This is a genomic window from Labrys sp. F242, assembly GCF_057813875.1.
The window spans coordinates 513187-625270 of sequence record NZ_JBVASG010000003.1 but is presented as its reverse complement, the minus strand read 5'-3'; the positions used below and the strand labels follow the sequence as shown (position 1 = coordinate 625270).

The window sequence follows — 112084 nt, the reverse complement described above, 5'->3', positions numbered from 1 at the left end:
TTTCAGCCAGCCGGCGGGGGACGGCGAGCCCCCGAGATCGCCCGCGATCTCGAAGACATTGGGCAGGAACAGGGCAAAGCCCAACAATTCCCCTTTCCGTTCGACGAAGACGCCATAATCGGCCTTCAGAAGGGGTCTGAAGGCCTTGATCATCGCCGTCATCTCCGCTTCGGAAACCGGCACGAAGCCCCAATTGGCAGCCCAGGAACCGTTGAACAGGCAGCGGCCGAGCTCGGCATCCTCGGCCAGCCTGTTCATGCGCATGGCGCGGATATCGAAACCCTTGCGGCGGCGCTCCATGCCGAGCTTTTCGAGCCTGTCGGGAAGATCGCTGCGACGGCGGTCGAAGGCGTAGGAATGCAGTGTCTTCACCAGCGTGAGGCCGGCCGCCTCCAGATGGGCGCGCAGATAGGGCGGATGCCAGGGCATCAGCACCATGGCCGGCGCGGTGAAGCCATCGATCAGCAGGCCGGACTCGGCGTTGATCGACAGCGTGAAGGGGCCGCGCATCACCTTTCTGCCCTTGCCGGCGAGATGGGCAGCTGCAGTCCGGACCAGTTCGGCCACCACCTTTTCATCGTCCACGGCGTCGAGGCAGCCGAAGAAGCCGATGCCCTCATGCTGCGGGCCTGTGGCGAGATGATCGATCTGGGCGGAGATGCGGCCGACAGCCCTGCCCTCCCCATCATAAGCAAGCCAATAGGCCGCCTCCCCATGGGTCCAGAAGGCGCTCTTGCCGGGATCCAGCAACTGGGCGCGGTCGTGGTCGAGCGGAGCGACATAGTCGCTGTAACAGGCATAGATCCGCCGCGGCAGAGCAAGGAACTGCCTGAGCTCGCGCTTGGAGGAGACGGGACGGACGGTGACCGGCATGCCGTCCTTCTGTCAAGTTCGAGCGGGAAAGGCAACGGGCGTGAGAAGAACACGCCGGCCTCAGCCACTGGCATCCATCGGGCTGCCCCCTTGTTCCACCTCTGTGCTTTGGTTATGGCTCCAATCATGGAGACCCAGCCCTTGCTGCAGCCCTTTGCCGATATCTGGCGCCAGCGCGAACTCTTTCGCGCCATCCTGACCCGCGAATTGCAGGTGCGCTTTCGCGGCTCGGTGTTCGGCTGGGCCTGGGCCGTGCTGGCGCCGCTGGTGATGCTGTCGATCTACACGCTGGTCTTCTCCGGCGCGCTCAAGGTCGGCGCCGCCCAGGAAGGCAGCGGGCGCTTCAGCTATGCCTTCTCGATCTTCGTCGGCCTGGTGGTGTTCAATTTCTTCGCCGAGATCGCCTATCGCGCCCCTCTCTTGCTGGCCGAGCACAAGCACATCATCCGCCGCTCGATCTTCCCGCCCCAGATCCTGGCCTGGATCGCGGTGGCGCGCGGCGGCGTCTATATGCTGATCGCCCTCGGCGTGCTGCTGATCGGGCAGATCCTGATCAACCAGTCGATCCACTGGTCGTGGCTGGCACTGCCGTTCATCCTGGTGCCTCTCTGCCTCTGCCTGCTCGGCATCGTCTGGATCCTCTCCACCATCGGCGCCCTGACCAGCGACCTCAACCATTTGATCATCTCGATCATTCCGGTCGCGATGTTCGCGACCCCGGTGTTCTATGAAGTCTCGAATGTGCCGGAGGGCTGGCGCTGGCTGCTCTATCTCAATCCCCTGACCGGTATCATCGAGATGATGCGCGCCGCCATCCTGCGAGGCACCTGGCCTGATGGCCTGCTCTATCTCGTCTGCCTCGCCGCCTCGTTCGCGGTGTTTTATGCCGGCCGGACCTTGTTCATGCGAAAGAAGACGATCCTTGTCGACATCATCTGAACAGAGGGCCAGCCAAAATCTCGCGCAAGAACTCGCGATCGAATGCCGCGACCTCGGCAAGGCCTACCAATTCTATCGCCATCCGATCGACCAGGTGAAGCAGGTGCTTCTCGGCGGCAAGAAGCGCTATTACGACGAGTATTGGGCACTGAAGGAGATCGGCTTCACCATTCCCAAGGGCGCAGCGGTCGGCATCGTCGGTCGCAACGGCTCGGGCAAGTCGACCTTGCTTCAGATCCTCTGTGGCATCACCGCCCCCACAGTCGGCTCGCTCACCGTCAAGGGGCGCATTGCGCCTGTGCTCGCCCTCGGCGCCGCCTTCGACTACGAACTCACAGGCCGCGAAAACTGCTATTTGTCCGGCGCCATTCTCGGCCTCAAGCGGGCTGAGGTCACCGCGAGGCTTGCCGCCATTCAGGAGCTCTGCGGCCTCGGCGATTTCTTCGAACAGCCCGTGAAGCTCTATTCCAGCGGCATGGGCGCGCGCCTCGCCTTCGCCATCTGCGCCCATGCCGATGGGGACGTGCTGATCGTCGACGAAGCCCTCGCCGTGGGGGACGATGCCTTCCGCGAACGCTGCCGGACCTTGATCCGCGCCTTCCGCCAGCGCGGCACCATCCTGTTCGTCTCCCACGACCTCGACCAGGTGATGGATCTGTGCGAGCGCACGATCTGGATCGATCGCGGGCGCCTCAGGGCGGATGGCGATACGCCTGAGGTGATCACCGACTATTGCAAGGCGCTGGCCGAAGAGCCCGACGATCCCAACCGCTTCGCCTTCATGACGTGAAGCCCCCCGAATCAGGCCCGTCGCCGCTGTGGTTCGACATAGGTGGAGAAGATGTGGTCCCAGAACGAGGTGACCACGCCGTAATTGCCCTCCTCGCCGCGATAATGATGCACCATGTGCTGCAGGCGCAGGCGATAGAGCAGGCTGCCCGGCTTCGACGACCAGTGATGCGATGCATGATGCACCAGCATATAGGCGACATAGCCGAGCAGGATGCCGCTGGTAAAGCCGCCCGCAAAGGCATGGTTGGCGAAATAGAGCGGCAAGTAGAACACCAGGAAGATCACGCCGACACTCAGGAAAGACGGCGCGCCGATCATGCCCTTGGGCTCCTGATGATGCGCATCGTGCATCCGGTCGAAGAACGGCACCGCATGATAGATCCAGCGGTGCACGGCATATTCGACGAAAGTCCAGCCGATGCAGCCCAGCACGAAAGCCATCGCCCAGATGCCCACGGCGGTGGCGTCATGCTGCAGAAGAGTCAAGAGAAGCAGGCCGAGGGCCGCAGCAGGACAGAGTACAAAATCGCCAAAATAGAGAATTTTGTTCAAACGCATGCGCTTCACCGTTCGATGCACTTTGGAAGCTGGAGCATATTTCTCCGCGATTGCGACAGTTTGAGGACAAAATGCTGCGTCCTAGCAGCGCGCTTCGCCCTCTCTCATCGCCGATCGCCAAGAGCAAAGCGCGTTTATGGCTGAACGATTTTTTGCTCCAACCTTCAGTTTCGACGCGTTTTGCAATTCTTGCCAATACCAGCAAATCGCAAAACGCTTTAAGCAAAAATCATGCCTATCTATGATACGACCTCCAATGTGTATGGCTCAAGCTCGATCCGCCGCAGTGGCCCCAGGCCAGCCGGCTCGCGATGCGCCACCACGACGAAGCTCGTATGCGGCAGGGCCGCCCGCAGCGCCGCGAACAATTGCGCCTCTGCGGCGCTGTCGAGGGCGCTGGTCGGCTCGTCCAGCACGGCCCAGTCCGGCCGTGCCAGGATCAGCCGTGCCAGAGCCAGGCGCTGCTGTTCACCGCCGGAAAGGCCGAGGGGCGGCTCGCCATCATCGAGACCCGGCAGTCGATGCTCGAGGCCGACCAGTTGGAGGGCCCCGGCATAGGCTTGCCGAGGCAGCATCCCGGGGTCCTGCGGATAGGCCAGGACGGTCCGCAGATCCGCTAGAGGCAGATAGACCGCCTGCGGCAGGAAGGCGATCCTCCGTTCGGCCGGCAGGGTCACCCTTCCCTCGCCATGCGGCCACAGGCCGGCCATCGCCTTGATCAGGGTGCTCTTGCCGATGCCCGACGCCCCGGCCAGCCAGGCATTCTCGCCCCTCTCCAATCTCATATCCGCCAGGATGTTGAGGGCGCGCCCCTCGGGCGTGGCCAAGGCGAGGCCCTGGATGGACAGGTGATCGAGCCCGCTCGTCCTGGTCCGGACGCCTTCGCCGTCCGTGACCCGTCCCAAGGCATCGAGAAAGCCGTCGAGACGGCGGATGGCTGCCGCGAGTTCGGCCAGATTGCGATAGGAGAAGATGAACCAGGACAGGGTGGTGACCACGTTCTGGAAGGCGGAAGCCAGCTTCATCAGCCCGCCCAGCGCGACCTGCCCGGCAAGATAGGCGGGCAAGGCCAGGAAGATCGGGATGCGCAGCACCGTGCTGTGATAGGGCCTGGTGAAGCAGCCCAGGATGAGGTCGCGGTTCATCAGCGCCCGCCAATTGCGCATGATGGCGCCGAAGCGGGCGTCCAGCACGCGCCTTTCGGCGGCCTCGCCCGCCATCAGCGCCACGGCGTCGGAGGATTCGCGCAGGCGCGCGAGCGCGAAGCGGAAATCGGCCTCACGGCTCTGCTGTTGCGCATTGAGCGCCAGCAGAGGACGACCGAGCCAATGGGTGAGCCCGCTGGAGATCAGCACATAGACCGGAGCGGCCCACACCATGTAGCGCGGGATCTCCACCGCCACGCCGAACAGGGTGAAGGCGAGTGGAAAGGAGGACAGCGACCACAGCAGGGCCACATAGGACACCAGCCCCACGATGCTGGTGACGACCTCCAAGCCCTCCTCGGTGAACTTGTCGACGAAGAGGCGGCAATCCTCGGCGATGCGCTGATCGGGGTTATCGGGGGTGGCACCGGCCTGGCGCAGCCTTGCATGGGTCCTGCCGCCAAGCCAGCGGTCGAGCGCGGCCGCGGTCAGCGCGTGGCGCCAGCGGATCTGCACGCTCTTGCGCAGATAGACCGCCGCCAGATACATCGCCGCATTGACGGCGATCAGCAGGCCGAACACGCCGATCTGGTTGACGGCCGCGGCGGCGTCCCGCTTTTCGAGGGCGCCGTAGAACTGGGCATTCCAATCGATCAGCAGCAGGCTGACATAGACGCTGCCCAGATTGAGGCCGAGAACCACCGTCAGCAAAGCAAGGCCCGTGCGCCCACCCGGGCCGGCGACGCACAAGCGCAGCAGCCGCCAGATCTGGCTGAAAATCCGAGGCATGATCCGCCTTTCGCTCAATCGCGACGTGCAAGGACAGCGGCCGGACCGCGCACCGCCAGCCCGATCAATTCGCCTCGCACATTCTCGGCCAGGAGCTCTACTCCATCCGGCCCGGCCCTATCGGCCCGCATTCGCCAACGCCCGACCGCGCCGGCACGCAGATGCAGGTGGAAATCGGGCTGCATGACATTGATGAAGCCCATGGCCGGCTTGACCGCCTCGATATTGCCGGACCAGGCCTGCCTGAGGCCGTCACGGCGCAGTTCGATGGTCACGGGCACGCCGGCACAGCGAGCCACCTCGAAGGGAAGCGAGCCTGGATCGTCCTCGGCCAAATCAGCCCGCTCCATCGCGTCGACGGGCTCTGCCGCCTCCGTTGCCATGCCGCGCAGTTCGGCAACGCCGGCGTCGAAAGGCTCCAGCCCGTCGAGGCCGACCAGGCTGAACAGCACGGCCCCATCCTTGCCTTGAAAGTCGAGGCGCGGCAGCACCTTGTCCTTCATGCGGCCGGAGCGGTCGAGTATGACGGCGCCGAGCGCCGCCGTATCGATATCGGCATCGTGGGCCGCTCCCGCCAGGCGCACGGCGAAACCGGAGCGTTCGACCCTGTCGACAGGACCGATGCGTTCATGGGTGGCCCCACCCTGGCTGGTGGTGAGCATCACCCGGCCGAGGCGTCCTGCCGCCTCCAGCACATCGGCGGCATGGTGCAGCAGGCGTTCGCGCTGCAATCGTTGCTGGCTCATGACGGATCCTTAAAAGGTGATGTTGGCGCCGAGCCTGAAGGTGCGGCCGGCGGCTGTCTGCAATTCGAGCGGATTGGAGAAGGCGACGTTCGAACTCGCCGTCCGGCTGTAGGTGGTCGGCATCGGCCAGCGGAAATAGCGCGTATCGGCGATGTTGAGGATGCCGGCCCGCAGCGTGATGTTCTCGGTCGGCTTCCAGCTTCCGAGGAGATCGAACACGGCATAGCCGCCGGGCTTGAAGATGTCGGGGGTGCTGGCACGGCTAACCTTGGAAGCGAAGGTGCCGATCATCTCGACTTCCAGCCCCTGTTCCGGCTTGGTCCAGCGCAGGCTGGCGACGGCCGTGAGGGGGCTGGCGCCGTTGAACGGGGTCCAAGGCGCATCGCGCGTCGTCTTCTGGTTGCCGTGCTGATAGGTGAGGCTGAGGCTCGAACTCCAGTTTTCGGCCCATTGCACCTCGGCGGAGCCTTCGATGCCGGTCAGCCGGACTTTGGCGCGATTGGCCCAGGTATAGTCGACCCCCTCGCCTGAACTGGCCGGGATCTCCACGAAATTCTGGATGAAGTTGGTGTAGTCGGCATGGAAGGCCGACAGGGAGAAATAACCCCAACCATAGCGCCCGCGCAGCCCCGCCTCGAAGGAGCGGACCCGCTCCGGCTTCAGGTTCGGCGCCGGCACGAGATTGCCGTCCGGCTGTCCTGACGAGGAGCCTGTATAGAGCTGCTCGGCATTGGGCATGCGGAAGCCCTCGGCATAGAGGCCGAATACCGAATAGGTCTCGTTGAGCTTGTAGATGATGCCGAGCTTCTTGGTCAGCGCCGATTCCTCGCGCTGCCTGAGCACATAGCCGGCTACCGGCTGATAGTCCGATTTGGGCTTGGGCGTGATCTGGTTCCAGGAATAGCGCAGCGCCGGCGTCACCGTGAGCTTGCCGTCGAACAGGCTGATCTCATCCTGCACGAAGGCATCGAGCCGCTTGGTGTTGGAATCGGCGAAGTTCCAAGTGTAGGGCACGACGGTGGAGCCGGAAACCGGTACGCCGCCTGGGGTGAACACGCGCGTGGTGCGATTGCGGACATAGTCGGTGTAGCCATATTCGCCGTCGAAGCCCCAGACCAGCTTGTGGTCGCTGCGCCCGAGCTTGAAGGACGAATCGATCTGCAGGCCGGCCTGCAGGAAGCGCTGTCCGAACTCGGTGACATTGTCCTGATATTGCTGATTGCCATTGGCGAGGGTGCGGTGTTCGCGGCTGGTGACCTCGCGGCGCTGCGGCGACCAGGTGATGTTCCAGCGTATCTGGTCGGCGAAGGCGTATTCAGGCTTCCACAGACCGTCCAGCGCGATGCGGTAGCGGGTGAGTTCCTGGCTCCCTGTCCAGGAATGGATGAAGGGCAGTTGCGGCGGATTGGGATTGGCGGGCGTGCGCACCGTGGTCGGCCCGCGATTATAGAGGGAGTCGACATCCCTGTTGCGATCGAAGATCTCGCCGGTGAGCTTCAGTTCCAGTGATTCGGTGGGCCGCCAGACGATCTTGGCGAGGAAGTTCTGCCCGAGTTCGTCCAGCGGGTTGAAACTGCCGCAATCGATGGCACCATATTCGACCCAGCGCGGGCAGCCATAGCGCCCGCCATCGGCCCGGGCGCGCGAGAGCTTGGCCTCGCTCGCTTTCTTGACCGAATAGCCCAGCAGGATCTCGAGATTGGGGGAGACGCGCCAAGCGCCGAGGGCAGTGTTCACCAGCGCCTTGTTGTAGCTGTCGAAATTGGTGCTCGCCTCAAATCCCCAATTGCGTCCTTCCTTGATGATGTCGGCTGGGTCTTTGGTGGTGAAGGCGACCAGGCCACCAACCGCATCGGTACCGTAGAGCGCCGAGGCCGGGCCGCGAATGATCTCGACCGACTTGATGAAGGGCAGATCGACAAAGTCGCGCGTGCCGTCGGTGTTGCCGTCGAGGATGCGCGAGCCGTCGACGCGCATCTGGATGCGGTTGCCGCCGACGCCGCGAATGGTGAAGCCGCCATTGCCGCCGAAGGGATCCGTGCTCGAACTGTTGCGGCTCACGGTGATGCCCGGCTCGTAGCGCGTGAGGTCGTCGATGTCGCGCACCATATGCGACTTCAACTCCTTGTCCGAAATCACCGTCACCGAGGCCGGCACGTCGAGAAGCTGGCGCTTGGCGCGCTCAGCCACGACGGTAACCGGCTCCAGCATCACAGGCTCGTCATTGCCGGCCTGCTCCGATGTCACCGGCCCGGCCGGTTGGCCTGGCAGCGGCTTGCTCTCCTGTGCATGCGCGGCCATTGCGCAGCCTCCCAGAATGAGGCCCGCAGCCATAATGATCCTCGTCTCCATCTTACCCCCCAAAGTAAACTCCGGAGGCGGATAAACACTATACATCCAACATGAATCAACACAAAATAATAATTTGTTTGATGATTATATCAACTCCAACATACGTATACAAAAAAGACTCTCGACAACGCATAATTTAACGAGAAGAACTAAAAACTGCGCAATCCGGTGCACCAACCGCCCCTCACCCACCCCTTGGGAGAAATTGGCATCCCGCCTCTCTCGCTAACCATTTTGCGCAGGTTTGAATTCATCTAAAATATTGATATTGAATCATTTTATGGAGACGGATAGAGGGATGGTGTTTTGCAACACGCTTTCCCTCCCGAGATCCCCCGCCATGAGCACGCTAAATTCCGAACTTCGCATCGACACGAGTTTTGGAAATGAATACTTGAATTCAATTTGCAATGACTTTGAAACAGACGAATTTCCAACCCGGCGCACCGGCGAGACCGCCCAAATCGAACTACCGCGCGGGCGAGGAACCGCCTATCTCGCCGCGCGTCCCAGCGAATTGACGATCAAGGCCGAGGCCGACACGGAGCAGGGCTTGTCGGCTCTGAAATTCATACTCAGCCTTCGCCTCGAAAAGGCGGCACAGGCCGAAAAGCCAGAATTGGTGTGGACCGGAGACGGGTGCGATATTACCGTTCTTCCTGGTCTTCGCGAGATGCGGGTCAGGCAGGTCACCCAGGTCACACCGCTGATCCGGCGCATCACCCTTGCGGGCGAGGATCTCCAGCGCTTCACGCGAGACGGCATCCATATCCGCCTGCTCATCCCGCCGGCGGGGCTCGACAAACCGGAATGGCCCCGCCCGGCCAGGAATGGACGCCGCATCTGGCCGCCGGAGGAACGCCGGCCGACACAGCGCCTCTATACGATTCGACGCATCGACGCGGCAGCGGGCGAGGTCGATGTCGATTTCGTGCTGCATGGCGATGCCGGTATCGCCTCGGGCTGGGCAGCCCGGGCAAAGCCCGGCGACATCGTGGGCATGCTCGGGCCGGGCGGCGGCGAGATCGATGAGGCGGACTGGTACCTGATCGCCGGAGACGAGACGGCCATCCCCGCCATTGCCCGCATCTTCGAGGCCATGCCGGCCGAGGCACGCGGCATCGCCCTGATCGAGGTGGCGAATGCCGACGAAATCCAGGCCCTCATCCCGCCAGCTGGCGTCGAACTCAAATGGCTCCTGCGCGACGGCTGCCCGGCCGGCGAAAGTGGCCTCCTGGCCGAGGCCGTCATCGCGGTCCCGCTTCCCTCCGAGGGCCGTTTCCAGTGCTGGCTCGGCGCCGAAGCGGAGACGGCGCGGCGGCTGCGCCATCATTGGCGCGAGGTCCTGCAGCTTCCCAAACATGCCGTCAGCGCCGTTGCCTATTGGCATCGCGGCGAGCCTGGCCACTGAAGCGGGCGGGGCAGCCTCAGCCCAGCGCCATCTTGCCGATGATGCGCATGCCGTCGCCGATATCGGCCTCGATGGCATCGCGCAGCCCCTTGGCGTCGCCCCGCTCGATCGCGGTGATGGCGCGATGATGCTGGTCAACGAGGCCGCTCATGTCGAGATCCTCGTATACAAGCCGCATGAACGGGCCGAATTGCAGCCAGAGCGTCTCGATCAGGGGCAGAAGCACCGAAGAGGGCACTGCGGTATAGATGGCGAAGTGGAAGGCGTGATTGGCCCGCATATAGCCTTCGGCATCGTCTTCGGCGAGGCAGCGCTCGACCTCGTCGTCATGCGTCCTGATGGCGGCGAGGCGTTCGGCATCGATGGCGGGCAGCGCCCTTTCGGCCGCCTCCCCCTCCAGCAGCATGCGCACGCGCACCAATTCCTCGAAGCGAGCGGGGGTCATCACGGGAACGCTGACCCGGCGCGTCGCGGTCAAGGTCAAGGCGCCCTCGGTGACCAATCGCGTCACTGCGGCCCGGACGGGCATCGGACTGACGCCGAGCATCTCGGCCAGACCGCGCAGGGTCACGGCACGGCCAGGGACGAATTGGCCGCCAACCAGCCCGCTGCGGATCGCCGCATAGACCTTGTCATGCACCGGCGCCAACTTGCTGGCGGGCTCGCTGCTGCTCGACTTAGGCGAACTCGGCATGGGCGAAACGGACTCCATTTGACACGGCCAAGATTTGTGATCACAATTAGCGCAGATGAAGGATGCGTCAAGACGCAACGCATTCACAACCCCGGTGTACCATGGGATTTCAAACGCACGGCGTGAACAAACTCGCCGGCGATGCTGCAGATTTGCCTTCGGCTTCGAAAAATTTGCCCTCCGCCCCGCAAGTCGACGTCATCGAGGTGCTGCTTCCCGACACCAACGGTATTCTCCGCGGCAAATGGCTGCCCGGCTCGGCAATCGACAAGGTCCTCAAGGACGGGGTTGCCATGCCGCAATCGATGTTCGGCCTCGACGTCTGGGGGCGCGAGGTCGAGGAAACCGGCATTCATATCGAGACCGGCGACAAGGATGGCCTGTGCCGCCCCGTCCCCGGCACGCTCAAGCCGGTGCCCTGGTCTTCCCAGCCCGCCATGCAGGCGCTGATCTCGATGTATCTGCCGGATGGCCGGCCCTGGATGCTCGATCCGCGCCATATCCTCAAGGCCCAGCTCGACAAGTTCACGGCCCTCGGCCTCAAGCCTGTGGTCGCCTTCGAGCTCGAGTTCTACCTGCTGCAGGGCGGCGGCGAACCGGGCGAGACGCCTAAGACCGTGTTCCACCGCGACACCGGGCCCGCCCGCCAGAACATGTATTCGATCTCCGATCTCGACACCTTCGCGCCGGTGATCCAAGAGATGCGCGAGGCCGCCAAGATCCAGGGGTTGCCGGCGGATTCGGTGATTTCCGAGGCCGCACCCGGCCAGTTCGAGATCAATCTCTACCATCGCGACGATGCCATGGCGGCGGCTGACGACGCCGTGCTGCTGCGCCGGATGATCCAGGGCGTGGCGCGCAAGCACGGCCTGCGCGCCAGCTTCATGCCCAAGCCCTATCTCGACACCGCCGGTTCGGGCATGCACATCCATGCCAGCCTCCTCGATGCAGAAGGCGCCAATGTCTTTGCCAAGCCGGACACGGGCGCGGAGACCCTGCGCCATGCCGTCGGCGGCATGCTGACCCATATGCCAGAGACGGCCCTGCTGTTCGTGTCGAGCTATAATGGCTTCCGCCGCCTGATGCCGGGCTCTTATGCGCCGGTCTCCCTGACCTGGGGCTATGACAACCGCTCGGTGGCGGTGCGCATTCCCAATGGCAGCCCGGCGGCCACCCGCATCGAGCATCGCATCGCCGGCGCCGACGCCAATCCCTATCTCGTGCTCGCGGCCATCCTGGCCGCGATGCATGAAGGCATGGAGAACAAGATGCCGGCGCCCGAGCCGATCATCGGCAATGCCTATGATCTCGGCGCTCCCAGGCTGTCGGGCTCGATGCAGGAAGCCGTGGCCCTGTTCCGGGGCTCGGACTTCGCCCGCCGGCATTTCGGCGAGCATTTCGCCGAAGTCTATGCGGTGATGAAGGAACTCGAATGCGCCGAGTTCGAGCGCCGGATCTCCAGCCTGGAATATGAGACCTATCTGTAGTCTCGCAACATCCGCTCCTGCCCGGTAACGGACTTGCTACATAAAACATCACGAAAAGCCCTTCGGAAGGCTTGAGCAGGTTCAGCAGGAGTTCTAGCTTCCAGAGAACAGCGTCGCGTCCGGGAATGCGCGTCGCTCACCCAGAGGAGGTGTTCCCGATGTCAGCCTTCAAGAAACTGGCTCTCGCCGCCACGGCCGTGGCCTTGCTCGCGGGCCAGGCCATGGCCGAGGACAAGGTCGTCAACGTCTATAACTGGTCGGATTACATTGGCCCGACCGTACTGGAAGATTTCACCAAGGAAACCGGAATCAAGGTGGTCTACGACACCATGGATTCCAACGAGGTGCTGGAAACCAAATTGTTCGCGGGCAATTCCGGCTATGACGTCGTCTTCCCCTCTGCGACCTTTGCTTCACGCCAAATCAAGGCGGGCGTGTTTCAGAAAATAGACAAGTCCAAATTGTCCAACTACAAGGAATTGTGGCCCAAGATCATGGAGAATCTTGCGGTTTACGATCCTGGCAATGAGTACCTTGTCGACTACACCTGGTTCACCACCGGCATCTCTTATAATGTCGACAAGGCCAAGGCCGTCTATGGCGACCAGCCCATGAACAGCTGGGACGTGGTGTTCAAGCCTGAGAATCTCGCCAAGTTCAAGGATTGCGGCGTCTATTTCCTCGACAGCCCCGAGGATGTCCTGACGGCCGCCCTGAAATATCTCGGCAAGGAACCGGGCTCGACCGACAAGAAGGACATCGACGCCGCTGGCAAGCTGCTCGAGGCTGTCCGGCCTTATGTGAAGAAGTACCACTCTTCCGAATATATCAACGCGCTCGCCAATGGCGACATCTGCCTGGCCATCGGCTGGGCCGGCGACACCTATCAGGCCAAGGCGCGTGCCGAGGAAGCCAAGAACGGCGTGAAGGTCGACTATGTCGTGCCCAAGGAAGGCACGCTGATGTCGATGGACACCATGGCCATTCCCAAGGACGCCAAGCATGTCGACGCGGCTCATGCCTTCATCAACTACATGATCCGTCCTGACGTCGCGGCCAAGAATGCCGACGCCACCAAGTTCGCCTCGGGCGTGCTGGCGGCCAAGCCGCTGGTCGACAAGGCGATCACCGACAATCCGCAGATCTATCTCAGCGACGACATGCTGGCCAAGACCTACACCGTGCAGCCCTATCAGGCCAAGGTGCAGACGCTGGTTACCCGCACCTGGACGCGGGTCAAGACGGGCCAGTGAACTGGATCTAGGAGCGCGGACTTCCAGTCCGCCTCTTGCCTCACCGTCAAGCGCGGCGATTCCAAGAGCGGACAAGATGTCCGCGTTCCGAAAAATGCCCTCACTCCACGGCGCGGTTTCCGCGCCGTTTTCTTTTGTCCGATGAATTGATTTTGCCGGGCAATTGTCGTTCCATGCGACCAACCAAAACCAACGAGGAACCGATATGCTCCCCAAGGAATTCGTGGTCGCCGACCCGCGCTTCAAGGCGCTCATCTTCGGCAATTCCCAGCTCGACAAGCTCTATACGGGCACGCGCTGGGCGGAGGGGCCGGCCTATTTCCCGGCGGGCAAATATCTGATCTGGTCCGACATCCCCAACAACCGGCTGATGCGCTATGACGAGACCGACGGTTCGGTTTCGGTGTACGACCACGACAGCCGCAACCAGAACGGCCACACCGTCGACCGCGAGGGCCGGCTGATCGCCTGCGAGCATCGCGGGCGCTGCGTCAGCCGCATCGAGCATGACGGCAGCCGCACCATCCTGGCCGACAAATACGAGGGCAAGCGCCTGAACTCGCCCAATGACGCGGTGGTGAAGTCGGACGGCTCGATCTGGTTCACCGACCCGACCTACGGCATCGATTCCGAATATGAAGGTGATGCAGCGCCCTCCGAGATCGGCGCTTCCTATGTCTATCGCCTGCCCGCGCGCGGCGGAAAGCTGCAGGCGGTGGCCACCGATTTCGTCAAGCCGAACGGCCTTGCCTTCTCGCCCGACGAATCCAGGCTCTACATCGTCGACACCGGCGCCACCCATGTCGAAAACGGCCCGCGCCACATTCGCGTCTTCGACGTAAGCGAGGACGGCAGCACGCTCTCGGGCGGCAAGGTCTTCGCCACCTCACCAGCCGGCCTGTTCGATGGCCTGCGTGTCGACATCCACGGCAATGTCTGGACATCTTCCGGCGAAGGCGTGATCTGCTATGCCCCCGACGGCACGCTGATCGGCAAGGTACTCATCCCCGAAGTCGTCGCCAATGTCGAATTCGGCGGCCCCAAGCGCAACCGCCTCTATATCTGCGGCACCACCTCGCTCTATGCGGTGTTCCTGAACACCCAGGGGGCCAAGCGGCCGAAGAAATAGCGCGTTCTGGCCTAATGTGGTTCGCCGGGGAGGAAAACACTCCGATTTGTCATAGCCGGGCTTGACCCGGCTATCCAGAAGCCACAGGCGCAAATCCGGCTCGGGGCTGGATGCCGGGCCTTTACAGCAAGCCCGGCAATGACAACGCTTGCGCTCGCTTGCGTGAATCGCATTGTCCTCAAGGCTCCCTGATCACGACATCGAAGGCCGGCGCCCTCGCGGCGCCGGGCAGGCTGAAATGCCACCATTCCCGCGCATAATTGGCCAGGCCATGCGCGGCGAAGGCGGCGACGAGGGCCTTGCGATTGGCGGCGGCCTGCGCCGGCACAGCCTTGCTCGCGGTCCAGGACATCTCGTCGAACAGGTCGAAGCCGCCGCCGAAATCGAGTGGCAGAACCTGCCCGGCGGCATCGACTTGCTCCGCCCCAATGTCGACGGCAATGCCCCTCGAATGGGACGAGGCGCGTGCGACATAGCCGAGCGCGAACAGTCTCGACTTGGGCGTACGGGGATAGAATTCGGCCTTGGTATGCTGGTCTGCGGCATCGCCGGCCCAGGTCAGAAAATCGGCGACGGCGCGCTTGGGTCGGTAGCAATCATAGACGACGAGCCGCCAATGGCGCTTTTCGAGGTCACGGGCCGTCGCGGCCAGCGCCTGCGCGACCTCTCGGCGCAGCCAGCAGACGGGGCTCTCATAGCCCGCCACCGGCCGGCCGACGAAATTATGGGAGCCGGCATAGCGCATGTCCTGGCGGATGCCGGGCGCGATGTCGGCCAGGCGGACGAAGCCGGGCGGCAGGTCGACGGCGAGGGCTGAAGTGGGCATGTTTGCGATGATGGCCACGCCAGCAAGAAGTAAGCCAAGCGTTGCTCCCCTCGGATCCCGGCAGGGAGAGCAGGGGTGGTGACGACCGCTCCTCCTCAATTCTGCGGTTCGCATGCGGCCTCCGGGGCGGACCAGAGCAGGAAGACCCGGTGTTCCGGGCCATCGACGGCCTGGAAGCTGGCATTGCCCTGCGCGTCGGGATGCTCCACCTGAATGCCCGCGGCAGGAACGTCGAGGCGGATGCCCTTGGTATTTTGCGTCGCCGTGAGTGTGCCGCCATCGCCGTCAAGGGTGCACGCGAAGACGGTTCCCTGCTGGCGGCAGCCGCCGCCGGCCCACCATTGACGCTTGTCGCTCCTAAACCACAGGCCGACACCGATGCCCGAACCGTTGTCGGCGAGAAGACGCACCGTGATGCGGGTCACGCGCTGGTCGACATGCTTGACGAGATGGGCGGTGTCATAGTCGCGGGCATAGCACAGCGCCGCCCTTGCCGGCCCCGCCATCGCCACCAGCCCAGCTATCACGGCGAACACGCCGACGAACCGCCCTTTCGGGAACATTCCTTCACCCCTCCTGCGCTTTGTCCTGATTTCACTGGCATTGTGTGCCGGATGCAACTATCTCGACCCCATTATGGCATTGATCAAGATCTGCGGTCTCTCCACTCCCGAAACGCTGGAAGCGGCTCTGGCCGCCGGCGCCGACATGGTCGGCTTCGTGTTCTTCGAGAAATCGCCCCGCCATATCGGCTACGACCTTGCGGCGCAGCTCGGCGCACAGGTATCGGGCCGTGCCCGCAAGACTGCACTCTCCGTCGATGCCGACGACGCCAGGCTCGATGCCATCGTCGCCGCTCTCGCCCCCGACGGCCTGCAGCTCCATGGCAAGGAAAGCCCCGAACGCGTCGCCGCGGTCAAGGCGCGCTACGGCCTGCCGGTCCTGAAGGCGATCGGGGTTTCCAGCGCCGCCGATCTCGAACGGGCTGCCGCCTATCGCGGCGTGGCCGACTGGCTGCTGCTCGACGCCAAACCCCCGAAGGATGCCGCCCATCCCGGCGGCAACGGCGTGACATTCGACTGGATGCTGCTCAAGCATCTCGACCGCACCCTGCCCTTCATGCTATCGGGCGGGCTCGATCCCGCCAATGTTGCCGAAGCCATCCGCATCAGCACCCCCGACGGGGTCGACGTCTCGTCGGGCGTCGAAGACCGGCCCGGCGTGAAGAATCCCGACAAGATCAGGGCTTTCGTGGAGACGGCAAGACAGGCTTATGCCGCCGCTTCCACCTCATCCCGCTGACAACAGGCCGCAACGATGACCGAGACACCCAAGCTCAATTCCTTCCGCAACGGACCCGATGAGCGCGGTCATTTCGGGCAGTTCGGCGGGCGCTTCGTCGCCGAGACGCTGATGCCGCTGATCCTGTCGCTGGAAGAGGCCTACAAGCAGGCCAAGGCGGATCCGGCCTTCCAGAAGGAAATGGACGGACACCTGGCCACCTATGTCGGCCGGCCCTCCCCGCTCTATTTCGCCGAGCGGCTGACGGAGCATTTCGGTGGCGCCAAGATCTATCTCAAGCGCGAGGAGCTGAACCATACCGGCTCCCACAAGGTCAACAACGTGCTCGGCCAGATCATGCTGGCGCGCCGCATGGGCAAGCCGCGCATCATCGCCGAGACCGGCGCCGGCCAGCACGGCGTCGCCACCGCCACGCTCTGCGCCCGCTTCGGCCTGAAATGCGTGGTCTATATGGGCGCCGTCGACGTCGCCCGCCAGGCACCCAACGTCTTCCGCATGAAGATGCTCGGCGCCGAGGTCATCCCCGTGCAGTCCGGCTCCAAGACCCTCAAGGACGCCATGAACGAGGCGCTGCGCGACTGGGTCACCAATGTGCACGACACCTTCTATTGCATCGGCACTGTGGCCGGTCCTCATCCCTATCCGGGCATGGTCCGCGACTTCCAATCGATCATCGGCCGTGAGACCCGCGAGCAGATGATGGAAGCCGAAGGGCGCCTGCCCGACAGCGTGATTGCCTGCATCGGCGGCGGCTCCAATGCCATGGGCCTGTTCCATCCTTTCCTCGACGATCCCTCCGTCGAGATCATCGGCGTGGAAGCGGCGGGGCACGGCCTCACCAGCCTGCATGCCGCCTCGATCGCCGGCGGCCGCCCCGGCGTGCTGCACGGCAACCGCACCTATCTGTTGATGGATGCCGACGGCCAGATCGAGGAAGCCCATTCTATTTCCGCCGGCCTGGACTATCCCGGCATCGGGCCGGAACATTCCTGGCTGCACGAGGTGGGCCGCGCCACCTATCTGTCGGCGACGGACCAGGAGGCGCTGGACGCCTTCCAGCTGCTGTCGCGCCTGGAGGGGATCATACCCGCGCTCGAATCGGCCCATGCCCTTGCCAGGGTGGCCGAACTCGCGCCCAAGCGGCCCAAGGATCACCTGATGGTGGTCAGCCTCTCCGGCCGCGGCGACAAGGACGTACCGCAGGTTGCCGAGATTTTGGGAACGTCACTGTGACCTCCCGCCATCCCATCCTGCCGCCCCTTGCTCCGAGCTTGTGACCCCATGACCAGCCGCCTCACCGCCCGCTTCGCCGCCCTGGCCGCCGAAAAGCGCGCCGCCCTGGTGACCTTCGTCACCGCCGGCGATCCCGACATCGAGACTTCAGCCAAGATCCTCGCCGGCCTGCCGGCCGCGGGCGCGGATGTCATCGAACTCGGCATGCCCTTCACCGATCCGATGGCCGACGGGCCGGCCATCCAGGCCGCGGGGTTGCGCGCCCTCAAGGCCGGCATGACGCTGACCAAGACGCTCGGCGTCATCCGCGAATTTCGCAAGACCGACGATGCCACGCCGATCATCCTGATGGGCTATTTCAACCCGATCTACATCTATGGCGTCGAACGCTTCCTCGTCGATGCCAAGATCGCCGGGGTCGACGGCCTGATCGTGGTCGACCTGCCGCCGGAAGAGGATGACGAACTCTGCCTGCCGGCGCTGAAGGCCGGCATCGCCTTCATCCGCCTGGCGACGCCGACCACGGACGACAAGCGCCTGCCCAAGGTGCTGCAGAACACGTCCGGCTTCGTCTATTATGTCTCGATCACCGGCATTACCGGTTCGGCCACGCCCGATTTCGGCGTGGTGGCCGGCGCGGTCGGCCGCATCAAGCAGCATACCGACCTGCCTGTTTGCGTCGGCTTTGGCGTCAAGACCGCCGAGCATGCCCGGGCTATCGCCGAGGGCGCCGACGGCGTGGTGGTGGGCTCGGCCCTAGTGGAAGCGGTGCGCGCCAGCCTCGACGCCGACAACAGCGCGACGGACAAGACCGTACCGGCCGTGCTCGCACTGGTCAGCGACATCGCCAAGGGCGCCCGCAGCGTCAGGAAGTAATACCCGGCCCGGTATTGCCTCAGAACAGCTCCGGCCGCTTCAGCCGGAGCGTCTGCACCAGGCTGTAGGTCTTGAGATCGGAAAGCTCGCCACGGTCGGCCATGCCAGCCAGGTCCTTGAGCCCGATCTCGACCACTTCGATCTCTTCGTTCTCCTCCGCCAGACCGCCGCCAGCGCCAACACGGCTCGCCGCCGAATATTCGGCCAGGAACATGTGCATCTTCTCGGTCGAGATACCCGGCATCACGAAAGCCGCGCCGAGCGGGACCAGAGCCTTCAGTTCCAGCCCGGCCTCCTCCATCGCCTCGCGCCGGGCGCAATCGGCCGGATCGTCCTCGTCCAGGATGCCCGCCGGTGCCTCGAGCGAAGCCTCCACCCCATGTCCCTTGAGAATCGCCACGCGCAATTGGCGCACCAGCAGAGCCAGCCGGCGCTCGGGATCGAAGGGCAGAACCGTCACCGCATCGCCGTGATCCTCGACGCTGCGGTGAATCACCGCGCCGCCCTGCGTGCGGGCCTTGACCATCAGCAGCCGGTTCCAGCCGTCATAAAGCAGGGCCTCGTCGAGAATCGCTGCAGGCAAGGCATTCACTCCATTCAAATCCAGAGGCGCCCTGCGGTACGGCACGATCACCAAAAATCGCAAGGCCTTGGAATCGCAAGCTTCGGAATCGCAGGACACGCAATCGCAAGGCATGTCGAGATGAAGCGCCCAGGCGAAGCCATGCTTCGCTAAAACGCATTCTTCTCGCATCCACACAAGCCCAGCAAGGTGTCAAACGCAAGGCGGGACGCCAGTTTGAAGCCGGTTTCATCAAGCTGTCGCAAGAACTGCAAATGGGCGTTGACATCGGCCCTCCGCCCCCCTAGAAGACCCCCGCGCCCAGATGGCGGAATTGGTAGACGCGCACGGTTCAGGTCCGTGTACTGCAAGGTGTGGAGGTTCGAGTCCTCTTCTGGGCACCAATTTCCCCGCAAGCCGTTGATAGAGCTGATCTTCTTTTCCTTTCAACGGCTTGCGCCGCTCCGAGTGGTATACACAGGAGCGGTACACATGGTCTTCTCGATGGTTCGTCCGACACGGCGTGATGGTAGCCCCAACGCCTACTTCCGCAGGCGCGTTCCTACTGATCTCCTTGAAAAATTGAAGGGTCGCAAAATCTCCGTACGCCTCGCCGGGGCGTCGGAAACCGACGTCTCAGAGGTCACGGTGGCGATTGGCCATGAGATAAAGTTCTCGCTGCAGACCGCCGATCGCAGCCTGCTGCGCGCACGTCATGCACAAGCGCAGCTGCAGGTCGACGCGTTCTTCGACGCCGTGCGAACGGGTCCGAAGGACTTGTCAGCAAAGCAGGCACAGGCCCTCGCGGGGGAGGCCCGCGCGCATCACGACCGCAACAGACTGTCTATCGACACCCTGTACAAAACTGTGCACAGCCGATTTCGCTTCTTTGATTTCAAGACCGACCCCGTGAACCGTGATGGCACCACGCACTCGCTCCTCGATCTCCAATGCCTGACTATCAGGGACCGGGGCGATGATCAGGATATCATCCGAATATCTTAAGTACACTCCTCCGCATTCCACACATATGCGAGCAACTTCCTTGTCGAATTCATACAAATAAAGATTTGCCAATAAATCTGATAATGGCGCTCCCTGTGGAATTCCTCTTCCCGAACGGTTTATCTCAATTATATCTGGCTTTTCGTCAGCGATCTTTTCACGGAATGTCTTGATATCACAGAGGCGAGGCGGAATTTCTCCGCGCGCACAAAGGTAGCCGGGCCTCGCCACTCCCCTACGATCGACCTTCGTTCCGTAAAACCCCAGACGTTCGTATGCTTTCAATACGTCGACGAACGCATATTGAGTGATCGCCCGATAGACCTTGTAATGGTCAGCCGGAAGTCGAGGTCGTTGCAGCAACTGCGCCCACCTCAGCCGAAGCACCTCGTGATCCAAGGTTTCAAAAAAATCGCTGATATCCAGGGAGACACAGCAGCATGTTTGGTACTGCCTGATCGTGTCGACGGCGGAGAGCGCAAAATCGATATTACTTTTCCCGCCAGAACCACCGGACTTGGGAATACGGCGATAGGCAATGACCGCCCCCGAGAGTCCCGCTTCTTCAAGCAGCTTCTCATAAGGCTCAGCGAGTAAATGCCTGTAGAATGAAAAAATACAACTATCCAACCTAGCTGCAAATCTAATTGGACGGTTTTTGCGCTTTCCCGCCCTGCCTTTCTTCGCGTATTGCGTCCAGCCCTCGACATAACGGAGGAAAGGAAAAAAGGTGTGCTTCGCGACATCATCCGGAGAGTTGACGAATTTCTCTGCAAACTCTGGAGTAACCACCGCATCGAAGTGAGGATATCGCTTCACCACGGGAGTCCAAGGCTTCACAGAAGTTCTCCAGAAGCGAGAGGAGGCAAGAGCACCGTGTGCATCCGGTTATGCTCTCGCCTCCGACTATTTATAACGGGCCCAGAAGACCCTACGGCACAGTCATCGAGATAATGTACTATAATAGCTGTATGAAGATGTCGTCTTCATGCGCCTTGTGCGTACAGCTTCACCTGGAGGTCCGAATGGACATCGTAGCGAACTTGCTGGCGGCCTTCGGGCTTGTCAGCTTCAAGTTATACTCCGCTCCCCAAGGTCGCCCGCGTGATCGGATGGTCAACATATGAGCTTCGGCGAAATTCTTTTCAATATCCGCTTTTGGATTTCCACCTAAAGAATTGGGGATTGACGAACTGCGCGTACTGGTACACAAGGCTGGTACACAGCGGCCACGCCGGTGAGAGGAAAAACTAAATAAAATCAACGACGAATCGACAGGAATGCCGTTTCCTCTTCTGGGCACCAGTTTCGAAAAGGCTCGACGTGGCTAACGGCCCGTCGGGCCTTTTGCATTTTGTGACCTTGGAAGTCCTGTGCCGGCGCCTGCAACGGCCTTGTGGAGTCGCTGCCGGCTAATCATACAGAGCGCCGACACCCAGGCCCTGCATCTCAACTGTCGTCGCGCATTCTCTCCGCCCGTTCACGGGCTTCAGGTGGTATCGGCAGCAGGCCGGAGCCGCGCAGCATTGCCTCGATCGCCGTATTGGCATGATCGAGCGCGCTACCGGCGGAGTAGTCCCCGTCCAGCCAGTCCGGCAATTCGTTCAGCACATTGGTGAGGCAGGCGAGCAGCATCGCCTCATTGTCGGACAGGTTGGCCTTGATCCGCTGATATTCGGCCGCGAGAACGGTCGGGTGCTCGTCATAGTCCAAGGGTCGAAATGCCATGATACCGCAGCCCCGTCGCGATGTTGCAGGCCTGGCAGATTGCGTCCAGGACCGCATCGGAGCGTTTTGCGATTTGGCGGTGATGCCAAGAATCACAAAGACGCTCCAGCCAATCCGCTGGGGATTGGCTTGGAAACAAAGAGTTAGAGCAAACAAGCGTTTCCGTCTAAACGCGCATTGCTCTGGAGACCACTGGCTTATCGCGTGTGACCGCCAGGTTACAAGGCTGGCGATTATCCCCAGGCCGGCCTGCTTTGCGCAAGGCCTGTGATCGAAGGTCCCAAGCGCGCCGGTCACGCCCCTATCACGCCCCTGGAGGATTGTTAGCCTACAAACAGAATCAGGGGAGAGTAGCGATGGGAATGCATCTGAGCGGTCCGCATAGCGGCGAGGAACCGTGCCTGCTGTTCGAGGATTGCGGTGTGCTCTCCGCCGAGCGCCTGGCGCATGGCATTCCCTGTCTCGACTATGCCTCACCGAGTTGCGCGACGAGCGGCATCGCCGCCCTCAAGGCCAGGCTCGCCGTCCGCCAGGCCATGCAGCGCGTGCATGAGCGCCTGAAGGACGCCGCCGACCGCAACGGCAAGGCACGAGACTGAGCCCTGCTCTCGACCAGCCCAGCCTGGAGCGAAATATGTTCGGGCCGAGCCCTTCTTTCAATTGAACTTGCTGAAGAGCCGAGAGTTTGCGGTTCTTGGCGAATCGCTCTGAAAGTGAAACGCTTCTGGAAATTGGCGTTTTCCGGGATTCGACCGGCGATCACGCTGCCGCCACGAAGTTTCGCGACACTCCCGCCCAATGTGGGGCCATGTCGGATGTGGCCATCTGGAGAGAGCTCACGATGCGCAGCATTCTATCCTTGTTGGTCATTGTCTATCTGATCGGCGTGGGCGTTGAACTGGCCCCGGTGGTCCAGGGGCAGTGGAGCAGCGGCTCTGCTTCCGATTTTGCCAGCAGCATCGCCCGCGCGCTTCCCGACGCCCTGACCTGGCCGGCTAAGGTCTATCGGAGCCTGACCGACAAAGCCTGAGCACGGCCCTGCGGGGGTTCCTCGCCTTTGCTTTAGCGGGCACCTATGATCAGGTCGTCGCGTTCGGTTCGCGCGCACCGTTCCACCACGGGGGAAGCCTTGCCGGCATCTTCAGAGCATGCCTGATCCCGCTGGTGGGTTTGCTGCCGAAACGGTAGGACGCACACGGCTCTCGAAGAGCCTGCGCCTGATCCTCGTACTCGCGACCATGCCGCTGCTCGCCCTTCTCCTCTTCGTGCTCGCTGCCATCGGCTTTGCGCTCGTGCCGGCGTCAGGGCGGGCCCAGCAGGCCGGCGGAGAACCGACGCTTTATCTCTGCGCCTCCCTCGCCCACACCGATATCGTGATGCCGAGCCGGGATGCGCTGATCGATTGGACGCAGTTGTTTCCGGCCGTAACCCCGCCCGACCTGCCGGCCGAGGCCTATCTGGCCTTCGGCTGGGGGGATCTCGTCTTTTTCCGGGAAACGCCGACCTGGGGCGATACCAGGGTATCGACCGCTCTGGCGGCACTCGCCGGCCGGCACGACACCGCCCTCAGGGTGGTCGCCGTCAATCCGCCGGTCGCCAACCCCGACTGCCTGCCGCTTTCGATCGACAGGGAGGGCCGGCGCGCCCTGATCGCCCATATCCAAGCAAGCCTCCAGCCCGACGCTGCCGGCCGGGCGCAGCAGCGCCCCGGCGGCACGGGGCTCGAGGCCTTCTATCTCGCCAAAGGCCGTTACGGGCCATTCAATACTTGCAATCAATGGGCGGCCGAGGCCCTCGCGGTCGCAGGCCTGCCCCACGCCCATTTCGCGCCCTTCAGTTTCAGCGTCACCTGGCCTCTCGCCAATGGTCGGGCAGGCTGAGCCCACAGTCGAAGCCCGCCTTGTTGCCGGAAGAACACACCCTCGAGAGCTTTTGCACCCGGCACCGACAACCTCGCTGCCAGCGCACAATGCTGCCGCAATGGCTGCATACGCCCAGCCTCACCCAGCGCCGCCGCAGCTCCTGAGCCGGGCAGGCGCGGACGAATAAGAACAGCACATATCTGGATTAAAATGATACTGGCACGAAGCATTATCCTTCTGGCCTTGCCGCTGATGCTTGCAAGCTGCGTCACGACAAGCGCGAAGATCGACACCCCTCTGGCGACCCCGGCCATTGCGCCGCAGGCTGGCGCGACCGTGCAACTCGCCGCTTTGCCCGTCGTCAAGCCCGAGGAAGCTCAGACCGCCGCCGCGAGCGCGCCGGAGATGGCCGAGACGGCCGATCCCCATTACGCCGCCATCTATGCCGGCTCCAAGGATGGCGCCTATCCGATCAAGGCCGTGAACCTGGCCAGCGTGGCACCCCGCTTCTGGCGCCGCGAGGTTTCTTATGAATCATCGGAAAAGGCCGGCACCATCATCGTCGATCCCAACAAGCGTTTTCTCTATCTGATCCAGGGCAACGGCAAGGCGCTGCGCTATGGTGTCGGTGTCGGCAAGGTCGCGGACTACAATTTCCAGGGCGAGGCCATCATCGCGCGCAAGGCCAACTGGCCGCGCTGGACCCCGACCCCCAACATGATCGCCCGCAATCCCAAGCAATATGGCCGCTATCGCGCCGGCATGGCCGGCGGCCCCAGCAATCCGCTGGGTGCACGCGCCCTCTATCTCTACAGCGGTGGCCGCGACACGCTGTATCGCCTGCATGGCACCACCAATCCCTCCGCCATCGGCACCAAGGTCTCGTCCGGCTGCATCCGCCTGACCAACCAGGACATCATCGATCTCTACAAGCGCGTTCCCGTCGGCACCAAGGTGATCGTGCTGCCGACAGGCGCCAGCCGCTCGGCTTGACCGATCGCAGCAGTATGGCCCCCATTCGGCCATGCTGCTTTTCTTCAATCGCTCCGCTTGGCCGAATGAGGGCCAAGTCGCGCCCCAGGCGCCTCCCGGCATAGCGCAGGAAATCCAAACCTTTCCTGTTCCGTAAAGGAATTTGGATTTCCGCGGGCATTCATCCTGCCCGATCACTGCCCGGCCAAAAGAACAGCGGGCCTCGTATCATCGAGTTTTGCAACGGAGACGATTGGGTACTAAGGTATCCGTGATTTTCTGACGCGAGGAATGAAATGGCCATTAATCTTCCTAGCCTCGTCTCCCAACTGATCACGCCCGATCTCATTGAACGCGCCGCCGCGATCATCGGCATCGACCCGGCACTGGCCGGAAAACTGGTCGCCGCCGCCGTTCCTTCCGTGCTTGGGGCCTTCGCCAGCGAAGCCTCTTCCCCCGATGGCGCCAAAGGCATTTCCGATCTGATCTCCAGCCAGGATCCGGGCCTGTTCGACACGCTGGCGGCTGGCGTGACCAGCGGCGATGCCAACGCCCTGGCTGGAGGCAGTGATGTGCTGACCTCCCTGCTGGGCGCCGAGGGCGTCAACCAGTTGGCCAGTGTCCTCGGGCAGGCAACCGGTGCCCCTCCGCAGGCTGCCGCTTCCGTGCTCGGTCTCGTCGGCCCGGCCGTCGTCGGTGCCCTCGGCAATCAATCGCCGGAGAACTGGTCTGACGGCAATGCGGTCGCCGCGCTTTTCGCAGGCGAGAAGCAGGCGATCACCGCCGCACTCCCGGCCAGCCTGGCGGCAGGTCTCGCCGACGGTGGATTCCTGCAAGGCCTGGAAACCGCGGTAAGCGGCGCCTTCCGGACCACCCCGCCTCAATCCACGCTGGGCTCGGCCACGGGACCGCAGCCTGGTATATCGACTGCGGGTACATCGACCCTTGGATCAAGCGGGGCGGGTGCCCAAGCCAGCCGGTCGACACTCGACACCAAGCCGCCGCCCAGCCCTCGGCTGCAGCATCAGGCCGCCCCGCCACCACCGCCGCAATCGAGCGGCAGCATGACCTGGCTTTATCTCATCATCGCCATCCTGGTCGTCGGTGGCCTCGCCTGGTACTTCCTCTACAAGCGCCCGCAGGCGACAGCACCGGCCACCACCGGCCAGATCGAGCTGCCAGCGCCACGCCTTCTGGGCTGAAGCGTCGCGGCCTCGAAAGCCATCTCGACGTACAAAGGCGACGAAGCTCGCGCTTCGCCGGGCTGGTTCGACGTAAAAAGGCGACAAAGCTTGCGCTTCGTCGCCCTGGATCCACGTTAAGCGGATACACTTCTCGTTGACCGATCGAGCCGCGGCCCTGTGTTCAATGCAGGGAAACCGGCTCCAGTTCCTGCTCCCAGGCATTGGCGACCGCGCTCTCGGCCGAATCGGAAATCATGATCGGCGTCCCATCGGCGGCATTGAGGGTGAACAGCTTCAAGCCGGGACGGATCTCGCCAAGCTGCGGATAGAGCCGCATGGCGTCTTCCGACATGATCGGCTTGACATAGGCGACATGTCCAGCGCCCAGGGCAGCCAGCATCTCGGGGGTAGGCACAACAGTCTTGTCGTTCCGGATCATGGGACCCTCCTGAACGTTGGAAACAATGGAAAAAGGGGCAACCGGGTCGTCAGTCCCGCACCGAGATGTCGATGCGCTTGGCGACGCGCTCGGGCTCCGGGCGGATCAGGTCGACGGAAAGCAGGCCGTTCTTCAAATCCGCACCCATCACCTCCATGCCGTCGGCAAGGAGGAAAGTGCGCTGGAACTGGCGAGCTGCGATACCGCGATGCAGGAAGACTCGGGATTTGTCGTCCACCTGCCGTCCACGGATGACGAGCTGGTTTTCTTCGATCGAGACGTCGAGTTCCTCGCGGCTGAAGCCGGCGACGGCGAGTGTGATTCTCAGCCTCTCCGGCGGCCGGTCGCAGGATCCGACCCGCTCGATATTATAGGGCGGATAGCCGTCATTGGCGGCTTTGGCGACCCTGTCCAGAGCTCGTTCGATCTCATCGAAGCCGAGCAGAAAGGGTGAATTCAAGGTTGGTACGCGCGACATTTCAAAGCCCTCGCAGGAAGCGACTTTGTGGCGGGGACCCTGACGGCATCCCCCGTTCCGGCAACTCCGGAACAATCTCAATATGGGCAAGCCCAGGGGGGTTTCAAGGGGGCCCCCGAAATGGGGCGGGGATTTCCGGGTCAAGCCCCCTGGAGCGAAGCGGCCTTTTGGTGAAAACGCACTTTTGCTCGAGCTCTTTGGTCCGCCTCTCGGTGTTACGCCCAATCGCAGAACGCTCTTGCGCGCCGCTCCGGGGCAGGGCAGGAACGGGTGATGATCCCTCCCGGCCTCCTCATCGCCGCTCCCCGTTCGGGCTCCGGCAAGACCACCCTGGTGCTCGGCCTGCTGCGCGCCCTCGCCCGCAATGGCGTCGCCGTGCAGCCGATGAAATGCGGGCCCGACTATATCGATCCCGGCTTTCACGCCGCGGCGGCAGCAAGGGTGAGCTATAACCTCGACAGCTGGGCCATGCGGCCCGCTTTGCTCGACAGCCTGATCCACGAGGCCGGCCATAATGCCGATCTCTTCGTCGGCGAGGCGCTGATGGGGCTGTTCGACGGCGTCGCCCGCGATGGCGCCAGCGGCGACGGCTCCTCCTCGGGCCTTGCGGCGCGGCAGGGCTGGCCGGTGCTGCTGGTCCTCGACATTTCCGGCCAGTCCCAGTCGGCCGGCGCGGTCGCCAAGGGCTTTGCCAGTTTTCGCCCCGATGTGCACATCGCCGGCATCGTCCTCAACAAGGTGGCGAGCCCCCGCCATGAAGCGCTGGCGCGCAAGGGCATCGAGGAAGCCGGCTTGCCCGTGGTCGGCGTGCTGCCGCGCAATGCCGATCTCGTGCTGCCCGAACGCCATCTCGGCCTGGTCCAGGCCGACGAGACCGTCGAGCTCGACCAGCGTCTGGAAGCTTTGGCCGATTTTGTCGAAACCCATTGCAGCATCGAAGCCATCCGGGCCCTCGCCGGCACGCGGCAGTTGCCGGCAGCCCCGGACGATGCGGACCTGCGCCCGGCCGACCCGAAGGACGCAGGTTTACGTCCGCCTGGCCAGCGCATCGCCCTGGCCCGCGACGCTGCCTTTTCCTTCGTCTATCCGCATCTCCTCGCTGGCTGGCGCCGCCAGGGCGCCGAGATCATTCCCTTTTCGCCGCTGGCCGACGAGGGACCGGCGGAGAACGCCGATATCGCCTGGCTGCCTGGCGGTTATCCCGAACTGCATGGTGCCCGCCTCGCCACCGCCACGCGCTTCCAGAAGGCTCTGCGCCTGTTCGCGCAGACGTGCCCGGTGCACGGCGAATGCGGGGGCTACATGGTGCTCGGCCAGGTACTGACGGATGCGGAAGGCACGGCCCACCGCATGACCGGCCTGCTCGACCTCGAAACCAGTTTCGCCAAGCGCAAGATGAATCTGGGCTATCGCCTCGCCGAACTGAAACAGGATTGCCCGCTCGGCCGGAAAGGCGGCTTCGTGCGCGGCCACGAGTTCCATTACTCGACCACCCTGCGCTCGGCCGATCCGCCCCTCTTCGAGGTGAGCGACGCCAATGGCATCTCGCTCGGCGCCCTCGGCAGCCATCGCGGCCGGGTTACCGGCTCCTTCTTCCACGTGATCGACAAGGTCTAGAAGTTCTCAGGAAACGGAGCTCTCTCACCCTGCAAAGCCGCCCTCGTCGAGAAATCGGCGCTCCTCCGGCGTGCAAATGCGACCGAGAATATCATTGCGGTGAGGAAATCGGCCGAACCGGGCGACGATGTCGCGATGCTGCTGGGCATAGCTGAGATAGTCGCCGGTCAGGGCCCGGCACAGAGCGAGCGAACGTTCCTGGTCGGCGAGTTCTTCGGAATGCATGAAGGGCAGGTAGAAGAAGATGCGCAGTTCCGGGCCGATACTGCGATCATGGCCATCGGCCAGCGCCGCGGCGGCGACCCGTCGCGCCAACGGGTCGCCCGCATACATCGCCGGCGTGTCACGGAAGGCGTTGCGTGGAAACTGGTCGAGCAGCAGCACCAGCGCGAGAGCGCCGGGCGCCGTCGCCTCCCACCCCTCCAGTTCGCCGCGCATCGCCGCCTGATGCACGGCCAGGAAACGCTCGCGAAAATCACGGCCGAACGCCTCGTCCTTCTCGAACCAGCGCTCAGGGCCGGCATCGACCCAGAAATCGACGACGGCCCTCGCAGAAGGCGGAACTGAATCGACCATCACAGGGTTCTCCTTGAGCTGACGAGGCTAGAGCAAAATGACTTTTCTCCGAATCGTCATTCTTCTCGAACTCTTTGTTTTGACGCGTTTTCTTAATCGAAAAGCGTATCGACTTTGCTGGAAAACGCTCTAGGGGCGAAATGCGAATGAGAAGAAACTGCATAGCGCTGCGGAAACTGCAATTCCACCATTGAACAATCGCCGAATGCTCGTCACATTAGCGTCGAGGAGACAGACCTTGTCCGCTGTGACGCCGACCATTCCTTCGAGTGAACTTGCCCAGCTGAACGAACGCTCGCGCGAGATATTCCGCCAGATCGTCGATTCCTATCTTGCGACGGGCGAACCCGTCGGCTCCCGCAACATTTCGCGCCTACTGCCGACCTCGCTGTCGCCCGCCTCGGTGCGCAATGTCATGCAGGATCTCGAGCTGCTGGGCCTGATCCAGGCTCCGCATACCAGTGCGGGGCGGCTGCCGACCGAACTGGGCTTGCGCTTCTTCATCGACGCCATGCTTGAATTCGGCGACCTCGCCGCCCAGGACCGGGCGCAGATCGATGCCCAGATCCGGGCCGGAACCTCCTCCCGCTCCCTGGAAGACGTTTTGATCGAGGCCTCCGCCACCCTGTCGGGCCTGTCGCGCGGCGCCGGCGTGGTCGTCACCGGCAAGCGCGACCAGCGCCTGAAGCATATCGAATTCGTGCGCCTCGAACCCACCCAGGCTCTGGTCATCCTCGTCTCCGAGGAAGGCACGGTGGAGAACCGTGTCATTACGGTACCCGTCGGCCTGCCGACATCGGCACTGGTGGAGGCTTCGAACTATCTCAACGCCCGTGCCCGCGGCAAGACGCTGGATGACCTCAAGCGCGAGATGAGCAGCGCCCTCGATGCCGGCCGCGCCGAACTCGACGACCTCACCACCAAGTTGATCGATACCGGCCTGGCAAGCTGGAGCGGTGCCTCTTCCGACCTGCCGCAACAGCTCATCGTCCGCGGCCAGGCCAATCTGCTCGAAGACCTGCATGCCGGAGAGGATCTGGAGCGCATCCGCCTGCTCTTCGCCGACATCGAGGCCAAGAAAGACCTGATCGACCTGCTCGGCCGCGCCGAGGGCGGCGACGGCGTGCGTATCTTCATCGGTTCGGAGAACAAGCTGTTCTCGCTGTCGGGTTCCTCGATGATTGCGGCCCCCTTCCGGGACGGCAATCAGAAGATCGTCGGCGTGCTTGGCGTGATCGGACCGACACGGCTGAATTATGCCCGCGTGGTGCCGATGGTCGACTATACCGCCAAGGTCATCGGGAAGTTGCTGAAGACCTGAAGCACCATCCCACCCCCCGGCCTGCAATGCCTGCGATTTCGCATCAGCCGCGCTTTTGGACCCCCGGGTTCTCGCCTTCTCGCCGGTCCTCGCGCGGTGTCACCGCAAAATGCGCGCGATAAGATCGCGAAAGACAGGATGCGGAGGAATAGCCGCAGGCCATGGCGATCTCCATCACGCTCATGTCGGTCTGGCGCAACAGCAGGCGGGCGCGCTGCAACCGCAGGTGCAGATAATAGTTGGCCGGCGAATCCTTGAGTTCGGCCCGGAACAGGCGCTCGAGCTGGCGGGCCGAGACACCCGAGAGGGCCGCAAGCGCCTTGGCGTCGAGCGGCGCCTCCAGATTGGCCTCCATTGCCGCCACCACGCGGATCAACTTGCCATTGGCGACGCCCAGGCGCTTGGGCAGGCTCATGCGCTGGCGGTCATGGCGTGGGCGCAACCTGTCATGGATGAACTGCTCGGACACCGCCACCGCCAGCGCCTGCCCATATTGGCGGGCGATCATGTCGAGCATCAGGTCGAGGGCCGCCGTGCCGCCGGCACAGGTGAAATGCTTGGCCGACACCTCGAACAGGGCCTCGCTGATCTCGATGTCGGGAAAGGCCTCCGCAAAGCCGGGCGCAGCCTCCCAATGCATGGTGACCTTGCCGCCACTGAGCAAGCCGGCGGCGGCCAGGATCCAGGCCCCGGTATCGAGCGCGCCGATCTCGGTGCCGCGGCGGGCGAGATGGCGCAGGCGCGCCAGCATCGCCTTGCTGGCATAATGCTCCGGCTCGAAGCTGGAGCAGACGATCAGGGTGGGAATGTCACCACTGGCAGGCAGCGCCCCGCCCACCGGGATCGGCCAGCCATTGGAAGCCTTGACGGGCTCGCCGTCCATCGACCAGGCCCGCCAGTCGAAGACCTGTCGCCTGGCCATGCGGTTGGCGACGCGCAGCGGCTCGACGGCGGCGGAGAACGCCATCATCGAAAATTGCGGGACCAGCAGGAAATCGATCCGGATGGGCCCCGGCCCCGCATGCGGCTTGAACACGACTATTGCTCCGGGCGATCAAAGCATTTTCGAGAAAAGTTGATCGACTTTTCGATTAAGAAAATGCGCCAAAACAAGGAATTAGAGAAAACTGCGATCTCTTCGAATCGCAATTTTCTCTAAGACGCGATCAAATCGCCACGATAGACAATGTGGATCTTGTTGCCATCGGGATCGCGCAGATAGGCGCCATAATAGCCCTTGCCATAATGCGCCCTCTCGCCGGGCTGACCCTCGTCGACGCCGCCGGCCGTCATGCCACCCGCATAGGCGGCGTCGACAGCCTCGGGCGAGACTGCCTGGAAGGCGACCATGCTGCCATTGCCGGCCGTGGCGGGATGCCGGTTGAACGGGTTATAGGCATAAAAGCGCGGCAAAGGCCTGGTGGGGTCGATCCAGCAGCGGGCGGCTGGGCCATCGTCCGCCGTGACGGGACGCTGGCGCAGACCGAGCGGCGCCAACAGGGCATCGTAGAAGCGAGCGGCGCGCTCGAGATCGGCGACGCCGACCGTGACATGACTGAACATAGCCTTGTTCCTTGCTTGACGCCCTGCCTTCCGATCAGCCACCCGGCCTGAATGCCTTGCACACCGCCGGATCCGTCTCCAGCCGCGGCCCCTCGATCAGGTCGATGCAATAGGGAATAGCGGGGAAAACCGCCGTGAGGCATTGCTCGATCGAGGCCGGCTTGCCCGGCAGGTTGACCATCAGCGTCTGGCCGCGGATGCCTGCGGTCTGGCGCGAGAGAATGGCCGTCGGCACATATTTCAGGCTTTCCTGGCGCATCAGCTCGCCAAAGCCCGGCATCATCTTGGCGCACACGGCCTCGGTGGCCTCGGGCGTGACGTCGCGACGGGCCGGACCCGTGCCGCCGGTGGTGCAGACCAGGCAGCACCCTTCCTCGTCGGCAAGCTCGACCAGCGTCCGTTCGATCAGGTCCTGCTCGTCGGCGATGACCCGCACCACGGCTTCCCAGGGCGAGGTCAGCACGCGCTGTAGAAAGCCGGCGATGGCGGGACCGCTCTTGTCCTCGTAGATCCCGGCGCTGGCGCGATCCGAGATGGTCAGAATTCCGATCCTGGCAGTCATTTCGATCATCCTAAAGGCGCGACATCCACCGAGACGCGCAGGCTATGGCCGGCCGAGGCGACGACGACGCCATCCACCGGCGCGACGTCGGCGTAGTCACGCCCGACGGCGACGCGGACATGGTCTTCGCCTGCCGGCACCGCATTGGTCGGGTCGAGATCGACCCAGCCGAGCCCGGCGCCGCACCATACCGAAACCCAGGCATGACTGGCATCCGCACCCACCAACCTCTCCTGACCGGGCGGCGGATGGGTTCGCAGATAGCCTGAAACATAGGCCGCGGGAATACCAATCGCGCGCAAGCCCGCCAGCATCCAATGCGCGAAGTCCTGGCAGACGCCGTGGCGCGTGCGGGCAACCACGTCGAGCGGGGTGGAAATATCGGTGGCGTTGGGGTCGTAGACGAAATCGCGATGGATGCGTTTCATCATCTCGACGGCCCCGTCGAGCACCGGCCGCCCCGGCTCGAAGGAGGCAAGCGCATAATCGCGGGCCTCGGCGAGCAGCGGCACATAACGGCTGGTGAAAAGATAATGCGCCGGCGCCGAGCCGCCGAAGTCTGGCACGAGCAGTGCACTCTGGCTGACCTCACCCCAGGACGGGGTCAGCAAGGCATGGGGCATTTCGCGCGGCTGGACCTCGATACGCACACGCGATTCGAAACGGTGCCGGGTGGCTGCGCCGGCAAAGCGGACATGCGTGGTGTGATTGCCGAAGAAGTCGACGGCGTCGGTCTGCTCCAGCGGCTTGGGCGTGATGGTGAGCTGGGCCGAGAACACCCGCTGATTGCCGCCGCTCTCGGGCTGGAGATGCAGCGTGCAGCGAGCCGCCGCGACCTCGGTCCGGTAGAGATAGGTCGTGGTGTGGCGAATGAGATAGAGCACGAGCCGCCTCAGCCGACAGATTTCGCGGAGGGACGCAACGTCAGGCGTCGCGCTACATTCTTGCACGCCTGGCCCTGCTCCACCATTACCCCAGCCCCTCGGCGGTTTCGGCCATGGCTTCGTCCTGGTTGAAATAGCGGGCTGACAGGTCCGAGGACAGCGCGAGCAGCCGGTTCTCGAAGCCGAGAATCATGCGGTCGTCGACATCGGCCGCCTGCGTGGTCTCGATCTCGGCTCGCATCAGGCGGATGGTGCGGGTGAGCGCATCCACCTCGCCGTCCCGATAGGTGCGCGGCAGGGCCGCCAGATGCTCGGCGGCGTGAATGACCTGATAGGCGACCGAACGCGGATTGCCGTCATCGAGCAGGACGAGGTCGACCACCGGCAAGCGCAACGTTCCCATCAGATAGCGGGCCCGATAGGTGATGCGGCTGTCCGTCACGCGCAGCAAGGCATCGAGCATGTCGGCACTGGCGCTCTCGTCGCCCAAGCGGCGGATGAGCCGGCAGGTCTGGATGGCACGTTCGATATGGTGTCCGATGCGCAGGAAGCGCCAGCCCGAGAGCTGGTTCATGTTCTCATGCGCGAGGCCCGACAAGGCGGCCAGCGTGTGGAGATAGCGATCCGCCCGGTCGGCGGAAGGCAGGTTGCGGTCCCCCACGACCATGGCGTCGAGGTTGGCGATGGCCTGTGTGGCGTCGCGCGACAGCCTTTCGCGAATGGCCGATGCCGTGCGCGCCGCCGCGCCGATCAACGCTGGCATGCCGCCAGATTCATCGCCATCCAGCACGTCCCGCAGAATGTCTTCAGCGGTCGCAACGGGCTCGACGGCAACCTTGCCGCCCCTGCGGCCACCGGACACTTCCGGCTTCTCGCTCTTGGCCGCCGCCCCCCAGGCAATCAGCAGATCGGTGAGGCGCTGCGTGGCCGCGGCAACCTCTTCGTCCGCCTCCGCCGCGATCTCGCCGACGGCTCGTACGACACGTAGAGTCGCTTCGGCACGCTCGAGATAGCGCCCGAGCCAGAACAGATTGTCGGCCGCCCGGCTCGGCAAATGGCCGAGGCTGCGCTTGATCGCAACCTTGCCCGGCACCGGCAGCAGGCTGACATGATCGACCGGCCGTTCCGACGTCACCCAGACGTCGGCCGAGCGCCCGCCATGCTGCATCGACAGGGCACGTGGATCATTGCTGTCACCCACGCGGCAAAAGCCGCCGCGCATCACCTTCCAGCCCTCCGACGTCGCGACCGCATAGACCCGCAGGGTGAAAGGATGCGGCTCCAGGCGCTTGCCGTTCCAGACCGGCATGGTGGAGAGCCTGACCACTTCCTGCGCCACCACTTCGAGAGGATGAGCCTTCACGACCTCGCGCAGGTGTGCCTGGCCCGCCGCGTCCTGATCGGCCACGACGCTCGCGCCGCCGCGCGTCAGGCCGGCAACCTCGCGCGTGAAGGCCGGCAGTACGGCCAGTTGCTCGAAATCGCCCAGGGCCTCCTCGCGCGCGCCGGCCTCGCCGCACCACCAGGTGGCGACATTCGGCAGGATGAGGTCGCTGCCGGTGAGCCGGCGCGCCAGGGCCGGCATGAAAGCCAGCATGGCCGGAGCCTCCACCAGCCCGGCACCCAGGCTGTTGGCCAGGGCCACCGAGCCCTTCCTGACGGCCTGCACCAGACCCGGCACGCCCAGGCGCGAGCCGGCATTGAGCTCGAGCGGATCGGCGAAATCAGCATCGAGGCGGCGCACGAGCGCATCAATGCGCTTCAACCCCTCGATGGTACGGACATAGACACTGCCATCCTGCACGGTGAGATCGGCGCCCTCCACCAGGAGGAGGCCGAGATAACGGGCGAGATAGGCGTGCTCGAAATAGGTCTCGTTGGCCGGCCCCGGCGTCAGCAGGCCGATACGGGAGCCCTCCCGCCCGGCCTTGGTCGCAAGGGTCGAGCGCATGGCCTGGAAGAAACCCGCCAGCCGCTCGACCTGCATGTCGCGATAAAGGGCGGGCAGCGCGGCTGAGATGGCGAGCCGGTTTTCCAGCGCGTATCCCATGCCGGAAGGCGCCTGGGCACGGTCCTTGAGCACCCACCAGCTTCCGTCGGGGCCCCGGCCGAGATCGGCGGCATAGATGACCAGATGCTCGCCGCCGAGCGGCGTGCCGCCAGCCACGGCACGCTGGAAGTCGGGATTGCCCGCAATCACGGCCGCCGGCAGCGCACCGTCTCGCACCAGAGTGGCCGGGCCGTAGAGATCCGACAACACGGTTTCGAGCAGTTGTGCGCGCTGCGCGATGCCCGCCTCGATGCCACGCCACTCGGCATCGGGGATCACCAGCGGCACATGGGCAAGCGGCCAGGGCCGGTCGCGTCCGTCGGGCGTGTCGTAGACGCGATAATAGACGCCCGAATTCTTGATCTGGCGATCGGCAACCGCAAAGCGCTGCGAGACGACGGCCGCCCTATAGCGGGCTATCTCGTTCAGCACCGGCAACCAATGCGGACGCACTTCCCCCGCCGCCGTCATCAACTCGTCGGCGACCCCCGGCAGCGGCCGGTAGTCCGCAAGCAAGGAACGCAGGCCGGGGTTGCGAGACCTGGCGAGCATCAGGGCAGCCCAGGAGAGTGGATGCGGGTCGGCAAGGTCAGCCTGTCAGAACAAGACCCATTCTCCCACAGCGGGACATGGGAAACCGCCCCAATCTTGCCGGCGTAGATATGCATCGATGGGTCCGCCGCCCCTCTCATCGCGCTGCCCTGCGCAGGTCGAGGGTGAAGGGAAACTCCCCCTTGCTTTCCTCGGGCGGAACCGCCGGCCAGCCAGGGCTGTGCCCGATGGGCTCGAAGCGGGCGAGCCGCCGGGCCTGCGCCTCGTAGGCGTTGACCGGGAAGGTTTCGTAATTGCGCCCGCCGGGATGGGCGACGTGATAGGTGCAGCCGCCGAGCGAACGGTTCGACCAGGTATCGATGACATCGAAGGTCAGCGGCGCATGCACCGGAATGGTCGGATGCAGGCCGGAAGCGGGTTGCCAAGCCTTGAAGCGCAGGCCGGCCACGGCTTCTCCGGCTCGGCCGGTGGCGTTCATCGGCAAGCGCCGACCATTGCAGGCGATGACATGGCGGGCGGGATTGAAGCCTTCGACCTTGACCTGCAGCCGCTCGGTTGAACTATCCACGTATCGTACCGTCCCCCCGGCAAGGCCTTCCTCGCCCAGCACATGCCAGGGTTCGAGGGCCTGACGCACTTCCAGACCAACCCCTTCATAATCGACCTTGCCGTAGAACGGGAAGCGGAATTCGAGCTGCGCCTGATACCAGACCGGATCGAAGGCGTAACCGGCGCGGGCGAGATCGGCGAGCACGTCCTGGAAATCGGCCCAGACGAAATGGGGCAGCATGAAGCGATCATGCAACTGGGTGCCCCAGCGCACGAAGGAACCTTCCTGCGGCTCGCGCCAGAACCAGGCGACCAGCGCCCGCAACAGCAATTGCTGGGCCAGCGACATGCGGTAGTCCGGCGGCATCTCGAAGGAGCGAAACTCGATCAGGCCAAGCCGGCCGGTGGCGGAATCCGGCGAATAGAGCTTGTCGATGCAGATTTCAGCACGATGCGTGTTGCCGGAGACGTCGACCAGCAGGTTGCGGAAGAGACGGTCGACCAGCCAGGGTGGCGGCAGGTCGTCAGCGGAACGACCGGCGGAATTGCCGCCATGCGGTCCGCGTACCCGCTCCATGGCGATCTCGAGTTCGTAGAGGCTATCATGCCGCGCCTCGTCGATGCGCGGGGCCTGGCTGGTTGGTCCGATGAACAGGCCCGAGAACATATAGGACAGGCAGGGATGGCGCTGCCAGTAGAGCACGATGCTCTTGAGCAAATCTGGTCGCCGGAGGAAGGGGCTGTCGGCGGGCGTGACGCCGCCGAGCACGACATGGTTGCCGCCTCCGGTCCCGACATGGCGCCCGTCGATCATGAATTTGTCCGCCCCGAGCCGACTGAGCCGGGCCTCCTCATAGATGGTGGAGGTGATCGCCACCGTCTCGGCCCAGGAGGCGCCGGGCTGGATATTGACTTCGATCACGCCGGGATCGGGCGTGACCTTGATCATCTGGATGCGCGGATCATGGGGTGGCGGATAGCCTTCGATGTGGACGGTGAGGCCGTTGGCCTCGGCCGTCTCCTCCGCGACCGCCAGCAATTCCAGATAGTCCTCGATGCTCTCAACAGGCGGCATGAACACGCACAGCACGCCGTCGCGCATCTCGAAGGTCAAGGCCGTGCGCACCACGCCGGTGCCGAATTCCTGGTCCACCTGCGCCTGCTGGCGGAGGCTGCCATTCTTGCTTGCGCTGGCCCGCCGAGGCTGACGCGCCAATTCGGCCCGGTCCGGCAATTCGCCGCGCGGCACCGTCGGATCGACCGGATGCACATGCGGAAAGGCCTTGGGCGGCACGTGAGGCAGGCTCGACAAGGGGAGCCGATAGCCGGCGGGGGAATCGCCCGGCACCAGGAAGAGCTTGCCCCGGCGCATGCGCCAGAGTTCGCTGACCCAGCCATCGCGTCGTTCGGCGTTCCAGCGCTGCACAGGCAGGACATAGGCGGCCGGCTGGTCGAGGCCGCGATCGAAAACCCGGGCGATACGAGCGCGATCCTCGGGATCGGCGAGCTTGGACTCCATCGGATCGACATTGTCGGGAAGCTGGGCCTCCTGCAGAATCCAGTGGGCGGCATCCTCAAAGGCCGGCATTGCATAGGCAGGCTCGATCCCCAGGCGTTCGGCCATCCCCTCGGCGAGGATCCGCATCGGCGCGGGATCGAAGACCTTGCGGATCGGGTGCTTGCCGTTCGGACCGTTCGCGGGCTTCGGCTCGCGGGCGATGAGCTCGGCATTCTGCCAGATCGGTTTGCCGTCCTTGCGCCAATAGAGCGAAAAGGCCCAGCGCGGCAGGGACTCGCCCGGATACCATTTGCCCTGGCCGTAATGCAGGAAGCCCCCGGGCGCAAAGGCCGCGCGCAAGCGGCGGATCAGCGTATCGGCGAGACCGCGCTTGGTCGGGCCGACGGCGCCCGTATTCCATTCCTCCCCCTGATAGTCGTCTATGGAGACGAAAGTGGGCTCACCCCCCAGCGTCAGGCGCACGTCCTGCTTGACGAGGTCGGCTTCGACCTCCTGTCCGAGCGCATCGAGTTCGCGCCAGGATTCGTCGGAGAAGGGGAAGGTCACGCGCGGGGATTCGGCGATGCGCCGCACCGGCATCTCGAAGGAGAACTGGCTCTCGACCGGCCCGGTGGCGCTCAGCGCACCGCTGATCGGGGCAGCCGAGGCATAATGGGGCGTGGCGGCCAGCGGAATATGGCCTTCACCCGTCAGCAGCCCGGAGGTGGCATCCATGCCGATCCAGCCCGCGCCCGGCAGATAGACCTCGGCCCAGGCATGCAGATCAGCGAAATCGGCATCGACGCCGCTCGGGCCGTCGAGCGCCTTGAGATCGTGGGTGAGCTGGATCGAATAGCCCGAGACGAAACGGGCGGCGAGACCAAGCCGGCGCAGGACCTGCACCAGCAGCCAGGCGCTGTCTCGGCAGGAGCCCGAGCGCAAGGCCAGCGTTTCCTCCGGCGCCTGCACGCCCGGCTCCATACGGATGGTATAGGCGACCTCGCGCTGCAGGCGCTGGTTGAGCTCGACCAGGAAGTCGACGACCTGGAGCCCGTTCATCTCGATCGAGGCCATGAAGGCAGCCAGCCCCTCGCCCGCCGGCTCGATCTCCAGATAGGGCGCAAGCTCATGCGCCAGCTCGGCGGGATAGGCAAAGGGCAGATGGCTGGCGTAATCCTCCACGAAGAAATCGAAGGGATTGACCACCGAGAAATCGGCAACGAGGTCGACCTCGATCTGAAAGCGGGTCGCCGGCTCGGGAAAGACGAAGCGGGCGAGCCAGTTGCCGTGCGGATCCTGCTGCCAATTGATGAAATGATGGGCAGGCTCGACCTTCAGCGCGTAGCTGACGATGCGCGTTCGAGAATGCGGGGCAGGCCGGAGCCGGACGATCTGGGGAGACAGGATCACCGGACGGTCATAGTCGTAGGTCGTGCGGTGATAGAGGGCGGCAACGATCGACAAGGCGAGACCCCTAACCAAGAGATGGCTGCAGCGTATCGGTTTGCCCTCGAACTAGGCAAGCCTATTCAGAAGGCAGAGCACGGCCATCATTGCCCAATCCGGGCCCTTCGAGTGCGAGACTCAGCCACGATTTTTTAACGGGAGCAAGGTAAGCAGGCCAAGAGGCGCCCTTTTGGAGGCACCCTTTTGGCTACGCCCTTTCGGTCGAGGAATATCATCATGAAGCGTCCGGCGTCCGGTTTCGCCGCTCTCTTGCTCTGCCTGTCCGCCGTCTGCGCGAGCGCGCTGCCGGCACAGGCCACCACCTTGCCGGTCTACCAGTACAAGCTGTTCTGCCAGCAGCTCGGCAAGGGAAACCCCGTGATGATCCAGAACTGCGAGACGCAGGAAATCATGTCCTACAACCAATTGCGCCGGATCTGGCGCGCTCCGCCCGCCGCCGAGGTGCAGGACCGCTGCTTTTCCCGCCACCAGCCCGCGCCGCGCACGGGGCTGGGCTCCTATGTGAAATTCCTCAACTGCATCACCACCAATACGGGTCACGGCTGAGCGGGGACGAGGCGATATTTGCGGGTGCAGGGCCGTCTTGCACGTTCTTCCTTCCCGCAAGCGCTGTGTTTCCAAGAACGGGCAAGATGCCGGTGCACCCGGATTTCAGTCCGCGCGCGCCAGCAAGTCCCCATCACGACCGAAAATGGCGATGTCGAGGCTGATCTCGGCATCGCGCAGCACGGTGGCCGCCGTCCGCAGGGCGTGACGAGCCACCAGAGGCGGCAGATCGAGGCCCGCCTCCCCGGCGATCTCCAGGGCTTCGATCGCGGTATTGGCCTGCGAGACGCGGTAGGCCGTCTCGCCATCGCCGCCCAGTTCCTCCACCCGCTCCGCCAGCCAGCGCAGATCGACCGGGCCGGCGCGTGAATGGAGATCCAGCAGGCCCTGGCCCAGCTTGGTGATCTTGGCAAAGCCACCGGCCACGGTGACACGCGGCACCGGGTGTACCCTGAGATATTTCAGCATGCCGCCGACGAAATCCCCCATGTCAATGAGCGCGATCTCCGGAAGGCCGTAGAGCCTGGCTACGGCCTCCTCGGAGGCCGCCCCAGTGGCGCCGGCGACATGATCAAGCCCGGCCCCGCGCGCCACGTCGATGCCGCGGTGGATCGAATGGATCCAGGCCGAGCAGGAAAAGGGCACGACGATGCCGGTCGTGCCCAGCACGGAAAGGCCGCCGACGATGCCGAGCCGGCCGTTCAGGGTCTTGCGCGCAATCGCCTCTCCATCGGCGATGGCGACGGTCACCTCGACATCCCCGGCGGCGCCATGTGCGGCCGCGACCTCCGCAATGGCCGCGGCGATCATGCTGCGCGGCCCGGGATTGATGGCTGGCTCGCCCACCGGCAGGGGCAGCCCCGGCCGGGTGACGGTTCCCACCCCCTCCCCCGCCCGGAAGGTGACACCCGTCCCCGGCGCAGCCGGACGAACCGTCGATGTGACCAGGGCGCCGTGGGTGACGTCGGGATCATCCCCCGCATCCTTGACGATGGTGGCGCAGGCCCACCCCTCGCCGCGTTCATGCCTGGCCAAAGTAAAAGCGGGTCGCTCGCCCCGCGGCAGGGTGATCACGACCGGATCGGGAAACTCCTCGCCGAGCAGTGCCGCATAGGCGGCCTTCGCGGCCGCCGCGGCGCAGGCGCCGGTGGTCCAGCCGTAGCGCAGAGGGGATGAGGGGTCACGCAAGACAGGAACCCAGCGAGATCATCAGTTTGACCGTCGCCAAAGTCATGATCCGACGACGGGACGGCAACGTCGACATTCGCCGTTTTGCCAGTCCCAGTCCACTTTGCCAATCCAGGGCGCATTCGGCCAGTGCAATTAATTGCAATCCCGGTTATGTCAGCGCTACTGCGACCTGAAACGGGATCCCTTTGATGACTGCCACTCTCGTGCTCTGCCGCCATGGCCAAAGCGACTGGAACCTCAAGAACCTGTTCACCGGCTGGCGTGATCCCGGCCTGACGGAGAAGGGTGTGGCCGAGGCGCACGAGGCGGGGCGCCGTCTCAAGGCTCTCGGGCTCAAGGCCGACATCGCCTTCACCTCCGTGCTGTCGCGCGCCCAGCACACCACCAAGATCATCCTCGGCGAACTCGGCCAGGACGGCCTGGAGACCATCAACGACCAGGCGCTCAACGAGCGCGACTATGGCGATCTCTCCGGCCTCAACAAGGACGAGGCCCGCGTGAAGTTCGGCGAGGAGCAGGTGCATATCTGGCGCCGTTCCTACGACGTGCCGCCGCCCGGCGGCGAGAGCCTGAAGGACACGGCGGCGCGCGTGCTGCCCTATTACATCCATCGCATCCAGCCCCAGGTGATGGCCGGCAAGACCGTGCTGGTCGGCGCCCATGGCAATTCGCTGCGCGCTTTGATCATGGCACTGGAAGGTCTGACGGGCGAGGAGATCGTCAAGCGCGAACTCGATACCGGCGTGCCGATCGTCTACCGCCTGAACCCGGACACCACGATCGCCAGCAAGCAGGAACTGAAGGGATAACCGGTGTGCCCGCCTGTGCGCCCTTATCGCGGCGTCTGCTCGATTGGGAACGAAAGAAGCACCAACCCTTGTCATGCCCGGGCTTGACCCGGGCATCCAGCGCCTCTTATTGACCATCTCGGAACAAGGACTGGATTGCCGGGTCACGCCCGGCAATGACAAAGGTAGAGCCGATATAAGTATCGTTGCACGAGACTACGTGCCTGTTTGAAGACCGGCCCGTTGCAACATTGGGCAGGAAGCCTGCAAGACCATCATGATCATTGCCTCCCCCTCCGACTATCGTGCCGCCGCCAGGCGCAAGCTGCCGCGCTTCATGTTCGACTATGTCGACGGCGGCGCCTATGCCGAGCGCACGCTGCGGGCCAATGTCAGCGATCTCGAAGGGATCAGCCTCAGGCAGCGCATCCTCAAGAATGTCGAGAAGCTGAGCCTGGAGACCGAGATCTTCGGGCGCAAATTCGCCATGCCGGTGATCCTCGCCCCGGTCGGCATCACCGGCATGCTGGCGCGCCGCGGCGAGGTGCAGGTGGCCAAGGCCGCCGCCGCCAAGGGCATCGCCATGACGCTCTCCACCGTTTCGATCTGCCCGATCGAGGAGGTGGTACCGGCAAGCCCTGCCCCAATCTGGTTCCAGCTCTATGTGCTGCGCGACCGTGGCTTCATGAAGAACGCCCTGGAGCGCGCCCAGGCCTCCGGCATCACCACGCTGGTCTTCACCGTCGACATGCCCACCCCGGGCGCCCGCTATCGCGACCCGCATTCGGGCATGTCGGGGCCTTTCGGCCCGCAGCGGCGCATCCTGCAGTCGATGTTCAAGCCGCAATGGGCCCTCGATGTCGGGATGATGGGCAAGCCGCACGATCTCGGCAACGTCTCGCGCTATCTCGGCAAGCCCACGGGCCTAGCCGACTATATCGGTTGGCTCGCCAAGAATTTCGATCCCTCGATCAGTTGGTCGGACCTCGAATGGATCCGCGAATTCTGGAAGGGACCGATGATCATCAAGGGGATTCTCGACCCCGAGGATGCCCGTGATGCCGTCACCTTCGGGGCCGATGGCATCGTGGTCTCCAACCATGGCGGGCGCCAGCTTGACGGCGTGCTCTCAAGCGCCCGCGCCCTGCCGGCGATTGCCGACGCCGTCGGCGGCGACCTCACCGTGCTGGCCGACTCAGGCATCCGATCCGGCCTCGACGTGGTGCGCATGCTCGCCCTGGGCGCCAAGGGCGTCATGCTCGGCCGCGCCTTCGCCTATGCGCTGGCGAGCGCCGGCCAGGCCGGCGTCGAGAATTTGCTCGATATCATCGCCAAGGAAATGCGGGTGGCAATGACCCTGACCGGGGTAGAGCGCATCGACCAGATCGGCCGCAGTAGCCTGGCATAAGCCTTGGAGCGCGGACATCGCCCCATGACTTCATGGGGCTGAGATGTCCGTGCTCCGTGCTTTACGCAGCCCCGCTGCGCACCCGTCCGCCTTCCCAGCCCAGCATGGCCTGCTTGCGCGTCAGGCCCCAGTGATAACCGGTCAATTCGCCGGAGCGACCTATCACGCGGTGACAGGGCACGACGAAGGAAAGCGGGTTCTTACCCACCGCCGCGCCCACGGCACGCGAGGCCTTGGGATTGCCGATATGGCTGGCGATATCGCCATAGGTGGTGGCCCGGCCCATCGGGATGTTCAAGAGCGTACGCCAGACGCGGACTTCGAAATCGGTGCCGATCATCACCACGTTGAGCGGCCTGTCGGCCTGCCAGCGGCTCGGATCGAAGATGCGACCGGCATAGGGCGCCGTCACCATCGAATCCTCGCGCAGTTCCGCGTTGGGCCAGCGCTTGCGCATATCGGCCAGCGCAACGGCCTCCTCGCCTGGATCGGCAAAGGCGACACCGGCGAGCCCGAGCGGGGCCACCATCACCAGTGCCGTGCCGAAGGGCGAGGGATGGAAGCCATAGGAGATGGTCAGGCCCGCCCCGCCGGTCTTGAAGGCGCCGGGCGTCATCGCCTCATGGGTCACGAACAGATCGTGCAGTCGCGCCGGCCCGGACAGGCCGAGCTCATACGTGGCATCCAGGATCGAGGCTGAATCGCGCAGGAGGTCGCGGGCCCGGTCGAGCGTTACCGCTGCCAGGAAATCCTTGGGCGTGATGCCGGCCCAACGCCGGAAGAGATGGTGGAAATGCGAGACCGACAGGCCGACATGACCGGCAATGTCCTCGAGCGAAGGCTGGTGCTGCGCCTTCCTGGTGATATAGGCGACCGCCTTGCGGATGCGATCATAGTCCTCGGGCGAATTGGCAAGGGGCGAAGCCAGCGGCACTTCGGCAAAATCGGGCAGGGTTATCGACATGGAACCTCTCCAGGCACAATTACTTGTACCCTGGATAGACCTGCTTCAACGGGCTTCCCACCCGAAAGCTGCGATGGGGCTGTCAGACGCGCCGGGCCTTGTTCAGAGCCCGGGAGAAGGCATCCGCAAAATCGCCCTTCTCGGAAGCACCGAGGAAGCGGGCGATTTCCACCTCACGGCCACGCTGCACCAGAGCGAGGCGCATCACGCCGAACTCCTCGTGCTCGTCGCGCTGCAGCCGCACCCAGCGCGGATTGAAGATCCACTCCCGGCGCTGCCCCTTGGGATCGATGCGCGAGAACAACAGCCGGACGGGCGTCAGCAGCACGTGTTCGCGCAGCCTGGCCCCCCGATAATTGAGCTTGAACATCACATAGAGCAGGCCGACATCGAGCCCGAAAAAGCCGACCACCGGCCAGGCTCCCATCATATAGAAGGGGATGGAGAGCAGCGTCGAGGCAAAGCCGACCACGACGAGGAGGTTGCGAAAGCCCCGCGGCCCGAGCGAGCGATGCGGGTAGAGCACCGCGTCGAAGACCGGCTCTTCCAAGGCCACCCCCGAGGATATCTCCAAGGGTGTTTCTTGGCGCTTTTCCTGGGGCATTTTCGGGTTGGCGCTTTGCATGGCGGCCCACTATAAGCCTTTCATGCCCCGCCGCCAGACTCAAATCCCCACCCTGTCCGTTGCCTCCCCTGCGACAAAATCGGCAGGCCGGACCAAGGCGAAGGCCAATGCCGCCGCGGCCTCCGCCGGCACCCAGCGCGCAGCTTTGCCGCAAGCCGAGATCACCGAGATCTTCCGGCGCTTTTCGCAGGCAATGCCCGAGCCCAAGGGCGAGCTCGATTATGTCAACGCCTATACGCTGCTGGTGGCGGTGGTGCTTTCGGCCCAGGCGACAGACGTCGGCGTCAACAAGGCGACCAAGGCGCTGTTCGCCATCGCCGACACACCGAAGAAGATGATCGCTCTCGGCGAGGAAGAACTGATCGGCCATATCAAGACCATCGGCCTATTCCGCACCAAGGCTAGGAACGTCATCGCCCTCTCCCGACTGCTGGTGGACGAGCATGGCGGCGAGGTGCCACGCTCACGCGAGATTCTCGAAACCCTGCCGGGCGTCGGCCGCAAGACGGCCAATGTCGTGCTCAACATCGCTTTCGGCCTGCCGACCATCGCCGTGGACACCCATCTCTTCCGGGTCGCCAACCGCACCGGCCTCGCGCCCGGCAAGACGCCGCTGGCGGTGGAATTGGGCTTGGAGAAGGTGGTGCCGGCGACCTATGCGCGCCATGCCCATCACTGGCTCATCCTGCATGGACGCTATGTCTGCAAGGCGATCAAGCCCGCCTGCCCCGCCTGCCTGATCCGCGACATCTGCCTGTTCGAGGACAAGACGACGGCGTGATGCCCGGGGGATTCAACCTGGACACCAGGCACAGCCCTCAAAATACACGCATCAGTTGAATCAGCATATTTTTGTGGCGCTTCGGCGATTTCAGGACTTCTATGGCCAATGGGGGGCTTCCTTGGCGACGTTCATTACGTCGATCCAAGCAAATGGCGCTGCGGAAATGACCAAGACTGTCCTTTCCCTGCGGCCAACCGATGGTCATAAGGGAGAAATCGCTTGCCTCTCAGTTCACAGCAGAAAAAGACTGTCCTTGCTTCCTTCCTGGGTTGGACCCTCGACGCCTTCGATTTCTTCCTCCTGACCTTCCTGCTCACGGATATCGCCGCGGAATTCCAGGTCGGCGTTCCCGCCGTTTCCGAAGCCTTGTTCTTCACCCTGGCGACCCGTTTCATCGGCGCCTTCATCTTCGGCAGGCTCGCTGACAAATTCGGACGCAAGCCGATCCTCATGCTCAACATCGTCAGCTATTCGGTGATCGGTGCCCTGGCGGCCTTCTCGCCCAATCTCATGGTGTTCCTCATCCTGCGCGCCATCTTCGGCATCGCCATGGGCGGCGAATGGGGCCTCGGTAGCTCACTCGCCATGGAATCGATCCCGCCATCGGCCCGCGGCATGGTTTCCGGCCTGCTCCAGGCAGGCTATCCGACCGGCTACCTCCTGGCGGCAATCGTCTACGGCCTGATCTACGGCCAGAACATCGGTGGCCATGTGGTCGGCTGGCGCACCATGTTCCTTCTCAGCTTCCTGCCGGCGCTGATCGTGCTCTTCATCCGGTCGCATGTTCCGGAATCACCGGCTTTCACCGAGGCCAAGGACCAGGCGAAGCCCGGCCTCATGGAAACTCTAAGCCGGCATTGGGGCATCGCCCTCTATGCCGTGGTGCTGATGATGTTCTTCAACTTCTTCAGCCACGGCACACAGGATCTCTATCCGACCTTCCTGAAGAAGCAGCACGGTTTCGATGCTCATACGGTGAGCTGGATTACGATCGTCGCCAATATCGGCGCCATTATCGGCGGCCTATTTTTCGGAGCCTTGTCCGAGAGGATCGGTCGCGTCAACGCTATCACCATCGCCTGCTTGATTGCGCTACCTTCTCTCTCGTTGTGGGCGTATAGCACCACGCCCGCGATGCTCGCCATTGGCGCCTTCATCATGCAGATCTCGGTGCAGGGCGCCTGGGGCGTCATTCCGGTGCATCTCAACGAACTGTCGCCGGGCTCCGTGCGGGCGACGCTACCCGGCTTCATCTATCAGGCCGGCAATCTCGCTGCGTCCTATGGCGGCCCCTACCAGGCCGGCATCGCCGAAGCGCCCGGCAACAGTTACGGCTATGCACTGGCCCTTTTCGCAGGCGTCGTCGCCGTTTGCATCATAGTCGTCATTCGCTTCAGCCCGGAACGGCGCGGGCAGGTGATGACCGTGCTCGAATAGCACGCGTTTCGCGATAGATCTTCCGGGACCGCCGGCATCCCTGCCGGCTCTTCCTTTCCCGTACGCGCATCGCTTCCGAGAGCCGGCAATCGCGACATGCAAGCATGCCGCTGAGATGCCGGCGGTCCCAGGAGTGTCTCAGCCCGCTTTCGGATTGACGCCTCGCGCGCGGCATCCTATCTGCCTGACATGGCCATCAAACCGATCATCATCCTGCCCGATTCAAAGCTCCGCCTCGTCTCCGCGCCGATCGAGCGCGTCGATGCGGAACTGCTCCAGCTCGCCGACGACATGCTGGAAACCATGTATGACGCGCCCGGCATCGGCTTGGCAGCGATTCAGATCGCCGTGCCGCGCCGCTTGGTGGTCATCGACCTTGCCAAGGAAGACGAGCCGCCGGAACCGCATGTCTTCATCAATCCGGAGATCGTGTGGTCGTCGGAGGAGCGCAGCGTCTACGAGGAAGGGTGCCTCTCCATCCCCGACTATTATGCCGAGGTCGAGCGCCCGGCAACGGTGCGCGTCGCCTATATCGACCGCGAGGGCAGACAAGCCGAACTGGAGGCCGATGGGCTGATGGCGACCTGCCTGCAGCACGAGATCGACCATCTCAACGGCGAATTGTTCATCGATCACATTTCCAAGCTCAAGCGCGACATGGTGATCCGCAAGTTCACCAAGGCGGTCAAGACCGGCGAACTGCCGCAGTTCAAGCGGGAAAAGCGCGAGCGCGAAGCTCCCCGTCCGGCGGAAGGCTGAGGCCTTGCGCGTCGTCTTCATGGGCACGCCGGATTTCGCCCGCCCCGTGCTGGCCGAGATCCTCAGCCAGGGCCACGAGGTCGTCGCCGTCTATACGCGGCCGCCAGCTCCGGCCGGCCGCGGCATGGCCCTGGCGCCCTCGCCAGTGCACAGACTGGCCGAAGGCTTCGGCATTCCAGTATTCACGCCCAAGAGCTTCCGCGACGAGGAGGTGATCGCCACCTTCGCCGGCCTCGGCGCCGATGTCGCCGTTGTGGTCGCCTATGGCCTGATCCTGCCCAAGGCGGCCCTGGAGGCCCCGGCGGAAGGCTGCCTCAATTTGCACACCTCGCTGCTGCCGCGTTGGCGCGGTGCCGCGCCGATCCAGCGCGCCCTCATGGCCGGCGACAGCAAGACCGGCGTGATGGTGATGCGCATGGAAGAAGGCCTCGATACCGGCCCTGTCGCGCTGGCTGACACCGTCGAGATCGAGCCGGACATGACGGCCGGCGAGTTGCATGACCGCCTCTCCCTGCTCGGCGCCGACCTGATGGCCCGGGCGCTCGGCGCCCTCTCGCGCGGCACGCTCACCTTCACGGCCCAGAGCGAAGAGGGCGTGACCTACGCCCGCAAGATCGACAAGGCCGAGGCCCGCATCGACTGGTCGCGCTCGGCCGAAGAAGTCCATAATCACATTTGCGGTCTTTCTCCCTTCCCCGGCGCCTGGTTTGAAGCCGATTGGGGCCAGGGCCCGCAGCGGGTGAAAGCGCTGCACGCCGCGCGCGCCGAGGGTTATGGCGTGCCCGGCACGCTGCTCGACGACGAATTGACGGTCGCCTGCGGCACCGGCGCGATCCGCCTTCTCCAGGTCCAGCGCGCCGGCAAGACCCCGATGGGCGCCGCCGAATTCCTCAAGGGCGCGCCACTGGTGCAAGGGTCGCGGCTGGCGTGACCGGCCGGCTTCTGCGCGCCAGCACGGTCGCCAGGTGATCGAGCGCGGCGCACAGACACCAATAGACCGCACCGACGAACAGGAAGATCTCGCTTGGATAGACCATCGCCCTGTTGTTCACCTGTGTCGCGACGAAGGAAAGCTCCGGCACGCCGATCACATAGGCGAGCGAGGTATCCTTCACCAATGCCGTCCACTGATTGACGAATGAAGGGGCCATGGCGCGCAGCGCCTGCGGCAGGACGATCAGGCCGAGAATGCGCCAGCGCCCGAGGCCGAGGGCAAGGCCGGCCTCCCATTGGCCGGGGCCGATGCTGCCGATTCCCGCCGCGACGGCATGGGAAAGGTAGGCGCCCGATATCAGCGACAGGGCCATGACTACCGTGCCGATCTCGGGCGCCGAAATCCCCAGCAGGATCGGCAGCAGGAAATAGCTCCAGAAGATCAGCATGATCACCGGAATAGCGCGGAAGAAGCCGATGACGACTACCAGCACCGTCTTCGCCGGCCCCCGGCTCATGGCAAGGGCGATGCCGAGCACCAACCCGAGCCCTGCCGAGACGATAGCCGAGAGCACCGACAGGATAAGGGTGAGCGCCAATCCGCCGATCGGCCCCACGGGCCACGCGCCGACCAGCAGATAATCGAGATTGTCCCAGACGACCGCGAAATTCATGCTCGCGCCGCTGCCCCATTGAAGCGGCGGCTGCGCGCCACGGCGTGGCCCGCCGCTTCGGTGAGGGCGACGGCACCGACATACAGCAGCGTCGCCACGCCGAAGGCCTGGAAGGTGAGGAACGTCTCGGTCTCGACCTGGCGCGCCGCATAGGACAGTTCGGCAAGGCCGATTGCCATGGTGAGAGACGAATTCTTGATGGTGTTGAGATACTGGCCAACCATCGGCAGCCAGGCGATGCGGACAGCCTGGGGCAGCACCACCAGGAGGAAAACGAGCTGCGGCGTGAGGCCGAGCGCCAACGCCGTTTCCCGCTGCGCCGGGGCCACGCCATTGATGCCAGCGCGCAGTTCCTCGGCGATATAGGCACCGGCATAAAGCGTCAGGGCAAAGAAGCCCGCCAACGTCTCGAAGGCAGGCCAGCCGAGCCGCACGACACCGAGCTCGACGACATGCGGCGTGTTCAGCCAGGTCATCAGTCCTGCCGGCATCAGCGCGGAGGCGCCGAAATACCAGAAGAACAACTGCACGAGCAGCGGCGTGTTGCGGATGATGCTGACATAGACAGTCGCAATTGCCCTTGCCAGTCGGTTTTCGGCGAGTTGCAGGCCGCACACCACGACGCCGAGCGCAGAGCTGGCGATGCACACCGCCAACGATAAAGCCAAAGTGATGCCGAAACCCTGGATCAGCCAGACCAGATAGCGCAGCGCCATGGGCTCGCCGAATATGCCCATTTTGTTTTCCTCAAACGATCGAACGCAAAAAGCCGCGCGGGGGACCCGCGCGGTGTCGGAAACTTTCAAGCAATGTCAGGGAACTAGCTCTTGTCGCCGATCTTGAACAAGCGGGCCAGAGGCTGCGCCGATTTCGGGCCGAACCAGACATCGTAGATGCTGGCCGCCTTGCCGTTCGCCTCGAGCTCGACCAGCGTCTGGTTCACCACCTCGACCAGGCGCTTCTCACCCTTTGGAATACCGACGCCGATATAGTCGTTGGAGATGGTGAAGGAGGGGATCTCGTAATTCTCCTTGTCGGGCACATTGGCCAGCAGGCCGATCAGCTTGGGGCCGTCCTGGGTGATGGCCTGGACATTGCCGTTGCGCAGGGCGGTGAAGGCGAAGGGCGTATCGTCGAAGGAGACCACGACGGCCTTGGGGAAATCGCGGCGCAGCACGATCTCGTTGGTCGTGCCCTTGTCGGCGCCGATGCGCAGGCCGTTGAGCTGGTCGGGCGAGGAGAGCGTACCCTTCTTGGCCAAGAACTGCTGGCCGGATGAGAAATAGGGAATTGAGAAATCGAGCTGCTTGGCGCGCTCCTCGGTGATGGTGAAATTGGCCAGCACGAGGTCGACCTTGCCGGAGGTGAGCAGCGGAATGCGGTTGGCCGGGTTGGTGGGACGCACTTCCAGCTTCACGCCGAGCTTGTCGGCAAGAGCCTTGGCATAATCGACGTCGAGGCCGGCAATCTGCTTGGTCTTCGGGTCGACGAAGCCGAAGGGTGGATTGGCGTCGAAGGCCGCGACCCTGAGGACGCCGGCCTGCTTGATGTCGTCGAGGCGGTCGGCATGGGCAACGCCGACCGCGCCGGCGGCCAGGAGGGTGGCAAGTACGAATGTCGCAAATCTGCGCATGTCACGATGTCCGTTGGAAATATTTTGAATTCGCGGCGGCCGGGCGGGGCCGGCTGTCGCGAGACCACCAAGGCATTTGGTGCTTTGGCTCATCTTCAATTATTAGTCTATAAAATCAATAGAAAAAATATATTGAATTTGTGACCTGTCGATACCTCCTGGCACGGACAGCGATCGCCCGGGATCTCAGCAGTGCCTTCCGCACCCGATGGCGGGTAAAACCTCACATACTGGTGACTCTCGTGCCCGATTGGCGTAGAGGCCTGACTTCAGCAACGAAGTACCCGAATGCCGCGTTACAAGCTCCTGATCGAATATGACGGCACGCCCTATGTCGGCTGGCAGGCCCAGGCCAATGGCCGATCCGCGCAGCAGGCGATCGAGGAGGCCATTCTGGCTTTCACCGGCCAGACCCTGCGCATCCAGGGGGCCGGCCGTACCGATGCCGGCGTGCATGCCACCGGGCAGGTTGCCTCGGTGATGCTGGCCAAGGATTGGAGTACGGACAGGGTGCGCGATGCCCTCAACGCCCATCTCACTCTGCAGGACGACTATGTCACCATCCTGGCCGTCGAGCAGATGCCTGACAGTTTCGATGCCCGCTTTTCCGCCAAGGGTCGCCGCTATCTCTATCGTCTGATCGACCGCCGTCCGCCTCTGGCGCTGGAGCGCCACCGTGCCTGGCACATCCGCAAGGCCCTGGACGCCGAGGGCATGCATCATGCCGCGCAGGGCCTGATCGGCCATCACGACTTTACCACCTTCCGCTCGGCCGACTGCCAGGCCCAGAGCCCGATGAAGACGCTCGACCGCCTCGACGTGGCGCGCGTGGGCGACGAGATCCATGTCGTCGCCACTGCCCGCTCCTTCCTGCACAACCAGGTCCGCTCGATGGTGGGATCGTTGCGCAGGGTCGGCTCCGGCGACTGGAGCAAGGCGGATCTGGTCGGTGTGCTGGAAGCGCGCGACCGTACCCGCTGTGCCGCGCTGGCACCGCCGCATGGGCTCTATCTCACCGGCGTCGATTACTGATCTCCCTCCGCGACAGCAGCGGAGCTGGTTCAGAATCGGATCCGATGTTGTAGGAAACTCGCGCCCCTTTCTGGCACGATGCTCAAGCTGCGAGGCCGTCCGTGATCACCTGTCATCTGAAATATGTCATCGACCCCTGGAAGGTCGACGCCTTCGAAGCCTATGCGAAAGCCTGGATTCCCGTGGTCAATCGCATGGGTGGTACGCATCACGGCTATTTCCTGCCGCATGAAGGCGCAAGCGACATCGCCTACGCCCTGTTCAGTTTTCCCAGCCTGGCCGCCTATGAGGATTACCGCCGGCGCCTGGCCGTGGATCCGGAATGCCAGGCCATCCTGGCTGAGGAAAAGCAGATCCGCAGCATCCTGCGCTATGAACGCAACTTCCTGCGACCGGTCCTGGGCTGACGTCACGGCCTCGCGCACTTCGCATAGGAATTGGAGCGGACGAGCGATCCGTCCTGATCGCATCTTGCTCCAGGGAACAGGAGGTCCCGGTGGATCTGGAGGCCCAGCGCGCCCTGATGCTCAGCGGCGCCGTGTATAACGACCTGACACCCGAACTGATCGCGGCCCGTGCCAAGGCGGTCGAACGCACTGACGCCTATCACCGGAGCATTGGCGAGCCGGCCGAAGCGCGCGAGGCCATTCTGAGGTCACTCCTGAAATCGGTCGGCCCGGGCGCTCTGTTCGAGCCGAGCTTTCGCTGCGAGTTCGGCTTCAACATCAGCCTCGGGCGCTCCTTCTACGCCAATTTCGACTGCGTGATTCTCGATGGCGGTGGCGTCGAGATCGGAGATCATGTGCTGTTCGGGCCACGGGTCGGTATTTACACCGCCAATCATGCCATCGATCCGATCGAGCGGGCCGCCGGCGCCTGCCAGGCCAAACCGGTGCGGATCGGCAACCGGGTCTGGATCGGCGCCGGCGTCCATATCAATCCAGGCGTGAGCATTGGCGACAATGCCATCATCGGATCGGGCAGCGTGGTGACCCGCGACATCCCGCCAAACGTGATTGCCGCCGGCGTTCCAGCCCAGATCATCCGCGCTATCGCCGATGCCGATCGCACGGGCTTCAGGCCCTGACATGGCCGTTGCATTTCGATGACAGATCTGCCTCGCAATGCGGTCTTACGACCCGACCGCTAGAGGCCGGCCTTCGGCTTACGTCCGGCCAATAGCGTCCGCAATCCGGCCTTGCGATCGATGGCGCCAAACAACCAGCAAAGGACGAGGTAGAACGTCAGGCCGCCGCCGCAGAGAAGGGCCAGCGCCGCCACTCGTAACGCCAAGGGCTGCCCTGAGATCAGCCAGCTCTCCATGACCTGCGCCACTCCATAAACGGCGGCCAGCATCAGGATAGCGGCGGCCACGATCCTGGGCAGTCGCAAACGGGCAGACGGATCGAGTTGCAGAAATCCGCCTTGCCAAGTCACCAGGAGCAGCAGGACGAGGTTGATCCAGCCTGACGCCGCGGCGGCGACGGCGATGCCGGTCTGGCGCCAGACTGGAAAGAGGGCCAGGGACAGGATCACGTCGGCGATCGCGCCGATCAGGGCGATCACGAAAGGCAGGCGCATGCGGGCACGCGCGAAGAACAGCGGCTGCAATACCTTGGCCCCGGCGAAGGCCGGCAGGCCGACCGCAAAACCCGCCAGGGCCCAGGCGGTGGCGCTGCTGTCGCTGGCTGTGAAGGCGCCGCGCTCGAACAGCACGGAGACGATGGGACCGGCCAGAATGATCAAGGCCAAGCCAGCGGGCAGGCTGAGAAAAGCTGCGAATTCGACCGCCCGGCTCAGGATGCCGCTCTCGGCTTGCCGGTCGCCTCGGGTGCTGGCCCGGGCGAGTTCCGGCAGCAAGGCATTGCCGAGCGCCACCGCAATGATGCCCAATGGAAGCTGGTAGAGGCGGTCGGCATAATAGAGCCAGGTGACGGCGCCGGGATCGGCCGAGGCCACGATCAGGCCGATGAAGGCATTGACCTGCGTCGCCCCCGCCGTCAGCACGCCGGGCAGCGCCAGCAGGAAAAAGCGCCGGACCGCGGGGGTCCAGCGGGGCCTGACCAGGCGCAACCGCAGGCCGGCCCGATGCAGCGCAAAGAAGACCAGAGCGCCCTGGGCGAGGCCGCCGATGAAGATAGACCAGGCCAGCAGGCGCGCCAGGGCCTCCTGGTCGAGCTGAACCAGCAAGGGCGCGCCGAGCAGGGTGGCGATGGTGACGACATTGACGAGGGCCGGCGCATAGGCGGCGGCCGTAAAGCGGCCGTTGACGTTGAGTACCGCAGAGGCCACCACCATCACGGCCGTTGCCAGGCAATAGGTGAAGGTGATGCGCGACAGGGCGACGGCGAGGTCGACACGACCGCCCCCCTTCCCGAAGCCAGGTGCGATCAGTTCGATCAGCAGCGGCATCGCCATGAGAGCCAAGGCCGAGAGCAGGAAGAAGACCAGGGCGACCTGGGTGAAGACCTGGTCGGAAAAGGCCTCGCCCTCGCCTCGACGCTCCGCCTCGGCATGCAAGGGCACGAAAGCCGTGTTCACCGCCCCTTCGGCAAACAGCCGGCGCATCAGGCTGGGCAGGCGGAAGGCGACCACGAAGGCATCCGCCACCGGCCCGGCGCCAAGCGCCGCCGCCACCATGGTGTCACGGATGAAACCGAGAATGCGGGAGGCGAGGGTGGCGAATCCAACCGAGGCAGCGTTACGCAGGAAGGCCATCAGAACTCCGAACGACAGCGACGGCAGCGGTTGCATCGCAACTCTTTCTTGCCGCAACGCAACACATCGCTATAGTCCGCGCCGCAAAACAGAGATACTGCATGCCCAAATCCCCTTCCAGCGCGAAACCTCGTTTCGACGTTCTCACCATCGGCAACGCCATTGTCGATGTCTTTGCCCAGACCGAAGACGATTTCCTGGTCCGCGAAGGCCTCGCCAAGGGCGCCATGATCCTCACCAGCGAGGAACGGGCCGACCATCTTTACGCCGCCATGGGCCAGAGCGTCGAGATTTCGGGCGGATCGGCCGCCAACACGGCCGTGGGTGTCGCTTCCCTGGGCGGCAAAACCGCCTATTTCGGCAAGGTGAAGCAGGACGAGGCCGGCAAGGTCTTTACCCATGACCTGCGCGCCCAAAGCACGCATTTCCAGACGGTGCCGCTGAGCGAGGGGCCCTCGACCGCCAAGAGCTTCATCTTCATCACGCCCGATGGCGAGCGCACGATGAACACCTATCTCGGCGCCTGCCACCTGCTCGGGCCCGCCGATATCGAAGAAGACGTCGTGCAGGGCGCCGCCATCACCTATATGGAAGGCTATTTGTGGGATCCCCAGGATGCCAAGGACGCCTTCCTGAAAGCCGCCGACATCGCCCACAAGGCCGGGCGACGCGTCGCGATCACTCTGTCCGACTCCTTCTGCGTCGACCGTTTCCGCGGCGAGTTCCTCGACCTCATGCGTTCGGGCGTGGTCGATACCGTGTTCGCCAACACCCAGGAGATCAAGTCGCTCTACGAGACCTCCGACTTCGAGACGGCGCTCGCCCAGGTCGAGAAGGATTGCCGCCTCGCCATCGTGACGCGGTCGGAAGACGGCGCGCTGGCGATCGAGGGCGGCACGCGCGTCTCCGTACCGGCTTTCCCGATCGACAAGCTCGTCGATACCACCGGCGCCGGCGATCTCTTCGCCTCGGGCTTCCTGTTCGGCCTCGCCCGCGGCCTGCCGCATCTGGCCTCGCTCAAGCTGGGCGCACTGGCCGCCGCCGAGGTGATCCAGCATGTCGGCGCCCGCCCGCAGACCAATCTGCGGGTGATGGCCCAGGAAAATGGACTTCTCTGACGAGAGCCAAGGCATCATCGAGAAAAGCCGGAAGGCTTTTCTCGAGCAGCGTCAGGCCTTGTAGAGGCGCAGCGGCGAGACCTTTTCGCGCCGGATGACGCCTCCCGCCTCGAGGTCGAGTTGCACGGCCTTGACCCACCAGCCTGCCTTCGCCCCGCCGGGATAGAGATCCTGCGGCAGCAGGGCCGGTACCGCGTCCTGGACCTGCGCAACGGTCAAGCCCGGCTTGCTGTCCGGCAGAACGGCCAGCATGGCCCACTTCATTGCCACATACAGGACTGCATCCGCCGGCCGGCCCTTGCGAGGGTGATTGACGTTCAACAGCTCGATCCTGCTTGCATTCGTCAAGATTGAATCCTCCCGCTTGCGACGTCCTTCATTGGCAGGGACGCGCATCCCGGAACGTTCCCGACATCACAAGCGCGAAAAGGCCAGCTTCAATCCCAGCCCTGCAAAAGCCAGTGCAAAGCCGCGGCGCAGCCAGAGGAGCACGGCTGGCCGCCGCGCCACCTGGTTCCGGACCGCCGAAGCACAGGCGCCATAGGCCAGGAAGACCAGGAAGGTCAGGGCCATGAACCAAAGGGCGAGTTCGTTCATCGCGGCGATCGGGCTGGCCGTGCCGGGCGGTATGAACTGCGGCAGGAAGGCGAGGAAGAAGAGCGACAGTTTGGGGTTGAGGATGTTCAGGAGCACGCCCTTGAGGATGATGCGGGCCGGTTGCAGGCGCTGCCGATCTCCTGAAAGCTGCAGGCTGCTGCCGTCACGCCAGACGCTCCAGGCCATGTAGAGGAGATAGGCGGCGCCAAGATAGGTCAGGGCCTGGAAGGCGACGGCGCTGGCGTGCAGCAGCGCTGCCAGGCCCACGATCGCAGCGGCGAGATGGGGCAGGATGCCGAGCGTGCAGCCGAAGGCGGCCAAGGCGCTGGCGCGCCAACCCTGGCTCAGCCCGAGAGCCAGCGTATAGAGCACGCCGGTGCCGGGCAGGAGGATGACGACGAGCGCGGTGACGAGATAGTCGAGGGACATGCGGAGGCTCCGGTGGAAAACCACAGGAATGCCCCGATGGCGGCAGGCCCGTCTTGAACGCAATTGCAGCGTGTGGGGCTGATTCAAAGAGCCCGTGCCGCCGCATAGGTGCCGGGCGAGATGCCGTAGCTGCGTACGAACAGGCGGGTCATGTGGCTCTGGTCGGCGAAGCCGCTCGCCGCAGCGGCCTCGGCGAGCGCCATGCCGCGCGCGATATGGCGCCGCGACAGCTGGAGACGGCGCTGCATCAGATAGGCGTGCGCCGTCATGCCGGTTGCCCTCGCGAAGCCGCGGACCACCTGAAAGCGGCTCAGCCCTGTCAACTGCGCCAGGTCGAACAGGGATAAGGGCGCGACTGGATCGCTATCGATGTAATCGCGGGCAATTCCGATGGCGCGAGGCACGGCGGAATCGGGAACAGCCACGCCGCTGATCCGGGCCAGCAAGATCAGCAAGGTTTCGTCGCGGCAAAGAACGGTGGCGTCCCTCGTCCCAGTGTCGATGAGGCCCTGGAAAAGCCTGGCGAAAAGGCTGGCAATCCGCCGGTCCCGTACCACTGGATCGGCGAGTTCGAACGTTGCGCCGCCGCCTTCGCGGATGTCCCCGATCGCCTCTGCCATGAGAGCTGGATCGAAATAGAGCATGCGCCAGGCCCGGCCGCGATCGCCGATGGGGCTGCCATCATGTATCTCGCCCGGATTGACCGTGATGACGTCTCCCTCAGCGGCCTCGACCGGGCCGCGCCCGCTGGCCGACTTCTGGCTGCCGCGATCGATCAGGCCGATGCCGTATTGATCATGCATGTGGCGCGGAAAGCTGTAGCTGCTTTGGGCTATTACCGCGTCGATCCCGGCCATGCCGGAGGCTCGTGCGGTGAACAGGCCTCGCGCGCCCATGCCGGCCGCCTAAGACGAAGAAGACGGTTTGCCGCCTTGCAGCAGCCGCCCGGCGGCGATCCCGAGGCATTCCTCGAAGGCGGCAAGGTCCTCGAAGAGCTTGCCGGGCGCCGCAGAGCGGGTGACGAACGCGCCGCCACGTGCCTCGATACCACCGTCCAGCATCAGATTCTCGGCCATGTCGAAATCCTCGACCGCCAGCCCATCCGAGCCGCGTGGCCGGCCCTCGGCATCATCAGCGACCTTGCCGCCATAATAGACCTGCAGCCGCTCGAAATGCGATTGGGCCACATTGGAGAAGGCGAAGGCCGGGCAGCCACGCGCGCACATGAAGCCGAGTTCGTAGACCGTGCCGGTATCGGCGGCGATGCCGCGGAAGGGCGTGAGGTTGGCGATGATCGCATCGGCACTCAGCATCAGCTTTTCATTGACGGCGCTGATCGCGAGGCCGAAATCGCGCTTGGTCGGCTGGGCCGGGATTTCCAGGTCACCGGGCGAGACCGGGATAAAGCCATAGCGCCGCGTGAGCTCGATCTTGGCGTCGAGCACCGCCCGGGCATTGGGCAGGAAGACTTCGGGACCGGCCAGATAAACGCGCATCGTATTCCTTCCTGAGTGGGGCGCTACAGCATCTCCGGCAGCACCTTGTCCGGCGGGCTGTGCCCGTCCATGAAGGCGCGGATATTGACGATGACCTTCTCGCCCATGTCGGTACGGCCCTCGATGGTGGCCGAGCCCATATGCGGCAGCAGCACCACGCGTCCGCTCTTGGCGAGCTTGACCAGGCGGGGATTGACCGCCGGTTCATGCTCGAACACGTCGAGCCCGGCCCCGGCGATCTCGCCGGCATCGAGCATCTTGGCAAGCGTGGTCTCGTCGATTACCTCGCCGCGCGCCGTGTTGACGACCAGGGCCTCGCGCTTGAGCAGCTTGAGCCGCCGGGCCGAGAGCAGATGGTAGGTCGCCGGCGTATGCGGACAGTTGACCGAGATGATGTCCATGCGGGCCAGCATCTGGTCGAGCGAATCCCAATAGGTCGCTTCCAGTTCCGCCTCGATGGCGGGGTCGACATGATGGCGGTTGTGGTAATGCACCTGCAGGCCGAAGGCCTTGGCCCGGCGCGCCAGCGCCTGCCCGATGCGGCCCATGCCGATGATGCCGAGGCGCTTGCCGGTGATGCGGCGGCCGAGCATCCAGGTCGGCGACCAGCCTGGCCAGGCATTGTCGCCTTCGGGAATCACCCGCGCGCCCTCGGTGACGCGCCGGGCCACGGCGAGAATCAGTGCCATGGTCATGTCTGCGGTGTCGTCGGTGAGCACACGCGGCGTATTGGTCACGGTGATCTTTCGCGCCACGGCAGCCTCGACATCGACATTGTCGACGCCATTGCCGAAATTGGCGATCAGCTTGAGGCTGCTGCCGGCGGCCTCGATCAGCGCCTTGTCGATGCGGTCATTAATGGTGGGCACCAGCACGTCGGCGGTTTTCACCGCCTCGATCAGCGCCTCCTGCGACATCTTCTCGTCGGTCAGGTTGAGCTGCGCGTCGAACAATTCGCGCATGCGGGTTTCCACGCTGTCCGGCAGGCGGCGTGTGACCACGACCCGCGGTTTTTTTCGTAACGACATGCCGACCTCCCGCAAACTTTAAGACGGCGTTCACCGCCCTCAGACAAACTGCACCGATAAGCCCGCAGCCCGTCGCTGTCTTTCCTCTAACAGACAGGCAAGCGCAGCAACAGAGGTGGTTGCGGGCGAGTGTGTGCGTCGAGGTCCGGCATGTCCTATTACGAAGAAGAAGCGCCCCGTTTAAGTCCCATTGCCAAGATCGGTTTTGCTGGCGCCTTCTGTGCCCTCATCGTCGCTGGCGGGGTCTACTATCTTCACCACAAGCGCCTGAAGCAGCCGGCAGGCTCGGTCACCGAAGGCATCAGCGCCGATACGCTTGCCGACCCCACCGTAGCCGCCTTCATCGCCGGCGCAGGCAAGGCCGCCATTCCGGATAAGCAGGCCGATGACGTCACCGGCTCGCTGCCCGATCCCAAGTCGGCAGCCGGAGACCGGTCCGGCAAGGATCAGCTCGGGCCGGTCTCCGGCCTGCCGATGCCACGCTTCGTCAGCCTGAAGCCCGACAGGGTGAATGTGCGCCAGGGTCCTTCGCGCGACCAGACCGTGTCCTTCATCTACCAGAAGTCCAATTTACCGGTGGAAGTGATCGCCGAATTCGAGAACTGGCGGCGCATCCGCGACGCCGACGGCTCCGAAGGCTGGGTGCTGCAGAACCTGCTCTCAGGCAAGCGCACAGCCCTGATCGCGCCCTGGTCCAAGCAACAGACGCTGCCGCTCCGTGCCACCGCCGACGCCAAGGCGACGGCCGTCGCCATGCTGCAGCCCGGCGTGCAGGCCTCGATCAAGAGCTGTGCCTCTAACTGGTGCCGCATCCAGGGCGAAGGCTTCGACGGCTGGATCCAGGAAAACAATCTGTGGGGCGCTTATCCCGGCGAAGCCGTCGACTGAGACGGGACCGGTGCCGCGCCTTCGCCTGATGATCAACGGGATCGCCTCCCGCGAGCAAGCCGGCGCGGCGGTCGAGGCCGGCGCTGACGCCATCGGGCTCGACCCTTCAGCCTTTCCGCAGGCGGGGCCGGAAGGCAGCGAGGCGCTGGCGGCGATCGCACTCGCTCTTCCGCCGGCGGTCACGCCGATCCTGGCCACCCCGGCGCTGACGGCCGGTACCGTGGCCCAGCAGGTCGATGCATCAGCGGCGCTCGCCGTCCGCCTTGCAAGGCCGATCGCCACCAGTGAATATCCCGGCCTCAAGCGCATCATCCGTGGCCGCAAGATCATCCAGTCGATCGATCCAGCCCACAGCGATGCCAGCGCCCTGGTGGAGACCTATGCCAGCCTTGCCGATGCGCTGCATCTGAACCTCGATGACGCGGACGATCTGGGCGCCTGCCGACATTTGATCGAGTTGGCAGGCCTGCCCTGCTTTCTCGGGCTGACGGATCCGGCACTCCTCCCGGCCGCCGCCGCGCTACAACCCCACGCCATCGATTTCGTGCTCGTCGGCGAGGATGGCTTCGACCCACCGGCCTTGCACCGCTTCGCTGCAGCGCTCGCGGCCCTATGAATTTACCTAAAACGATGCAGGGGGACATTCTGTGCCGATCTCGCACCGCTCCGGCGAGGCCCGTATAAAGGGCGAGACGCCCACAGAAAACGCCCCCGTTGCGATCCGGCCCGTCCTGCCGCTACGATGACGCCAGAAACCGGAGCCGCCGATGACGAGAGCATTCCTCCTCGCCGTAACAGGCCTCGCCTTTCTTGGCCTGTCCGCGGCCCATGCCGAAACCGTGACCCAGAAGGCCGGCCGCGACGGCACGCTGAAGGCCAGGGATGACGATCCCGCCATGAAGGCCGCGTTCGCCAAGGCGCAGGAAAGCCTGCCCGACTTCATCGACGCCCTGGACGGCAACGTCACCGGCGCCAGCGACTTCGCCGTGAAGGTGCCGATCATCCAGGGTGCCCAGACCGAATATTTCTGGCTCAACGAGGTCAGCCACAGGGGCGACCGTTTCACCGGCAAGATCAACAACCGCCCGGAACTGGTGGGCAATGTGACGTTCGGCCAACAGCTCACCTTTCTCAGGAGCCGGATCCGGGACTGGGGCTATTACCGCGACGGCAAGCTGAAGGGCAATTTCACCACCTGCGCCCTGCTGGCCAAGGAGGATCCGCGCGAGGCCCAGGAGTTGAAGGACCAGATCGGCCTGACCTGCGAGGGCCCGCCCTCGCCGCAATGAGGCCGGCCATTTCTCCCTGCGAAGCCTGAACTCGAAAATCGCCGAAGGTGACAAAGGTCGGGGTTCGTACAATCTTTCGCTCGGGCTCTGCCGGCGCGCCATGCCTCACCCCATCGTCTCGAAGCGCCGGTGCGGCCAGGGATTCACGCCGTCCTGCAGCCAGGCGAGTGTGTCCCGCCAGAAGCCGGCGCGATGCCGGTCATGGAACAGGCTGAAATGGCCGATCTCGGCTAGGTCGTAGTCCTGCGGCAGCAGGCGCACCGCTGTCGTGGCGCTGGAGCTGTAATAGGCCAGGGCACGCCGGATGGCAGGCACAGTGCCGAATTCATCATCCGACGCCGTCACCGCCAGGATCGGCGCGGAAACCGCGGCAAAGCGCGCGAGGACCTCCTCCCGCTCCTTGCGTGGATGGCTGTCTTCCACGCGCCGGCGGCGGAAACTCCATTCGAGAGCGATTCCGGCCGGCAGGTCTTCGAGCCAGCCCAGCCGCCGGCCCGGGAAATAGCCGTATATCGCGGTAAGCAAGGGCATCAGCACATGCCAACGCCAGAGCAATTGGAGACGGTGGCTGCGCGCATAATCGGGCCAATAGGCATATTGGGCGCCGACGGTGAGCATGCGATCGATACAGGCGGCATTACCAGCGAGTCCCGGCAGGAAGCCGCCGATGCTATGGCCGACCACGAAGAGAGGCCCATCCGGCCGGCGCTGCCTGGCAAAACCCAGCACGGCCTCGAAATCGCGCGTTCCCCACTCGCTCCAGCGATAGCCGCAATGCTTCAGATCACCCGGGCGTGACAGGCCGATGCCGCGATAGTCATAGGTGATCGCATCGAAACCGTGTTCGCCGAGAAAACGGGCATAGCGATGGTAATAACGGGCAAGCACGCCTGTCGCGGCATTGATGATGACCGTGCCCGTTCTTCGTCCACCACCCGCCGGCCAGAGGTGGCCGCCAAGAACGACCCCGTCCCCGCAGATGATTTCGACCGGTTCGGCCGGCGCCGTGTCCATAGCCATTGCCATCCCTTGCTCGAACGAAGGGTTAGCACGGTTTCCAACAATGATTATACTCACTAGTCAGTATACATTGGAGGCTGTGCCATGCCTGCATCCGCGACCACCACGCGCGAGCGCATTGTCAGCGCCGCGGCGCGCCTGTTCTACGACAAAGGCATTCGCAATGTCGGCGTGGACGCGGTCGCCGCCAAGGCCGGCATCACCAAGCGCACGCTCTATTATCATTTCACCAGCAAGGACGATCTGATCGCTGCCTATCTGGCGGCCCGCGACCAGCCCAACCTCGCTCTGTTCCGGCGATGGTTCGACGAGGCGCAGGGGGACGTTGCCTCCAAGGTCGAGGCCATCTTCCGCAATCTCGCCGTCGCGGCCCGTCATCCGCGCTGGAAGGGATGCGGCTTCCTGCGCACCGCCGCCGAACTCGCCGACCTGCCCGGCCATCCCGCCATCAAGGTCGGCGCCGCCCACAAGAAGCGCTTCGAGGGCTGGCTGCGGCTCGAATTGGAGCGGGAGGCCCTTGCCGACGCCGGCCTGCTCGCCCAGCAGGTCGTGCTTTTGCTCGATGGCAGCTTTGCCGTCGTGCTGCTGCACCGCGACCCCGACTATATGGAAGCTGCCGGCAAGGCGGCGGCCACATTGATCACCACGGCGCTCGGCAACAGGACTTCCCGCACACCCGCCGCGGCCTGACCTTCAATAGCCGGCAAATTATATCTCTTCGCGTTTAATATTCCATGCAGGAAAGGGCCAAGACCGCCATGACGAGCCACACTCCCAAGGATCCCGGTTTCGAGGCGCTGGTCACGGCGCTTCAGACCTATTTCGACGGGCTCTATCACAGCGACACCGAGAGGTTGCGCCATGTCTTTCATCCCCAGGCTCTCTATGCCTGCGCCAGCGAAGGAGGCCTGACGCATCTCGGCATGGCCGAATATTTCCCCATGGTGGACAAGCGTCCTTCACCCGCAAGCCGCAACGAAGAACGGGCTGACAGGATCGTGTCCATCGAATTCGCCGGTCCGGTCACGGCCTTTGCCCGGGTCGAATGCGCGATCGGGCCGAAGCATTTCACCGATCTCCTGACCTTCGTGCATCTCGATGGGCGCTGGCAGATCATCTCGAAGGTCTTTCACTTCGACCTACGTCCGTGAACCCGGCCGCATCCGGTCCCGTCAGATAGAGACAAATCGGCGGCAGCCGCCGCACATCTGGCTTCCTATACCTTGGATAAAACTGATTGCAAAATTAAATCGGTTTGACTAGCTTCTGGACCGGTTTCAATATGCAATCAGACCGGAGAGGAAACGACATGTCGAAACTCATCGTCCGGGGCTTTTCCCTTTCGCTCGATGGCTATGGCGCCGGCCCCGACCAGAGCCTCGACAATCCCCTCGGCGTGAATGGCACCAAGCTGCATGGCTGGGCCTTCGCCACCCGGACTTTCCGCAAGATGTTCGGACAGGAAGGCGGCGAGGCGGGCATCGATGACGATTTCGCCGCCCGCAGCATGGACAATCTCGGCGCCTGGATCCTCGGCCGCAACATGTTCGGTCCGGTTCGCGGCCCCTGGCCCGACACAAGCTGGAAAGGCTGGTGGGGCGACAGTCCACCTTATCACGTGCCGGTCTTCGTACTGACCCACCATGCCCGTGACCCGATCGAGATGGAGGGCGGCACCGTGTTCCATTTCGTCACCGACGGCATCGAGTCGGCCCTGCGGCAGGCCAGGGCGGCCGCCGGCAACAGGGATGTGCGAATCGGCGGCGGCGTTGCGACCATCCATCAATATCTCAAGGCCGGCCTGATCGACGACCTGCATCTTGTCACCTCGCCGGTGTTGCTCGGCAAGGGGGAGAGCTTCTTCGCCGGCATCGACCTGCCGGCCCTGGGCTATCGCGTCACCGACCGCGTCCCGACACCACAAGCCACCCACCTGACCATCGTCCGGGAGTGAGGCATATTCGAAGACCCGCACTCAGCCCTGCCGCACCTCTTCCCAATCCAGTTCGAAGCGCGCCAGATATTTGCGCAGGCGATCGGCATCGTTCGAGCTGGCCTTGGCCTGTCGCGATGCCGCGAACAGCACGCGCCCGGCCGCGCTGAGGGAGGAACTGGCGCGGCAGACGCGAACCACCTCGGCCAATTGCACCTGGTCAAACCGGTCGATGCCGGCAACGCGCTCCTCGCCGACGAGGTCCGCGAGCAGCCTGTCCGTGCCGTCGCCGTCACCCGCTCGCCAAAGCCTGACGAGGCGGGCGATCTCCTCGACGACCCCCTCCTCGGTGATGCGCCCGCCCGGTGCCAGCGTCGCCATGCGAGTGACGGAGGCGGAAAGATCGCGGAAATTGGCGGTCCAGCGCGCTTCCGCCGCCGTCGCGAAGGCAAGGTAGCGGGCACGCGCCTCACGGTTGAAGGCGATGTTCTCGCCCTCGCGTTCGGCGTAGCGCGTGAGTTCGAAGTCGAGATTGGGTTCGATATCCTCGCGGCGCGCGGCAAGGCCCGGCAGTTCGAAGGTCCAGAGGTTGAGACGGGCCAGCAAATCCTCGCGAAACTTGCCCGAACGCACGTCGACCGACAGATCGCGATTGGTCCCGGCAATCAATTGAAAATCGCTGGCCGTCTCCTTGTCGGCGCCAACAGGCAGGAAGCGTTTCTCCTCGATCGCCCTGAGGATCATGGCCTGTTCGTCGAGACCAAGCTCGCCGATCTCGTCCATGAACAGCAACCCGCCATCGGCCGCACGCAAGAGACCGGCCCGATCGGTCTGGGCGCCGGTGAAGGCGCCCCGCACATGGCCGAACAGCGCCGACATCGTATGATCGCCACGCAAGGTGGCGCAATTGACCTCGACGAAACCGCCCGAGAGCTGCCGCCGCGCCTGCTTGAGCTCGAAGATGCGGCGGGCCAGCAGCGACTTGCCGGCGCCGGTCGGCCCTGTCAGCAGCACCGGCGCGCGCGAGCGCATCGCCACCCGCTCGATCTGGTCGATCATGGCGTTGAAAGCAGTGTTGCGGGTGGGGATACCGGATTTGAGGAAGGAAGTCGCCTCATGCGTCTCCGCCCTGAAACGACTGGCGATGGCATCATAACGCGAAAGATCGAGATCCACGATCGAATAGGAGCCGGCGACGCCTTCGCCCTGGCGCTTGGGCGGCGAGAGCTGGATCAGTTTGCCGGGCACATAATGGGCCTCGGTCAGCAAGAACCAGCAGATCTGGGCGACATGGGTGCCGGTGGTGATGTTGACGAGGTAATCCTCTTCCTCGGCATCGAAGGGATAGGCCTTGGCGAAATCATAGAGAGCCCCATAGACCTCCTGGAAATCCCAGGCATCGGCGAGATTCATGATGTGCCTGACCACCTGCGTATCCGGCGAAATCACGGCGATGTCGCCTGTGATCCGCTCGGCCAGCGACGTCGCCCTGATATCGTGGATCAATTCGAGGCGGTCGATGGGCAGATCCCCCTGCTGGCAAAGCGCCACTGTCGGCCGCCAGCGCTCCCAGCGCTTGTCACGCTTGCCGCTGTCCAGGCTGACGCCGAGGAACCCGATGGCGACACGCTTTTTCATGAGTCCTCCACAGGCGCAGGCTCACAGAAGAGATACCATGATATAATACTATATCCAATATTCTAAGGTGGTACCATTCCTCCACCGACTTCATGAAGCGCAGTGAATTGGGTATGTAAATTTTTATCCTTTAAAATCAATATCTTGTAAAATAAATCGTCGCCTCTCATTCGACTTGGCACGCTCCCTGCAAAGAGATCCTCGTAACGAACGAGGATGATTGCCATGGCAAATAAGTCGCTGTTTGCCTCCTTTGTGGGGAAGATGCTGCCGAAGACCGATGCGGCCAACAAGCACGGTGCCCCGGCCTATCAGTTCACGCCGCGCCACGCGCTGGCCCAGCTCGCCGTCACCGGTACGCTGAACCGCACCTTCTATGCGAGCGCCACCGCGCAGCTCGACGAGACGCTCAAGGCGGTCTGCGAGGTGGAGAGCGTGTTCATCGCCAAGGCGGCCATCTATGCCCGCCAGCGCGGCCATATGAAGGATATGCCGGCTCTCCTGCTCGCCTATCTCTCGATGCTGCAGACGGGCGATTTCGCCAAGGCGTTTCCGCGCGTGGTCGATAACGGCAAGATGCTGCGCAATTTCGTGCAGGTGATGCGGTCGGGTGCCGTCGGTCGTAAGTCCCTCGGGACCCGGCCGAAGAAGCTGGTCCAGGCCTGGCTCGAGACCGCTTCGGACATCGAGATCATGCGTGCCAGCGTGGGCAACAATCCCTCGCTCGCGGATGTGATCAAGATGGTCCACCCCAAGCCCGCCGGCAAGGCGCGCGAGGCACTCTATGCCTGGCTGATCGGGCGTCCCTACGATGTAGAGGCGCTGCCTGACATCGCCCGGGCGTTCGAGGCCTTCAAGCAGGATCCGTCGCTGCCGGTGCCGGCCGTGCCGTTCCAGATGCTCACCGCGCTGCCGCTCACCCGGCAGCACTGGGCCGGTATCGCCGACAAGGCCGGCTGGCAGATGCTGCGGATGAATCTCGCCACCTTTGCGCGCCACGGCGTGTTCGAGGTGGAGGGCTTCGCCGAAAAGCTTGCCGCGCGGCTTGCCGATCGCGAGGCCATCAAGCGGGCACGGGTGTTCCCGTATCAGCTGATGATGGCCTATGCGCAGGCCGGGCAGGACATCCCGCCCGTGGTGCGTGAGGCGCTGCACGATGCGATGGAGACCGCGGTCGCCAATGTGCCCGCGATCGAGGGCCGCGTGGTCGTCTGCCCGGACGTGTCGGGTTCGATGTCCTCGCCGGTCACCGGCTATCGCAAGGGTTCGACCACGCAGGTGCGCTGCATCGACGTGGCCGGCTTGGTGGCGGCTTCGGTGCTTCGGGCCAATCCGTCGGCCCGGGTGATCCCGTTCGAGCAGACCGTGGTCCGCGTGGACCTCGAGCCGCGCGACACGGTGATGACCAATGCGCGCAAGCTTGCCTCCATCGGCGGCGGCGGCACCAACTGCTCGGCGCCGCTGGAGAAGCTGGCGAACGAAAAGGCCAAGGTGGACCTGGTGATCTTCGTCTCGGACAACCAGTCCTGGATCGATGCGCGCCGGGGCGGCGAGGCCACGCAGATGATGAAGCAGTGGGAGCGGGTGAAGACCAGCAATCCCAATGCCAAGCTGGTGTGTCTCGACATCCAGCCCTACACGACCACCCAGGCGCAGGAGCGCGCCGATGTGATGAACATCGGCGGCTTCTCGGATGCGGTGTTCAACACCATCGCGGCCTTCACGAAGGGCGAGATGAGCGCCGAGCACTGGGTCGGCGAGATCGAGAAGATCGAGCTCTGATGCAACATGATTTCCGGCCGGCGGCTTCACGCTGCCGGCCGGAGCCTAAGGTGTACGGCAATGGGCCACGGCAAATGTCGACGGAACTACAGACTGCGAATCCCGGGGTTGCGGGTTCAAATCCCGCTGCGGCGCAAGCTGCATAGCTCAATCGGTTAGAGCACGGACCGCCGCAAGGCGGTAACGTTTCGTCACTCTTGTTGTCGTGGCTTCCACTGCCAGAGCAAGGCGCGTTTCAGCAAACGCTTTTGGAGATTTAATACCGGACGCGGCGAATGCCGGCGGAACTACAGCCTTCACGCTCCAGGACGCGGGTTCGATTCCCGCCAGGCCGCAAGGCCTGTAGCTCAGTGGATAGAGCAGGATGTTTCGTCACTCTCGTCGCCGCGGCCCAACATGACATTTTGCAGCAAGCGGCGAATGCCAGTGGGACTACAGGTTAGAGCGCCCTTTCATCAGAGGGGGAGGTCGGCGTTTTCGATGGCGCCCCGCGCAAGCGGTAGCTCAGTCATTGTCCCCCTTCAAACCTCGTCGCCGCACGCACCTCGACTGAAAGGAATTTCGACACGTCACGGCAAATGCCGATGGGAATACAATGTCGCCAAAGCATGGGCGCCGCAGCCGGACAAGCTGTACCCGACTCACCGTTATCGGGAGCCCATTCTCATCCCTCTCGTCGCCGTGGCCCAAACCTTGAACGACACCGCGCAGAGCGGCGAATGCCGATGGAACTACATGGTCCTCCTGGTTCGAATCCGGAACCTTGCGCCAGGCCGAAAGGCTCCGCGCGGGTGAAGAGGTTTCATCCCTTTCGTCGCCGCGTCTGCCCGGCATGATTTGGAACGTTGCGGCGAATGCCGGCGGAACTACATGGCTATTCCCCAAGTGATGCGGGTTCGAGTCCCGTCGGGTCCACCATGCGGGCCCGTAGCTCAATGGTAGAGCATATGTTTCGCCATCCTCGTCGCCGCAACGTCTTCCTTTCTTATTCCCACTAGAAGGGATGTCGACCAAGCCCGCCCCTTCGCTCAGTCCATTGAACAAACCCATAACAGCCAAGGAGGTAGACAACCCGATAGTGATTGCCGAGATTGCGGTATCGAGGTGAACTCCATGATTTTCTGGATCGTGAATGCGGTTGGATTGGCGATCGCCTATCTTTTCGGTTCCACGCCCACGGGCTATCTGGCGGGGAAACTGCTCAAGGGCATCGATATCCGGGAGCATGGCTCCAAATCCACCGGGGCAACGAACGTCTTGCGAACCCTGGGAAAATGGCCGGCGCTGACGGTACTCCTAGTGGATGTGCTGAAAGGCGCGGGGGCGATTGCCTTTGCTCTCTGGTTCTATCCTTGGTCTTATACATTGCCGTCCGTCACGCCACCGACGGCGCTTGATCAGCAAACATGGGTTCCCTGGGCGGTTTGCCTGGCCGGGCTTGCCGCATTGTTGGGACATAGTCGTTCGATTTGGCTCAACTTTGTGGGTGGCAAGTCTGTTGCGACCGGACTCGGCGTGCTGCTGGCGATCTCTTGGCCTGTTGGCCTGGGTGCCCTGACAGTTTTCGCCATCGTGCTGGCTGTTTTTCGTATTGTTTCCCTTGGCTCCATGCTCGCGGCCTTGACCGCGATCATCCTCGCCTGTGCCTTGGAGCAGCCCTTGCCGTATCGGCTCCTGGTGATCGCAGGCAGTCTTTATGTGATCGTGCGCCATCGCGCCAACATCCAGCGGCTGCTCACTGGGACAGAGCCTCGCCTAGGGCAAAATAGCCCTGGACCGAAAACGGAAACTCAAATTTAAGGCACCCGAAAATCTATGCGAACTCGGCCCCGTCAGGATCGGCCTCCGCCTCCAGCCGGCGGCGTAAGGTTTCGATCAAGCGAAGGCAGGCCGTGATATCCTCGGCCGTCAATCCCTGCGCGAGAGCGTCCACCCAGGGCCTCTGCAGCCGGTTCGCGGCTTCATAGGCAGTCTTCCCCTTTGCCGTCATCATCACCAGCCTGGCCCGGCGATGATGGGGATTGTCGCGGAAGGCGAGAATGTCCTCGTCCGCCAGTTCGTTGACGATGCGCTGCACGCCCTGGCGATTGAGTCCCATGGAACGGGCAAGATGGGCTACGGGCTGCGGGGTGCCGGCCAGCGCAATGGCGCCGAGCACCTGCCAGCGCGCACTGCTCAACCCGACTCCGGCCACCAGCCGGTCGCCGGCCGCGAGCAGGCGTCCATTCAGGCGGAACACTTCGAGGATGAGGGCCGTAACGCCTTCGCCGACCAGCGCAGGATCCGATTCATTCATTGACAATATATATCCAACTCGACAACATATTGTCAAATTGGAGCAGATCCATGCTGATCGGCCAGATCGCCCTCATCCTTGCAGCCGCCTTCACTGGGGCCGCCTTCTACATCAACGTTGCCGAACAGCCGGCGCGGCTCAGCCTCGACGACGCCTCCCTGCTGGCGCAATGGAAACCGAGCTATGCACGCGGCTTTGCCATGCAGGCCAGTCTCGCCGTTGCCTCGGGTCTCGCAGGCCTCGCCGCTGCCTGGCTCGCCGGCAGCTCACTCTGGCTGGTTGGCGCCGTGCTGATGCTGGCGAACTGGCCCTATACGCTGCTGGGCATCATGCCGACCAACCGGCTCCTGGAGGCAACGCCGAACGATGAGGCGGGCTCGCAGACGCGCCTGCTCATCGGGCGCTGGGGCCGCCTGCACGCCGTCCGCACCGCCCTCGGCGCAGCGGCAACACTGACCTATCTCGTCGCCTCCGCCTGAGACCCGGCTGCCACATCGGCCAGCTCGGCCCGCAGCCAGGCTTCGAAAGCCTTTACTTTGGCTGAAGGCTTGCGGCGCGCCGAACTCACCAGCCAATAGGCAAGGCCTGTCTGCACCGGGCGCGGGAAAGGCGCGACCAGGCGCCCATCGCGCAGGGCATCCTGGGCCAATGTCAGCCAACCGATCGACACGCCCTGGCCGGCGATCGCGGCATCGAGACAGAGCGCCGCATCCGAAAAGGCCGGACCGGCCGCGAGCGGCAGATCCGCCTTGCCATTAGCCGCCAGCCAGATCGGCCAGGTCTCGGGCGAGTTGTAGTCGATGATGGCAGGAAGCTTGACCAGATCTTCAATGTCCCGAATGCCGGCCGCCAATGACGGCGAGCAGAGCGGAAACAGGCTCTGACCCATGAGATAGTCAGCCCGTACGCCCGGCCAGGGCCCGGCGCCGACGCGCACGCCGACATCGACATCCGAAATGTCGAAATCCACCAGCTCGACCGAGGCATCGATGCGCAATTGCAGGCCCGGATGAGCCTCATGGAAGCGATGCAAGCGCGGCACCAGCCATTTGGCGGCAAGAACCGGCGCGACCGTCACCGTCAGCACATGCTCGGCCCGGGCCTCGGCCGTGGTCAGCGCCTGCGAGATCTCCCGGAAACCGCGGGTGAGGCCCGCGAGCAGGGACCGGCCGAGCGGTGTCGGCATCAGTCCCTTCGGTCCGCGCGTGAAGATCGGCCGTCCCAACCGCTGCTCGGCCTTGAGTACCTGCTGGCTGACGGCACCCACGGTGACGCCGAGTTCCTCGGCGGCTTTCGCCATCGAGCCCAGGCGCCCGGCGGCCTCGACCGCCCGCAAGGCACCGAGCTGATATCGCAGCAGACCATCCATATAGTTTTTCTATAGCATGCCCGCGCAGAACTCCATTTCTTTCCTGCCTCCTTTGCCCGAGATTCAGCAGCAGAATTCAGGGATATCGCAGACATGCTGACCGTCAGGATACTCAAGACCCTTAAGGAGTGCTGGACCAAGCTGTGGCTGGTATCAGGCCGCAGCCTGGAGCCGCTCGACCATCCCAGCCTCCAGGCCATGTCCCTGCGGGAACTGGCCGACCTGCCGCTGGAACCACCACCGGCACCCGGTCATGATGCGGGCGCGCTGGCCCCCAATCCGGGCAGGGCGGCAGCGTGTCGCGCACCATCGCATCAGCCCATGCGGGGAGCAGCGATCGCCGCTCGCTAGAACGGCTGATCACCAATAACCGAATTGAATGGGCTCAACCTCTGTCATCGCCGGGCTTGACCCGGCAATCCAGCCCGCCTTTCGAGGCATCGAGACCGGGCCGCCGGGTGCCCGGTCAAGCCCGGGCAAGACAAAGGTAGCGCTTCAGCCCTTCCGGACAGTGCCTTACACCGCGTCATAGGCCTTCTGCAGCGTGGCGATGTCGAACTTGATCGCCCCGAGCACGGCGGTCATGACCCGTTGCGCCTTGGCCTGATCGGGATCGGCCAGCAGCGTCGGCAGGATCGAGGGAACGATCTGCCAGTGCACGCCATAGCGGTCCTTGAGCCAGCCGCAATGGATCAATTCGCCCTTCTCGCCCAGCGCATCCCACAGCCGGTCGATCTCGGCCTGGTCAGCGCAGTCGATGTGGAAGGAAACAGCGTGATTGTATTCGCATTTCTCGCCGCCATTGAGGGCGAGATAGCTCTCGCCGGCGAGGGTGAAGCGGACCATCAGCACACTGCCGGCCTTGCCGCCCGGACCGTCCGCAACATTGCGCTGCACATGATCGATGCGCGAATCCGGTAAGAGCGAGACATAGAAACTGGCGGCCTCCTCGGCCTCCCCCGCAAACCACAAGCACGGCGAAATCTTGGACATGGCGTTCTCCTCCGAGGGGCCTCGCGGCCGGATATCTCAAGGACGAGGGAAGGTCTGCCAATCCGACAATGGCCCAAATTTTTGGCCGCGAATCTTGGCCGCGCATTTCATGCTCACACGCCACTGAGCCGGGCCTGCATGAAGTCCACGAAGACACGAACCTTCGGCGAGAGATGCCGGTTGGACGGCCAGATCATGTTGAAATTGCGCGGCCCGCCCACGTGATCGGGCAGCACGGTTCGCAACGTCCCCGCCGCAACGGCATCGCACACCAGGAAATCCGGCATGACGCCAATGCCGAGGCCACCCAGCGTGGCGCCTCGCATCGCCTCCATATTGTTGCAGGTGAAGATGGTACGCGTACTCGGCTCGGGCTCGTCCGGCGGCAGGATCAAGGGCCATTCCAGCATCCTGCCGCTGTTGAGAAAGCGGTAGCGGATGGCGAGATGGCCATCGAGATCGCGCAGCTTCTGCGGCGTGCCATGACGATCGAGATAAGCGGGTGAAGCGAACAGCATCTGGCGGAAGGAGCAGAACACCCGCGACATCAGCCGGGAATCCGGCAGCTCACCGCTGCGGACGGCGATATCGACACCCTCCTCGACCAAGTCGACCAGCCGGTCGTTGAAATCGAAGTCGAGTTCGATCTCCGGATAGAGCGTGGTGAACTCCGGCATCAGGGGCATCAGGATGTGATAGGTGACGACCGGCGTCGACACCCGCAGCCTGCCCCGTGGGGCATCGCGTGAACCCGCCACGATGGCCCAGGCATCATCGAGATCGTCAAGGACGCGACGGCAGCGCTCGTGGAACAGGCGTCCCTCCTCGGTGAGGCGGATGGTGCGGGTGGTGCGCTGGAACAGCCGCACACCGAGATCCTGCTCCAGCTTCGCGACCGCCTTGCCGACGGCCGAGGCCGAAAGGCCGAGCACCCGTCCGGCCGCGGCGAAACTGCCAAGATCCGCCGTGCGCACGAAGGCCGTGAGATTGCCGCTCCTGTCCATATATCCTCCGCGAGAGCATCCAGCCGGGAAGGCCTGGTCAAGCCTCCTCGCCATTCCGGAATTTCATTCCGCTATCTTCGGAACGAAGCCCCTATTTCGCCGATAATGCGGCAAGAATAGATTGCTCGCAACGGATCGCGCCATTTCCCCCGGGTAGCTTCTACGCGGAGCCGCCTGGATCGGGCCGGCGACCTGCCACCAAACTTTGAGCTCCGATTTCATGACAGACCGAACCTTGGCTCCGAGCGCCGCCCACAAGGCGCTCATCCTCCTATCCGTCTGCCTTGCCGCCATCGCCATGCCGCTGACCTTCACCGGCCCGGCCGTGGCGCTGACCGCCATCGCCGACACACTGGGCGGCAGCCCGGTCGCCTTGAACTGGGTGACGAATGCCTTCATGCTGACCTTCGGCAGTGCGCTGATGGCCGCCGGCGCCCTGGCGGACAGTTTCGGGCGCAAGCGCATCTTCCTCACCGGCGTCGCCGGCTTCGCCCTGGCCTCGCTGGCCCTGGTGGGGGCCCGCTCCATCCTGATCTTCGACCTCCTGCGCGCACTCCAGGGCATCGCCGCCGCCGCGGCCTTCGCCGGCGGCATGGCGGCCCTGGCACAGGAATTCTCCGATACTGCCCGCATGCGCGCCTTCAGCGTCGTCGGCGCGAGCTTCGGCGCCGGCCTCTCCTTCGGCCCGATCAGCTCGGGCGTGATGACGCAGACTTTCGGCTGGCCCAGCATCTTCCTTGCCGTCGTCGCCTTGACGGTTGCCTCCTTCCTCATCGGCATCGTCGTGCTGCGGGAATCCCGTGATCCCAAGGCCCGCGGATTGGATTGGCCGGGCGCGATCAGCTTCACGCTCGCCCTGACCCTGTTCACCTATGGCATGCTGCAGGCCCCCGAAAGCGGCTGGGGCGATCCACTCGTCATCGCCCTCCTCATCGGTGCCGTCGCCCTGATGGCACTGTTCGTGCGCATCGAACTCAACTCGCCCCGCCCGATGCTCGATCTCAGCCTGTTCCGCTATGGGCGTTTCGTCGGCGTGCAATTGCTGGCAGCCGCCCCGGCCTATGCCTTCGTGGTGCTGCTGATCCTCTTGCCGATCCGCTTCGTCGGCATCGAAGGCGTCGATGAAGTCGCGGCCGGCCGCATGATGATGGCCCTTTCCGCTCCGCTGCTGGTTCTCCCGCTTCTGGCGGGCTGGCTCTCGCGCTGGATCGCACCGGCCGCGATCTGCGGCCTCGGCCTGCTGGTCTGCGCCGCCGGGCTTGCCTGGTTGAGCTTCATGCCGGTTGGTGGCGCGGTATCAGCCATGCTCGCGCCCATGGCCGTGATCGGCATCGGCATCAGCCTGCCCTGGGGCCTGATGGACGGCCTCGCCGTCTCCGTGGTGCCCGCCGAGCGCGCCGGCATGGCGACCGGCATCTTCTCGACGGTTCGCGTCGCCGGCGAAGGTGTGGCGCTCGCCATCGTCAGTGCCGTGCTCTCGGCCCTGACCGCCGGCCACCTCGCCGGTGAACAGGTGAGGGAAGGAGCCCAGAAACTGGTGACGGGCGACGTCGCCGGCGCTGCCGGTGCGCTGCCACAGCTTGCCCGCTCCGCGCTGATCCAGGCCTATGGCGATGCTTTCGCCACACTGCTCTTGCTGCTCGCCGCCATCACCATCGTCACGGCCGTGGTAGTCTTCGTCTTTCTCGGGCGCCGCGAAGCCCCGACGCGGGCCAACGCGGAGGAGGCGACCGCCCTGTCCTCGTCCCTCTGACCCCAACCCGGCCCGCCGTGCTATCCCACCGGGCTGGCGCGGTCGGCCTCCAGCCATTTACCGAAGAAATACACGATCTGCCGGTGCCACCAGGGCCAGTCGTGGCTGACATCGGGACCCCAAAAATCGATCCAGGCCGGAATCCGCTTGGCGGAAAGGACCTGCGCTAGATTGCTGGTATCCTCGATCATTCTCTCTTCCCAGGCGCCCAGCCCGCAACAGAAGAACAGGCGGCGCGAGCGGATCCGATCCAGCAACTCGCCTTCCTCCAGACCACCGAGATAGGCAAGCGGCGAATTGAAATAGATCTGTCCGTCGAGCGCCGCCCCGAAGAAGTGCCGGGTCGAGTAGACGCCGCTCAAGCCGATCACACCCGCCACCGTCTCCGGAAAACGAAACAGGAAGTTGCTGGCGTGGAAGGCCCCCATCGAGCATCCGGTCAACAGGGGCGCTCTTCCGCCGGTCGCGTCCAGGATTTCCGGCAGCAATTCATGGCGGACATAGCGAAAATAGGCCTCGTGGCGGCCGACGCGGTGCTGGAGATCGCCATGCTCGGCAAAGAAACTCTCGCCGTCGATGCCATCAACAGTCCACACCTGCAGTTCGCCGGCCTCGATGCGGTCGGAAAGGACGGCGATGCCGCCCGAATCCTCATACTGATAGAAGCGCCCGTTCGAGGTGGGGAAGACCAAAACCGGCCTGCCGGCATGGCCATAGACCTTGAATTCCATCTCGCGCCCGAGTTCGGCGCTGCCACGCTTGTGATAGGCGATCTGCAACGTCTCAATCCTCCACGGCCTGGATGAAACGCACGATCGCCTTCACCTCATCGAAATCCTCGGAACGGAACTGATAGGCGAAATTGCCCATGGCCCGGCTGAATACGGCCTCGATCGGCGCGAAATGCACGATCTTGTCGCCATGTGCCTTCAAGATGGCCTGGTGGCCGTTGACGTAGCGGATATGGTTCTTGCGACTGGCATAGCCGACATAATAACGCCCCTTGAACGGACCGCCGACCGCATGATCCGCCACCATGCTGGCCCATTCGCGATAGACGTCCATGTCATAGGCATAGTTGATGGCATCGGTCATCCAGGCGCCGGGAGGGCGCATATTGATCTCCAGCGCCACGATGCGTTTGTCCGCCCGTGTCTGGAAGAACTCGATATGGAAAAATTTCTCGCGAATGCCGAAACTGGCGATGGCGGCCCGTCCCGCCTGTTCAATCGCCGGATCGACGTGGGGCAGGCAGTAATAGTTGAGATGGCTGTCGGCGTTGACCACGCCCATGATGGATTGCTCGAAGCGGTGGCTGGCGGCGAACACGATTCGGCCTTCGCGATCAACAAGCCCGTCATAAGTGAGCACGATGCCGTCGATGAACTGCTCGACCACATAGGTAACCCCCGGTCGCCGACTGGCCTCGAAACGGTCGAGATCGCCAGCCGAAGCGATCTTCACGGTGTTGCTGGCCCCCGAGCCCTGATCAGGCTTGATCACGAGGGGATAACCGACCTCGCCGATGAAAGCCTCCACACCCGCGCGGTCGACATAGGGGCACTGGCGGATCGTCTCGACGCCCGCCTTGTCGAAAAAGGCCCTCATCTTCGACTTCTGCTTCAGATTGTCGACGAAATCGCGTTTGATGCCGGGAATGTTGAAATCGGTGCGGATTCCGGCATCCTGCTCGAGCCAATGCTCGTTGAGGGATTCAAAGCGATCGATGCGTCCCCAGCGATGGATGAAATGGCCCATGGCGCGCAGGACCTGATCGCCATCCTCCATGTTGGAAACGCGGTAGTATTCGGCGAGCGCGCTTTTGAGCTCGGGCCGCAGCGTCTCGTAGGAAGCATCGCCGATGCCCAGGACCGTCACGCCGGCGCTAGCCAGCCGGCTGCAGAACGTCGCGCCATTGTCGGGGAAATGCGGGGAGAAATAGACGAACTTCAAGGCAAGGCTCCAGAGCGGGCAGCACATCTCGCTCTACAACATCGCGGCCCGCCACTAAAGACCGGCACCATGCCGCTTCTCATCTGAAGTTCCAAAAATACTGGCGCATTGACGGCTGATTTGCCGGGGGACGCGCCCCCCCGGAGTCCTGTGCCCTCGCCTGCGCTTGGAAACACGCTGGCGAGCAGGTTGGGGATAGTAGAAAAGGAGGCCGCAATGCCCAATCCCGTTCACTGAGGCGTCGTCGAGTTTATACGACCCTCGCCGGCGCGTTTCGCCTGTCTCAAGTGACGCGGATTAGACCCTGCCCCCTTTCTTGCGCACCAGCTCACGCCGGCATCGGACTGCAGTCCTCCTCAGAACATCCGCTTGATGCGGATGCCGCCGACCACCGAGTTGAGCTTCTCCTTCGGCCTGACATCGGCAAGGGTATCGGTGCCCAGCTCACGATCGAACTCCGAGCGGATGTAGGAGACTTCCCCGGTCACCGACAGGCCCTTGACGATCATGTAGGTCAGGTTGCCGGTGATGGCATATTCCTTGGCCTTCAGGTCCTGGCCATTGATGCCGGTACCGTCATAGCGCGTGTCGATATAGCTCGGCACGATGTTGAAGCCCCATTGCGGCGTGAAGTTGCCGCCCAGTTCCGCCGTGATCGACCAGCCCTTGCCGGCTTCCAGCCGCGAAAAGCCGTTTCGATAATAGAAGTCCTGCGCCCGCATGGCATAGAGATTGTCGGCGCCGAGATAGTCCAGCGCGCCATCGGCATACTGGCCTTCGATCACCAGATGCCCGTCCTGGAGCTGTGGGATCTTGATCAGCACATCGCCGCCGATCGCATAGCCCCATTTGTTCTGGTGACGCAGGGCGACCCCGTCCGGCGTGCCGTCGTCAAAGCGCGAGGCACTGCGGAACTGATGGGCCGCGGCCTGAAGCGCGACCGTGCCCCACTCCTGATCGAGCCTGAGCACGCCGACGACATCCGGCACCTGCTGGCCGCCCTGATAGGCGAACACGTCGTTCTGGCGATGATCGCGGCCATCCTCGATCGACAGGGTGGCCGAGAAGCCGCCACCGAACTGCGCCGTGTAGGCGAGCAGGTTCACCGTGTTCGACTGGGCGTAGTAGGGGCCGAAGATGGTGTTGCCATAGTCGTTGTCGTAGAAGCCGAAGAAGGAATGCGCATAACCGGCCGTCAGCCCGCCGAACTGGATGAAGGCCTTGTCAATGGTGAAGCGGTTGCGCTGCTCCGTGCCATTGACACGGGTGGCGGTATTGCTGTCCGCGTTGATCTGGAAATAGGAGCGCAGCAAGCCATATTCGGTCTCGGTGCGGGCATCGAACCAGACACGGGCCTGGGCGTTGAAGGCGGTGCGGTTGTCGTCGCGATTGAACTTGCCGCCGCCATAGACGCGATAGTCTATGCGGAACTCGCTGCCGATCCGCAGGCAGGTATCGCTACCGGGAATATAGAAGAAGCCAGGCCCAAAAGCCGTGCAGACCTTCACATATTCGACGGCCTCGCCCTTGGTCATGGGAAGATCCGCCGCATGGGCGGCCGCAAAACTGGTGAGACCGGCGACTGTTCCCAAAATAAATGATTTTTTTATCATGATTTCCTCCAAGAAAATATCTGCCACCCAGTAAAAGACAGAAGGTCTTCGGATTAAAATCGTATTGGCAGCAGAAGCAAAAGTACGACATTAAAAAATTTACCGCTTGAATCTGAACCAATCGAACCAAGCCGACAACACAAATTCTTGCCACTCGCCTGATAATGTCCGCTTTTTGGCCTCCTTGTTACTTAAAAGTCACATTGCAACAACGACATGCTGCAACTCCACCTTGCACCGAGCGGTAAACCAAGGTCACCGCTTGGTGGGACGCCCGGCGACGGAAACGCTCCATCCGGGCAAGAAAAAAGGCGGGCCCGAAGACCCGCCTGTCGACCACCCCCGCGGGGTTGGCCATGATCGTATTTTGGAGGATGCCGGGCAAGGCCGGCACGCCGCCTTACTTGTTCAGCATCGGCAGATTCATGCCCTGCTGCTTGGCCCAGTCGATGGCGATGTCGTAGCCGGCATCGGCATGGCGCATCACGCCGGTGCCGGGATCGTTCACCAGCACGCGGGCGAGGCGGCGGTCGGCATCCTCGGTGCCGTCGCAGACGATGACCATGCCCGAATGCTGCGAATAACCCATGCCGACACCGCCACCATGATGGAGCGAGACCCAGGTCGCACCCGAAGCGCAGTTGAGCAGGGCGTTGAGCAGCGGCCAATCGGACACGGCGTCCGACCCGTCACGCATCGATTCCGTCTCGCGGTTGGGCGAAGCGACAGAGCCCGAGTCGAGATGGTCGCGGCCGATGACGACCGGGGCGGACAATTCGCCGGTGCGCACCATCTCGTTGAAGGCGAGGCCGAGGCGGTGGCGCTGTCCCAGGCCGACCCAGCAGATGCGGGCGGGCAGGCCCTGGAAGGCGATGCGCTCGGCGGCCACGTCGAGCCAGTTGTGCAGATGCTTGTCGTCGGGAATGAGCTCCTTGACCTTGGCGTCGGTCTTGGCGATGTCGGCAGGATCGCCCGACAGGGCGGCCCAGCGGAAGGGGCCGATGCCGCGGCAGAACAGCGGGCGGATATAGGCCGGCACGAAGCCCGGAAAATCGAAGGCGTTGTCGACGCCGACTTCCTTGGCCATCTGGCGGATATTGTTGCCGTAATCGAAGGTGGGCACGCCCATCTTCTGGAAGTCGAGCATGGCGCGCACATGTACGGCCATCGACTTCTTGGCCTCGGCGACGACATGGGCTGGCTCGGTGCGGGCGCGCTCCTTGTACTCCTCCCAGGTCCAGCCAACAGGCAGGTAGCCGTTCAGCGGGTCATGCGCGGAGGTCTGGTCGGTGACCATGTCCGGGCGAACGCCGCGGGCCACCAGTTCGGGCAGGATCTCGGCGGCATTGCCGAGCAGGGCGATCGAGACGGCTTCCTTGCGGTCGCAATGATGTTTGATGAGTTCGAGCGCGTGATCGAGATCCCGGGCCTGCTTGTCGACATAGCGGGTGCGCAGGCGGAAATCGATGCTCTGCTGCTGGCATTCGATGTTGAGCGACACGGCGCCGGCGAGGGTCGCGGCAAGCGGCTGAGCGCCGCCCATGCCGCCGAGACCGGCAGTGAGCACCCAGCGGCCGGCGAGGTCCCCGCCATAATGCTGGCGACCAGCCTCGACGAAGGTCTCATAGGTGCCCTGCACGATGCCCTGCGAACCGATATAGATCCAGGAGCCGGCCGTCATCTGGCCGTACATCATCAGGCCTTCGGCATCGAGCTGGTTGAACTTCTCCCAGGTCGCCCAATGCGGCACCAGGTTGGAATTGGCGATCAGTACGCGCGGGGCATCGGCATGGGTCTTGAACACGCCGACCGGCTTGCCCGATTGCACCAGCAGCGTCTCGTCATTGTTGAGGTTCTTCAGTTCGCGGACGATGGTGTCGAAGCACTCCCAGTCGCGCGCGGCGCGGCCGATGCCACCATAAACCACCAGTTCCTTGGGGTTCTCGGCGACGTCGGGATCGAGATTGTTCATGAGCATGCGCAGCGGCGCTTCGGTCAGCCAGCTCTTGGCGTTGAGCTGGGTGCCACGCGGGGCGCGGATCTCGACATCGCGGAAACGGGCATTGCTTAGCATGTACATGACCTCGTGTTGCTTGTATATACAAGTTAGCAGCAGTTCTACGGGCCGTCAAGGGCATCTGACGCCCCGGACGACTACCCCACCCGGTTCGAGTGCCGGCGGTGCTCGATGCGATAACGGCCGCCCGGCAGCAACAGACGCACCGCCGTGACGACATGCTGCACAGCCTCTTCTTCCCCGCCGGCTTCCGGTGTAGGCGCCCCAACCCAGCCGGTGGCAAATGTGCGGCGACGGATCAGCAGACAAGGATCGGCCCGCGAGATCGCCAGCAGTTTGCACTCCCAGGCCTGCGGCAGCACCGCCTCGATGCGATGTTCCGCTTCGCTCCACGGCACCACCGCACTGAGCACCTCATTGGGCGTCACCTTGGAAAAATCATGGTCGAGATAGGCCGGCGCCACGGCAGGATTGACGAATCGATCCTCGAGCTGGATCGGCACGTCATTGTCGCAATGCACGACGATCGAGTGAAAAACTGGGCTTCCGATCGGCAATTCGAGCAAATCGGCGATGTCCGGCGTCGCTTTCAGCGTGTCGAGCAGGAGAACCTGCGCGCTGTAATCGTGGCCGCGTCCACGGATCTCCTCGGCGATATTGGTGACGGCAAACACATCCGAGTGGCTGTTGCCGCCGGCGACGAAGGAGCCCCTGCCCTGCATGCGCACCAATACGCCCTCGAGACTGAGTTCGCGCAGCGCCCGGTTCACCGTCATGCGACTGACCCCGAGCTGCTCCACCAGCTCGCTTTCAGAAGGAATGCGATGATCCGGCGGCCATTCGCCGCTGCGCACCCGCGTCAGGATGTGCTGCTTCACCTCCGCATAGAGCGGCGTGACCGATATGGCGGGTTCCGGCTTTCGGTCCGGCGACATGCTCATGGCGACGTCATTCCTCAAAAATCGCTTCACCGTGTCACACGGCGCTTGTCACGACTGCAAAAATATGTATAAAACTTATACATACAAGTTGCGAACTCGTCGGTACACAAACATGCCCGATTTCCGCCCACAACTCCAGAGCAACCACAGCCTTCATGCCAGCCAGGCCCTGCTGCCCGATGGCTGGGCGAGGAATGTGCGGATCGACATCGATGTCGCAGGCCGGATCAGCGCCGTGACCCCCGATGCCCCGACCGATGGCGCGCAGATCACCGCGGGGCCCGTGCTGCCCGCCATGCCGAACCTGCATTCCCACGCCTTCCAGCGCGCCATGTCCGGCCTTGCCGAAGTGTCCGGCGCCGGCAGCGACAGTTTCTGGACCTGGCGCGAGGAAATGTATCGCACCGTCGGCCAGATCACGCCCGAGGATGCGCAGGCGATCGCCACCAAGCTCTATGTCGACCTGCTCAAGGCCGGCTTCGGCTCGATCGCCGAGTTCCACTATCTGCATCACGACAAGAGCGGTGCCCTCTTTGCCGACCGCGCGGAGATGGCAAAGCGCATCCTGGCCGCGGCCAGGACCAGTGGCATCGGCATGACGCTGCTGCCCGTCTTCTACGCCCACGCCAATTTCGGCGGCGTCGCACCGCATGAGGGCCAGCGCCGCTTCATCCACGACGTCGAAGGCTTCGAGCGGCTGATGGCGGACCTTGCCCCGGCCTGCACCGCACAAGGTGCCACGCTCGGCTATGCCTTCCATTCGCTGCGGGCGGCAACGCCAGAAGAAATGACCACGCTGCTGGCAAGCCTGCCCAAGGTGATGTCGAAACCCGGGCCGCTGCATATCCACATCGCCGAGCAGCAGAAGGAGGTCGACGATTCCATCGCCTGGAGCGGCAAGCGCCCGATGCAGTGGCTGTTCGATCATATGCCGGTCGACGAGCGTTGGTGCCTGATCCACGCCACCCATGCCGATCCGTCCGAACTCACGCGCATGGCGGCGAGCGGTGCCGTCGCGGGCCTGTGTCCCGCGACGGAAGCCAATCTCGGCGACGGTATCTTCGAGGCGGTCGCCTACCGTGCGCAGAAGGGGCGATTCGGCATCGGCACCGACAGCCATGTCTCCCCCAGCGTCGTCGACGAACTGCGCACGCTCGAATATTCGCAGCGCCTGCGTGACGAGCGCCGCAACCGCCTCGCCAACGGCCCGCACCGCTCGGTCGGCCGCGATATTTACGACGCAGCGCTCGCCGGCGGAGCCCAGGCCCTCGGCCAGCGCATCGGCGCCATCGCCCCCGGCATGACAGCCAGTCTCGTCGTGCTCGATGGCGATGATGCTTTCATGGACAGCGCCAAGGATGACGCTATTGTCGATCGCTGGCTGTTCGCGCTTGGCGACCGTACGGTGCGTGACGTCATGGTTGAGGGGCAGTGGCGTATCCGCGACGGGCGCCACGACCAGGACGACATCATCAATGCGGCCTTCAAGACCGCGATCAGAAACCTGGCGCGCCAGTGAGGCACGCAGGTTGCTGTTAACATAGGGGAATTGATGATGAAGAAGACCCTCATTTCCACCGCCATCCTGGCGCTGGCGACGCTGATGAGCGTTCCGGCCGCGCAGGCCAAGGAGTGGAAAACCGTCACCATCGGCCTGGAGGGCGCCTATGAGCCCTGGAACCTGACCAAGCCCGACGGCACCATGGACGGCTTCGAGGTCGACCTCGCCAAGGATCTATGCGGGCGCATCAAGGTCGAATGCAAGTACATTGCCCAGGACTGGGACGGCATGATCCCGGGCCTCAATGCCGGTAAATTCGACGTGATCATGGACGGCATGTCGATCACCGCGGAGCGCAAGAAGCAAATCGACTTCTCGCGCCCCTATGCCGGTGAACGGGCCGGTTTCGCCACGCTGAAGTCGAGCGACCTCGCCAAGATTCCGGGCAAGGGCACCATCGTGACGCTGTCGGGCGATGCCACCAAGGACAAGGCCACGCTCGATACCCTGCGCGAAGCGCTGAAGGGCAAGTCCGTCGGCGTGCAGGTCGCCACCAACTATGCCGAGTGGCTGGCCAAGAACTTCAAGGACGTCGTCACCGTCACCGAATACAAGACCGTCGGTGAGGCCGATCTCGACCTGGCCGCCGGCCGCGTCGACGCCACGGTAGGCGACATCACCTTCTATGCTTCGGTGCTGCCCAAGCCCGATCATTCGGAAATGACGCTCACCGGCCCTGAAATCACCGGCCCGGTCTGGAGCGAAGGCATCGGCCCGGCCTTCCGCAAATCCGATACGGATCTGCGCGACATGTTCGACAAGGCGATCGGCGAGGCCCAGGCCGACGGCACCATCAAGAAGCTGAGCCTGAAATGGTTCAAGATCGACATGTCGCCCGAGAACAAGTCCTGAGCTGAGAACAGATGCCGACATCCGGGCGGCGACTACGCTCCGCCCGGATACGACCTCATGCAAGCGGCGCAAGACCGATCGGGGCACTGCAAGGGCGATCCAGAATGAAGCCGATCCGGAAAACCGGGCGGCAGAACCCAAAGGGGAACCGACAATGAAGAAATACCTGCTCTCCTCGGCGCTGCTGGCACTGACGGCCATTGCGGCCATGCCCGCGCAGGCCAAGGAGTGGAAGACGGTCACCATCGCCCTGGAAGGCGCCTACGAGCCCTGGAACCTGACCAAGCCCGACGGCAGCATGGACGGTTTCGAGATCGACCTCGCCAAGGATCTGTGCGGGCGCATGAAGATCGAGTGCAAATTCATCGCGCAGGACTGGGACGGCATGATCTCCGGCCTGAACGGCGGCAAGTTCGACATGATCATGGATGCCATGTCGATCACCGACGATCGCAAGAAGCAGGTCGCCTTCTCGCAGCCCTACGCCCAGACCCCGGCCGGTTTCGCCGGGCTGAAGACCGGCGACCTCGCCAAGATGGAGGGCACCGGCACCACGGTGACGCTGACGGGCGAGGCCGGCCATGACAAGAGCACGGTGGAGAAGATGCGGGAGGCGCTGAAGGGCAAGACCATCGGCATCCAGACCGCCACCGTCTACACCAAATTCGTCGAAGAGAACTTCAAGGACATCGCCACCATCACCGAGTACAAGACCTCGGGCGAGCGCGACCTCGACATTACGGGCGGGCGCATCGATGTCGGTTTCGACGACGACACCTATTTCACTTCCGCCTTCGCCAAGTCAGGCAATGAGCAGATGACGCTGCTCGGCGCCCAGATCGCCGGCCCGATCTGGGGCGAGGGCATCGGCCCGGCCTTCCGCCAATCAGACAACGATCTGCGCGATATGTGGGACAAGGCGATCGGCACCGCCATCGCCGACGGCACGGTCAAGAAGCTGAGCCTGAAATGGTTCAAGCTCGACGTGACCCCTATCAAGGGATCCTGAGCCGCAGGACGCGTCTTTGCGATTGGATGTGTGATCCCGTCTCATCGCAAAACGCCATGCACGAGCCTTGCGGGCCGGCGTAGACGCCCCGCAGGATCGTCGGAGCGGGATTGCGCGGCTGGCCTCACCACCCTTGGTGCGGAAGAACGGTCTGCATCGCAATCATCGCTTCCTGTCTCACTGGCCTACCCCGAGAGGAGAGCCAAATTGTGGACGTAATCACGAGTCTGCCCGACAAGATCTCCTATCTGGTTTCCATTCTCGGTTTCGGTGAGACCGGCTGGGGCTTCTATCTCCTCGCCGGCGCCGCGATGACCCTCGCCGTCACCCTCGCTGCGATGCTGATCGGCGCCGTCGTCGGCTCGTTCGTCGCCTGGGCCAAGATCACCGACAACCTGCCCGCCCGTATGGTGGGCAATGTCTACACAATCGTGCTGCGCGGCGCCCCCGAACTTTTGATCATCTACATGGTCTATTTCGGCCGCGTAGTCGACGTGGTCGGCAACTCACTGGGCGCGCTCGGCATCGGCAACAGCACGATCGTCAACAATTTCCTGGCGGGTGCGCTCGGGGTCGGCCTGATTTCCGCCGCCTATCAAGCGGAAGTCTTTCGCGGTGCCTTCACCGCCATCACCAAGGGTGAGATCGAGGCGGGCCGCGCCATCGGCATGCCGCGCTTCATGCGCTTTCGCCGCATCATCGCGCCGCAGATCATGCGCTTCGCCATTCCCGGTCTCGGCAATGTCTTTCAGCTCAGCGTCAAGGACTCGGCCCTGATCTCGGTTACCGGCCTGATCGAGATCATGAACGCCACCAACAAGGCGGTCGGATCGACGCGGCAATCCTTCCTGTTCTACACCGTCGCCGCCTGCCTTTACCTCGTCCTCACGACCTTCTCGACCCAGTTCTTCAATGCCGGCGAGCGACGCGTGGCCAAGAGCTTCCGCCGCCCGGTGGGACAGTAGGTGCCGCCATGAGCCTCGATTTCGCCCTCGAAGCCCTGAGCAAGATCCTCGCCGTCCTGCCGACGACGTTGATGCTCTTCATCTTCTCCGTCCTGCTCGGCCTGGCCTTCGCCCTGATCGTGCTGTGGATGCGCATGAGCAACAACCGCCTGCTGGTCGGTCTGGCCAAGGCCTATATCTTCACCTTTCGCGGCACGCCGCTGCTGATCCAGATGTTCCTGATCTTCTACGGACTGGCTCAATTCCAGTTCATGAAGGAATCCTGGTTCTGGCTGGTGCTCAAGAACCGCTTCGCCTCGGCCGTGTTCGTGATGGCGCTGTGCACCGCCGCCTATCAGGCGGAGATCCTGCGCGGCGGCCTCCTGGCCGTGTCAGCTAAGGAGATCGAGGCCGCGCGTGCCATCGGCATGTCCGGCTTCAAGTTGCTCTACCGCATCATCGCGCCCATCGCTCTGCGCCAAGCCCTGCCAGCCTATTCGACCGAGGTGATCCTGACCTTGAAATCGACCTCCCTGGCCGGGCTGATCGGCGTGGTCGAGATGACCGGCATCGCCCAGAAGATCGGTCGCCAAGCCCTGCTCGACGTACCGGTCCTGGCCCTGGCCGGCGTGATCTACCTCGTCCTGAGCTACGGCATCATCTTTCTGCTAGGCCTCGCCGAACGAAAACTCTCCCCTCATCTGCGCTTCATGCCGCCCAGCGCGCAGACACCGCGCACCATCGTCGGCTGAAAGGAAACGTCATGACCGCTTCCAGCGAAATCGCGCTCAGCGTCAAGAACATCCGCAAGAGATTTGGCGATCACGAAGTGCTCAAGGGCATCTCGCTCGACGCCCATCAGGGCGACGTGATCTCCATTCTCGGCGCCTCGGGCTCGGGCAAGAGTACCTTCCTGCGCTGCATCAACCTGCTCGAGACGCCCGACGAGGGCGAGATCGTCGTTGCCGGCGAGAAGGTCGAGATGCGCCGAACCAAGAAAGGCCAGCTCGCCCCCACCAACGGCAAGCAGGTGGACCGCATCCGATCCGAACTCGGCATGGTGTTCCAGAGCTTCAACCTGTGGTCGCACATGACCGTGCTGCAGAACCTGATCGAAGGGCCCGTGCATGTGCTGGGCCGTCCCAAAGCCGAGTGCGTCGCCGAGGCGGAAGCCCTGCTGGAACGGGTTGGCCTCGCCGAGCGGCGCAACTACTATCCCTCGCACATGTCGGGCGGCCAGCAGCAGCGCGCCGCCATCGCCCGGGCGCTGGCCATGAAGCCAAAGGTGATGCTCTTCGACGAGCCGACCTCGGCGCTCGATCCCGAACTGGTCGGTGAAGTCCTGCGCGTGATGCGCGGCCTCGCCGAAGAAGGGCGCACCATGCTGGTGGTCACCCATGAAATGGGCTTTGCCCGCAACGTCTCCAACCGCGTGATGTTCCTGCACAAGGGCGAGGTGGAGGCCGACGGCTCGCCCGACGAATTGTTCAAGGAAGCGAAGTCGGAGCGCTTCAAGCAGTTCATCTCCAGCCAGCATCATTAATGACCAAAAGCGCCAATCCGCCGTTTTGACGGATAAAGGGCGACAATCCCTCCCCGGCTTCGGGGAGGTCGCGCACACAGTTTGTGTGCGCTGGGCCGAGCGTAAGCGAGGTCGGGTGGGGTCGAGTGGCGCGACTTGGCCATTTCTTGCCCCCTCAACACCACACTCCCCCTTCCCGTCGATGCTGTGCATCGACACCTTCCCCGAAGCCGGGGAAGGATAATCGCGCCCTATTTGCCAGGTCTCCTCGCATGTCCATCATCCTTGACCGTCCCCTCACCTGGCGAGAGATCGCCGCCATTGCCGACGGGACGGAACTCGCCCTTTCCGAGGCTGCCTGGCAGCGCCTGGCCCAGGCCCGCGCCATCGTCGATGCCATCGTCGAGCGCGGCATCCTCGCGTACGGCGTGAACACCGGCGTGGGCGGCCTCGCCAACGTCATCGTCGACAGGCCGCAACAGCAGCAATTGTCGCGCAACATCCTGATGAGCCATGCCGTGGGCGTCGGTGCTCCCCTCGGCAAGGCCGAAACGCGGGCGATCATTGCCGCAGCCATCAACAATTACGCCCATGGCCGTTCCGGCGTGAGGCCTGACGTGGTCGAACAGATGCTGGCCCTGCTGGCGCATGACTGCTTGCCCGAGGTGCCCTCGCTCGGCTCGGTCGGCTATCTCAGCCATATGGCCCACATCGCCCTGGTGCTGATCGGAGAAGGCCACGCCGTCGTCGACGGACAGAGATTGACGGGGAGCCGCGCGCTCGCCCGTATCGGGCGCACCCCGTTGGTGCTGGAGGCCAAGGAGGGCCTGAGCCTGGTCAATGGCTCGCCCTGCGTCACCGGCCTCGCCGCGCTCGCTCTGGCCCGCAGCGAAAAGCTGGTCGGCTGGGCCGATGTCACTGCCGCCATGAGCTTCGAGAACCTGCGCAGCCAGCCCAGGGCGTTCGACGAGGCCTCGCTTGCCCTGCGCATTTCGGCAGGCATGCAGGCGACGGGGCGGCATCTGCGCGCCTTGCTGGACGGCAGCGCCATCCTGGCTGCCGCAGCCGGGCGGCAGACCCAGGACCCGCTCAGCCTGCGCGCCGTGCCGCATGTCCACGGCGCGGTGCGCGACGCACTTGCCGAGATCGGCGCCACTGTCGACCGGGAACTTGCCTCGGTCACCGACAATCCGGCCGTACTCGGCACGCCTGAGGCACCCGAGGTCTATTCGCAGGCGCATGCCGTGGCGCCCGGCATCGCGCTCGCCATGGACACGCTCGGCATCGCGATGGCCGAGTTGGCGGCGATGGCGGAACGGCGGATCGACCGCCTCGTCAATCCGCATGTCAGCAATCTGCCGGCTTTCCTCGCCGTGGGCAGCGGCGTCTCCTCGGGCTTCATGATCGCCCAGTACACCGCAGCCTCTCTGGTGGCGCTCAATCGCCGCCTCGCCAGTCCCGCGAGCCTCGACGGCGGCATCACCTCGGGCCTGCAGGAAGACCATCTCAGCCACGCCACGCCTTCAGCCCTCAAGGCCCTGCAGATCCTCGACAATGCCGAGTACATCCTGGCGATCGAACTCATCGCCGATGCCCAGGCCTATGACCTGCAGGCCGAAGATCACGCCAAGGCGCCCGGCACCGACACCTTCTATCGCGACGTGCGCACCGCGCTGCCGCCCTATCGCGACGATCGTCCTTTGGCTGATGACATCGCCGTCGCGCGCGGGATCATCCGCCGAGCCGACGCCAGCGGCGCCTGAAGCTCCTATGGCGTGCGTTTCACCAGTTCGGCCACCATCGCGGCCGTCCAGGTGAAATGACCGCCGCCAAGGCCCTCGCCCGAGATCGGATCGTAATATTCGGCAAAGCCGCTTTCCTCGATCAGTGCCAGGCTGTCGGCCTCGACCTTGGCCGCGGCTTCGACGAGATTGCAGCGCCGGAGGCCGTCGGCGACCAGCATGTTGACGATGATCCAGATCGGGCCGCGCCAATAGCGCCTGGGCTCGAAGCGCCGGTCGGCGGGATCGTGGCTGGCAATGCCGTAGCGCGTGCGCCTGCGCCAAGCCGCGATGCGTTCGGCGATGGCCCTCTGGCGCGCTTCATCGCCGAGCCCGGCGAAGACGGGCAACAGACCGCCGATCGACGGGCTATCGATCAAGTGGCCCGAGACACGGTCGAGACAGAGATATTGACCGAAGCGCTCACTCCACAACCGCTCGAAGGCCGCCCTCGCCTTGGCGACACGGGCGCGGGCGCGGGCGGCGATCTCCGGCTCGCCCAGGGTCTGCGCAAGATCGGCAAGATCGCTGTCGGAGCGGACCAGAATGGCGTTGAAGCCGGGGTCGACCATGCGGAAGGGCGAGGCCTCATGCAGCCTTGCATTGTCCCAGCCGAGGCCGCGAAAGCGCTGCAGCAGCCAGAGGAAGCGATCGTAATCGGCCTTGTGCGGGCGCTGGGCGGCATCGACGTGCCGGGTGTCGCGCCGTTCATAGGGCTCCACCCCGTCGGTCGGCACCCGCATCATCGCCTCATCCCAGTCGACAGAATTGTCGCGTCCGGATTCCCAGGGATGGATGATGGCGACGAGGCCACTGCCCTCGGGGTCGCGGCAGGCATAGAACCAGCGATGCCAGGCATCCGCCTTGGCCAGCAACCCATGCGCCTTGCGACGGGCGAGTTCCTTGTCGCCGGCCTCGTCGTGCAGGCGCTTCATCACATAGGCCAGCACCGGCGGCTGGGTGATGCCCGATGTCGGCACAGGGCGACCGGTACGCCAGACGGAGGGACCGGGAAAATAGCCATCGTCGTCGACGTGGAAGACGATGTGCGGCACCATGCCATCAGGCCATTGATGGGCAAGCAGGGTCTCGACCTCCTGCCAGGCCCTGGCCTCGTCGAGATGACGCAGCCCCAGTGCCGTCAAGCAGGAATCCCAGTTCCACTGGAAGGGATAGAGCCCCTTGGTGGGGATGGTGTAGGCGCCGCGATCATTCTCGCGCAGCACGGCGGCAGCCCGCTCGAAGGCAGCGGCACGGTTAAGTCGGGTCATGGAAGGCTCCCAGTAAGGTCGAATTTGGAGAGGAATGGCCCTAGAGCACAGCTGCAGAGGTCTCGACGTCGAACCAGCGCACGCTGTCCGGGCGCGGCGCCAGGGTAAGCGCCTCGCCGGGGCGGACCTTGTGCTCGTTCTCCAGCACGGCGCGGAAGAGGTGGCCGCCGACATCGAGCGAGACGAGCTGGTGCGGGCCGAGCGGCTCCACCACCCTGACCCGTCCCGTCAGCCCCTCGCCGCTCGGCGTCAGTTCCTCGGGCCGGATGGCGAATTCGATCGGGCGGGACGTCGCGGGCGCCGGCAGCTTCAGGCCGGCAACGTCGGCCGTTGCGCCGGCCACCGTCGCCGGCAGGAAGTTCATCGGCGGATTGCCGATGAAACCGCCGACGAAGCGGGTTGCCGGGTAGGCATAGACTTCCGTCGCCGGCGCCGCCTGCACAATCCGACCCTGATGCATCACGGCGATGCGGTCGGCCAGGCTCATCGCCTCGACCTGGTCGTGGGTGACATAGATTGTGGTGGTGCGGCTTTCCTGCAGGATGCCCTTGAGCTCAGCCCGCATTTCGAGCCGAAGCAGGGCATCGAGATTGGAGAGTGGTTCGTCCATCAGAAGGACGGCCGGCTCCACCGCCAGGGCGCGGGCCACGGCGACGCGCTGGCGCTGGCCGCCGGAGAGCTGGCCCGAATAGCGCTGCAGGAGTTGCTCGATATGCATCAGCCCGGCCGTGCGCTTCACACGCTGCTCGATTTCCTGATTCAACATTTTCTTCATCCGCAGGCCGAAGGCGATATTCTCGAACACGGTCATGTGCGGGAATACCGCGTAGTTCTGGAAGACCATGGCGATGCCGCGGTCGCGCGGCGGCAGTCCGTCGACCCGCCTGCTGCCGATATGGACCTCACCGGCACTCGCCCTCTCCAGCCCGGCGACGATGCGCAGCAGCGTGGTCTTGCCGCAGCCCGAAGCCCCGAGCAGCACCAGGAACTCCTGGTCCCGGATGGTCAGGTCGAGCGTGTGCAGTGCCGTGTAGGAACCGAAACTCTTGCGCACGCCCCGGATCTCGATGTCGGCCATGGGAGCCCCTCAGCGATTGGCGATGCCCCAGAGCGAAAACAGATATTTCCGCACCAGGAACAGGAAGATCAGGGCCGGGATGATCAGCACGAAGGCGCCGGCAAATTTCAACGGCAGCGGCGAGACATCCAGGCTGGTGAGCAGGAAGGCCGTCAGGGTCTGGTTCTGCACGGTGAGCACGGAGGCCGCGAACACCTCGTTCCAGGAGGTGACGAAGGCGAACACGCCGGAGGCCGAGATGCCGGGCAGCGCCAAGGGCGCCACGATCCTGACGAAAGCCTGGGCCCGGTTGCAGCCGAGCGTCCAGGCGGCCTCCTCCAGCTCCACGGGAATGCTGATGAAGAGCGAGGAGGTGATCAGAATGGCGAAGGGCAGCGCCAGCACGGTGTGGATCAGCGCCAGGCCAAGCAGCGTGTCGTCGAGGCCGGTACGCAGATAGAACACCGCCAGCGGCAGCGCGAGTAGCGGCAGAGGAAAGGCGCGCGTCATCAGCACGAGGATGCGGAAGGCGCCCTTGCCCTTGAAGCGGAAGCGGGCCAGGGCGTAGCCGGCCGGCGCACCGATCACGATGGAGAGCACCATGGTCAGCCCCGCGACCAGCAGCGAATTCACCAGGGCCCTGGTGACGCCGGCATAGTTCCAGAAGAAGGCGAGGCTGGTGAGATCGAAGGCCGGCCAGAAGCGCTTGGGCCAGCCCGTCACCGCCGCAGGCGCATTGAAGGCGTCCACCGCCAGCAGATAGATCGGCACCAGCACCCAGGCGCACAGGACGATCGCGGCGACGCGCAGGCCCCAGTGTGCCGGGGCGGCGGCGCCAGTATCATCTTGCGTCACGGCGGCCTCGCTCATGGCGCCGTCTCCTTTTTCTCACCCAGCGTCCACAGGAAGAACACGGTGAGGACGATCGAGATCGCCAGGATCACCATGGCGTAGGCAGCGGCACCCGCGCGGTCCTGCAGGGTGAATTGCCAGCCATAGGTCTCGCCCATCAGCACCGGCAGGTTGGTGCCGGCCAGCACCAGCACGATGGCGAAGACCTCGAAGGCGAGGATGGTGCGCAGGATCAGCGCGGTCTGCAGGCTGGGGCGCAGCAGCGGCAAGGTGATCCTGACGAAACGCTTCCAAGGCCCTGCACCGAACACCTCTGCCGCCTCGTAATACTCGCGCGGAATGAGCGACATGCCGGCCACCAGGATGACCAGCACCACCGCCGTCGCCCGCCAGAGTTCGGCCAGCACGATGGCGGCAAAAAGCAGGACGATGTTCTGATAGCCTAGCAGGAGCTGGGGACCGCCGATCAGCCCGAGGGCATGACGGGCGCTGTTGAGAAAGCCGTTCTGCTCAAGGATGGCCAGCCAGATCAGCCCGGCCGCGAGATCAGAGATACCGAGCGGGATGGTGAAGACATAGAGGGCGAGATCGCGCCCCTTGCCGAGATTCATCACCAAGGCCGCCATGGCCAGGGCTAGCGCGATCTGCAGCGGCACCACGATCGCCGTCAGCACCACCGTGTTGCGCAAGGCCGGCCAGAACTTCCAGTCGCTCATGATCGAGCGGAAATTGCCGGTCGAGATCTGGCCATACTGCATAAAGGCCTCCACCGCGACCTGGCTGAACGGCAGCAGGAAGAAGGCGACCAGGAAGAGCGTCGCGGGGGGCGAGCAGCAGATAGGGTAGAATGCGGACATTACTCACGGCTCGGTCCCCCTAGAGCAAAACGCGTTCAAGTGTGAACGCCTATTTGCCCTAACTCTTTGCTTCGACGCGTCTTTGCGATTCCAGGTGACTCCCTCAAATCACAAAACGCTATGGCTATTCGACCTTGCAAGGTCCCTCGCTCTTGGGATCGGGCGCCCAGCAAGGCGCCTTCTTCTCGTCGAGGATGGCCTGCAGGGCCTGCGCCTGCTGGTCGAGCACATCGCGCACCGGCTGGCCGCCGAGCACGATGCGCTGGAAGGTATCGGAGAAGACCTTGTTGTAGCGTCCCCCCGCATCGCCGATGCCGATCGGCAGCAGCACGGGCAGGGAGTCCGTCGCTGCATTCTGCGCGGCCACCACCGGCGCGAGGATCTTGGCGCTGGCCGGCACGTCGTCGGGCAACTTGACATCGACCACCGGGAAGAAGCCGGTCGCCTTCACCATGGCGATCTCCGTCTCGGGCTTGAGCATATAGGCGACCAGCGCCTTGGCATCTTCGGGCGCATTCGAGGTCCTGGGCACGGCGATACCGGTAATCACCGGCATGCTGGCGCGGCCCTTCGGCCCGGCCGGCACCGGAAAGACCACGAAATCGTCGGGTTTCTGGTTGAGCGCATCCTTCAGCCGGGCGACATGGTCCCAGGCCACCCAGACCTCGCCATTCAGCAGGGGCTCCTGCATGAAGGCATAGGAGGTTGAAGCTGGCGTCACCGCCGCATGCCAGAAGTCACGGAAGTCGTTCCACATCTTCTCGGCTTCCGGCGACCTGAACTTCACCACCGCCGCGCCGGTGAAGGAGGGCAGGAGATAGCCCTGGAAGAAACGGTGCGACAGCCCCTTCGGACCGGCCGGAAAGCCGATCTTGGGACCACCGGAGGCCTGCGCCATCGCCCTGCCCCAGGCATAGAACTGCTCATAGGTGATCTTCTGCAGGTCGGTGCCCTCAGGCAGATATTGCAGCGCCTGCTTGCTGGCGATCATCACATAGGTCGCCTGCATCCAGGGAATGTATTTCTGCTCGGCCGTGCCGAGCTTGCCGAAGCTCATATAACTTTCGGCGACGGTGCCGGCGGGCACCACGGCTTCGAGATTGACGAGGCCGTCGGGAATGCTGGCAAGCTCGCCATGCAGGCCGCCCAGCACGGTAATGGCGCCCGACCCGGCCTGCAGCTCGGCCTGGATACGAGTGATGAACGGGCCGGCTTCCTGAGCCGAATAGGTGACCGGCTTGCCGAAGCCGGTGAGCACGCCGTCGCGAATGGCCTGCGATTCCTCCACGGGCGTGGCCTGGGTCGACCAGAACAGCAGATTCTGTGCGATCGCCACGGTGGGCATGGCCAGTGCTCCAACCAGAACGGCGCCTGACAAAAGCCTTTTCATCGATCCGCTCATGCTTCCCTCCCCTTGTGCATGGTCTTTCCTCCTCGCGCGAGGCCTCTGCGGGTCCCGGCTCGGCCCCGCCGCTCAGTCGACGGGCGCGGGGCCATGGCTGGCCCGAAGCTCCAGCTTCGGTTCCAGCAGCAGGGTCCTGATGCCGGCTTCGCCCAGCTCTATCCGTGCCACCACCATGTCGCCGGCGATGCGGCCGCTCTCCCGGATGTTCTGGTCGAAGGTGGTGAGTGGCGGATTGGCGTAGGCAGCCATCGGCACATTGTCGAAGCCGACGACCGACAGGTCTTCCGGTACGCGCAGGCCGAGTTCGCGGGCGACATCGAGCACGGCGAAGGCGAGCTGGTCGGTCAATGCGATCACCGCCGTCGGCCGGGGATCGAGCGAAAGCAGGGCGCGCGCCTCGTCATGCGCACCGTCGCGATCATTGGGAGCCACCTTGGCGACATGATCAGGCCGCAGCGGCAGACCGAGCTCGTTGAGGGCCCGCTCCAGGCCGAGGCTGCGGAAATGGGCAAAGGTATAGGCGACATCGGGCATGAGCAGAGCGAAGCGCCGGTGGCCAAGGGAGACCAGCCGGCGCGCCAGGCCATCCAACGCCTTCTCGCCATCGGTATCGAGCCAGGAATAAGGACCTGGTGCCTCGATCAACCGGCCATGGGCGACAAAGGGAATGCGCCGTGCGATGAGCACGCGCGCCCGGGCATCGTCGACGGTCAGGCGATTGATGACGAGGCCGTCGGCCTGCGAACCGTCTACCATGTGGCGCAACAATTGCAGCTCGTCACGGCTCTGAGAGCTGGCGGCCAGGAAGAGATCACGTCCAAGTTCGGCAAGGCTGTCGGCCAGGCCGAGGAGAAACTCGCCGACGAAGGCATCGGTGATCTGTCCCGCCGGCTGCGGCAGCATCATGCCGATGGCATTGGAGCGCCCCGAGACCAGCATGCGCCCGGCGCGGCTGGCGACATAGCCATGCTCACGCGCAGCCTGAACCACGCGTTCACGGGTCTTTTCGGAAACGTCGGAATAGCCGCCGAGGGCGCGCGAAACCGTCGGCACCGACAGGCCGAGCACCCTGGCGAGCTCCTTGAGCCCAATTGCACGCGACGTTTCGCTCACTATTTTTTCTCATCAAAAACGTTTTGAGTAAGATCCAAAACGTTTTGGAAAATGTCAAGCGATGCCGTGTTGAGAATGGTGGAGGTGCCTACCCACGGGCTCTCTTCCGGGCAGAGCCAGCCCAGGAGGCATTTGGGCGGGCAACTGGCATGCGTCCTCGTATTGGTAACCCAGGTCACTTGGGCGAACCCGACGCCGATGCTATGGACGGAGGATCTGGTGGAAAGGGCGGTGGCGGCAACCTATGAGCATCGCAGGCGAGCATAGGCCAGATTCATTGCCGCCGGTCGTCGGGCCGGTGGGCATCGGCGGCTGGCTCGTTCTGCCCTTGCTGGATATCGTCATCACGCCGTTCTATTCGGTCTATGAAGTCTATTCCATGCTGACCGGCTGGGACCTGCTCGGCCCCAATGTCGGTGGTGCGGTGGACGGGCGCTTCGAGGCCGCCCGGCTGCCGCTTCTCGCTTACGCCTTCACATCGGTCGTCAGGGGCGCTCTTGCCGCCTATTGCCTCTCTCTGATGCTGAAACGCTCACCCCAGACGCCGAGATGGATGATCATCTACTACGCGATGGAATTCATGTTCGGTTTCCTGGATTTCTTTATCAATCGAGCCCTGGAAGGCATCCTCCAGCAGGCCGGTTCCCAGGATTATTGGATCCTGGCCTTCAACATCGCCATCTGCCTGATCTGGATCGCCTATTTCCGGCGCTCCCGGCGGGTGGCCAACACGTTCCGATCGCAGCAGGCGGAGGCCGACAGGCACCTTGGGGAGATATTCTCGTGAGGCGGGAACGATTGCCCCCGCCACCTGCGTTTTCAATCCGAGCCATTGCGCCAAAGGCAACCGTGCCCAAGCGACTACCGGCAGGGCCTGTCTGAGCTGAGGAGAGACCATGTCGATGAAGCAACGTCCTTACTGGCCCATCCTGCTGGCGCCCTGGCTCCTGTCCGCGGTGCCAGCCCAGGCTCAGGAAGCCCCTCCGGCCGGCGAGCAGCGCTGCCGCGACTTCATCGCCAATCTCGCCAAATTGGACGTTCCCCTTCCCAAGATCGGCAAGGTCGGCGCCAAATCCAATGGTGGCTGCCTCTATACCGACAGCGTTCTCGAACAGGGCCATGTCCGCTGGAGCATCGACACCATCGATCTCGACAGGATCGAACCCGATCCGGCCGGAGCGGACAAGATGCCGCTCGCCATGCGCATCTCGCTCAGCGGCATACGCGTGTCGGGGGCCGTGGCAGGCGACACGGTTTTTTCCTATGTGCAGCAGCTGACGGCACCACCGATGGCCCTGTCACTCGACTATGAACGCGATGTGCCCAAGGATGCCCTCAAGGTCAACGCGCTCACCTTCAACACCTCGCATGGCGCCCTCTCTCTTTCCGCCGAGCTTGCCCGGATCGAGCCCATGCTGAAGAGCTGGTCGCCGCAAGATGTGGTCATGCGGACAGCGCTGAAATCGCTGGAATTCAACCTGCATGACGAGGACGGCGAGATCCAGAGGCTGGTCGCCATGCCACTCGCGCTCGCCCTGCTCAAGGGCTCACCGGACCCGGCGGCCCGCCTCGCCGAACTCAAGCAACAGGGCGCGACCTGGATGCGGCTCACGCTCGGCCTGCTCGGGGTGCCGAAGGAAAGCACCGAGGAAACGATCGCCGCCATGATGGAGCTGCCCAAGGCCACCAAGCCGTTCTATCTTGGCATCAAGCTGCCGCAGCCGGTGGGCGTCGAGGACCTCTTCCGCGCCATGGTCGGCGGCGTATCGCCCGGGACCCTGTTCCCGGACGGATCGATCACCGCGACCTATGGGAAGTAGGGAGCGGCAGGCTTTTTTCCGGTAGAGGCTGAGGCCCATCTCGGCCTGGGAAGGTTCACCGTAGCCCCGCAAGAAAAAACGCGGAAAGCCTTCTCCACGAAGTGGGGAAGGCCCGACGCGTTTCATTCTGCGCCCCTCACGCCACCGCGAAGGGCTCGTCTTCCAGGAAGCGCTTCAGGACGTTCCAGGTGATCCTGGAGACGTTGTTGTCGTAGTTGTTGTGGCTGAGCGAGCCGCACCAGGCGATCGACGAGGTCGCGAACAGCGCGCCGCCTGACGGCGTCTCGCCGAAGGCAAGATCGGCATGCACGCGCGGATTGGTGTCGCCGCCGATATTGGGCGGCACCACGCCGAACTCCTCGTTGACCAGCAGCATCATTGGCGAATGATCGACCGAGGAAGCCAGGCGCAGCATGTTGGGCGGCGAGCCGAGATCCGTGGCCAGGCAATCGAGCTCGATGCCCGCCGCTCCGCCGCCGATCAGGCCGAAATCGCCGATGATCTCGTCCGGCACCCCCTCGAAGATGAAGGCCGCGCGGGGATTGTCGGCGTCGGGCGCGCGGCGATAGGGGCTGGAGACGTCGAAGCCCTGCGCGATGAAGCCGACGCCGCAGATTACGTTAGGCGCCCGGCCGATGCGACGCCACAGACCGCCATATTCGCCGTTGAAGGACTGGTAGTATTCGCCCGGCTCGGCGATCCAGGTGCGGATGCCGTCCTCGGCCCGGCGCAGCTCGATCACGCCCGGCAGGGTCTGGTGATAGGCGATGCGCCAGTACCAGCCATTGCCGCCCATATACATCAGCCGGCCGCCACGATCGATCCAGGCCTTCATCGCATCCCACATCCTGGTGGAATGATATTCGGGATGCGTGCCGGTGATCACCACCTGGTAGTCCCGCAGCAGTTCGTAGCCGTCCTCGTGCAGGTCCTCGTCGGTGATGACGTCGTAGTCGACGCCCCGATGGTCGAGCCAGTCATAGAGATGGGTATCGGCATTGTACTGGTAGAGGGCAGAGCCATGCCCTCCGAGCCAGGAGTGGTAACGCGGCGAGAAATTGAGCACGGGTCTGAGGCGGCTCGAATAGTGCACGCCCGAGCCATCGGCATGGCAGTCATAGAGCGAGCCGCCGAGCTCGGGATGCTCGTAGAGATAGACGTCGGAATGGCCGAAGGTGAGGAGGCGGTTCATGGCGAGTTCGGCGCCGCGCGCGGTGATGTGCTCGCCATGATTGGCATAGGCCATGTAGGAGGCCGTGGGGGCCAGCATGGCGAGTTTTGGGCGCGAACCCAGGGGCCGTGAACCTTGGGCACACCGGCGCGGCGGGCGCACGAAGAAGGCGATGTAGTTTTCGCGCGTCACCGTCTCGTCGCTGTCGCCGCAGGTGACGTGCAGCGCATAGGGGCCGCTCTTCAGCTCTTCGGGAATGACGAGGCTGACGGAGGTCTCCCAACCCGCATCGTAGAGATCGTCGTGATGGAAGTGGATGGCACCATAATGCTCGGACTTGCGGTTGAAGTCATGCTCCTCGCCGGTCCAGTTCCACCCCTTCATGCCGCGGGTCGGCAGATGGAAGAGCTCGGCGTGATGACGCGAGGGCCCGATATCGACAGCCCTGGTCGAGCAGATCTCGCGGGCAAAATCCCATTGCGCGATGACCTTGGCCTTCAGGGCCGCCGGCTGGGGCGACAGCAGCAGTGCCTGATGTTCCTCGGGGGCATGGAAACCGGCCAAGAGAACGGGCCCGTCGATCTTGCCGTCGAAATGCTCGGCCACCGTGCCGTCGGCCTGATGGCAGCCGGCCAGCAGGAAGGGCGCCTCGACGGGGGGGAGCGGCACCTTCAGGCTGGTTTCCTCAAAGCCTGTATCGAAAACATGGGCATAGGGCTTCACCGGGCGCTGGGAGAGCATGATGCGGCCGGTAACAGGCTCGAAGGCGACAGCGACGGCATACCATTGGCGCACCAGCATGCCGTCGCGCAGGGCGAATTCGGCCTGCCGGCCCGGACCATCACCCACGATGACGGCGAGGCGGCCACCTTCCTTCATCTGGATACGAAAACCGCGTTGCGTGACCGGGTCCCATTGCGCCGCGATGGTCTGCGGCCCGCGGGACGGCAGGGTCGGCCAGAGCATGGCGAAGAAGGTGAACGGGGCGCTCCCGAGTGCCGGCACGCCGTCCGCCTGCATGTAGGAACCGGCATCGATGCGCTGGGGCTGGCCTGGGTAGCGCCCGTCGATGGCGGTCGGCACATGCGGAAACTTCAAGCCCGGTCCCTCGGGATTGCAATCGCCATGCCGCACGCGCACCAGCCGGGCTTCGAAGTCGTGCCCTTCCTCGAGCGAGATTTTGAAGGCGATGGTCTCGCCCGGGGCGACTGAATAGCGGTCGGGATAGCCGGTGATTTTCAGCATGGCGTGGGCTCTCGGATGGCGTTGTTATCGTGTTGGGGCGCAAGAGCCTTCTTCCCTTGCGGGAGAAGGGAAACGCGCCTCAGTCCCGGAACGGCAGGTTGATGCTCTCACCGGTGAGCAGGCGCCAGCGCCGGCGGAAGATCTCCCATTCCGCCTCTTCGCGGCTGGTGAAGACAGGCTCGTCCTCGTAGACGATCGGATCGCGCCGGTCCGGCGGCATCGTGGCGAGCACCCATTCCTGGAAGGGCTTGCGGCAGAACAGGATCACCTGGCTGCCCGAAGGGTCCTGGCGCATGATGTGCAGCATGCGCTGCAGGCCGGGGCTGTGGCGCCCGATCGGGCAGCGGCGGAATTCCTCGATATACTGACGGTCTGCGTGGGGATCGATCTTGTAGACCATGGCACTGCCTTCACGGGCAAAAGTGTTTTGCGATGTGATTCAATCACATCGCAAAGACGCGTCGGACCAAAGAGCGAGAGCAAAGAGCATTCACACCTGAACGCGCTTTGCTCCTGATGGAACGGCCGAAGCGGCCGGCGCGAGCACGAAGGCCCTGAGATCGTGCATATCGGAGAAGACGATGTCGGCGCCTGCAGGCGCATTGCCGCCGACGGTATGGAAGGCGGTGACGAGGCCCGCAGCCTTGGCCGAGGCGAAACCCGTATGGCTGTCTTCGACGCCGAGAACATGAGCCGGCAAAGCTCCAAGTCTCCGGCATGCCGTCGCATAGGGTTCGGGATCGGGCTTGCCCTTGCCGACATCGTCGAGGCTGATCGAGAAATCGATGAAAGGCAGGATGCCGAGCCCGGCGAGATTGGCATCGACCACGCGGCGGCTCGAATTGGAGACGCAGGCCTGCCGGATACCGGCGGCAGCGAAGCGGCGCACGAGATCGAGCACGCCTGGCAAGGGTTTCAGCGTGTGGGCACGGGCGATGTAATAGTCGACGATTGACGTGCCCCAGCTTTCTTCCGTGACCCCGGCCGGCATGCGGCTCTCCAGCATGCGCCAGACATCGCCCATATGGATGCCGCGGAAACGGTCGTCATGCAGGTCCGACATGTCGATGCCGAGATCGTGGCTGATGGCGTTGAGCGCCTCCTGGTGCAGCGGCTCGCTGTCCACCAGCGTGCCGTCGATGTCCCAGGCGATGGCCTCGATTCTCATACATCCTCCTCACGAAGCCGGCGATAGAGGCCGCGGAAGGCCCGGTACCCCGCTTCATAGACTGCCTTGTTCTGCGCATTCGGCTCGATCCGGTCGCGCAGGCTGATGAAACGCGATACTTCGGGCCATTCCGAGGCAAGCCCCGCCCCGATGGCCGCCGTCCAGGCGGCGCCGAGGCAGGAACCGGGATGGCCGTTGAGACGCTGCAGGGAAACCTGCAGCACGTCGGCGACGATCTGCATCCAGACCGCGCTGTTCGAACCGCCATCCGAAACCAGGTAATTGGTGGTGGCGTGCCCCATGTCGTTCAAAGTCTCGACATGATGGCGGATAGCGTAGGCATAGGCCTCGAGCAAGGCACGCCAGAGATGGGGGAGGCCGGTCGCCAGGCTGAGGCCTGAAAAGGCGCCGCGGATGACGGGGTCGTGGATCGGCGTCTTCTCGCCGAGGAAATAGGGCAGCACGGCAACGCCTTCGGCCCCGGCCGGAATGTTGGCAGCGAGCCGGTCGAGATGCTGGTGCAGGCTGAGGCCCTCCCGGGCAGCCGCCTCGCGCTCTCCGCCCGCGAAGGTTGCCGCAAACCAGTTGAGCCCGGAACCGCCGGTCGCCATGCAGCCATTGGGCACGTAAAGCCCCGGCACCAGATGGTAGTCGAGATACATGCGCGGATCCGGCGTCACCTTGTCGGAGGCGATCAGCACGTCCGCCGAGCCGCCGAACTTCAGGAGCACGTCGCCGGGCGCCACCACGCCGGCGCACAGGGCGGAGGCGATATGGTCGGCCGCTCCGCCCACCACGGGCGTTCCGGCGTTGAGGCCGGTGGCTGCCGCCGCCTCCTGCGTCACCGAACCGAGAATCTGGTGGGACAGCCTGCGCGGCGGCACGGCGCTGCGCGGAATATGCGCGAGTGCCACCAGGTCATCGGCGATGTCCTGGCTGGAAAGATCGGTAAAGCCGGCTTCGAGCGCCCAGTTCTGCTCGACCGCCCTCACGCCGGTCAGGCGCCAATTGATATAGTCGTAGGAGCCGAACACGGTGGCGATGCGCGCAAAGCCATCCGGCTCGTGCTTCTCGAGCCAGCGCAGCTTGGCCGTCACCAATTGCTGGTTGATGCCGTTGCCGGCCCGGGCCAGGAAGGCGTCCTCCGCGATCTCCGCGGCAAGCTCGGCAACCTCCTCCCCGCAGCGCCCGTCGCTCTGCTGGATGCTCGGGCGGATCAGATTGCCATCCCCGTCCAGCAGCACCACGGCCGGGAGCATGCCGGTGACGCCGACGGCATGGATCTCGTCAGGCGCGATGCCGCTCGTGGCAATCAGCTCGCGAGTGATGGCACAGGCATTCTCCCACCACTGGTTCGGATCCTCCTCCGCCCAGCCGGCATGAGGCGAGCGCAGCGTTACGGGACGGGAGGTGAGGCCGAGCGCATCGCCGGGCAAGCGGATCAGGATGCCGATGGTGGAGGTCGTGCCAATGTCGAGGCCGAGGACGCAGGGCATGGAAAAACCTTGGAGCGCGGACATCTCAGCGACATGCTTGCATGTCGCGGTGTCCGCTCTTGGAGACGATTCATTTGCAAAACGGGTAGATTCGGCGGTTGAGGCCCGCATCTACCCGTTTTGCTAGAGTGGCGGTGCAAGAGCGGGCATCGCGACATGCAAGCATGTCGCTGCGAAGTCCGCGCTTCCAGGGATCACGCCAGCGGCGCCACCTTGTCCATGAAGCGCTTCACCCGCGCCGGATCGACGGCGTTCCAGGTATTGCCGTCGATCTTGAAATGGGTGCCGATGATCACGCCGGAGGCCACCGACAGCACGTCGGCGACATTGTCGATGTTGACGCCGGTATTGGCGAAGACAGGGACATCCTTGACCGTCTCGGCCACCTTCTTCAGGTCCGCTGCGGCAGCCGGCTGGCCGGTGAGCGGGCCGGAGACCAGGATGGCGTCGGCAAGAGAGGAGAACACGGCGCTGCGGGCGCGCAGCTCGATCGGCCGGCTATCCAGCGAGGAGGCGAATTCGGCATTAATGTTGTAGAGCAGCTTGAGGTCCGGACGGCCGACTTCGCGGCGCAGCTTGTGGGCATCGGCGGCGTTGGGCTGCCACAATCCCATGTCGGAGGCGAACAGACCGGTGAAGATCTCGCGGGCGAAGGAGGCACCGGTCGCCCCTGCGATCGCCACCGAGGCGGTGGGGTCCCACAGATAGTTCACGCCGAACGGCACCTTGAGCAGCGGCTTGAGCGCGGTGACGATCGCCGTCATCGCCGCCGCGGATTCGATCGGAGCCTTGAAGCGATAGGGCCGGTCATTCTCATTGCCGAACATGACGGCATGCACGCCATTGTCCTGCAGGTTCTCGATATCCCTTGCGGCATCGTCGATGAGCTTGTTCACGCCGCCCTTCGCATCGAAGAGCGGGGCGCCGGGCAGCGCGCCGATATGCACCATCGCGATCACGGCCTTGCGGCGGGGGCCGAGGAAGTCGAAAACCATCGATAACTCCTGTCGAAACTTAAGGTTCTGAGAAAGCCGGCGCCTCCTGCCCGGCGACAACGACCTGGACACCGGCCCGATCGAGGGGCTCGGCGAGGTGTTCGGGCAAGGCGGCGTCGGTGACGAGGACGTGGATCTGCCCGTAAGGGCCGACCTGCACGAGGGAGCGGTGGTCGAACTTGGAAGAATCGCACAGCACCACCACCTGGCGGGAGCGCTCCATGAAGGCGCGCTTGATCTCGGCATCTTCGAGCGTGTAGTCGAAAATACCCTGCGCCGTGATGCCGGAGACACCAAGGAAAACGGCGTCGAGCCACAGAGTCGAGAGCTGTGAGCTCGCCATCGGTCCGCACACGGAAAACTCATGCGGACGGATCAGCCCGCCGAGGGCGTAGACCGGGCTCTTGCCATTGGCCAGCAGCCCTGCCGTGCGCAGATTGCTGCAGAATAACCTGAGCCCGGGCCGGTCGAGCAGTTCGCGGGCGAAGCGATGGGTGGTACTGCCGGTGTCGATGCCGATAGTCTGCCCTGGCTGCACGAAGCTTGCTGCCGCGCGCGCGATCTTCTCCTTGGCATCGGCCTGGCGCCGTCCGCGGACCTCGAAGGCGGGCTCCTCGGCGTCGAACGCCGTCTCGGGTGCCCGCGCCGTCGCCCCGCCATGGTCCCTGCTGATCAACCCGCTTTCGGCAAGGCGGTCGAGGTCGCGCCTGATCGTCATTTCCGAAACCTGAAGCTCCGCCGCCGCATCGGATACGTTGATGTAGCGGCGCTGGCCGATCATCTGGATCAGCCTGTCGCGCCGCGCCGTTGCCGGGATCCGGGAAGCATTCGTCATCACGGGCGTCATCTGCATTCTCTTCGCCATGTTCAGCTGCATTCAGATTGCCCTTGTAGCGCCCACAAAGGCAGCATGCACTATGACGAAATCGAACATATTCGATCACAAGATGTAACATCTTCGATCAGGTAGCAAGCCCCATCTGCACAAAGCGCAGGAATTTTCCGCCGATAAGCACAGACCCAACCGGCAAGGCTCACATAGGAGCGCGCGGCCACACCAAGGCTGCCTCACCGCCAGGGTAACCCGCCAAAACTTGTCCACAAGGGAGGGTTTCGACCATCTGGTGATTATTTGCGCTCAATCACCGCCCAAAATGACGGACAGCATCCCGCGGCGACTCGACGTTCGCGCCTCTCCTCCGTTTTCATGGCAATCGGCATTCATGATGCCAACATTTACACTTGTGCGATAACGCTCGATTGTGTTTCAATATGTTCGAAATCTACTCAGAAGCGGGAACATGTCGATGCAGGATCTGGCCGGAAAACGGGCAATCGTAACGGGCGGCGCCTCCGGCATCGGTGCAGCGATCGCCCGCCACCTGGCCGGCTTGGGCGTCAGGATCGCCGTGGCCGATCTCGACGAGAAGCGGGCGTCGGAGCTGGCGTCCAGCCTGGGCACCGATCATCGCGGCATCGCCATCGACGTGCGCAAGCGCGCTTCGGTCGAGGCGGCTTTCTCGGCAGTCGCACAGGATTGGGACGGCTATGACCTCCTGATCGGCAATGCCGGTGTCTCCACCATGAACAAGGTGGTCGATCTCACCGACGAGGAATGGGACTTCAATTTCGACGTCAACATTCGCGGCATCTTCCTGACCAACCAGACCGCCGTGCGCCATTTCCTCGAAGCGGGCCGCAAGGGCACGATCGTCAATACAGCCTCATTAGCCGGCAAGGTCGGCGCGCCGCTGCTGGCGCATTATTCGGCCAGTAAATTTGCCGTCGTCGGCTGGACCCAGGCGATCGCCCGCGAGATGGCGCCGCACGGCATCCGAGTCAACTGCGTCTGCCCCGGCTTCGTGCGCACCTCGATGCAGGAGCGCGAGATCGAGTGGGAGGCCAAGCTCCGGGGCATCACGGCAGAGGCCGTGGCGGCGGACTATATCGCGCAGACCCCGCTCGGGCGCATCGAGACGCCGGAGGACATCGCGCCTCTCGTCGCCTTCCTCGCCTCGGAAGGCGCCGCCTTCATGACCGGTCAGGCCGTGAACGTTACCGGCGGCGTCTATATGGGCTGAGGCCGTCACAGCGCGAAATGCAGCAACTCAGAGAGAATCAAGCCGGCGGCCCCTTTTAGCGCCGCCCGGTCTTCGAGGTCCCCCATGACGAGTTGGATATCGTTGCCAGGGCGCCATGGCACGAGGTCACGCACATGAGCGGTGATCGCCGCCAGCAGGGCCGCGCCGGCACCGACGACATCGCCATGCAGCACGAAGAAATTCGGTGCCATGGTCTGCTGCAGATTGGCGATGCCGATGGCGATGTTGCGGGCATAGAGATCGAGGAGGCCGGCTGCCGCACCGCCATTCTCCGCCGCCAGCGCGGCGAGGCTGCGCGAATCCAGGGTATCGGGCGAGGGAAGATGGCGTTGCCGGGCCTGTCCGCGCAGCCAGCCCACAGTGGCGATCGTCTCCCAGCACCCCCTGCGTCCGCAGCGGCAAGTCGTGCCATCCACCTGGACGAAGGTGTGGCCGAGCTCTCCGCCGGCCCCTGCCGGCCCGCGATAGAGATGGCCGTCCAGGAAGATGGCGCCGCCCAGCACGTCCCCGGTATAGATCACCGCGAAATTGCGCTTGCCACGCCCAATGCCAAACCAGCGATCACCGACCAGGAGGGCTCTGGGATGATGATCGACGCGCACCGGCAGGCCGAATCGGCGCGCCAGAGTGGGACCGAGGGGAAAGCCGTCCAGCAGAGGCGCCAAATTGACCGCGACGATCGTGCCGGTATCGGTGTCGATCATGCCGCCTGCCGCCACGCCGATGCCGAGCGGCGGGCGATGGGCGAGATCGAGGACCTGCCGGACACAGTCGAACAGGATGTCGATCAAAGGCTCTACCGTCGCGGGATCCTCAGGGAAGGGGGCCCGGACTTCCGCCGCGATGGTGCCGTCCAGCGACACCAGGCAGCAATGCACGCCGTCATGCATGAGCAAGACCGCGCAGATCGGGGCGGCGTCCTCGGAAAACCAGATCGGTCGCGCCGGCTTGCCACCGCCCTCCTTCGAGGGCAGAGGCTCGCCTTCCACCAGCATACCCTGGTCGATCAGGGGTTGGATGATGCCGGTGATGGTGGCGCGGTTGACCCCGACATGCCTGGCCAGGTCGGCACGACTGGTCGGGCCGAGATCGAACAGGACCTGGAGGACGCGGCCGCGATTGGCGAGGCCGATGGAGGTCGAGGAAATCAAGCCCTGCCGCCGGGTCTCGAGGCGAGGCGTATCGTCGAACAAGTCGTTCAGCGCGGCCAGGCCGCCGCGTTCGCCATCGGACGAAAACCTATCTTCGGACGCCATGGCCGCCAGTCCCGAACTGAAATGCCTGCGAGGACCGACGGTCGTTGCAGGAAAACGAATTGCTCGCCCAGTCTTAGTGCCAGCGCGCCGGAATGTCCCCCATGGTTTCCCGCGCATCCCGCCCATAATCGCAAGGCTTCGTCTTGACGATATAGTTAGTTTGTGTGAGCATCAAACATATTAGAGAAACCGGCGGGATACAACCGGTCATTATGAGGGGCATTCGTTCAGGTGCTCCCAACTGGTCAGCGTTCAAGCAATCAACCGAGGCGGCAGGGCCATTGGCCTGACCCGACCTCGCAACAACAAGAACTGCACCACCAGACCGACATCAGAGGAGAGAACGAGCATGGTTACAACACCTGAGATCTCGCGCCGCGCCTTGCTTCGCAGCACGGCTGCCTTTGCAGGCGCCGCCGCCCTGGGCCTGAATTCCGGGCGCGCCTCCGCACAGGGCAAGACCTTGCGGGTGCTGCTGGCGGGCGACCCCTTCTACTATGCCATCCAGGGCCTCGCCGATCAGTTCAAGCAGGAGACCGGCATCGAGCTACAGATCGAAAGTATCTCGCTGGAAGCCCTGCAGGCCCGCCTCACTTCTTCCTTCATCTCCAACCAGCCCGACGCCGACGTCATCTCCGTCGACCAGATGTGGCTCGGCCAATATCTGGAAAGCCGCTGGATCCTGCCGCTCAACGATTTCATCAAGGCGGACAAGGACACCGACATCAAGGATTTCGTGCCTGAGGTGCTCTACTCCATGAACACCTGGCGCGGGCAGGTCGGCACGCTGCCGGTGGCGACCTATGGCCAGTGCGTGCTCTATCGCAAGGACTTCGTCGAGTCTGCCGGCGTGAAGATCCCCGAGGACGGCTCCTGGAGCTGGAGCGACTATCTCGACATCGTCAAGAAGCTCAACGGCAAGGAGTTCGACGGCAAGAAGATGGCGGGCACCGTGCTCGCCGGCCAGCAGCCCGCGCCCATCGTGCACATGTATACCCAGCTCGCCGCGAGCTCCGGCGTGCGCTGGTTCAAGCAGTTCCCCACCGGCCAGTGGGACTTCACGCCCACCATCAACACGCCGGAGAATGTCGAGGCGCTCAAGCTCTTCCTCGAGCTCTACAAGAACTCCCCGCCCGAGGCGATCGGCTACAATTGGTTCGACGCCGGTATGCGCTTCGCCAAGGGCGATGTCGGCATGTTCTATTGGTGGACGCCCTATTCCTATCTCTGCCGCAAGGACGGCTACATGTCCGGCAAGGATTCGGTGGTGGCCGACAAGCTCGGCATCACCCGCCTGCCCCGCTCCCCCGGCAAGGACCAGGTGGTCTCGATCGGCGGCCACAGCCTCGGCATTCCCTCCAACACGGCCAACAAGGACGGGGCCTGGAAGTTCATCAAATGGGCGACCTCGGCCAAGACGCAGAAGGCCATGGCGCTCTATACCAAATATGGCCACCAGTTCTCGGACTTCGCTCGCCCCTCGCTCTACGAGGATGCCGACCTGTTGAAGATCTATCCCTATCTGCCCGCCCAGATCGCCGATCTCAAGCGTGGCAACGGCAAGATCGTGCGGCCGCCCTGCCCTGTCTACACCACGCTCGAGGGCATTTACGGTCTCAACCTCAACAAGGTGCTGTCGGGCGACACCGCGCCGGATGCCGCGCTGAAGGACACCGAATCCTTCTTCTCCAACATCCTGACCGGCAATTTCCTCATCCCCTACAAGCAACCCACCTATGACGATACACTCGACGCGACCAAGGCCTTGATCGCCTCGCTCGCGTGAGGGTGGGCACGGCCCGCCGGGTCTCCCACCGCGCGGGCCGTGCCGCACTTCACCCTCCCCTGGAGGGGGAGGGTCGGACGAAGTCCGGGGTGGGGTGACAGCTCAACCGCCTCGAAATTTCACCCCACCCCGACGCTATCGCGTCGACCCTCCCCCTCCAGGGGAGGGTGAAGAGGGGACACGCCCATGACCATCGCCGAAACATCAGCCATCCCGGCCCGGCCGAAGCGCCGGGTGCCGGCCTTTCTGCCCTATCTGTTGATCAGCCCCTCGATCATCCTGCTGCTGGCCCTGATCGCCTTCCCGCTGCTCTTCGCGCTCAAGAACAGCTTCTATTTCTGGAACCTGCAGATGAGCCCGGTGCCGATGGGCTATATCGGCGGCGGCAATTACGAGATGGCGTTCTCGAACTCCTTCTTCCTGGGCGCCTTGTGGAACACACTGCTGCTCACTTTGGTGGGCACCGCCATCGAATTCTGCCTGGGCCTGGCCATCGCCCTCCTGCTGGTGAAGAAGCTGCCCGGGCTCAATCTCGCCCGCGCCTTGCTGATCATGCCGACCACCATCGCTCCGATCGTGGTCGGCTTCCTCTTCCGCTACATGTACGATCCCAATGGCGGCCTGATCCCCTGGATGCTGTCCTCGGCCGGCATTCCCTTGCCGGCGCAAGGCCTGCTCGGCTCCGGCAGCACGGCGCTCTGGGCCATCCTGTTCGCCGACATCTGGCAGTGGACGCCGTTCTTCGCCATCGTGCTCTATGCCGGCCTGCTCTCGGTGCCGCCCGACATCATCGAGGCCGCCCGCCTCGACAAGACCTCGGCCTGGGCGATGCTGATGCGCATCAAGCTGCCGCTGATCCGCAAGACGGCGCTGATCGTGGTGATGCTGCGCTTCATGCAGTTGTTCAACACCTTCGACCTGGTGCTGGTGCTGACCAAGGGAGGACCGGGATCCTCCACCCGAACGCTGGGCTACAGCCTCTATCAGCAGGGCCTCGTCGACTTCAACATCGGACTGTCCAGCGCCATGACCTGGATGATGGTCATCATCGTCAATGCCATCATCGGCCTGTTCGTCTTCTTTGCCTTCAAAGACCTGGACTGAGGAGCCGACCATGCGCAAGGGCAAGAAACTGGCCGGTACCGCGGTAAGCTATGCGCTCACTTTGCTGCTGCTCGCCTTCTTCATCGGCCCGATCCTGTGGTTCGCCTTGCTGGCGATCCGCCCGTCCGACACCTTTTTCACCATGCCGCCGGTGCTGGCCTTCAAGCCGGACTGGACCTCGCTGCACTACACGTTCGGCAATCCCGGGAACAACCTGCCCCAGCTCGTCAACAGCCTGATCGTCGCCATCGGCGCGGTGCTGCTCAACCTGCCCTTCTCCCTGCCGGCGGCCTATGCGCTGTCGCGTTTCCGCATCCGCGGCCGCAAGAACATCATGCTCTGGTATCTCGGCCTCTTGATGGCGCCGCCCGTGGCCTTCCTGATCCCCTATTCGATCCTGGCAAGCTCGGTGGGCCTCAAGGGCAGCTATTTCTCCATGATCCTGATCATGCAGACGCTGACCATCCCCTTCTCGATCTGGCTGATGAAGAGTTTCATCGACGAGGTGCCGGTCGAGATCGAGGAAGCCGCGCGCGTCGACGGCGCCAAGACGCCGGCCATCGTGCTCAAGATCGTGCTGCCGCTGGTGCGGCCCGGCATCATCGTCACCTCGATGTTCGCTTTCGTCTTCGCCTGGAACAACGCCGCCTTTCCTCTGGTGCTGGCCAACCGGGCGACCGCGACCCTGCCGGTCGGCACGCTGCAATATTTCGGCACGGCCGGCGTGACCTGGGGCTTCATCGGCGCCGCCGCCCTCGCCGCCATGCTGCCGCCGATGATCATCTTCCTGGCGCTCGACCGCTATGTCGTGCGCGGGCTCACCTTTGGTTCCGTTAAAGGATGAATTGTTGATGTCTAGCCAGAAATCCGCCCGCTTCGGTGTCGTCGGCGCCGGCCTGTGGGGCTCCTTCCACTGCAAGACGCTGAACGCCATTCCTGGCGCCGAGCTCGCAGCGGTGTGCGATCTCAATCCGGAGCGCGGCGCGGAAATGCAGCGCCAGTTCGGGGCGAAGAAAGTCTATCAGGACTTTCGTGCTCTCATCGCCGATCCCGATGTCGAGGCGGTGACAGTGGCCACGCCAGACTTCGCCCATGCCGAAATCGTGCTGGCGGCCATCGAGGCCGGCAAGCATGTCATGAGCGAAAAGCCATTGGCGACCACCCTCGCCGAGGCCGAGCGCATCGCCGAAGCCGCCGCCAGGAGCGGGGTCAAGGTGATGGTGGACTTCCACAACCGCGTCAACCCGGCCGTCCACACGGCGAAGGAAACAATCGCCCAGGGTGAGATCGGCAAGCCGCTGCATGCCTCGGCTCGACTCTCCAACACCGTCTTCGTGCCCTTCGAGCTCTTGTCCTGGGCAAGCCGTTCCTCCGCTTTGTGGTTCCTGGGCAGCCATGCGGTCGATGCACTCTGCTTCATGCTGGATGCCGATGTCGTCAAGGTTCAGGCGATGGTGCGCCGCGGCCATCTCGCCGCCCACGGCGTCGACACCGCCGACGTCCATATCTCGCTGCTGGAATTCGACAATGGTGCCATCGCCACGTTGGAGAACAGCTGGGTGCTGCCATCGGACCTACCACTGGTCTTCGACTTCCGGGCCGAAATCGTCGGCGAAAAGGGCTCGCTGCAGCTCGATACGGCCCAGAACGGCGCCTTCCGCAAATATGCCGGCGCCGGCCTCAAGACCGCCGACCTGCTCGGCGTGACGCCTGCCGCTGGCGGGCGCATCGGCGGCTTCGTGATGGAGGCCATCGCCCGCTTCGTCGATGCCGTCACCACCGGCTCCCTCGTGC

At 63.9% G+C, this 112084-nt stretch carries 107 protein-coding genes, 1 tRNA gene and 1 pseudogene (2 of these 109 running past the window's edge); 53 read left to right on the top strand and 56 right to left on the bottom strand.

The features are described from left to right. Positions 1–873 carry the 5' portion of a hypothetical protein gene (locus ACZYTC_RS22555; protein WP_441773268.1) on the bottom strand. 279 nt of this gene lie to the left of the window's left edge, so 873 of the gene's 1152 nt are visible here — the first part of the coding sequence; it begins with the start codon at positions 871–873; its stop codon lies off the left edge, out of view. 126 nt (positions 874–999) lie between these two features. Between ACZYTC_RS22555 and ACZYTC_RS22550 the strand changes: the two genes are divergently transcribed. Then, positions 1000–1812: an ABC transporter permease gene (locus ACZYTC_RS22550; protein ID WP_488990570.1), complete on the top strand. Its 813-nt coding sequence runs from the start codon at positions 1000–1002 to the stop codon at positions 1810–1812. Beyond that, positions 1796–2602 carry an ABC transporter ATP-binding protein gene (locus ACZYTC_RS22545; protein ID WP_488990569.1) on the top strand — a complete coding sequence of 269 codons (807 nt, stop codon included), beginning with the start codon at positions 1796–1798 and terminating at the stop codon, positions 2600–2602. The genes ACZYTC_RS22550 and ACZYTC_RS22545 overlap by 17 nt, the downstream gene beginning before the upstream one ends. An 11-nt stretch (positions 2603–2613) precedes the next feature. Here the strand turns inward: ACZYTC_RS22545 and ACZYTC_RS22540 are convergent, their stop codons facing one another. The 4 genes from ACZYTC_RS22540 to ACZYTC_RS22525 form a co-directional block, all read right to left on the bottom strand. After that, positions 2614–3162, bottom strand: coding sequence for a sterol desaturase family protein (locus ACZYTC_RS22540; RefSeq protein WP_434958293.1), 549 nt, complete (start codon positions 3160–3162; stop codon positions 2614–2616). A gap of 239 nt (positions 3163–3401) precedes the next feature. Next, the gene (locus tag ACZYTC_RS22535) at positions 3402–5096 is read right to left on the bottom strand and encodes an ABC transporter ATP-binding protein/permease (RefSeq protein ID WP_488990568.1); all 1695 of its coding nucleotides are present in this window, start codon (positions 5094–5096) and stop codon (positions 3402–3404) included. 14 nt (positions 5097–5110) lie between these two features. Then, positions 5111–5842 carry a ChuX/HutX family heme-like substrate-binding protein gene (locus ACZYTC_RS22530; protein ID WP_488990567.1) on the bottom strand — a complete coding sequence of 244 codons (732 nt, stop codon included), beginning with the start codon at positions 5840–5842 and terminating at the stop codon, positions 5111–5113. Between the two features lie 9 nt (positions 5843–5851). Then, complete coding sequence (locus tag ACZYTC_RS22525; RefSeq protein ID WP_434958296.1) at positions 5852–8143, bottom strand: TonB-dependent hemoglobin/transferrin/lactoferrin family receptor; 2292 nt, start codon at positions 8141–8143, stop codon at positions 5852–5854. 331 nt (positions 8144–8474) lie between these two features. On the opposite strand from ACZYTC_RS22525, the gene ACZYTC_RS22520 reads away from it, so the two are divergent. Next, complete coding sequence (locus tag ACZYTC_RS22520) at positions 8475–9605, top strand: DUF2218 domain-containing protein (RefSeq protein WP_488990566.1); 1131 nt, start codon at positions 8475–8477, stop codon at positions 9603–9605. 16 nt (positions 9606–9621) lie between these two features. Here ACZYTC_RS22520 and ACZYTC_RS22515 read toward each other — a convergent pair whose 3' ends face one another. Then, positions 9622–10299, bottom strand: coding sequence for a GntR family transcriptional regulator (locus tag ACZYTC_RS22515; protein ID WP_434958298.1), 678 nt, complete (start codon positions 10297–10299; stop codon positions 9622–9624). A 173-nt stretch (positions 10300–10472) separates the two neighbouring features. Here ACZYTC_RS22515 and ACZYTC_RS22510 point away from each other — a divergent pair, with 173 nt between their 5' ends. The 3 genes from ACZYTC_RS22510 to ACZYTC_RS22500 all read left to right on the top strand — a co-directional run bounded on the left by ACZYTC_RS22510 (position 10473) and on the right by ACZYTC_RS22500 (position 14168). After that, complete coding sequence (locus ACZYTC_RS22510) at positions 10473–11786, top strand: glutamine synthetase family protein (protein ID WP_454816219.1); 1314 nt, start codon at positions 10473–10475, stop codon at positions 11784–11786. A 158-nt stretch (positions 11787–11944) separates the two neighbouring features. Beyond that, a complete protein-coding gene (locus tag ACZYTC_RS22505; RefSeq protein WP_434958300.1) occupies positions 11945–13039 on the top strand; it encodes a polyamine ABC transporter substrate-binding protein in 1095 nt (364 codons plus the stop codon). 205 nt (positions 13040–13244) lie between these two features. Further along, on the top strand, positions 13245–14168 hold the full coding sequence (locus tag ACZYTC_RS22500; protein WP_434958301.1) for an SMP-30/gluconolactonase/LRE family protein: 924 nt from the start codon (positions 13245–13247) through the stop codon (positions 14166–14168). Between the two features lie 178 nt (positions 14169–14346). Here the strand turns inward: ACZYTC_RS22500 and ACZYTC_RS22495 are convergent, their stop codons facing one another. Continuing rightward, entirely contained in the window at positions 14347–14994 is a 648-nt protein-coding gene (locus ACZYTC_RS22495; RefSeq protein ID WP_434958302.1) for a M15 family metallopeptidase, read from the bottom strand. Between the two features lie 95 nt (positions 14995–15089). Further along, on the bottom strand, positions 15090–15557 hold the full coding sequence (locus ACZYTC_RS22490) for a hypothetical protein (RefSeq protein WP_488990565.1): 468 nt from the start codon (positions 15555–15557) through the stop codon (positions 15090–15092). Between the two features lie 73 nt (positions 15558–15630). Between ACZYTC_RS22490 and ACZYTC_RS22485 the strand changes: the two genes are divergently transcribed. Genes ACZYTC_RS22485 through trpA form a run of 3 tightly spaced genes read left to right on the top strand, consistent with a single transcriptional unit; the run spans position 15631 to position 18405 of the window. After that, positions 15631–16296: a phosphoribosylanthranilate isomerase gene (locus tag ACZYTC_RS22485; RefSeq protein ID WP_434958304.1), complete on the top strand. Its 666-nt coding sequence runs from the start codon at positions 15631–15633 to the stop codon at positions 16294–16296. A gap of 15 nt (positions 16297–16311) precedes the next feature. Beyond that, on the top strand, positions 16312–17529 hold the full coding sequence (trpB, locus tag ACZYTC_RS22480; RefSeq protein ID WP_434958305.1) for a tryptophan synthase subunit beta: 1218 nt from the start codon (positions 16312–16314) through the stop codon (positions 17527–17529). Between the two features lie 48 nt (positions 17530–17577). Further along, positions 17578–18405, top strand: a complete 828-nt coding sequence (gene trpA, locus ACZYTC_RS22475) for a tryptophan synthase subunit alpha (protein WP_488990564.1) — start codon at positions 17578–17580, stop codon at positions 18403–18405. Positions 18406–18424: 19 nt separating this feature from the next. Here the strand turns inward: trpA and ACZYTC_RS22470 are convergent, their stop codons facing one another. Then, positions 18425–18988 carry an NUDIX domain-containing protein gene (locus ACZYTC_RS22470; RefSeq protein ID WP_434958307.1) on the bottom strand — a complete coding sequence of 188 codons (564 nt, stop codon included), beginning with the start codon at positions 18986–18988 and terminating at the stop codon, positions 18425–18427. A gap of 298 nt (positions 18989–19286) precedes the next feature. On the opposite strand from ACZYTC_RS22470, the gene ACZYTC_RS22465 reads away from it, so the two are divergent. Then, positions 19287–19371, top strand: a tRNA-Leu gene (locus ACZYTC_RS22465). A 376-nt stretch (positions 19372–19747) separates the two neighbouring features. Here the strand turns inward: ACZYTC_RS22465 and ACZYTC_RS22460 are convergent. Further along, positions 19748–20812: a reverse transcriptase domain-containing protein gene (locus ACZYTC_RS22460; protein ID WP_488990563.1), complete on the bottom strand. Its 1065-nt coding sequence runs from the start codon at positions 20810–20812 to the stop codon at positions 19748–19750. A gap of 609 nt (positions 20813–21421) precedes the next feature. Next, complete coding sequence (locus ACZYTC_RS22455) at positions 21422–21700, bottom strand: hypothetical protein (protein ID WP_441771171.1); 279 nt, start codon at positions 21698–21700, stop codon at positions 21422–21424. 356 nt (positions 21701–22056) lie between these two features. Here ACZYTC_RS22455 and ACZYTC_RS22450 point away from each other — a divergent pair, with 356 nt between their 5' ends. The 5 genes from ACZYTC_RS22450 to ACZYTC_RS22430 all read left to right on the top strand — a co-directional run bounded on the left by ACZYTC_RS22450 (position 22057) and on the right by ACZYTC_RS22430 (position 25736). Then, the gene (locus ACZYTC_RS22450; protein ID WP_454816228.1) at positions 22057–22299 is read left to right on the top strand and encodes a hypothetical protein; all 243 of its coding nucleotides are present in this window, start codon (positions 22057–22059) and stop codon (positions 22297–22299) included. 95 nt (positions 22300–22394) lie between these two features. After that, positions 22395–22730, top strand: coding sequence for a hypothetical protein (locus ACZYTC_RS22445; protein ID WP_434958310.1), 336 nt, complete (start codon positions 22395–22397; stop codon positions 22728–22730). Between the two features lie 118 nt (positions 22731–22848). After that, complete coding sequence (locus ACZYTC_RS22440) at positions 22849–23580, top strand: DUF2459 domain-containing protein (RefSeq protein ID WP_488990562.1); 732 nt, start codon at positions 22849–22851, stop codon at positions 23578–23580. Positions 23581–23772: 192 nt separating this feature from the next. After that, positions 23773–24555 carry a L,D-transpeptidase gene (locus ACZYTC_RS22435; RefSeq protein ID WP_434958312.1) on the top strand — a complete coding sequence of 261 codons (783 nt, stop codon included), beginning with the start codon at positions 23773–23775 and terminating at the stop codon, positions 24553–24555. A gap of 275 nt (positions 24556–24830) precedes the next feature. Beyond that, positions 24831–25736: a DUF937 domain-containing protein gene (locus ACZYTC_RS22430; RefSeq protein WP_488990561.1), complete on the top strand. Its 906-nt coding sequence runs from the start codon at positions 24831–24833 to the stop codon at positions 25734–25736. Positions 25737–25899: 163 nt separating this feature from the next. Here ACZYTC_RS22430 and ACZYTC_RS22425 read toward each other — a convergent pair whose 3' ends face one another. Then, positions 25900–26157 carry a BQ00720 family protein gene (locus tag ACZYTC_RS22425; RefSeq protein WP_441771167.1) on the bottom strand — a complete coding sequence of 86 codons (258 nt, stop codon included), beginning with the start codon at positions 26155–26157 and terminating at the stop codon, positions 25900–25902. A 49-nt stretch (positions 26158–26206) separates the two neighbouring features. Further along, a complete protein-coding gene (locus tag ACZYTC_RS22420; RefSeq protein ID WP_149253477.1) occupies positions 26207–26635 on the bottom strand; it encodes an Hsp20 family protein in 429 nt (142 codons plus the stop codon). A gap of 273 nt (positions 26636–26908) precedes the next feature. On the opposite strand from ACZYTC_RS22420, the gene ACZYTC_RS22415 reads away from it, so the two are divergent. Next, on the top strand, positions 26909–28252 hold the full coding sequence (locus ACZYTC_RS22415) for a cobyrinic acid a,c-diamide synthase CobB (RefSeq protein ID WP_488990560.1): 1344 nt from the start codon (positions 26909–26911) through the stop codon (positions 28250–28252). Positions 28253–28276: 24 nt separating this feature from the next. Here the strand turns inward: ACZYTC_RS22415 and ACZYTC_RS22410 are convergent, their stop codons facing one another. Beyond that, entirely contained in the window at positions 28277–28828 is a 552-nt protein-coding gene (locus ACZYTC_RS22410; RefSeq protein WP_488990559.1) for a DUF924 family protein, read from the bottom strand. Between the two features lie 247 nt (positions 28829–29075). Here ACZYTC_RS22410 and hrcA point away from each other — a divergent pair, with 247 nt between their 5' ends. After that, complete coding sequence (gene hrcA / locus ACZYTC_RS22405) at positions 29076–30149, top strand: heat-inducible transcriptional repressor HrcA (RefSeq protein WP_434959706.1); 1074 nt, start codon at positions 29076–29078, stop codon at positions 30147–30149. A 43-nt stretch (positions 30150–30192) separates the two neighbouring features. Here hrcA and ACZYTC_RS22400 read toward each other — a convergent pair whose 3' ends face one another. The 6 genes from ACZYTC_RS22400 to ACZYTC_RS22375 all read right to left on the bottom strand — a co-directional run bounded on the left by ACZYTC_RS22400 (position 30193) and on the right by ACZYTC_RS22375 (position 39271). Continuing rightward, a complete protein-coding gene (locus tag ACZYTC_RS22400) occupies positions 30193–31185 on the bottom strand; it encodes a GlxA family transcriptional regulator (protein ID WP_434958317.1) in 993 nt (330 codons plus the stop codon). A gap of 119 nt (positions 31186–31304) precedes the next feature. After that, positions 31305–31712, bottom strand: a complete 408-nt coding sequence (locus ACZYTC_RS22395) for a VOC family protein (protein WP_454816237.1) — start codon at positions 31710–31712, stop codon at positions 31305–31307. Positions 31713–31746: 34 nt separating this feature from the next. Beyond that, entirely contained in the window at positions 31747–32274 is a 528-nt protein-coding gene (mog, locus tag ACZYTC_RS22390; protein WP_434958319.1) for a molybdopterin adenylyltransferase, read from the bottom strand. A gap of 5 nt (positions 32275–32279) precedes the next feature. Continuing rightward, the gene (locus tag ACZYTC_RS22385) at positions 32280–33158 is read right to left on the bottom strand and encodes a transglutaminase family protein (protein ID WP_434958320.1); all 879 of its coding nucleotides are present in this window, start codon (positions 33156–33158) and stop codon (positions 32280–32282) included. 85 nt (positions 33159–33243) lie between these two features. Further along, complete coding sequence (locus tag ACZYTC_RS22380) at positions 33244–35760, bottom strand: circularly permuted type 2 ATP-grasp protein (RefSeq protein WP_441771163.1); 2517 nt, start codon at positions 35758–35760, stop codon at positions 33244–33246. 136 nt (positions 35761–35896) lie between these two features. Further along, positions 35897–39271: a transglutaminase family protein gene (locus tag ACZYTC_RS22375; protein ID WP_488990558.1), complete on the bottom strand. Its 3375-nt coding sequence runs from the start codon at positions 39269–39271 to the stop codon at positions 35897–35899. Positions 39272–39490: 219 nt separating this feature from the next. On the opposite strand from ACZYTC_RS22375, the gene ACZYTC_RS22370 reads away from it, so the two are divergent. Then, complete coding sequence (locus tag ACZYTC_RS22370) at positions 39491–39820, top strand: hypothetical protein (protein ID WP_434958323.1); 330 nt, start codon at positions 39491–39493, stop codon at positions 39818–39820. A 105-nt stretch (positions 39821–39925) separates the two neighbouring features. On the opposite strand, the gene ACZYTC_RS22365 is transcribed toward ACZYTC_RS22370, so the two are convergent. Next, the gene (locus tag ACZYTC_RS22365; protein WP_481273065.1) at positions 39926–41008 is read right to left on the bottom strand and encodes a cobalt-precorrin-5B (C(1))-methyltransferase; all 1083 of its coding nucleotides are present in this window, start codon (positions 41006–41008) and stop codon (positions 39926–39928) included. A gap of 191 nt (positions 41009–41199) precedes the next feature. Between ACZYTC_RS22365 and ACZYTC_RS22360 the strand changes: the two genes are divergently transcribed. Next, positions 41200–41820, top strand: coding sequence for a 2,3-bisphosphoglycerate-dependent phosphoglycerate mutase (locus ACZYTC_RS22360; RefSeq protein WP_149253465.1), 621 nt, complete (start codon positions 41200–41202; stop codon positions 41818–41820). Positions 41821–42076: 256 nt separating this feature from the next. After that, positions 42077–43207, top strand: coding sequence for an FMN-dependent L-lactate dehydrogenase LldD (lldD, locus tag ACZYTC_RS22355; protein ID WP_434958326.1), 1131 nt, complete (start codon positions 42077–42079; stop codon positions 43205–43207). Between the two features lie 61 nt (positions 43208–43268). On the opposite strand, the gene ACZYTC_RS22350 is transcribed toward lldD, so the two are convergent. Beyond that, the gene (locus ACZYTC_RS22350) at positions 43269–44171 is read right to left on the bottom strand and encodes a methylated-DNA--[protein]-cysteine S-methyltransferase (protein ID WP_434958327.1); all 903 of its coding nucleotides are present in this window, start codon (positions 44169–44171) and stop codon (positions 43269–43271) included. 82 nt (positions 44172–44253) lie between these two features. After that, positions 44254–44745, bottom strand: a complete 492-nt coding sequence (locus tag ACZYTC_RS22345) for a DUF2244 domain-containing protein (protein WP_434958328.1) — start codon at positions 44743–44745, stop codon at positions 44254–44256. 49 nt (positions 44746–44794) lie between these two features. Between ACZYTC_RS22345 and nth the strand changes: the two genes are divergently transcribed. The 4 genes from nth to fmt all read left to right on the top strand — a co-directional run bounded on the left by nth (position 44795) and on the right by fmt (position 48707). After that, positions 44795–45577: an endonuclease III gene (gene nth, locus ACZYTC_RS22340; RefSeq protein WP_488990557.1), complete on the top strand. Its 783-nt coding sequence runs from the start codon at positions 44795–44797 to the stop codon at positions 45575–45577. 222 nt (positions 45578–45799) lie between these two features. After that, complete coding sequence (locus ACZYTC_RS22335) at positions 45800–47017, top strand: MFS transporter (RefSeq protein ID WP_434958330.1); 1218 nt, start codon at positions 45800–45802, stop codon at positions 47015–47017. 189 nt (positions 47018–47206) lie between these two features. Continuing rightward, positions 47207–47776 (top strand): peptide deformylase, encoded by a 570-nt coding sequence (def, locus tag ACZYTC_RS22330; protein WP_434958331.1) that lies wholly within the window; start codon positions 47207–47209, stop codon positions 47774–47776. Between the two features lie 19 nt (positions 47777–47795). Next, a complete protein-coding gene (gene fmt, locus ACZYTC_RS22325) occupies positions 47796–48707 on the top strand; it encodes a methionyl-tRNA formyltransferase (protein ID WP_488990655.1) in 912 nt (303 codons plus the stop codon). Here the strand turns inward: fmt and ACZYTC_RS22320 are convergent. From ACZYTC_RS22320 to ACZYTC_RS22310, 3 genes are all read right to left on the bottom strand, one after another. Beyond that, positions 48667–49383, bottom strand: a complete 717-nt coding sequence (locus ACZYTC_RS22320; RefSeq protein WP_488990556.1) for an amino acid ABC transporter permease — start codon at positions 49381–49383, stop codon at positions 48667–48669. The genes fmt and ACZYTC_RS22320 overlap by 41 nt on opposite strands. Beyond that, positions 49380–50120: an amino acid ABC transporter permease gene (locus ACZYTC_RS22315; protein WP_488990555.1), complete on the bottom strand. Its 741-nt coding sequence runs from the start codon at positions 50118–50120 to the stop codon at positions 49380–49382. The genes ACZYTC_RS22320 and ACZYTC_RS22315 overlap by 4 nt, the downstream gene beginning before the upstream one ends. Positions 50121–50203: 83 nt before the next feature. Then, positions 50204–51016, bottom strand: coding sequence for an ABC transporter substrate-binding protein (locus ACZYTC_RS22310; RefSeq protein ID WP_434958334.1), 813 nt, complete (start codon positions 51014–51016; stop codon positions 50204–50206). Between the two features lie 288 nt (positions 51017–51304). Between ACZYTC_RS22310 and truA the strand changes: the two genes are divergently transcribed. From truA to ACZYTC_RS22295, 3 genes are all read left to right on the top strand, one after another. Further along, a complete protein-coding gene (truA, locus tag ACZYTC_RS22305; protein WP_434958335.1) occupies positions 51305–52048 on the top strand; it encodes a tRNA pseudouridine(38-40) synthase TruA in 744 nt (247 codons plus the stop codon). Between the two features lie 101 nt (positions 52049–52149). Further along, on the top strand, positions 52150–52455 hold the full coding sequence (locus ACZYTC_RS22300; protein WP_434958336.1) for an NIPSNAP family protein: 306 nt from the start codon (positions 52150–52152) through the stop codon (positions 52453–52455). An 89-nt stretch (positions 52456–52544) separates the two neighbouring features. After that, positions 52545–53135, top strand: coding sequence for a sugar O-acetyltransferase (locus ACZYTC_RS22295; RefSeq protein WP_441771155.1), 591 nt, complete (start codon positions 52545–52547; stop codon positions 53133–53135). 59 nt (positions 53136–53194) lie between these two features. Here ACZYTC_RS22295 and murJ read toward each other — a convergent pair whose 3' ends face one another. Continuing rightward, entirely contained in the window at positions 53195–54766 is a 1572-nt protein-coding gene (murJ, locus tag ACZYTC_RS22290) for a murein biosynthesis integral membrane protein MurJ (RefSeq protein ID WP_441771154.1), read from the bottom strand. A 101-nt stretch (positions 54767–54867) separates the two neighbouring features. Here murJ and ACZYTC_RS22285 point away from each other — a divergent pair, with 101 nt between their 5' ends. Beyond that, entirely contained in the window at positions 54868–55884 is a 1017-nt protein-coding gene (locus ACZYTC_RS22285) for an adenosine kinase (RefSeq protein WP_434958339.1), read from the top strand. A 51-nt stretch (positions 55885–55935) separates the two neighbouring features. Here the strand turns inward: ACZYTC_RS22285 and ACZYTC_RS22280 are convergent, their stop codons facing one another. The 5 genes from ACZYTC_RS22280 to ACZYTC_RS22260 form a co-directional block, all read right to left on the bottom strand. Continuing rightward, complete coding sequence (locus tag ACZYTC_RS22280) at positions 55936–56232, bottom strand: DUF6958 family protein (protein WP_488990554.1); 297 nt, start codon at positions 56230–56232, stop codon at positions 55936–55938. Between the two features lie 66 nt (positions 56233–56298). Next, positions 56299–56910 carry a LysE family translocator gene (locus tag ACZYTC_RS22275; RefSeq protein ID WP_441771152.1) on the bottom strand — a complete coding sequence of 204 codons (612 nt, stop codon included), beginning with the start codon at positions 56908–56910 and terminating at the stop codon, positions 56299–56301. Between the two features lie 83 nt (positions 56911–56993). Continuing rightward, on the bottom strand, positions 56994–57806 hold the full coding sequence (locus tag ACZYTC_RS22270) for an AraC family transcriptional regulator (RefSeq protein ID WP_488990553.1): 813 nt from the start codon (positions 57804–57806) through the stop codon (positions 56994–56996). A gap of 9 nt (positions 57807–57815) precedes the next feature. Then, positions 57816–58406, bottom strand: coding sequence for a nucleoside 2-deoxyribosyltransferase (locus tag ACZYTC_RS22265; protein WP_488990552.1), 591 nt, complete (start codon positions 58404–58406; stop codon positions 57816–57818). A 23-nt stretch (positions 58407–58429) separates the two neighbouring features. Beyond that, on the bottom strand, positions 58430–59434 hold the full coding sequence (locus ACZYTC_RS22260; RefSeq protein WP_434958344.1) for a 2-hydroxyacid dehydrogenase: 1005 nt from the start codon (positions 59432–59434) through the stop codon (positions 58430–58432). Between the two features lie 150 nt (positions 59435–59584). Between ACZYTC_RS22260 and ACZYTC_RS22255 the strand changes: the two genes are divergently transcribed. The 3 genes from ACZYTC_RS22255 (at position 59585) to ACZYTC_RS22245 (ending at position 61611) form a co-directional block, all read left to right on the top strand. Further along, complete coding sequence (locus ACZYTC_RS22255; protein WP_488990551.1) at positions 59585–60322, top strand: SH3 domain-containing protein; 738 nt, start codon at positions 59585–59587, stop codon at positions 60320–60322. Positions 60323–60332: 10 nt separating this feature from the next. Then, positions 60333–60938, top strand: a complete 606-nt coding sequence (locus ACZYTC_RS22250) for a hypothetical protein (protein ID WP_488990550.1) — start codon at positions 60333–60335, stop codon at positions 60936–60938. A gap of 151 nt (positions 60939–61089) precedes the next feature. Then, positions 61090–61611: a YegJ family protein gene (locus ACZYTC_RS22245; RefSeq protein ID WP_488990549.1), complete on the top strand. Its 522-nt coding sequence runs from the start codon at positions 61090–61092 to the stop codon at positions 61609–61611. A 105-nt stretch (positions 61612–61716) separates the two neighbouring features. Here ACZYTC_RS22245 and ACZYTC_RS22240 read toward each other — a convergent pair whose 3' ends face one another. Further along, a complete protein-coding gene (locus ACZYTC_RS22240) occupies positions 61717–62637 on the bottom strand; it encodes an alpha/beta hydrolase family protein (protein ID WP_488990548.1) in 921 nt (306 codons plus the stop codon). Positions 62638–62715: 78 nt separating this feature from the next. On the opposite strand from ACZYTC_RS22240, the gene ACZYTC_RS22235 reads away from it, so the two are divergent. The 3 genes from ACZYTC_RS22235 to ACZYTC_RS22225 all read left to right on the top strand — a co-directional run bounded on the left by ACZYTC_RS22235 (position 62716) and on the right by ACZYTC_RS22225 (position 64585). Beyond that, positions 62716–63321: a TetR/AcrR family transcriptional regulator gene (locus tag ACZYTC_RS22235; RefSeq protein ID WP_488990547.1), complete on the top strand. Its 606-nt coding sequence runs from the start codon at positions 62716–62718 to the stop codon at positions 63319–63321. A 68-nt stretch (positions 63322–63389) separates the two neighbouring features. Beyond that, positions 63390–63782, top strand: coding sequence for a nuclear transport factor 2 family protein (locus tag ACZYTC_RS22230; RefSeq protein WP_441771146.1), 393 nt, complete (start codon positions 63390–63392; stop codon positions 63780–63782). A gap of 158 nt (positions 63783–63940) precedes the next feature. Next, positions 63941–64585 (top strand): dihydrofolate reductase family protein, encoded by a 645-nt coding sequence (locus tag ACZYTC_RS22225; protein WP_488990546.1) that lies wholly within the window; start codon positions 63941–63943, stop codon positions 64583–64585. 21 nt (positions 64586–64606) lie between these two features. Here ACZYTC_RS22225 and rtcR read toward each other — a convergent pair whose 3' ends face one another. After that, on the bottom strand, positions 64607–66202 hold the full coding sequence (gene rtcR, locus ACZYTC_RS22220) for an RNA repair transcriptional activator RtcR (protein WP_488990545.1): 1596 nt from the start codon (positions 66200–66202) through the stop codon (positions 64607–64609). A gap of 225 nt (positions 66203–66427) precedes the next feature. Here rtcR and ACZYTC_RS22215 point away from each other — a divergent pair, with 225 nt between their 5' ends. Together ACZYTC_RS22215 and plsY are read left to right on the top strand one after the other, a co-directional pair. Beyond that, entirely contained in the window at positions 66428–67984 is a 1557-nt protein-coding gene (locus tag ACZYTC_RS22215; protein WP_488990544.1) for a vWA domain-containing protein, read from the top strand. Between the two features lie 1113 nt (positions 67985–69097). Next, on the top strand, positions 69098–69784 hold the full coding sequence (plsY, locus tag ACZYTC_RS22210; protein ID WP_441771143.1) for a glycerol-3-phosphate 1-O-acyltransferase PlsY: 687 nt from the start codon (positions 69098–69100) through the stop codon (positions 69782–69784). Positions 69785–69797: 13 nt separating this feature from the next. Here plsY and ACZYTC_RS22205 read toward each other — a convergent pair whose 3' ends face one another. Continuing rightward, positions 69798–70280, bottom strand: coding sequence for a MarR family winged helix-turn-helix transcriptional regulator (locus ACZYTC_RS22205; RefSeq protein WP_441771142.1), 483 nt, complete (start codon positions 70278–70280; stop codon positions 69798–69800). A 53-nt stretch (positions 70281–70333) separates the two neighbouring features. Here ACZYTC_RS22205 and ACZYTC_RS22200 point away from each other — a divergent pair, with 53 nt between their 5' ends. Further along, on the top strand, positions 70334–70759 hold the full coding sequence (locus tag ACZYTC_RS22200; RefSeq protein ID WP_441771197.1) for an anthrone oxygenase family protein: 426 nt from the start codon (positions 70334–70336) through the stop codon (positions 70757–70759). Here ACZYTC_RS22200 and ACZYTC_RS22195 read toward each other — a convergent pair. Further along, positions 70738–71649 carry a LysR substrate-binding domain-containing protein gene (locus tag ACZYTC_RS22195; RefSeq protein WP_488990543.1) on the bottom strand — a complete coding sequence of 304 codons (912 nt, stop codon included), beginning with the start codon at positions 71647–71649 and terminating at the stop codon, positions 70738–70740. The genes ACZYTC_RS22200 and ACZYTC_RS22195 overlap by 22 nt on opposite strands. A gap of 93 nt (positions 71650–71742) precedes the next feature. On the opposite strand from ACZYTC_RS22195, the gene ACZYTC_RS22190 reads away from it, so the two are divergent. Further along, complete coding sequence (locus tag ACZYTC_RS22190; RefSeq protein WP_488990542.1) at positions 71743–72000, top strand: hypothetical protein; 258 nt, start codon at positions 71743–71745, stop codon at positions 71998–72000. Positions 72001–72165: 165 nt separating this feature from the next. Here the strand turns inward: ACZYTC_RS22190 and ACZYTC_RS22185 are convergent, their stop codons facing one another. After that, positions 72166–72642: a VOC family protein gene (locus ACZYTC_RS22185; protein ID WP_434958357.1), complete on the bottom strand. Its 477-nt coding sequence runs from the start codon at positions 72640–72642 to the stop codon at positions 72166–72168. A 113-nt stretch (positions 72643–72755) separates the two neighbouring features. After that, positions 72756–73646, bottom strand: a complete 891-nt coding sequence (locus tag ACZYTC_RS22180) for a LysR family transcriptional regulator (protein WP_488990541.1) — start codon at positions 73644–73646, stop codon at positions 72756–72758. Between the two features lie 220 nt (positions 73647–73866). Here ACZYTC_RS22180 and ACZYTC_RS22175 point away from each other — a divergent pair, with 220 nt between their 5' ends. Beyond that, the gene (locus ACZYTC_RS22175; protein ID WP_434958359.1) at positions 73867–75399 is read left to right on the top strand and encodes an MFS transporter; all 1533 of its coding nucleotides are present in this window, start codon (positions 73867–73869) and stop codon (positions 75397–75399) included. 20 nt (positions 75400–75419) lie between these two features. On the opposite strand, the gene ACZYTC_RS22170 is transcribed toward ACZYTC_RS22175, so the two are convergent. From ACZYTC_RS22170 to hutC, 5 genes are all read right to left on the bottom strand, one after another. Next, on the bottom strand, positions 75420–76178 hold the full coding sequence (locus tag ACZYTC_RS22170) for an esterase family protein (protein WP_434958360.1): 759 nt from the start codon (positions 76176–76178) through the stop codon (positions 75420–75422). A gap of 4 nt (positions 76179–76182) precedes the next feature. Then, positions 76183–77352, bottom strand: a complete 1170-nt coding sequence (locus ACZYTC_RS22165; RefSeq protein ID WP_434958361.1) for an ATP-grasp domain-containing protein — start codon at positions 77350–77352, stop codon at positions 76183–76185. Between the two features lie 356 nt (positions 77353–77708). After that, a complete protein-coding gene (locus ACZYTC_RS22160; RefSeq protein ID WP_488990540.1) occupies positions 77709–78965 on the bottom strand; it encodes a porin in 1257 nt (418 codons plus the stop codon). A gap of 400 nt (positions 78966–79365) precedes the next feature. Further along, the gene (gene hutU, locus ACZYTC_RS22155; RefSeq protein WP_488990654.1) at positions 79366–81039 is read right to left on the bottom strand and encodes a urocanate hydratase; all 1674 of its coding nucleotides are present in this window, start codon (positions 81037–81039) and stop codon (positions 79366–79368) included. 80 nt (positions 81040–81119) lie between these two features. Then, complete coding sequence (gene hutC, locus ACZYTC_RS22150) at positions 81120–81923, bottom strand: histidine utilization transcriptional repressor HutC (protein ID WP_434958363.1); 804 nt, start codon at positions 81921–81923, stop codon at positions 81120–81122. Positions 81924–82035: 112 nt separating this feature from the next. Here hutC and ACZYTC_RS22145 point away from each other — a divergent pair, with 112 nt between their 5' ends. From ACZYTC_RS22145 to ACZYTC_RS22115, 7 genes are all read left to right on the top strand, one after another. Then, on the top strand, positions 82036–83442 hold the full coding sequence (locus ACZYTC_RS22145) for a formimidoylglutamate deiminase (RefSeq protein WP_488990539.1): 1407 nt from the start codon (positions 82036–82038) through the stop codon (positions 83440–83442). A 36-nt stretch (positions 83443–83478) separates the two neighbouring features. Beyond that, positions 83479–84336, top strand: a complete 858-nt coding sequence (locus ACZYTC_RS22140) for a transporter substrate-binding domain-containing protein (RefSeq protein WP_434959710.1) — start codon at positions 83479–83481, stop codon at positions 84334–84336. A gap of 154 nt (positions 84337–84490) precedes the next feature. Further along, positions 84491–85345: a transporter substrate-binding domain-containing protein gene (locus tag ACZYTC_RS22135; protein WP_434958365.1), complete on the top strand. Its 855-nt coding sequence runs from the start codon at positions 84491–84493 to the stop codon at positions 85343–85345. Positions 85346–85554: 209 nt separating this feature from the next. Beyond that, the gene (locus tag ACZYTC_RS22130) at positions 85555–86310 is read left to right on the top strand and encodes an ABC transporter permease (RefSeq protein ID WP_454816310.1); all 756 of its coding nucleotides are present in this window, start codon (positions 85555–85557) and stop codon (positions 86308–86310) included. 8 nt (positions 86311–86318) lie between these two features. Continuing rightward, the gene (locus ACZYTC_RS22125) at positions 86319–87041 is read left to right on the top strand and encodes an ABC transporter permease (protein WP_488990538.1); all 723 of its coding nucleotides are present in this window, start codon (positions 86319–86321) and stop codon (positions 87039–87041) included. 11 nt (positions 87042–87052) lie between these two features. Beyond that, positions 87053–87832 (top strand): ABC transporter ATP-binding protein, encoded by a 780-nt coding sequence (locus ACZYTC_RS22120; RefSeq protein WP_434958368.1) that lies wholly within the window; start codon positions 87053–87055, stop codon positions 87830–87832. Positions 87833–88083: 251 nt separating this feature from the next. Next, positions 88084–89574, top strand: coding sequence for an HAL/PAL/TAL family ammonia-lyase (locus tag ACZYTC_RS22115; protein ID WP_488990537.1), 1491 nt, complete (start codon positions 88084–88086; stop codon positions 89572–89574). A 5-nt stretch (positions 89575–89579) separates the two neighbouring features. Here ACZYTC_RS22115 and ACZYTC_RS22110 read toward each other — a convergent pair whose 3' ends face one another. The 6 genes and pseudogenes from ACZYTC_RS22110 to ACZYTC_RS22085 all read right to left on the bottom strand — a co-directional run bounded on the left by ACZYTC_RS22110 (position 89580) and on the right by ACZYTC_RS22085 (position 96147). Then, positions 89580–90863: an MGH1-like glycoside hydrolase domain-containing protein gene (locus ACZYTC_RS22110; protein ID WP_488990536.1), complete on the bottom strand. Its 1284-nt coding sequence runs from the start codon at positions 90861–90863 to the stop codon at positions 89580–89582. Between the two features lie 40 nt (positions 90864–90903). After that, positions 90904–91941: an ABC transporter ATP-binding protein gene (locus ACZYTC_RS22105; protein WP_434958371.1), complete on the bottom strand. Its 1038-nt coding sequence runs from the start codon at positions 91939–91941 to the stop codon at positions 90904–90906. A gap of 9 nt (positions 91942–91950) precedes the next feature. Next, entirely contained in the window at positions 91951–92790 is an 840-nt protein-coding gene (locus ACZYTC_RS22100; protein WP_488990535.1) for a carbohydrate ABC transporter permease, read from the bottom strand. Further along, positions 92787–93636, bottom strand: a pseudogene (locus ACZYTC_RS22095) (carbohydrate ABC transporter permease). The gene ACZYTC_RS22100 and the pseudogene ACZYTC_RS22095 overlap by 4 nt, the downstream one beginning before the upstream one ends. Positions 93637–93753: 117 nt before the next feature. Then, complete coding sequence (locus ACZYTC_RS22090; RefSeq protein WP_488990534.1) at positions 93754–95031, bottom strand: ABC transporter substrate-binding protein; 1278 nt, start codon at positions 95029–95031, stop codon at positions 93754–93756. Positions 95032–95103: 72 nt separating this feature from the next. Then, complete coding sequence (locus ACZYTC_RS22085; protein WP_434958375.1) at positions 95104–96147, bottom strand: LacI family DNA-binding transcriptional regulator; 1044 nt, start codon at positions 96145–96147, stop codon at positions 95104–95106. A gap of 244 nt (positions 96148–96391) precedes the next feature. On the opposite strand from ACZYTC_RS22085, the gene ACZYTC_RS22080 reads away from it, so the two are divergent. Both ACZYTC_RS22080 and ACZYTC_RS22075 read left to right on the top strand, forming a co-directional pair. Continuing rightward, entirely contained in the window at positions 96392–96934 is a 543-nt protein-coding gene (locus ACZYTC_RS22080; RefSeq protein WP_488990533.1) for a DUF2569 family protein, read from the top strand. 109 nt (positions 96935–97043) lie between these two features. Next, entirely contained in the window at positions 97044–97967 is a 924-nt protein-coding gene (locus ACZYTC_RS22075; RefSeq protein WP_481273090.1) for a hypothetical protein, read from the top strand. Positions 97968–98103: 136 nt separating this feature from the next. Here ACZYTC_RS22075 and ACZYTC_RS22070 read toward each other — a convergent pair whose 3' ends face one another. From ACZYTC_RS22070 to ACZYTC_RS22045, 6 genes are all read right to left on the bottom strand, one after another. After that, positions 98104–100383 carry a N,N-dimethylformamidase beta subunit family domain-containing protein gene (locus ACZYTC_RS22070; protein ID WP_488990532.1) on the bottom strand — a complete coding sequence of 760 codons (2280 nt, stop codon included), beginning with the start codon at positions 100381–100383 and terminating at the stop codon, positions 98104–98106. A gap of 79 nt (positions 100384–100462) precedes the next feature. Continuing rightward, positions 100463–100783 (bottom strand): N,N-dimethylformamidase alpha subunit family protein, encoded by a 321-nt coding sequence (locus ACZYTC_RS22065; RefSeq protein ID WP_441771122.1) that lies wholly within the window; start codon positions 100781–100783, stop codon positions 100463–100465. 90 nt (positions 100784–100873) lie between these two features. After that, complete coding sequence (locus tag ACZYTC_RS22060; RefSeq protein ID WP_488990531.1) at positions 100874–101551, bottom strand: HAD family hydrolase; 678 nt, start codon at positions 101549–101551, stop codon at positions 100874–100876. After that, a complete protein-coding gene (locus ACZYTC_RS22055; RefSeq protein ID WP_488990653.1) occupies positions 101548–103047 on the bottom strand; it encodes an FGGY-family carbohydrate kinase in 1500 nt (499 codons plus the stop codon). Before ACZYTC_RS22055 ends, ACZYTC_RS22060 begins: the two co-directional genes overlap by 4 nt. A 194-nt stretch (positions 103048–103241) precedes the next feature. Next, a complete protein-coding gene (locus ACZYTC_RS22050) occupies positions 103242–104042 on the bottom strand; it encodes a BtpA/SgcQ family protein (RefSeq protein ID WP_434958381.1) in 801 nt (266 codons plus the stop codon). Positions 104043–104061: 19 nt separating this feature from the next. Next, complete coding sequence (locus tag ACZYTC_RS22045; RefSeq protein WP_481273095.1) at positions 104062–104907, bottom strand: DeoR/GlpR family DNA-binding transcription regulator; 846 nt, start codon at positions 104905–104907, stop codon at positions 104062–104064. A 436-nt stretch (positions 104908–105343) separates the two neighbouring features. On the opposite strand from ACZYTC_RS22045, the gene ACZYTC_RS22040 reads away from it, so the two are divergent. Continuing rightward, entirely contained in the window at positions 105344–106123 is a 780-nt protein-coding gene (locus ACZYTC_RS22040) for an SDR family NAD(P)-dependent oxidoreductase (protein ID WP_488990530.1), read from the top strand. 5 nt (positions 106124–106128) lie between these two features. Here ACZYTC_RS22040 and ACZYTC_RS22035 read toward each other — a convergent pair whose 3' ends face one another. Continuing rightward, positions 106129–107400 (bottom strand): ROK family protein, encoded by a 1272-nt coding sequence (locus ACZYTC_RS22035; RefSeq protein ID WP_488990529.1) that lies wholly within the window; start codon positions 107398–107400, stop codon positions 106129–106131. A 349-nt stretch (positions 107401–107749) separates the two neighbouring features. Between ACZYTC_RS22035 and ACZYTC_RS22030 the strand changes: the two genes are divergently transcribed. The 4 genes from ACZYTC_RS22030 to ACZYTC_RS22015 all read left to right on the top strand — a co-directional run. Further along, positions 107750–109186, top strand: coding sequence for an extracellular solute-binding protein (locus ACZYTC_RS22030; RefSeq protein WP_434958385.1), 1437 nt, complete (start codon positions 107750–107752; stop codon positions 109184–109186). A gap of 186 nt (positions 109187–109372) precedes the next feature. Continuing rightward, positions 109373–110290: a carbohydrate ABC transporter permease gene (locus ACZYTC_RS22025; RefSeq protein WP_441771118.1), complete on the top strand. Its 918-nt coding sequence runs from the start codon at positions 109373–109375 to the stop codon at positions 110288–110290. Between the two features lie 10 nt (positions 110291–110300). Next, a complete protein-coding gene (locus tag ACZYTC_RS22020; RefSeq protein WP_434958387.1) occupies positions 110301–111134 on the top strand; it encodes a carbohydrate ABC transporter permease in 834 nt (277 codons plus the stop codon). Between the two features lie 7 nt (positions 111135–111141). Beyond that, positions 111142–112084, top strand: partial view of a Gfo/Idh/MocA family protein gene (locus ACZYTC_RS22015; protein WP_488990528.1) — the 5' portion only. The gene runs 98 nt beyond the window's last position; 943 of the gene's 1041 nt are visible here — the first part of the coding sequence; its start codon is at positions 111142–111144; the stop codon falls past the right edge of the window.

What these genes read in the sequence shown, in the direction of transcription:
- ACZYTC_RS22490 (WP_488990565.1), bottom strand. Translation starts at nt 15,557, where the DNA reads ATGTTCCCGAAAGGGCGGTTCGTCGGCGTGTTCGCCGTGATAGCTGGG.
- ACZYTC_RS22215 (WP_488990544.1), top strand. Translation starts at nt 66,428, where the DNA reads ATGGCAAATAAGTCGCTGTTTGCCTCCTTTGTGGGGAAGATGCTGCCG.
- ACZYTC_RS22350 (WP_434958327.1), bottom strand. Translation starts at nt 44,171, where the DNA reads ATGTCGATAACCCTGCCCGATTTTGCCGAAGTGCCGCTGGCTTCGCCC.
- ACZYTC_RS22500 (WP_434958301.1), top strand. Translation starts at nt 13,245, where the DNA reads ATGCTCCCCAAGGAATTCGTGGTCGCCGACCCGCGCTTCAAGGCGCTC.
- mog (WP_434958319.1), bottom strand. Translation starts at nt 32,274, where the DNA reads ATGACTGCCAGGATCGGAATTCTGACCATCTCGGATCGCGCCAGCGCC.
- ACZYTC_RS22525 (WP_434958296.1), bottom strand. Translation starts at nt 8,143, where the DNA reads ATGGCCGCGCATGCACAGGAGAGCAAGCCGCTGCCAGGCCAACCGGCC.
- ACZYTC_RS22190 (WP_488990542.1), top strand. Translation starts at nt 71,743, where the DNA reads ATGCTGACCGTCAGGATACTCAAGACCCTTAAGGAGTGCTGGACCAAG.
- ACZYTC_RS22265 (WP_488990552.1), bottom strand. Translation starts at nt 58,406, where the DNA reads ATGCGCGTTTATCTGGCCGGTCCCGAAGTCTTCCTGCCCAATGCCCGG.
- ACZYTC_RS22245 (WP_488990549.1), top strand. Translation starts at nt 61,090, where the DNA reads ATGACGAGAGCATTCCTCCTCGCCGTAACAGGCCTCGCCTTTCTTGGC.
- ACZYTC_RS22425 (WP_441771167.1), bottom strand. Translation starts at nt 26,157, where the DNA reads ATGATCCGGAACGACAAGACTGTTGTGCCTACCCCCGAGATGCTGGCT.
- ACZYTC_RS22410 (WP_488990559.1), bottom strand. Translation starts at nt 28,828, where the DNA reads ATGGTCGATTCAGTTCCGCCTTCTGCGAGGGCCGTCGTCGATTTCTGG.
- ACZYTC_RS22440 (WP_488990562.1), top strand. Translation starts at nt 22,849, where the DNA reads ATGCCTGATCCCGCTGGTGGGTTTGCTGCCGAAACGGTAGGACGCACA.
- ACZYTC_RS22090 (WP_488990534.1), bottom strand. Translation starts at nt 95,031, where the DNA reads ATGAGCGGATCGATGAAAAGGCTTTTGTCAGGCGCCGTTCTGGTTGGA.
- hutU (WP_488990654.1), bottom strand. Translation starts at nt 81,039, where the DNA reads ATGCTAAGCAATGCCCGTTTCCGCGATGTCGAGATCCGCGCCCCGCGT.
- ACZYTC_RS22370 (WP_434958323.1), top strand. Translation starts at nt 39,491, where the DNA reads ATGAAGCGTCCGGCGTCCGGTTTCGCCGCTCTCTTGCTCTGCCTGTCC.
- ACZYTC_RS22145 (WP_488990539.1), top strand. Translation starts at nt 82,036, where the DNA reads ATGCCCGATTTCCGCCCACAACTCCAGAGCAACCACAGCCTTCATGCC.
- ACZYTC_RS22045 (WP_481273095.1), bottom strand. Translation starts at nt 104,907, where the DNA reads ATGGCGAAGAGAATGCAGATGACGCCCGTGATGACGAATGCTTCCCGG.
- ACZYTC_RS22100 (WP_488990535.1), bottom strand. Translation starts at nt 92,790, where the DNA reads ATGAGCGAGGCCGCCGTGACGCAAGATGATACTGGCGCCGCCGCCCCG.
- ACZYTC_RS22020 (WP_434958387.1), top strand. Translation starts at nt 110,301, where the DNA reads ATGCGCAAGGGCAAGAAACTGGCCGGTACCGCGGTAAGCTATGCGCTC.
- rtcR (WP_488990545.1), bottom strand. Translation starts at nt 66,202, where the DNA reads ATGAAAAAGCGTGTCGCCATCGGGTTCCTCGGCGTCAGCCTGGACAGC.
- ACZYTC_RS22070 (WP_488990532.1), bottom strand. Translation starts at nt 100,383, where the DNA reads ATGCTGAAAATCACCGGCTATCCCGACCGCTATTCAGTCGCCCCGGGC.
- trpA (WP_488990564.1), top strand. Translation starts at nt 17,578, where the DNA reads ATGACCAGCCGCCTCACCGCCCGCTTCGCCGCCCTGGCCGCCGAAAAG.
- ACZYTC_RS22310 (WP_434958334.1), bottom strand. Translation starts at nt 51,016, where the DNA reads ATGCGCAGATTTGCGACATTCGTACTTGCCACCCTCCTGGCCGCCGGC.
- ACZYTC_RS22235 (WP_488990547.1), top strand. Translation starts at nt 62,716, where the DNA reads ATGCCTGCATCCGCGACCACCACGCGCGAGCGCATTGTCAGCGCCGCG.
- ACZYTC_RS22125 (WP_488990538.1), top strand. Translation starts at nt 86,319, where the DNA reads ATGAGCCTCGATTTCGCCCTCGAAGCCCTGAGCAAGATCCTCGCCGTC.
- ACZYTC_RS22115 (WP_488990537.1), top strand. Translation starts at nt 88,084, where the DNA reads ATGTCCATCATCCTTGACCGTCCCCTCACCTGGCGAGAGATCGCCGCC.
- ACZYTC_RS22455 (WP_441771171.1), bottom strand. Translation starts at nt 21,700, where the DNA reads ATGGCATTTCGACCCTTGGACTATGACGAGCACCCGACCGTTCTCGCG.
- ACZYTC_RS22285 (WP_434958339.1), top strand. Translation starts at nt 54,868, where the DNA reads ATGCCCAAATCCCCTTCCAGCGCGAAACCTCGTTTCGACGTTCTCACC.
- nth (WP_488990557.1), top strand. Translation starts at nt 44,795, where the DNA reads ATGGCGGCCCACTATAAGCCTTTCATGCCCCGCCGCCAGACTCAAATC.
- plsY (WP_441771143.1), top strand. Translation starts at nt 69,098, where the DNA reads ATGATTTTCTGGATCGTGAATGCGGTTGGATTGGCGATCGCCTATCTT.
- murJ (WP_441771154.1), bottom strand. Translation starts at nt 54,766, where the DNA reads ATGGCCTTCCTGCGTAACGCTGCCTCGGTTGGATTCGCCACCCTCGCC.
- truA (WP_434958335.1), top strand. Translation starts at nt 51,305, where the DNA reads ATGCCGCGTTACAAGCTCCTGATCGAATATGACGGCACGCCCTATGTC.
- ACZYTC_RS22260 (WP_434958344.1), bottom strand. Translation starts at nt 59,434, where the DNA reads ATGTCGTTACGAAAAAAACCGCGGGTCGTGGTCACACGCCGCCTGCCG.
- ACZYTC_RS22315 (WP_488990555.1), bottom strand. Translation starts at nt 50,120, where the DNA reads ATGGGCATATTCGGCGAGCCCATGGCGCTGCGCTATCTGGTCTGGCTG.
- ACZYTC_RS22175 (WP_434958359.1), top strand. Translation starts at nt 73,867, where the DNA reads ATGACAGACCGAACCTTGGCTCCGAGCGCCGCCCACAAGGCGCTCATC.
- ACZYTC_RS22160 (WP_488990540.1), bottom strand. Translation starts at nt 78,965, where the DNA reads ATGATAAAAAAATCATTTATTTTGGGAACAGTCGCCGGTCTCACCAGT.
- ACZYTC_RS22450 (WP_454816228.1), top strand. Translation starts at nt 22,057, where the DNA reads ATGGGAATGCATCTGAGCGGTCCGCATAGCGGCGAGGAACCGTGCCTG.
- trpB (WP_434958305.1), top strand. Translation starts at nt 16,312, where the DNA reads ATGACCGAGACACCCAAGCTCAATTCCTTCCGCAACGGACCCGATGAG.
- ACZYTC_RS22320 (WP_488990556.1), bottom strand. Translation starts at nt 49,383, where the DNA reads ATGAATTTCGCGGTCGTCTGGGACAATCTCGATTATCTGCTGGTCGGC.
- ACZYTC_RS22050 (WP_434958381.1), bottom strand. Translation starts at nt 104,042, where the DNA reads ATGGTTTTCGACTTCCTCGGCCCCCGCCGCAAGGCCGTGATCGCGATG.
- ACZYTC_RS22380 (WP_441771163.1), bottom strand. Translation starts at nt 35,760, where the DNA reads ATGCTCGCCAGGTCTCGCAACCCCGGCCTGCGTTCCTTGCTTGCGGAC.
- ACZYTC_RS22065 (WP_441771122.1), bottom strand. Translation starts at nt 100,783, where the DNA reads ATGGTCTACAAGATCGATCCCCACGCAGACCGTCAGTATATCGAGGAA.
- ACZYTC_RS22105 (WP_434958371.1), bottom strand. Translation starts at nt 91,941, where the DNA reads ATGGCCGACATCGAGATCCGGGGCGTGCGCAAGAGTTTCGGTTCCTAC.
- ACZYTC_RS22060 (WP_488990531.1), bottom strand. Translation starts at nt 101,551, where the DNA reads ATGAGAATCGAGGCCATCGCCTGGGACATCGACGGCACGCTGGTGGAC.
- ACZYTC_RS22205 (WP_441771142.1), bottom strand. Translation starts at nt 70,280, where the DNA reads ATGAATGAATCGGATCCTGCGCTGGTCGGCGAAGGCGTTACGGCCCTC.
- ACZYTC_RS22135 (WP_434958365.1), top strand. Translation starts at nt 84,491, where the DNA reads ATGAAGAAATACCTGCTCTCCTCGGCGCTGCTGGCACTGACGGCCATT.
- ACZYTC_RS22485 (WP_434958304.1), top strand. Translation starts at nt 15,631, where the DNA reads ATGGCATTGATCAAGATCTGCGGTCTCTCCACTCCCGAAACGCTGGAA.
- ACZYTC_RS22040 (WP_488990530.1), top strand. Translation starts at nt 105,344, where the DNA reads ATGTCGATGCAGGATCTGGCCGGAAAACGGGCAATCGTAACGGGCGGC.
- ACZYTC_RS22395 (WP_454816237.1), bottom strand. Translation starts at nt 31,712, where the DNA reads ATGTTCAGTCATGTCACGGTCGGCGTCGCCGATCTCGAGCGCGCCGCT.
- ACZYTC_RS22495 (WP_434958302.1), bottom strand. Translation starts at nt 14,994, where the DNA reads ATGCCCACTTCAGCCCTCGCCGTCGACCTGCCGCCCGGCTTCGTCCGC.
- ACZYTC_RS22415 (WP_488990560.1), top strand. Translation starts at nt 26,909, where the DNA reads ATGATCCCTCCCGGCCTCCTCATCGCCGCTCCCCGTTCGGGCTCCGGC.
- ACZYTC_RS22185 (WP_434958357.1), bottom strand. Translation starts at nt 72,642, where the DNA reads ATGTCCAAGATTTCGCCGTGCTTGTGGTTTGCGGGGGAGGCCGAGGAG.
- ACZYTC_RS22270 (WP_488990553.1), bottom strand. Translation starts at nt 57,806, where the DNA reads ATGGGCGCGCGAGGCCTGTTCACCGCACGAGCCTCCGGCATGGCCGGG.
- ACZYTC_RS22055 (WP_488990653.1), bottom strand. Translation starts at nt 103,047, where the DNA reads ATGCCCTGCGTCCTCGGCCTCGACATTGGCACGACCTCCACCATCGGC.
- ACZYTC_RS22180 (WP_488990541.1), bottom strand. Translation starts at nt 73,646, where the DNA reads ATGGACAGGAGCGGCAATCTCACGGCCTTCGTGCGCACGGCGGATCTT.
- ACZYTC_RS22535 (WP_488990568.1), bottom strand. Translation starts at nt 5,096, where the DNA reads ATGCCTCGGATTTTCAGCCAGATCTGGCGGCTGCTGCGCTTGTGCGTC.
- ACZYTC_RS22195 (WP_488990543.1), bottom strand. Translation starts at nt 71,649, where the DNA reads ATGGATGGTCTGCTGCGATATCAGCTCGGTGCCTTGCGGGCGGTCGAG.
- ACZYTC_RS22110 (WP_488990536.1), bottom strand. Translation starts at nt 90,863, where the DNA reads ATGACCCGACTTAACCGTGCCGCTGCCTTCGAGCGGGCTGCCGCCGTG.
- fmt (WP_488990655.1), top strand. Translation starts at nt 47,796, where the DNA reads ATGGGCACGCCGGATTTCGCCCGCCCCGTGCTGGCCGAGATCCTCAGC.
- ACZYTC_RS22530 (WP_488990567.1), bottom strand. Translation starts at nt 5,842, where the DNA reads ATGAGCCAGCAACGATTGCAGCGCGAACGCCTGCTGCACCATGCCGCC.
- ACZYTC_RS22225 (WP_488990546.1), top strand. Translation starts at nt 63,941, where the DNA reads ATGTCGAAACTCATCGTCCGGGGCTTTTCCCTTTCGCTCGATGGCTAT.
- ACZYTC_RS22520 (WP_488990566.1), top strand. Translation starts at nt 8,475, where the DNA reads ATGGAGACGGATAGAGGGATGGTGTTTTGCAACACGCTTTCCCTCCCG.
- hutC (WP_434958363.1), bottom strand. Translation starts at nt 81,923, where the DNA reads ATGAGCATGTCGCCGGACCGAAAGCCGGAACCCGCCATATCGGTCACG.
- ACZYTC_RS22080 (WP_488990533.1), top strand. Translation starts at nt 96,392, where the DNA reads ATGAGCATCGCAGGCGAGCATAGGCCAGATTCATTGCCGCCGGTCGTC.
- ACZYTC_RS22035 (WP_488990529.1), bottom strand. Translation starts at nt 107,400, where the DNA reads ATGGCGTCCGAAGATAGGTTTTCGTCCGATGGCGAACGCGGCGGCCTG.
- ACZYTC_RS22515 (WP_434958298.1), bottom strand. Translation starts at nt 10,299, where the DNA reads ATGCCGAGTTCGCCTAAGTCGAGCAGCAGCGAGCCCGCCAGCAAGTTG.
- ACZYTC_RS22505 (WP_434958300.1), top strand. Translation starts at nt 11,945, where the DNA reads ATGTCAGCCTTCAAGAAACTGGCTCTCGCCGCCACGGCCGTGGCCTTG.
- ACZYTC_RS22430 (WP_488990561.1), top strand. Translation starts at nt 24,831, where the DNA reads ATGGCCATTAATCTTCCTAGCCTCGTCTCCCAACTGATCACGCCCGAT.
- ACZYTC_RS22025 (WP_441771118.1), top strand. Translation starts at nt 109,373, where the DNA reads ATGACCATCGCCGAAACATCAGCCATCCCGGCCCGGCCGAAGCGCCGG.
- ACZYTC_RS22230 (WP_441771146.1), top strand. Translation starts at nt 63,390, where the DNA reads ATGACGAGCCACACTCCCAAGGATCCCGGTTTCGAGGCGCTGGTCACG.
- ACZYTC_RS22140 (WP_434959710.1), top strand. Translation starts at nt 83,479, where the DNA reads ATGAAGAAGACCCTCATTTCCACCGCCATCCTGGCGCTGGCGACGCTG.
- ACZYTC_RS22435 (WP_434958312.1), top strand. Translation starts at nt 23,773, where the DNA reads ATGATACTGGCACGAAGCATTATCCTTCTGGCCTTGCCGCTGATGCTT.
- lldD (WP_434958326.1), top strand. Translation starts at nt 42,077, where the DNA reads ATGATCATTGCCTCCCCCTCCGACTATCGTGCCGCCGCCAGGCGCAAG.
- ACZYTC_RS22120 (WP_434958368.1), top strand. Translation starts at nt 87,053, where the DNA reads ATGACCGCTTCCAGCGAAATCGCGCTCAGCGTCAAGAACATCCGCAAG.
- ACZYTC_RS22255 (WP_488990551.1), top strand. Translation starts at nt 59,585, where the DNA reads ATGTCCTATTACGAAGAAGAAGCGCCCCGTTTAAGTCCCATTGCCAAG.
- ACZYTC_RS22240 (WP_488990548.1), bottom strand. Translation starts at nt 62,637, where the DNA reads ATGGCAATGGCTATGGACACGGCGCCGGCCGAACCGGTCGAAATCATC.
- ACZYTC_RS22075 (WP_481273090.1), top strand. Translation starts at nt 97,044, where the DNA reads ATGTCGATGAAGCAACGTCCTTACTGGCCCATCCTGCTGGCGCCCTGG.
- ACZYTC_RS22540 (WP_434958293.1), bottom strand. Translation starts at nt 3,162, where the DNA reads ATGCGTTTGAACAAAATTCTCTATTTTGGCGATTTTGTACTCTGTCCT.
- ACZYTC_RS22420 (WP_149253477.1), bottom strand. Translation starts at nt 26,635, where the DNA reads ATGTCGCGCGTACCAACCTTGAATTCACCCTTTCTGCTCGGCTTCGAT.
- ACZYTC_RS22360 (WP_149253465.1), top strand. Translation starts at nt 41,200, where the DNA reads ATGACTGCCACTCTCGTGCTCTGCCGCCATGGCCAAAGCGACTGGAAC.
- ACZYTC_RS22030 (WP_434958385.1), top strand. Translation starts at nt 107,750, where the DNA reads ATGGTTACAACACCTGAGATCTCGCGCCGCGCCTTGCTTCGCAGCACG.
- ACZYTC_RS22275 (WP_441771152.1), bottom strand. Translation starts at nt 56,910, where the DNA reads ATGTCCCTCGACTATCTCGTCACCGCGCTCGTCGTCATCCTCCTGCCC.
- ACZYTC_RS22550 (WP_488990570.1), top strand. Translation starts at nt 1,000, where the DNA reads ATGGAGACCCAGCCCTTGCTGCAGCCCTTTGCCGATATCTGGCGCCAG.
- def (WP_434958331.1), top strand. Translation starts at nt 47,207, where the DNA reads ATGGCCATCAAACCGATCATCATCCTGCCCGATTCAAAGCTCCGCCTC.